Consider the following 115,343-nt stretch of genomic DNA (forward strand, 5'->3'; position numbering starts at 1 on the left):
CGAGCACGATCAGCGGGTCGGACCCGCCGAGCTCCAGCACGGTCTTCTTCAGGTTCTTGCCCGCCTCGGCCGCCACCGAGATCCCGGCCGCCTCGCTCCCGGTCAGCGAGACGCCGACGATCCGCGGGTCGGCGAGGATCCACGGCACCTGCCGGCTGGACGCGAACACGTTGACGTAGGCGTCGTCCGGTACGCCGGCGTCGTACAGGATCTGCTCGATCGCCACCGAGGCGCGCGGGCAGATCGAGGCGTGCTTGAGCAGGATGGTGTTGCCGAGCACCAGGTTCGGCGCGACGAAACGGGCCACCTGGTAGACCGGGAAGTTCCACGGCATCACGCCGAGCAGGGCGCCGATCGGCTCCTTGGTGATCACCGCGTCGCCGGTCTTGACCTTCAGCGGCTCGTCGGCGAGCAGATCCGGGCCGTGCTCGGCGTAGTACCGGAAGATGTCGACCACGATGCCGACCTCGCCGCGGCCCTCGTTGATCCGTTTGCCCATCTCCAGCGTCATGATCGCCGCCAGCTCGTCGGCCCGCTCGGCGAACAGGTCCGCCGCCCGTGCGACGATCGCGGCCCGTTCGGCCACCGGCCGTCGCCGCCAGGCCGTGAAGCCGGTGTGCACCCGTTCGATGGCCGCCCGAACCTGCTCGTCGCTGGCGTTCTCGATCTCCTCGACCAGTTCACCCGTGGCCGGGTCTGTGACTGAGTACATGGGGGACGAGTCCTCCGTTCTCTACGACAGTGCGCAAGAGCACAGGCTAGCGCCTGCGCTACATACTGTATACAGTCATCTCACGATCGTAGGTCAGGGGAAAACCCGCAGATCACTACTGTTCGCCAACGGTTCGATCGGGGCATGCTTGGGCAGGAAGTTCCCCGCCCATCGTCGATCGGATACCGCCCGTGCCCGTTCAACGGAAGTCCCGTCCTGTCCTGCGGCTGGTGACCGTGCTTGCCGCCGCGGCCGTTGCCGGAGTGGCGCTCGCGTCGCCCGCGCCGGCCAGCGTCGCCGCCCAGCCCGACCCCGTCAACGCCTGGCAGTTCGACCACTGGCCGCGGCAGCAGCCGTGGCAGCAGTCGCAGCCGGCGCCTGCTGCGAACCGCCTGGCTGGTCCCACCAGCGGCACCGGCGCGTTCGGTGCCCCCATCGATCCCCAGAACTGGGAGAACCCCGACCACATGACCTGGTCGGACTACAAGAAGCCGCCGGGGACGAACTGGTCCGACCCGTCGAAGACCGGTTCGCAGCGCACCTTCAAGGGCGCGCTGGTCCTGGTCGACTACTCCGACAAGGACTTCGTCGTCACCCAGCCGAAGAACTCGACGCCGTTCGGCAACCCGAGCGCCGAGGCCAACGGCGTACCGCGCGATCAGGTCGCGCAGTTCTACCACGACTTCCTCAACAAGCCCGGTGCACTCAACCGCGGCCACACCCTGCACGAGTACTGGATGGAGGACTCCGGCGGCCGGTACGGCGTCCAGCTGGACGCGTTCGGCCCGTACCGGATGCCCGGCAAGTCGCACGAGTACGCGATGGAGTTCCAGGGCGACGGCGCCTGCCCGGCCGGCGACAACTGCAACCGCGACCTGCGCACCGACGGCCGCGCGGCCTGGGTCGCCGACCAGGGCGCCGAGGTCCCGGCCGGGTTCGACTTCGTCTTCTTCCTGAGCGCCGGGCAGGACGAGTCGTCCACCTGGCAGGAGTTCGGGATGATGAAGTTCCCGACCAAGGAGGACGTCACCGACGAGTTCGGCCCGCCGGACCCGGCGCTGCCGAACTGGTCCGACACCCGGTACGTCGACTGGACCTCCTGGCAGGCCGGCGCCTCGATCTGGCCGAACGCCGGCGGCGGCTCGTCGACGCAGGCCGAGAGCTCCGGGATGGGCGTCTACGCGCACGAGTTCAGCCACATCCTGGGCATCGGCGACAACTACAACAACCCGTACGGCGTACCGCCGCGGCGCGCGTACACCGGCGTCTGGGAGATGCTCAGCCGCGGCAGCTTCAACGGCCCGGGTGGTCCGCACAGCCGCTGGATGATCCCCGCGACCGGTGGCGCGTCGATGGGCGCGCAGCACATGCTGCGGAACAAGATCAAGCTCGAGATGGTCGACGAGCAGAACGTGCTCCGGCTCGACCGGGCCGCGCTCGCGCAGTCCGGTGTCGTGGTCGCGGACGTGACCGCGCGGGTCGCGCAGCCGGGTCCGGCCGGGCTGTCCGGCATCAACATCACGCTCGGCGGCGGTGACCTCGCCCCCGCGTGCAGCACGGCGACCGACCCGCTGTGCGACGGCCGCGGGTACCAGAACTACACGCTCGAGGTCGTCGACCGGATGGGCACCGACTCGTTCACGCCCGATTCCGGCGTACTGCTGGCCAAGACGAAGGACCAGGACCGGGCGCCGTTCGAGTGGGTGATCGACGCCAACCCGCAGGACATCGACATGACCGACTACGTCCTGCCCGACGGCACCAAGGTCCCGATCACGATCGGCGACTACCGCCAACTGTCCGACGCGCTGTTCCACGCCGGCACGAACTCCGGCAGCGAGTACGAGTACGTCGACGAGGCGAACCGGCTGCACTTCTACGTCACCAACGTGAAGCGCGACAGCAAGGGCATCCTGTCGTACACGGTCGCCGTCCGCTCCCTCGACGGCGCCGGCCCCGCCAAGCGCGGCGTCCGCCTGCTCCCCACGGTCGGCCTGCCCGGCCGCGCCGGCTTCGCGACCTGCAACTTCCCGCTCACCAACACCGGCAAGTCCGCCACCCCTGCCGGCCAGCACCCCGAGGACGTCAGCAAGTACCTGACCAGCGACGTCTACCGCCTCACCGCGAAGGTCGAGGGCCGCGGCTGGTCGGTCAACCTGCCCAACGCCCTGACCACCGCCAAGACGGGCTCCACCGTCGCCGTCCCGGTCCAGGCCAAGTACGACGGCCGCTCGGCCGCCATCGGCAAGGTCACCCTGACGGCCACGTCGGAGTCCGACCCCACCAAGAAGTCCACGACGAGCTGCGTGGCGCTCGCCAAGTAGCTCCTGGAACGCGAAGCCGGGCGAGGGCCTCCCTCGCCCGGCTTTTCGTTGGCCTTGGGCTGTAAAGAATCTTTGACACGGTGTCCGGTGTGCTTTACCTTCGAGGTGTCAAAGATTTTTTACTCAGGGGGTTGTGGTGGCGTTTCAGGAGAAGCGGGCCTGGGTGTTCGTGACGGTGTCGGTGATCGGCTACCTGGTGTACGCCGTGATCGTGCTGCGGCGGGTGGACGGGAGCTGGGGCGACACCCCGTACGTCGCGGTGATGCTCTGGTCGATCGGGCTCGCGATCGTCGCGGCGATCGTGCTGGAGATCGTGGTCGCGGCGGCCGGGGGCAAGGAGGACGGGCCGCAGACGGATCAGCGGGACCGGGAGATCGCGCGGTTCGGGGAGCAGGTCGGGCAGTCGTTCGTGGTGATCGGAGGGGTCACCGCGATGGGGCTGGCGATGCTGAAGGTCGAGCACTTCTGGATCGCCAACGCCGTCTACCTGGCCTTCTTCCTGTCCGCGGTGCTCGGGTCGGTCGCGCGGATCGTCGCCTACCGGCGGGGCCTGCCGTGGTGAAGCCGACGCGGGTGACGAACGCGATCCGCACGTTGCGGTTCGCCCACGACGAGATGACGCAGGCCGAGCTGGCGCGCCGGATCGGGGTGACGCGGCAGACGGTGATCGCGATCGAGCAGGGGCGGTACTCGCCGTCGCTCGAGCTCGCGTTCCAGATCGCGGCGGTGTTCGGGGCGCCGCTCGAGGACGTGTTCCAGTATCCAGGGGAGGAATCATGAGGGCAGTCGTGCAGGACCGGTACGGGTCGCCGGAGGTGCTCCGGGTCGGCGAGATCGCGCAGCCCGTTGCTGGAGGCAACGAGGTGCTGGTGCGGGTGAAGGCGGCCGGGGTCGATCAGGGGACGTGGCACCTGATGGCCGGGGAGCCGAAGATCGTCCGGCTCGGGATCGGGCTGCGGGCGCCGCGGGTGCGGGTCAGCGGGCGGGACGTCGCCGGGGTGGTCGAGGCCGCCGGGCCGGGCGTGACGTCGTTGAAGGTCGGCGACGAGGTGTACGGGACGTGCCGCACCGGTTCGTTCGCCGAGTACGCCGTGGGCCGCGTCGACAAGCTGACCCGCAAGCCGGCCAATCTGGCCTTCGAGCAGGCGGCCGCCGTACCGGTCTCCGGCGGGACCGCGCTGCAGGGGACGCGCGGGATCAGCGCCGGAGAGCGCGTTCTCGTGCTCGGGGCCGCGGGCGGCGTCGGTTCGTACGCCGTACAGCTCGCGAAAGCCGCGGGCGCGCACGTGACCGGCGTCTGCAGTACGCCGAAGCTCGACCTGGTCCGCGAGCTCGGCGCCGACGAGGCGCTCGACTACACCCGCGACGAGCTGCCGGCGGCGGCGTACGACTTCATCCTGGACACGGGCGGGAACCGCTCTCTCGCGATCTTGCGCCGCGCTCTGAAGCCGAAGGGCCGGCTGGTGATCATCGGCAGCGAGACGACCGGGCTGCTCGGCGGGATGAGCCGGACGCTGTGGGCCGGCTTGCTCTCGCTCTTCGTCGGCCAGCAGCTCAAAGGCCTGATCAGCGCCGAGCGCGCGTCGGACTACGTCGAGCTCCGCGACCTGATCGAGGCCAGGAAGGTGAAGCCCGCGATCGATCGCACCTACCCGCTCGACGAAGCCGCCAAGGCGATCCACCATCTCCGCGACGGTCACCCGCGCGGCAAGCTCGTGATCACGATCTGATCCGGGAGAGCGCTCCCCGGCGCTCTCACCAGTCGACGAGCTCGGCGACCTGCAGCATCCGCTCCGCGCGGGCGCGCAGGTCGTCGTACGACGTGAGCCCGGCCCGCCACCGCCCGGCCCAGTGCACGAAGGTCGTTGCCTCGCGCACCATCTGCAGCCAGGGCAGCGCCGCGATCTCGTGGTCGCTCAACGGCAACCGCTCGAAGTAGCCGCGCCGGAACGCGTCGTTGACCGGCCAGGGTCTCGGCAGCGTCCACTCGTCACCGCCGAAGCTCGACAGCCCGGTCTCGAGATCCATCGCCCGGTACCCCGGCCCGGTGAACTCGAAGTCCAGGATCCCGGTGACGCGCTCTCCCACGACCAGCGCGTTCGTCGGGCCGATGTCCCCATGGATCACCTGCACCGGCAGGTCGTCCCGCGGCCGGATCCGGGCCAGCACCTCCCCTACCCCCGGCACCTCCTCCAGCAGTTCCGCCGGATCCGGCACCAACGGATGCACCAGCGTCAGGTCGCCGTTCCACAGCTTCCGCGCCGGCAATCCCTCGATCTCGGCCAGCGCGACGTCCAGCTCCCCCAGCGCCCGGCCACACGCCTCGACCTGCCGGAGATCCGACCGCACCGGGTGCTCCCCCGGAATCCGCCGGCACAGACTGGCCACCCGCTCCCCGAACGGCACCCACGTCCGGCCGTCCTCCGTCAGCACCGGCTCCGGCACCGCGAACGACAGCTCCCCCAGTCCGCGCAGCACCGCGTGCTCGTACTCCGGAACCCCGGCGTTCAGGTGCACCCGAAGGACGAAATCGCCGACGAAGTAGCTCGTGTTGTTCCACCCCAGCCCGACCGGTCGCAGCACGGATCCCGCGAGTCCCCAGTACTTCAGCACGTCGTCCATCCGGTCATCCTCGCCCCCTGTCATCCGCCAGCACGAACCGTTTTCGATGACAGGCAGATGAAAGCGGCCGTCCGTAGCGTCGAGACAGAGTCGCCGGATCCAGCCGGGTCCGCGGAGGGGCGGCCGGCAGGGGGAGACCCAGATGACACAGACCGAGGTGACACCGAAGCCCAGCAAACTACGCCTCGTCCAGGGGTTGATCGTGCTGCTCGCCGGTATCGTGCTGGCGTTCGCGGTCGGGCGGATCGTGCGCGACGTACCGCACCTCGCCGACGGCACCCTGCCCGCCGACGAGATCGACCGCGCGTACGTCGAGCACCCCTGGCTCGCCTACCTCCACATCGCGCCCTCGGTCGTCTACCTGATCGGCGCCCCGATCCAGCTCGCCCACCGGATCCGCTCCAAGCACTACACCCTGCACCGCCGCCTCGGTCGCGTGCTGCTCAGCTGCGCGCTCCTCGGCGGCGCGTTCGCGATCGTGTTCGGCGTACTGCACCCGTACGGCGGACCGGGCGAAGCGAGCGCGTCGGTCGTGTTCGGCCTGTGGTTCCTGGTCTGCCTGGTGAACGCCTTCCGGGCGATCAAGCGCGACGACGTCGTACAGCATCGCCGCTGGATGATCCGCGCGTTCGCGGTCGGGATCGGCGTCGGCACCATCCGGATCTGGATCTTCGTGTTCACCGCGGCCGGCTGGCTCGACTTCCCGGACGCGTTCGCGGTCGCGTTCTGGCTGGCCTTCGCGCTGCACGTCGCGTTCGCGGAGTGGTGGCTCCGGACCAGCCCGCACCCGCGCGGGTGACCCTGACCGGTCCCCCACTTGTCCCGGAAAGGCGTTGTGGTCGCGCGGGCGGCGGGAGCAGACTCGGCAGATCAGGGAGGACACGATCGGCTGGGGGCCGCTGATCTGCCGGGAGGGGCAATGATCGGCACGGACGAACCAATCAACCAGACCACTGACGCCGTACTCGCCGAGGACCTGGTCCGGGTGTACGGCGAGGGCGACACCGCCGTCCGGGCGCTGCACGGGGTGAACGTCCGGATCGAACCCGGGCAGCTGACGGCGGTGATGGGGCCGTCCGGCTCCGGCAAGTCGACGCTGATGCACCTGCTGGCCGGTCTGGACCGGCCGACGTCCGGCTCGGTCCGGATCGCCGGGACCGAGATCACCACCCTCGGTGACGACCAGCTGACCAAGCTGCGCCGCGAGCACATCGGCTTCATCTTCCAGTTCTTCAACCTGCTGCCGATGCTGACCGCGCGGGAGAACATCCTGCTGCCGTTGACGATCGCGGGCCGGCGCGCCGACCCGGCGTACTTCGACGCGCTGGTGCAGCGGGTCGGGCTCGCCGACCGGCTCACGCACCGCCCGGCCGAGCTGTCCGGCGGTCAGCAGCAACGCGTCGCGATCGCGCGGGCGCTGGTCTCGCAGCCGACCGTCGTGTTCGCCGACGAGCCGACCGGCAACCTCGACTCGCGGACCAGCAAGGAGATCCTCGAGCTGCTGCGGCAGTCGGTCGAGGAGTACGGGCAGACCACCGTGATGGTCACCCACGACGCGCGCGCGGCGGCGATGGCCGACCGGATCCTGTTCCTGGCCGACGGCCGGATCGTCAAGGAGACCGGGCGGATCAGCCAGCACGACATCCTGCAGGTGATCGACACGCTGGACCTGCAGTGATCCGGTTCGCGCTGGCCGGGATGCTCAGCCGCAAGCTCCGGACCGCGCTCACCGCGATCGGCGTCGTACTGGGTGTCTCCTTGATCTCCGGTACGTACGTGCTGACCGACTCGATCACCGGCGCCTTCGACTCGATCTTCTCCGAGAACTACAAGAACACCGACGCGACCGTCACCGGCAAGACCGCGTTCGACACCACCACGGACTCCGCGGGCGGCGTCGCGCCGCCGTTCGCCGCGAGCGCGCTGCCGGTGATCGAGAAACTGCCCGAGGTCGGCGCCGCCGACGGCAGCGTGTTCGGCGAGGCGCAGCTGATCGGCCGCGACGGGAAGGCGATCGTCTTCGGCGGCGCGCCCAACCTCGGCTTCAGCGTCAACCCGGCGCTGCCGCAGTTCAACGCGCTCACGCTGGTCGGCGGCAGCTGGCCCGGCGCGGGCGAGGTCGTGATCGACACCCAGACCGCGAAGGAGAAGGGGTTCGCGGCCGGTGACGAGATCGGCGTCCAGGCCCGCGGCCCGGCCGAGCGGATGCGGGTCTCCGGGCTGGTCGAGTTCGGGCAGGTCGCGTCGATCGGTGGGGCGACGCTGGCCGGGTTCGACCTCGGTACGGCGCAGCAGCTGTTCGGCAAGGGGAACCAGTACGACCAGATCCTGATCGCCGCCAAGGACGGGGTGACGCAGCAACAACTGGTCGATGCCGTGGGCAAGGTTCTCCCGGCCGGCACGCAGGTCCGGACGGCGGAGGAGCAGGCCGCCGCGGACGCCGCCGACACCAGCGGGTTCCTCGACTTCTTCCGCACCTTCCTGCTGGTCTTCGGCGGGATCGCGCTGTTCGTCGGCTCGTTCGTGATCGCGAACTCGCTGTCGATCACGATCGCGCAGCGGACCCGCGAGTTCGCGACGCTGCGGACGCTCGGTGCGTCGCGGCGGCAGATCCTCGGGTCGGTGGTGCTCGAAGCGCTGATCACCGGCGTACTGGCGTCGGTCGCCGGGCTGCTGCTCGGGCTCGGGATCGCGACCGGGCTGTTCAACCTGTTCGACGCGGTCGGGTTCACGCTGCCCAACAACGGGCTCGTGTTCCAGACGCGCACGATCGTCGTCGGGCTGCTGGTCGGGATTCTGGTCACGGTGTTCGCGAGTCTGCGGCCGGCGTGGCGGGCGACGCGGGTGCCGCCGATCGCCGCCGTACGGGAAGGGGCGAAGCCGGTTCCGGGGCGCTTCAACCGGTACCGGCCGGTTGGTGCGGCGCTGCTGGCGATCGCCGGGATCGCGTTGGTGGTGGTCGGGCTGTTCGTCGACGGGCTTCCGACGTCGAGTCTGCTGAGCATGCTCGGTGGGGGTGTGCTGCTGCTGTTCGTCGGGGTGGCGCTGTTCTCTGCGCGGCTGGTGAAGCCGCTGGCCGCGGCGTCGGATCCGGTGGCGCGGTGGTCGGTGGTGACGTTGACGATTCTGGTCTGGCCGGTGCTGGCGCTGGTCTGGCTGGTCAAGCGGGTGTTCCGGCGTACGGCGGAGTTCCCGCGGGTGCTGCCGGACGGGCCGGCGACGACGATCGGCGGGCAGAACAGCCGGCGCGATCCTGCCCGGACCGCTTCGACTGCGGCTGCGTTGATGATCGGGCTCGCGCTGGTGACGCTGGTGGCGACGCTGGGCGCCGGGATCATCAAGCCGTTCGAGGACGCGGTGGACGGGATCTTCAGCGCGGACTACGCGATCACGGCGCAGAACAACTTCAGCCCGCTGCCGCCGGAGGTCGCCGCCGCTGTGGCGACGACGCCTGGGGTGTCGGCGGTGACGAGCGTGCGCGGCGGGCAGGCTTCGGCGTACGGGGAGAGGATTCAGATCACCGGGGTCGACGCGGCCGCGCCGGAGCTGCTGACGTTCGACTGGCGGTCGGGGTCGCAGGAGTCGCTGGCCGCGCTCGGGAGCGACGGGGCGATCGTGGATGCGGACTACGCGGACGAGCACGGGCTTGCGCCGGGGTCGCAGCTCGCGCTGACGACGGTGACCGGGAAGGCGCTGACGCTGAAGGTGCTCGGGGTGTTCCGGCCGCCCGCGGGCGGTTCGCCGTTCGGGAACGTGACGATGTCGACCGCGGCGTTCGACGCGAACAACCCGCAGCCGCTGAACGTCTACACGTTCGTCAACCTGTCCGGCGGCGTCACCGCCGAGAACACGGCCGCGCTCGACCGCACGCTGAGCACGTTCCCGAACGCGAAGGCACTCGACCGCGACGCGTTCAAGAAGTCCCAGACCGACGGCATCAAGAGCATCCTCAACGTCCTGTACGTCCTGCTCGCCCTGTCGGTCCTGGTCAGCCTGTTCGGCATCGTCAACACGCTCGTCCTGACCGTCTTCGAACGCACCCGCGAACTCGGCATGCTCCGCGCCGTCGGCCTCACCCGCGGCCAGGTCAAGAAGATGATCCGCCACGAAAGCGTCATCACCGCCCTGATCGGCGCCGCCATCGGCATCGTCCTCGGCCTCGGCCTGGCGCTCCTCCTGGCCGCCCGCCTCGAAGAAGTCAGCTTCGCCGTCCCGACGTCCCAACTGATCATCTTCGCCGTCCTGTCCATCGTCGTCGGCATCCTCGCCGCCATCTGGCCGGCCCGCCGAGCGGCACGCCTCAACCCACTGGAGGCACTTCAGTACGAGTAGCCAGCGCGAGGAGCGCGTCCAGCTCCCACGCACCGACGACACCACGCGCCCGGCGGAGATACTCCGCGATCCGCCGGGCGCTCCACCCGTGCGCTTCCTTCAGCCCAGCCGCGATCCACCACAGATAAGCAGCACTCGGCGCAGCGGGCTCGAGCTCACCCGCACCCACGTCGGTCACGGTGAACATCGGTACGCCCTCCCGCTCCCCCACTCGCGCAACCGTCTCGTAGCGCCCCGGCCCGAGGACCCGCACCGAGTCGATCTCGTCGAGCGCGCCGACGAGATCCCGCGCGAGAGCGCTCCCCGGCTCTCTGTACATCTCCTGCGCGGCGATGTCGCCCAACTGCTCACGCGTCACCAGGTACGCGCGACCGGCGACAAGTCCCGGCGCCGCCAGGTCGTAGAACGCTCGGCCGCCACTCCACACCGCGGACTCGCCGGAGAAGACCAGTCCTCCGGGGATCTCGACCGCGGCCGTCCCCGCCGGGAGTTGCCCGTCGCGGCAGCCGGAGTAGTCGCGTTTGCCACCGGCCGGGCGTCCGCCGGTGACGTAGCAGTGGAAGCGGGCTTGGGCGAGGTTCGAGCCGTAGGCGACGTACCAGACGGAGTCGGTCATGGGTGACGAGCCTACGCAGCCCACGGTGTGCAATTCACTGCGCATTTAATCTTGTTAACGGGCAGTTTCGCGCGTAGCGTCCTGCGCGGTGCTCGTTCATGTGTTGGTCTTCGGGTGTTCCCGAACGGGTGTCCGCGCCGCAGTGCTGATGGGGAAAGCTCCGTTCGACCGCCCACGAGGAGATGCAGCATGGCAGAAGTCAACCGTCGCCGGTTCCTGCAGATGGCCGGGGGCTCCGCCGCCCTGGCCGCGATGGCGAGCAGTATCGAGACCGCCGCCGCGATTCCGGCGCACCGCCGGCACGGAACCATCGAGGACGTCGAGCACATCGTCGTCCTGATGCAGGAGAACCGGTCGTTCGACCACTACTTCGGGTCCCTGCAGGGGGTGCGCGGGTTCGGCGACCCGCGGCCGGTGAACCTGCCGAACGGGAAGTCGGTGTGGCACCAGTCCGACGGCGCCCGGGAGGTGCTGCCGTTCCGGCCGCAGGTGAACGACCTCGGGATGCAGTTCATCCAGGACCTCGCGCACAGCTGGGGCGACGGGCACCACGCCGTCAACAACGGCAAGTACGACCAGTGGATCCCGGCCAAGACCGCGACCACGATGGCCTACCTGACCCGCGAGGACATCCCGTTCCACTACGCGCTGGCCGACAAGTTCACCATCTGCGACGCCTACCACTGCTCGTTCATCGGCTCCACCGACCCGAACCGGTACTACCTGTGGTCCGGGTACACCGGTAACGACGGGACCGGCGGCGGCCCGGTGCTCGGCAACGACGAGCTCGGCTACGACTGGACGACGTACCCCGAACGCCTCGAGCGCGCCGGTGTCTCCTGGAAGATCTACCAGGACGTCGGCGACGGGCTCGACGCCGACGGCGGCTGGGGCTGGATCGACGACGCCTACCGCGGCAACTACGGCGACAACTCGCTGCTCTACTTCAACAAGTACCGCAACGCCCAGCCGGGGAGCGCTCTCTTCGACAAGGCCCGGACCGGTACGAACGTCGCCGCCGGTGACGGTCTGTTCGACCGGCTGCGCGCCGACGTGAAGGCGAACAAGCTGCCGAAGATCTCCTGGATCGCGGCGCCGGAAGCGTTCACCGAGCACCCGAACTGGCCGGCCAACTACGGCGCCTGGTACATCTCCCAGGTCCTCGACGCGCTCACCTCGAACCCCGAGGTCTGGAGCAAGACCGCGTTCTTCATCACGTACGACGAGAACGACGGCTTCTTCGACCATGTCGTCCCGCCGTTCCCGCCGGCCTCGGCCAACCAGGGCCTGTCGACCGTTGCCGTCGGCCCGGATCTGTTCGCCGGCAGCAGCAAGTACGCCGCCGGCCCGTACGGGCTCGGGCAGCGCGTTCCGATGATCGTGGTCTCGCCGTGGAGCACCGGCGGGTTCGTGAACTCCGAGGTCTCCGACCACACATCCGTGATCCGCTTCATGGAGCGCCGGTTCGGCGTCAAGGAGCCGAACATCTCGCCGTGGCGGCGCGCGATCTGCGGCGACCTCACCTCGGCGTTCGACTTCAGCACCGAGCAGAGCCGGCCCGCGCGGCTGCCCGACACCTCGTCGTACCAGCCGCCGGACGGCGACCGGCACCCGGACTACAAGCCGGTGCCGCCCGCGGTCGGCAAGCTGCCGGTGCAGGAGCGCGGCAGCCGCAAGACCCGTCCGTTGCCGTACGCACCTGTTGTCGACGGCAACGTGACGCCGAGCACCGGCAAGTACACGCTGTCGTTCGAGTCCGGCCCGGAGGCGGCCGCGCAGTTCCACGTCGCGGCGGCGAACCGGACCGACGGTCCGTGGACGTACACCACCGGCGCCGGCAAGACTCTCGCGGACAGCTGGAACACGACGTACTCGCACGGCGTCTACGACCTGGACGTGTACGGCCCGAACGGTTTCCTCCGCAGCTTCCGCGGCAAGCCGGTCCCGGGTCCGGAGGTGAAGGCGCGGCACAACGCGCGCACCGGTGACCTCGACCTGACGATCACCAACTCGTCGACGGTCGACCACCACATCACCGTCACCAACGCGTACGGCGGCCACCCGAAGCAGCTGAAGGTCCGCGCCGGTACGTCGGCCCGCTACACCGTCGACCTGCACCACAGCCACAGCTGGTACGACGTGAGCCTCACCAGCACCGCCGAGGACGCCTGGGCCCGCCGCCTCGCCGGCCACGTGGAAACCGGCAAGCCGAGCCTGTCCGACCCGGGCATCCACACCCGCTGACCCCCACCCGCCGCGCAGTCCCAACCCTGCGCGGCGGGTTCGGGTTCACGGGTTCACCAACGGGCCCAGCTCATGGCGGGAGCGGACCTTCAGCTTCCGCATTGCGTTGGTCAAGTGGTCCTCGACTGTGCTGACCGACACCGTCAGCTCGGCGGCGATGCGGCTGTTGCTCAGACCCTTGGCGGCCAGGCGGGCCACTTCCTTCTCCCGCGGAGAGAGCGCGTTCCCGTAACCTCTCCGACCCCGGCGTGTGGTGACGGTGACGCCGGCTTCGCGCAGCGCGTCGCGGCAGCGGCGCGCGTCCCAGCGGGCGCCGAACTTCTCGTACGTCGACGCGAGCGCGACCAGCTGCGCCGGATCGCCGACGTCCAAGGCCCGGCGCGCCTTCTCCTCCAGGGCCAGGCACTCGTCGTACGGGCGCCCGATCGCGCGGTACGCCGCGGCCGCGTCGTCGAAGGGGAGGTCGCCAACGACGAACGCTCGCACGAGTTTGCTCGCGGCAACGGATGCGGGAGCGTCGCGACCGGCGAGACCGGCTTCGAACTCACCCAGCAACCCGAGCGCGTCCTCCCGGCGCCCGACCGCATCCATCGCCAAGCAGGTCGTCGCGACGAACTCGCTCGCCCAAGCCCACCCGTCCTTGCGCCGGACGACCTCGACGAATTCCTCGATCGCCTCCAGTGCTGCGCCGCCCTGCTCCGATGCCACATGCAACCGACCGACCGTCGCCAGCGCCGCGGCCCGTACCGGCAGCTCCCCACCGACGGTCAGCAACAGCTCCCGAGCCCCGGCAACCTCACCCTGCGCCAGCCGCATCCGCCCATCGATCAGATCCAGCTCCGCCTGCACGAGCGGCGCCGTCTCCCCCACAACCCTTGCCCTCAGCAACCGCTCCGGCAGCAGTTCCCAGTCCCCCGCCAGCCAGGCCTGCCACAACCGCGTCCCCACCCCAACAGGCAACGCCGCACTTCTCCGGTCGTGCCCCAACCACAAGAGCCCCCGCGCCGAGTACGCCGACTCGTCCACCCCGGAGAGCTCACCCAGCGCCACCCCCAGCCGAGCACGGTTCCGCCGCACCATCGCCCCGGCGACTCCAGCAACACCCGCCACCGCCGCATCAACCCGAGGCCCGGCCCCGGCGACTCCAGCAACACCCGCCCCCGCCGCATCATCCAAAGCCCCGGCGCCAGCGGCACCGCGAGCCCCGGCCGACAGCCGGGTCTCCCCCAGCAGCCGCAACGCCCGGTGCATCCACGCACGATGCTCCGCGATCTCCTCGCTTCCCGAGGTCGGCACCGCCAGCGCGGACATCGCCCACGCCGCGCTCGCCGGATCCTCCGCGAGCTCCGCGACGGCAGCCGCGAGCTCCCGGCGCGCCGTACCGAACTCCCCCGCCCGATCATGGAGCAAGACGCCGAGAGCCAACCGGAGCCGACCCCGCTCGACGCTCGGCGTCAACGCCTCATCGAGCACCATCCGAATCGCGACCACCGCCTCGGCCCACAGCGACGACTCCACCGCCGCCTGCCCGAGCCGCGTCGCCAGCCGCGCCCGATCACCCCACGGCAGCACCTCCACCCGGAGCATCTCCAGCAACTGCGAGATCGCGCTCTCCGCCTCTCCCGCCGCGACCAACTGCCCGGCAGCCAACTCAGCCTGCGCCAGCCAAACGTCGATCAGCCCACCCCGCCGCGAGTGATCGGCGATCCGCGCATGCGCTCCCGGCTCCCGCGCGGCCAACGCCTCAGCAGCCCGCCGATGCAGCCGCCGCAGCTCGTCCGGCGGGATCGTCTCGTACACCGCCCGCTGAGCCAACGCATGCCGCAGGTCGTACAACCCCGGCCGTACCTGCCCCAGCAACCCGCGCGCCAACCCGACGTCGACCGCCTCGGTCAACTCCATCCCATGCACCTCGGCGACAGCGCCGACCAGACTGTCCGCCGCAGGCGAATCCAGTACGGCGGCCGCCCACACCACGCGCCGACAGGCCTCCGACACCTGCTCCAGCTTGATCGTCACCGAAGCCCGCAAGGCGACCGGCGCCCGGGTCTCCGCGAGAGCGCGCTCCACCGCGGAGATCAGCCCGTCCGGACCAACCGGCAGGTCCCGCAGGAACTCCTCGACGACGAACGGGAACCCACCGGTCCGCTCGAACAGCTCGTTCGCCACCGGCTCCGGCAGCGCGTCCACCCCGAGCAGCCGTGTCGCCATCTCCCGTACGCCGGCCGCCAGCAACGGTTGCACCCGGATCTCCGTCGTCCGCGTGCCCGCGCGCACGCATCCCGCCAGCGCCGTGATCTCCCCGGCCGAGCGTGAGTCCTCCGGCCGGTACGTCCCGATCAGCCGCACCTCGCGCGGCAGCCGGCTCGCCAGGAACCGCAGTAGTTGCAGCGTCCCCCGATCGGCCCAGTGCAGGTCCTCCAGGAACAGCACCGCCGGGCCGAGCCCGCCGAGCACCTCGGTCACCCGCGCGAACACCGAGTGCCGCATCCCCGGGACCAGCTCGCCACGCCACGGCGTACCGGTGCCTGGTCGCGCGTCCATCACGGGAGCCAGCGCCTCGAGCACCGGGGTCAGCGGCGCCTGGTCCTGGATCGGATGACACTGACCCGTCAGCCAGCGCGCCGGATGGTCCCGCGCGATCTCGGCGACGAGCCGGCTCTTGCCGGTCCCAGCCTCTCCGACCACCAGCACCAGACTCGGTGCCGCCGCCAGCGCGGCCCGGAGCAGCCGCGTCTCGCGTTCCCTACCCACCAGCCGAGGTCCTTCCGGCCGGTCACCACTCGCCCTACGCACCGCCACTCGCCTAGAACGTCCCCACCGGGCGGCCGATGGCAACCCTCCGTGTCCGTCCGGCGGCCCGCTGGCCGTTTGTGTCGTTCAAACTACGCTGAGTCAACCGCTTCACGCACATAGTGTGACCGCTCCCTGTTTCCGAGCACCGCCGACCCCCAGTCGAACTGAGCCGGACTCATCTTCAATCTCCCCACCAGGCCGCCTCCTCACGCGACCTGGTCGCAACACCTCCTCGCTCCCGCGCCGCCCTCGGCCGCGACGCCGGCTCCCGTGTCGCCCTCGCTCCCGGCGCCACCGCCCACGCGGCCGCGCACCTCACGACCTCCGCATCCGACGCTGGGCCGCCATCGCAGCTCCACCGCTCAGGATCACCAGCAGCGTCGCCATCGACCACCGCCGCAGCACCTGTACCGTCCGGTCCTCTTCCTTCGGTACGGCGGCCAACCGCGGCGCGGCGCTGACGAGCGGCGGCGTCACCTCCGGCGGCCGCGGCCTGGGTGTCGGCCGAGGCGTCGGCGTCGTCCGCGGCGGAGGCGGCGGCAGCTCGATCGCCCGCGTCGGGGTGGGTGTCGGCCGAGGCGTGGGTGTCGGCGTCGGCCGCACCACCGGCGTCGGCGTCGGCGTCGGCCGAGGCGTCGGGGGCCGCACCGTTCGCGGCGGCGCCGGCGGCTTCGGTGTCACCTTCGGCGGCTTCGGCTTCGGGGGCGGCGGCGGAGGTGGTGGAGGCGGCGGGGGCGGTGGTGGCGGTGGCGGTGGCACGACCACTTGCCCAAGGCAACCAGCAGCGTCCCCGCTCCAGACCGACGGCAACGACCCGACCTCGCGGGCCTCCCCGGAGAGCGCGATCTTCACGATCCGGCTCCTCAGCCCCGGATGCGTGTGCACGGCGTACAAGGTCTTGCCCGACATCACCACCGAGCTGTACGACGCGATCGACGGCACCCCGCGCACCGCGGCGACCGCCCGCATCGTCCCGCTGCCGGGGTCGACGCTGACGATCTTCGCGGGCCCGATCCCGAGCGTCGAAACGCCGTACAGCAAGCCGCTCGACGAGTCGACGGCGAAGTCGTCCAGCGTCAGCGTCCCGATCAGCGTCTTCAGCCGGACCACCCGGAGCACCTTCTTGAACGTCCGGCTGCCGGGGTCGATGTCGACCGTGTAGAGCCGCAGCGTGTCGCGCAGGTAGAGCCGGTTCCCGGAGACCGCTCCCGCGACCGGGTCCGCGATCCCGCCGACTCCGCGGCGGATCTCGCCGAGATCGGTCACGGTCCCGCGCCGGGTGATCGACACCAGGTGCGGATCGTGGTGCAGCCAGCCGTGCTTGTCGCGCACTGCGATCCCGTACGCGAGGTCCTGCGTACGCGAGTAGCCCAACGCGTCGACCTGGTACGAGAGCCGGCCGAGATCGCTCACTCGCCCCGACGGCAGCTCGATCCGCCGCAGCCGCGACAGCGACACCGGCCCGCTGGCGTCCACCTGCAGCACCGAGCACGACGAGTCAGCCGACGACTCCCCCGCGACCAGTACGACGGGAAGGACCGTCAACCCGACCGCTAACCCCAAGGCCCCGCCCCGCCCAAGGCGAGACCCTCTGCCCCGCGGAAGGCGAGACCCTCTGCCCCGCCGCGACCGCGACCGCCTCATCCGACGGGCGCCCCCGACCTCACCCGAAACCTCACGAACAGCCCCACCCGGCATCCGCACTCACCCTCCGCGACTCAACCGCGAAAGCGCCGCCACGAACGCATCCGGCCCGACGTTCGCCCCACCGCTGAACGGGTTCTGCAGCTGGTAGATCGCGAACACCATCAACGCGATCGCGCCCGACAACATCGCCACGATCACGGCGTACGAGTAGACCCCGGGCCCGCCGAACATGAACATCAGCCCGATCGACATCACGCTCCCGACCACGATCGCGAACCACACGACCGCGCTCACCCCGCTCCCGGCGGAGTTCAGCCGCACCTGGCGAGCCTGGTACACGTTCCACAGCTGCGTCGACGCCTCGACCCGGCTGTCCTCCTCACGATCGGTCTTGGTCGGAACGCGCTCCACCTCGTTCTGCAGCTGGGACAGCAGCTCCCACCCGTGCTCACTCACCGGCGTTCCGGTCCGCAGATCGGGCCACTCCTCCTCCGCGACCTGCGTCGCGTACTGCTGCGCGAGATCCTCGATCTTGGACCGCGCCGGCTCGGCCAGCGAGTCACTGGCCCAGCGGACCGCGACCAGCGAGTTCGCCTCCTGGTAGGTGTTGTCCTTGGCCGACGACGTCGCGTCGAACAGCGAGATCAGCACGAACGCCGCGATCACGACGTTCACCCCGCCGACGATCGTGAACACCTGGCCGGCGACCTCGTTGTTGGCCTCCCGCCCGAACCGCTGCCGGGCCTTGCGCAGGATCACCGCCAGGACGGCGGTCACGATCATCAGCCCGACCACCCAGAACAGACCACTGAAGGTCATCGTCATTCGTCGTTTCCTCCCCACTCGCGGGCCAGCGCCTCCTCGAGCAGCGCTTCCACGATCTGGCTCTCCGGTACCGTCCGGACCACCTCACCCCGGACGAAGATCTGTCCTTTCCCGTTGCCCGACGAGACGCCGAGATCGGCCTCGCGGGCCTCTCCGGGCCCGTTCACGACACAGCCCATCACCGCGACCCGCAACGGCACCGGGAAACCTTCGAACGCTGCCGCGACCTTCTCGGTCAGCGTGTAGACATCGACCTGCGCACGGCCGCAGGACGGGCAGGAGACGATCTCCAGAGAGCGCTCCCGCAGCCCGAGCGACTCCAGGATTCCCGCACCGACCTTGACCTCCTCGACCACCGGCGCCGACAGCGAGACCCGGATCGTGTCTCCGATGCCTTCGGCAAGCAGTACGCCGAAACCGACCGCGGACTTGATGGTTCCCTGCAGCAACGGCCCGGCCTCGGTCACGCCGAGGTGCAGCGGGTAGTCGCAGCGCCGGGCCAGTTCCCGGTACGCCGCGATCATCACCACCGGGTCGTGGTGCTTCACCGAGATCTTGAGATCGCGGTATCCGTGCTCCTCGAACAGCGAGCACTCCCACAGCGCCGACTCGACCAGCGCGGCCGGCGTCGCCTTCCCGTACTTCGCCAGCAGCCGCTGGTCCAGCGACCCCGCGTTCACCCCGATCCGGATCGGTACGCCGGCCGCCCCGGCGGCCCGCGCGATCCCGGCGACCTGGTCGTCGAACTTGCGGATGTTTCCCGGGTTCACCCGGACCCCGGCGCACCCCGCGTCGATCGCCGCGAACACGTACTTGGGCTGGAAGTGGATGTCCGCGATCACCGGCAGCTGCGAGCGCCGCGCGATCTCGGGCAGCGCGTCCGCGTCGTCCTGCGACGGTACGGCGACCCGCACGATCTGGCAGCCCGCGGCGGTCAGCTCCGCGATCTGCTGCAATGTCGCGTTCACGTCGGAGGTCGGCGTCGTCGTCATCGACTGCACCGAGACGGGTGCCCCGCCGCCGACCGGAACGTTGCCGACCATCAACTGCCGCGACTTCCGCCGGGCGGGCGGCAGCGCCGGCAACCCGAGCGAGACCGGGCCGCCGGACGCCGCACGTCCAACCGAAGCGCCGGCCCCGGCGCCTCCTCCCAGGGCGGCGGACGCGGCGGCTCCTCCCAGGGCGACGCCGGACGCGGCGCGTCCTCCCAGGGCGACGCCGGACGCGGAGGCTCCGGCCGGGGCGGCTCCAGCCGAGGCGACTCCAGCCGAGGCGACTCCAGCCGAGGCCGCTCCGGCCGGGGCGCCGGACGCCGCGGCCGCGGTTGCGGCGACTGCTCCGCTCGACGCCCCCTGTCCGGCCGGCGCCCCGTGTACCGCCGTCACGGGTTCCTCACCGCCACCGGCAGCGTGAAGTGGATGGTCTCCTGGGCGACTTCCCGCTCCACCACCTCCACCGGACCGCGCTCACGCAGCGCCTCGATCACGCCCTCGACCAGCCGCGGCGGCGCGGACGCCCCCGCGGTCAGACCGATCACCCGGACGCCGTCCAGCCACTCCTCGCGCACCCCCGACGCGTCGTCGATCAGGTACGCCGGAGTGCCCCGGCGCTCGGCGAGCTCGACCAGGCGCACCGAGTTCGACGAGTTCACCGAGCCGACCACGAGAACGAGATCGGCTTCCTCGGAGAGCGCTCCCAGCGCCTCTTGCCGGTTCGTCGTCGCGTAGCAGATATCGGCGGAATCCGGTCCCCGGAGCCCTTTGAACTTGTTGCGCAGGGCATCGAGGATCGCGCTGGTCTCGTCGACGGCGAGCGTGGTCTGGGTCAGGTACGAGACCCGCGTCGGGTCCTCGACCTCCAGCGCGGCCACGTCCTCGACACTCTCCACGAGAACGGTCTGGGCGAGCGCCTCACCCATCGTGCCCTCGACCTCCTCATGGCCGGCGTGCCCGATCAGGACGACGGTGTCGCCGCGGGCGGCGTACCGGCGGGCCTCGGCGTGCACCTTGGTCACCAGCGGGCAGGTCGCGTCGACCACGTCCAGCCCCCTCCGCTCCCCCTCGGTCCGGACGGCGGGAGCGACGCCGTGCGCGGAGAACACGACGATCGCGCCGTCCGGGACCTCGTCGAGCTCGTCGACGAAGACCGCTCCCCGGCTCTCCAGGTCGGCCACCACGTGCTTGTTGTGAACGATCTGCTTGCGCACGTAGACCGGCGGCCGGCGCTGGTCGAGCAGCAGTTCGACGATCTCGATCGCCCGCTCCACCCCCGCACAGAACGAGCGCGGCGACGCGAGCAGGACAGTGCGCGCGATCGCGGCCGGCGGTTCACCTGTCAAACCGCTCGGATCGGCATCCTTGGTGGCGTGCCGGGCCGCGAGCCGCGCGTCGGCATCCACGCCCGCCACTGGCTCGCCGCCGGCGGCGCGGCGCAGATCCTCGGTACTTTTCGGCATAGCTCCCCCCAACTCATCGGTCCCGGCGGGTCGCCAATCGCGCCAGCCGCTCCAGGTCGTCCGCCGGCCGCCCGGTTGCCGCGGACCGCAGTTCCCCCAGGGCCGCGGTCAGCAGGGCGTCGGCCTGGGCCTGGCTCTGAGAGCGCGATCCGGCTTGCTCGATCAGGTCCGCCGCGCGGATCAGCTCGGCGTCGGACAGGTCCTGCGACCCGCCGTACAGGCTGCTCAGGGCCTGGCCGGCCTCGGTGCCCGAGCTGAGCGCGGCGACCACGGGTAACGACTTCTTCCGCCGCCGCAGGTCGGAGTGCACCGGCTTGCCCGTCACCCGGGGGTCGCCCCAGATCCCGAGCAGGTCGTCGACGTACTGGTACGCCAGCCCGAGGTCCTCGCCGAACAGCCGCAGGTGATCGACCTGGTCGGGCCGCCCGCCACCCAGCAACGCGCCGAGCGCCGTCGAGCAACCGAGCAGCGCGCCGGTCTTCAGCTGGGCCATCCGGATGCACTCGGAGAGCGCGACCTCGGTTCTGGTCTCGAAGTGCGCGTCGGCCAGCTGACCCTCGACCAGCTCCTGCACCGCCTGCCCGAGGATCTTCGCCGCCTCGTCGGCGGCATGGTGGCCGCTGGCAACCAGTACGTCGAACGCCAGGCTGAGCAGCGCGTCACCGGCCAGGATCGCCGGACCGAGCCCGAAGACCGTCCACGCCGTCGGCCGGTGCCGGCGGGTGGTGTCGCAGTCCATCACGTCGTCGTGCAGCAGCGAGAAGTTGTGCACCAGCTCGACCGCGACAGCGGCCGGTACGCCGGCCGCCGCCGTACCGCCGACGGCCTGCGAAGCCAGCAGCGCGAGCGCCGGGCGCAGCGCCTTGCCGCCGTCCGCGCGGGTCGGCGTACCGTCCTCGTCCTCCCAGCCGAAGTGGTAGTTCGTGATCCGCTGCGTGGCCAGCGGCATCCTTCCGACCGCTTCGCGCAGCGCCGGCTCGACCTGGTCCCGCGACCAGGCCAGCAGCTGCTGGGCCGGGATCTCCGTGCTCTGCACCCGCTGGACCGGTGGGTCCGTGGAGGGTCCGGTCTGTTCGACTGTCGTCATCGCGCGCTCCTCATCCGCCGAGTTCGACGTGCTCGAGGACGCCGAGGGCGTCCGGGACCAGCACCGCGGCGGAGTAGTAGGTACTGACCAGGTACGACGTGACGGCCTTCTCGTCGATCCCCATGAACCGGGCGTTCAGCCCCGGCTCGACCTCGTCCGGGATCCCGGTCTGGCGCAGCCCGATCACGCCCTCGTCCTCGAGCCCGGTCCGCATCACCAGCACCGAGGTGGTGTTGTCGGAGTGGATCGGGATCTTGTTGCAGGGCAGGATCGGGACGCCGCGCCAGGACTGGACGCGGTGGCCCTCGACGAGCTGGCTCTCCGGGTAGACGCCGGCCTTGGTGCACTCGCGGCCGAACGCGGCGATCGCCCGCGGGTGCGCGATCAGCGCGCGCGGCTTGCGCCGCCGGGTCAGCAGCTCGTCGAAGTCGTCCGGCGTCGGCGGACCACTGCGCGGGTAGAGGCACTGCTTGAAGTCCACGTTGTGCAGCAGCCCGAAGTCGCGGTTGTTGATCAGCTCGTGCTCCTGGCGCTCGCGCAGCGCCTCGATGGTCAGCCGGAGCTGCTGCTCGGTCTGGTTCATCGGGTGGTTGTAGAGGTCGGAGACGCGGGTGTGCACCCGCAGGATCGTCTGCGCGACGCTCAGCTCGTACTCGCGCGGCGCCGGGTCGTAGTCCACGAAGGTCCCCGGCAGGTCGTCCTCCAGCGCGTGTCCCGCGGAGAGCGCGATCTCGGCCTCTCCGTTCTTGTTCTGCGGCTGCCGCGGCCGGGACCGGATCTCGTCCAGGTACGCCCGCAGCGTCTCGGAGCGGTTCTTCAGCTCCTCCAGCGACTGCCGGGTGAGCCGCAGCACCGTGCACCGGGTCGTCGTCCGGGCGGTGTACTCCCAGATGCTCTCCGGCGGGTCGAGGAACAGCTGCTCGCCCAGGTAGTCGCCGTCGGCCGCCGTACCCAGGTCGGTGCCATCGCCGTACCGGCCGACGCCGACCTTGCTGATCTTGCCGTGGGCAACCAACAGCACGTCGTCGATCCGGCTTCCGAACTCCGTCAGTGCGTAGCCCGGCTCGTACTCCTCCAACCCGAAGCGGTTCGCCAGCTCCTGCAGGAGATCCGCGTCGTCGAGCTCACGCAGCGGCGGGAGCTCGGTCAGCTCCTGCGGGATCACCCGTACGTCGGCGCCGGCGACGGAGAAGCTCAGCCGGCCGTCGCCGACCGCGAAGCTGGTCCGGCGGTTCACCCGGTACGCGCCGCCCTTGGTCTCCACCCAGGGCAGCACCCGGAGCAGCCATCGCGGCGAGATGCCCTGCATCTGCGGGACGGACTTGGTCGTGCTGGCCAGCTGCCGCGCCGCCGCGGTACCCAGGCTGAGCTGCGGCTTGGTCTCGGTCTCGGATGTCGTCACAGTGCACCCTCCAGTCGCTTCTCACTCGCCGGGCGCGGGATCCGCACCGCCGACGTCCCCAGCCCGGGTGTGCCGCCCAGCAGCTTCCGGGGGATGTGCAGTTGCTCGGCTTCGTCGTACCGGCCGCAGCCCTGGTGCCAGACGAGAATCCCGGACATCCAGTTCTGCAGCTCCTCGGCGTACCCGGTGAGCACCCGGCGGGCGTCGTCGTCGAGGTCGTAGTCGTCGAACAGCACCGGCAGGTCGACCGCGACCAGCTGCTCGAACTGCTTCATCCGGGCCTCCATCAGCGCGGCCACGGTCGCGAACGCGGTCGGCAGGTCGCAGTCCAGGAAGTTCCGGACCACCAGGACGCCGTTGTGCAGCTCGCCCTCGTACTGGGTCTCCTTGCGGTACGAGAACACGTCGTTCAGCAGGCAGGCGTAGTCGGCGGCCGCGTTCTCCAGGGCCCGGATCGGCCGGGTCCGGTAGATCCGCGGCGGGACTGTCCGGCCGTGCCCGATCCGGCACAGGCTCATCGTCAGGTCCGACCCGAAGGTGCGCCGGCGCATCTCCAGGTAGTCGACCGGGTCGGGGATCCGGTGCTGGGTCTGGTTCGCCAGCTCCCACAGCCAGCTGTCGGTCATCGAGTCGATCCCGGCCTTGAACGCCGTCCGCGCCTCCGGGGTCATCGGCCCGGCGGTCCGCGTCCAGAGATCCGAGAGAGCGCGTTCCAGCCCGTTCGCGGGCGAGATCGCGCTCTGCAGGTCCAGCGGCATCAGCGCGGACAGCCGCTGGTTCTGCGCCTTCGCACCGGCGAGATCGTGCGTTCGGCCGAAGACGACCGGGTAGTAGTCGTCGGCGTACGTTCCCCAGGCCAGCCACTGGGTGGAGATGTCGAGCGCGTCCGGCTCGGCGTCGGGATGGATGCCGGAGGCACACAACGCGAGGTCCGCGATCTCCAGCAGGTGCCGGTCCCAGACCAGCCCGTCGGTGATCCCGATCCGCTCGCCCCACTCCAGGACGTTGGCGCGGGCCCGGCCGAGGTGCGGGCTGAGCTTCGCGTCGTACGGCATGTAGAGCTCGGGCAGCTCGTACGGCTCCGCCATTTCGTACGGGCGGTGCGTGTGACTGCGGACCCGGTACGGCGCTGACGAGACCATCGACTGCAGGATCCGGACCGCCGACGTCCCGAGCCCCTTCGGGCCGTCCAAGAACGCGCTCGGCCCGAGCGTCGCCGCCTGACCGCCGTCGTTCATGTACCGGCTCGACCGCAGGTGCCACTCGTGCCCGCCAGACTGCCAGTCCTGCAGGCCTTTCACGTACGCCAGGACGTCGAGCCGGCCCTGCGGACCGACACCGTGCTCCTCCAGCAACGGCGGCACCTCGGTGAGCGCCGTGTTCTCGAACTGGTGCAGCCGTGAGGTGAGGATGTCGTTCACCAGATCGGCCGCGCGCTGCGGAGAGCATCCGAGAAAGCGCTCCACGACGAGCACGCCGTTGTTCAGCTCGCCCTCGGTCTCCACCTCGCGCTGGTAGGAGAACAGGTCGTTGCGCAAGTGCACCGCGTCGGAGAACGTGTCGCTGAGCACCTTCATCGGCCGCAGGTGCGCGACCTCGTCCGGGACCTCGGCCTGGACGGCGTACTCGACCAGGTTCGCCGACCACGGCGCACCGCCGACCTTGCGGCGCATCTCGACGTACTCGATCGGATTCGCCAGCCGGCCGGCGGTGATGTTCGACAGCTCCCACAGCGACTCGGCCAGCAGCGCCTCGGTGGTGTCGACGAACCGGCGCCGCCAGCCCGCCGACATCGACGGGATCGTCCGGTTCCAGAGATCGGCGAGACCGCGCTCCACCGGGTTCTCCGGCGTCTCCGTGATCGGGCCCTCGACCGGCATGAACGCGTTCAGCCGGTCCAGGTACGCCTTCGCGCCGGCGGTGTCCTGGGTCTTCTTGTACAGCTCCAGGAAGTGGTCGTCGAAGTAGAAGACCCACACGTACCAGTCGGTGACCAGGTCGAGCGCGGCGGCGCTCGCGTCCGGGTGCGTGTACGCGCAGAGCAGGGCGTAGTCATGGGACTCGAAGTCGTGCAGGTCCCAGATCGCCTTGCCGTCCTGGGGTACGTCGATCATGTCGAACGCGTAGGCCCAGGCGCGGCTGTGCTCGCGGGCCTGCTCCAGGTGCGGGTTGAGCCGCGCCGGGTACGGGACGTAGAAGTCGGGAAGCTGGTACGGCTGTTTGCTCCCGGCCCTCGCGACCGGCGTACTGGTGTGTTGGCCCGGTGGTGGGCCGCCCGGCTCGTCTGTCGCGTCCCGCCCGACGTGGGAGACGAGCCGGGCGGCGGCTCCCGGTGGTTTCGGCGCTCTCATCCGGTACTAGCCCTCGCGGCCGATCTCGACACCCTCGAGGATGCCGAGCGCGTCCGGCACCAGGACGGCGGCCGAGTAGTAGGCGCTGACCAGGTAGTTGATGATCGCCTTCTCGTTGATGTTCATGAAGCGCACGGACAGCCCCGGCTCGTACTCGTCGGGCAGACCGGTCTGCTGCAGGCCGACGACGCCCTGGCTGTCCTCCCCCGTGCGCATCAGCATGATCGAGCTGGTCCGGGTCTCGCTGACGCCGATCTTGTTGCACGGGAAGATCGGGACGCCGCGCCAGGCCGGGACTCGGTGGCCGCCGAAGTCGACGCTGTCCGGGTAGATCCCGGCCTTGGTGCACTCACGACCGAACGCCGCGATCGACCGCGGGTGCGCGAGGAAGAAGGCCGGCTCCTTCCAGACCATGCCGAGCAGCTCGTCCATGTCGCCCGGCGTCGGCGGACCGCTCCGGGTCGGGATCCGCATGCTCAGGTCCGCGTTGTGCAGCAGGCCGAAGTCGCGGTTGTTCACCATCTCGTGCTCCTGGCGCTCGCGCAGCGCCTCGATGGTCAGCCGCAACTGCTGCTCGGTCTGGTCCATCGGGTGGTTGTAGAGATCGGCGACCCGGCTGTGCACCCGCAGCACGGTCTGCGCGACGCTCAGCTCGTACTCGCGCGGCGTCGTCTCGTAGTCGACGTACGTACCGGGCAGGTCGGCTTCACCCTCGTGACCGGCAGAGAGCGCGATCTCGGCCTCTCCGTACTCGTCGGACTCCGGCTGGGGGTTGGCCCGGAACGCCTCGATGTGCGCGCGCAGGCTGTCCGAACGGCCGACCAGGTCCTCGAAGGAGTCCTGCGACAGCGTCAGCAACGTGCACGGCGTGATCGCCTTGACGGTGTACTCCCAGTAGTCCTCGGACTCCAGGATCGCCCGGTAGGTGAAGTGGTCGCCGTCGGCCAGCGTCTCCAGCACCGACTCGTCGCCGTACTTGCCGGCGCCGATCTTGTTCACCTTGCCGTGCGCGATCAGGCAGATCCGGTCCGCGGGCCGGCCGCGCTCGACGATCACGTCACCGGGCTGGAACTCCTGCTGCTCGAAGCGATCGGCCAGCGCGGTCAGCACCTCGACGTCGTCGAAGCTGCGCAGCAACGCCAGCTCGCACAGCTCCTGCGGGATCACCCGGACCTCGGCGCCGCTGGTGGTGAAGGTGACCCGGCCGTCGCCGACGGCGTAGCTGAGCCGGCGGTTCACCCGGTACGCGCCGCCGTTCACCTGCACCCAGGGCAGCATCTTCAGCAGCCACCGCGAGGTGATGCCCTGCATCTGCGGCTCGGACTTGGTCGTGGTCGCCAGGTTCCGCGCGGCGGCGGTCCCGAGGCTGAGTTGCGGTCGCTGCGCTTGGGCGTCGGACGACGCCGGTTCGGTCAGGGTCACGCGGAATGCACCACCATTCGGTTCGGACCGTCCGGTCGCAGCACGCAGCGGCCCGGGGACATCCGGGCAGGCGTCAGCGATCGGACGGACGGCTCTTACTCGGGCAGGCAGAAAAGGCGTTGTGGGCAGGCAGCAGTCAGTGGTTCGACGGCGAATGGTCCAGCCGAGCCCCCGCCCAGGCACCGGCGGCAACACCGGTGCGGGACGGAACTGGCCGGCGGACGACTGCTCGGGGCGCCCAGTTCGCCCCACGCTCGGCCAGTCCGGCTGGATACGAACTCACGGTAACCGAGCCCTCACCTCGCGCGTCAAGAGACGCACAGAGTGACGATCTTGCAAAGCCCTGACGACCCCGAATTAATGGCCGCCGGACCCCGACTCAATACGTCTTTCAGATGATCGGGGTCTCCGGTGCGGCCGCCTTCGGCGTGCCCGCTTCCGCCGTACCGGACAGTTCGTCGACCTCGATCCGGCCGGTCCAGCGCTGGTCGGGGTCGGGTTGTGGAATCGAGTCCAGCAACAGTTGCGTGTACGGGTGCGAGGGTTCGTGCATCACGGTGTCGACCGGGCCTCGTTCAACGATTCGGCCACGGTTGATCACCATCACCTGGCCGCCGAGGTAATAGACGGTCGACAGGTCGTGGGTGATGAACAGCGTCGTCATCCCGTGCTCGCGCTGGAAGTCCAGCAGGATGTCCAGGAACAGCCGGCGGACCTGGGCGTCGAGCATCGACACCGGTTCGTCGGCGATCACGAAGGCGGGCCGGAGCATGTGGATCCTTGCCAGCATCACCCGTTGCCGCTGGCCACCGGAGAGCTGGTGCGGGTACCGGCCGAGAACGCGCTCGGGCTCCAGCTTCACGGCTTCCAGCGACTGCTCGATCAGCTTCAGTCCGTCGGCCTGGGTCTTGGCCAGGCCGAACTTCTTGACTGCCTTCCAGAGCACCCGATCGACGCGGTAGAAGGGGTTGAAGATCGCGTACGGGTCCTGGAAGACCGGCTGCACGTTGCGGCGGTAGTCGTCGTACTCGGCGCGGTCGAGCTTGAAGATGTCCTTGCCGCCGTACTTGACGGTGCCGCTGGTCGGCTTCTGCAGGCCGAGCACGTTACGCGCGATCGTGGACTTGCCGCTGCCGCTCTGGCCGACCAGGCTGACCACCTGCGGCGGTTCCGGGGAGAGCGTGAAGCTCGCGTCCTCGACGGCGGTCAGGTAGCCGCCGGCCGCTCCGCGGGCGTGGAACCGTTGCTGGACGCCACTGAGCTCGATCGTCTTGGTCACGATGCTCTCCTCCCCAGACGCGGGATCGACTCGATCAGCTGCCGGGTGTACTCGTGCTGCGGCCGCTTGTAGACCTGGCGTACGTCGCCGACCTCGACGAGCTTGCCCTCGTACATCACCGCGACCCGGTCGACCAGCTGCGCGTGCACGCCCATGTCGTGCGAGATCACCACGAGCGTGACGCCGAAGTCGCGTTGCAGGTCGACCAGGCTCTGCAGGATCACGCGCTGGATCGTCACGTCGAGCGCGGTGGTCGGCTCGTCGGCGATCACCAGGTCGGGTTCGAGGGCGACGCAGATCGCCATCAGGACGCGCTGCTTCATACCGCCGGACAGCTCGTGCGGGTACATCCGGGCCACCTCGGGCTCCAGCCCGACCTGCCCGAGCAACCGCGTGATCAGCTCGGAGAGCGTGCTCTTGCGTTCCGGCGCGTGCTCCAGGATGACGTCGCGGAACTGGTCGCCGATCCGCATCACCGGATTGAGCGAGCTCATCGATCCCTGCGGCAGGTACGAGAGCGCGCTCCAGCGCAGGACCCGGAGCTCCTCGCCGTCGACCTTCAACAGGTCGACCGGAGAACGCCCGCGGGGACGGAAGATCGCGCTCCCCGCGGTGACCTTGCCCGGTGGTTTCAGCAGCCGGAGCAGCGCGACGGCGAGCGTGCTCTTGCCGCTGCCGGACTCCCCCGCGATCCCGAGGATCTCGCCCCGGCGTACGGCGAGGTCGAGACCGGCGACGGCCTTCACCTCGCCCTTGTTGGTGGAGTAGGCGACCTCCAGACCGGAGATGTCCAGGACGATCTCGTCGTCACTCACCGGCCACTCCTCTCAGCCGCGGGTTGTAGACCTCTTCGAGACCGATGTTGATCATGTTCAGCGCCGCGAACAGCAGCGTCAGCAGCACGATCGGGACCACGAACATCGGCCAGGCGCCGAGCGTCAGCGCGCCGGTGTTGATCGCGTTGAAGATGATCTGACCCAGATCGATGACCCCGCCGGGCCCGAGCCCGATCACCTCCAGGCCGACCAGGCCGAAGATCGCGCCGAGCGCCGACGAGGCGAAGCCGACGCCGATGAACGGCAGCAGGTTGGGCAGCAGCTCGGTGACGATGATCTCGAGGTCCCGGGCCTTGCTGACCCGCGCCAGGTCGACGTACGGGCGGGAACGCAGGCTGAGCACCTGGGACCGGATCGTCTTGGCCGCGAACGGCCAGCTGAAGATCGAGATCATCACGCCGACCTGGAACAGGCTGACGTTCTTCGCGTACGCCGAGAGCGCGATCAGCAGCGGGAAGGTCGGGATCACCAGCAGGATCCCGGTGAACGTGGACAGCACGCCGTCCACCCAGCCGCCCTTGTAACCGGCCACGAACGCGACGATCACCCCGACCACGGTCGAGATCACGCCGGCGATCGCGCCGATCTGCAGCGACACCGAGGTCGCGCTCACCACCATCGCCAATACGTCCCGGCCGAACTGGTCGGTGCCGAGCAGGTGGTCCGGTCCGGGCACCAGCCACTTCTCGTACGCCGCGAACTCGAGCGGGTCGTCACCGTTGCCGATGGCACCGACGATCAGCGGGCTGAAGATCGCCAGCAGCACCATCGCCGCCAGGATCGCCAGCCCGGTCGCCAGCCGGGGGCTGTGCCGGATCGTGTGTCCGGTCGCGGTCAGTAGTCTCATCGCGATCACTTCCAGTACTTGACGCGCGGGTCAAGCAGGGGCAGCAGGAGATCGAGCAGCAGGACGGCGGTCAGCACGGAGAAGATCGCCATGTCGGTGACGCCGAGGATCGTGTTGAAGTCGAGCTGCTGGATCGCGGTCACCAGCGTCGTCCCGAGACCGGGGTAGTTGAACAGCTGCTCGACCAGCACGTTGCCGTTGAAGATGAAGCCCAGGGAGATCCCGAACGCGGTGATCTGCGGCAGGTAGCAGTTGCGCAGCGCGTACCAGGTCAGGATCCGCCACGGCTTGAGGCCCTTCGCCTCGGCGTACACCAGGTAGTCCTCGCCGAGCACCGGAACCATCAGCATCCGGGTGGACAGGATCCAGCTGAACGTCCCGATCAGCACGATCGACATCGCCGGCAGGAACCCGTACTTGAGCACGCTGCCGATGAAGTCCGGGCTGAACCCGGGACTGATCGTCGAGTCGTACGCCGATCGCGCCGGCAGCAGCCCGAGCGTGTAGGCGAACACGTAGACCAGGATCAGCGCGACGAAGAAGAACGGGACGTGCGAGAGCGCGATCGACAGGTTGGTCAGGATCGTGGAGCTGAACTTGCCGCGCCGCCAGCCCGCGACAGCGCCGATGATCACGCCGAACACCCAGCTGAGCACCGCGGCGATCCCGAGCAGACCGATTGTCCAGGGCAACGATCTGAGGATCACGTCCTGGGCCGGCGTCGGGTAGTTGATCAGCGACGGCCCGAGATCGCCGTGCAGGATCAGGTTCTCCATGTACTTCAGGTACTGGCTGAAGATGTTGCCGTCCAGGCCGAACTCGGTCTGGTAGCGCGCGATCACCTCCGCACTGGCCTGCTGGTTGTACACGTAGTTCTGCTGCAGGGTCTGGATCAGCGTCTGGATCGGGTCGCCCGGGATCAGCCGGAAGAAGAAGAACGCGATGGTCAGCGCGCCCCACAGCTCGACCAGGTAGAGCCCGAACCGGCGGATCGCGTACGCCGCCAGCGGGTGCCGCGCCAGCCAGGCCCGGATCCCGCGGGAGGGAGCGCTCTCCGCGCTCTCTCCCACGGCCTCGGCCGGCGGCGCGGTTGCGGTCACGCCGGCCCCTTCTGACCGGTCGCCTTGAGCTTCCCGAGCACGAAGATGAAGTGCGGCCACCAGTTCAGCGGCACCTGGTACAGATCCTCGTCGGTCGGCCACCCGGTCCAGAACGTGGTGTTGAAGTACGACGGGTAACCGGTCTGGATCACCGGCATCAGCGGCAGCTGCTGGAAGTAGATCTCCAGCGCCTGCTCGAGCAGCGGCTTGGCCTCGTCACTCTTCGGGTCGAGCACCGCGAGCTTGGCCGAGACCGCGTCGAGCGCCGGATCCTTCAGGCGCTGCTTGTTCTTGCCGGCGGCGTTCTTGCCGATCGGTTGCGCCTTGTCGCTGGTCCAGTTGGTGTAGAGCTGCTGCGGGTCGAACGCGAAGCCGTCCCAGTTGGAGTCCAGGTCGTACTCGCCGCGCTCGAACTTCTCGCTGTGCACCGGACCACTCAGGCTGCGCAGCGTCGCCGGGACGCCGACCTTCGCGAGATCGGTCTTGACCACGTTCGCGATCGCGTACTCCGGACCGTCGACCGGCGCCGCGGTGATGATCTCGAGGTTGATCTCCTTGCCCTTGTACGTGCGCTTGCCGGCCGCGTTCTTCGGCGCGATCTCGTCCAGCAGCGCGGTCGCCTTGTCCGGGCTGTACTCGAACTTGTACTTCTCGGCCAGCGCGTCGTTCTTCCACGGGTCGTTGCTCGGGTAGTCGGCCCACGGGTAGATCGCGGCCGGCACCTTCACCGGCCAGATCGAGGTGCCGATCTTCTCCCGGTCGATCAGGTAGTTGATCGCCTGCCGCATCTTCGGCTCACCGATCACGCCGCGGGCCGGGTCGCAGTTCGGCCAGATGATCCGCGGGTTCGGGTCGTGGAACTGGGTGGTGACCATCGCCGGGTAGCCGGTGTTGCGCAGCTGCTTGGCGTGCTGCTCGTCGATCGAGCCGACGTCGAACTCGGCCCGCTCGAAGGCCAGCGCCGCCGAGTCCAGCTGCTTGGCCGTGCTCTGGTAGACGATGTACTGCGGCGGCGGGTCGACCTCGTCCTTGGCCCAGTAGTCCGGGTTCTTCTCCCAGACGAACATCCGCTGGCTGCGGATCGTCTGCTTCAGCTTGTACGGGCCGCTGCGGGTCGGCGGGTTCTCCTTGAACTTGGTCGGGTCCTGCCCCTTCCAGACGTGCTCGGGCAGGATCTCCATGTTCGGGCTCGCGATCGCCGCGATGAAGTTGTAGTGCATCCGCGGGCCGGGCTTCTTCAGCTTCATCACCGCGGTGTGCTCGTCCGGTACGTCGACCGACTGCACGAACTCGCCCAGGTCACCGCCGCCACCGAACAGGTCCTTGCGGTCCTTGAGCAGCAGCACGGTGAACTTGAAGTCGTTCGCGGTGAGCGGTTTCCCGTCGCTCCACTTGGCCTTCGGCTCGAAGTTCAGTGTCAGCTCGGTGAAGTCGTCGTTGTACTTGTACTCCTTGCACAGCCACGGTTTCAGCTCGCCGCTGGCCAGGTTCAGGTAGAACATCGCCTCGCGGCAGACCGACTCGAAGCCGGCGCCGGACTGCCAGCCGTTCGGGATCATCGTGTTGAAGCTGTCGAACACGTTGTACTCGACCTGGCCGATCACGACCGTCTGGTCGCGCGGCGTCGGGATGTTCGCCTTGCCGATCTGCACCGACTTGGTGGCGGCAGGTTTGTTGGCGGGCTTGTCGGAGTACGAGCCTCCGCCGCCGGAGCAGGCGGCCAGCAGACCGGACAGTCCGAGCGCCGCACCTCCCCCGACCACGCTGCGCCGGCTCAACTGGTGGCGCACAACGGCTTGGACGTCTTCGAACTGCGGGCGGGGTGCGTTCACGATCGGATCTCCTTCGGTCCGAGGGTGGTTCTCGGCCGCGGACGGCGCGGTCGATCGCGCCCGGCCGGTGTGACGTAAGGCATCTCCGTTTCACTTGCTTTGGATGCGGGATCACGGATTGAAACGTTTCTCGGACTATAAGTAGCGATGACAACGATGGCAAGACTTTGCTGCCTGGCTTGGAGAATTCGCCGATATCCGCTGCTCAGTGGATATACCAACCTCTGACAACGATGGCTCGCGCTCTGTGATCGTCGGGGTTTTCGTGCTGTCACACGGCGCGTCACACGGTGGCTGCGTCGACTGGCTGCACCAACCACTTCCAGGGGGAGACCACTGATGACCAGCACCACCGTCGATTTCGAGGCGATCAAGGACAAGCAGCGCGCCGGGTGGCAGACCGGGGACTACCCGCGGGTCGGCAACACCCTGCAGATCATCGCCGAGCTGCTCGTCGAGGCGGCCGACGTACGGGCCGGGCAACGCGCGCTCGACGTCGCCTGCGGCCAGGGCAACGCGGCGCTCGCCGCCGCTCGCCGCTTTGCCGAGGCGACCGGCGTCGACTACGCCACCAACCTGCTCGAGCAGGGCCGCGAACGCGCGACCGCCGAGCACCTGCCCGTCACCTTCACCGAAGGCGACGCGGAGAACCTGCCGGTACCGGACGCTGCGTACGACCTCGTGCTCAGCACCGTCGGCGTGATGTTCGCGCCGAACCACCAGCGGGCCGCGGACGAGCTCGTCCGGGTGACGAAGCCGGGCGGCAAGATCGCGCTCTCCAGCTGGACCCCGACCGGGATGGTCGGGCAGATGTTCAAGGTGGTCGGCAAGTGGGCGCCGCCGCCAGCCGGGGTCAAGCCCGCCGTGCTGTGGGGCACCGAGGAGCACCTGAACGAGCTGTTCGGCGACCGGGTCGAGTGGGTCGCGCTCGAGAAGCGGGAGTATGTGTTCCGCTACCACTCGGCGGAGCACTTCTCGGAGTGGTTCCGCGAGTTCTACGGCCCGATCACCAAGCTGGCCTCGACGTTGTCGGACTCGGACCGCGCGCAGTTCGCCGCGGAACTGGCCGACGTACCGCGGTCGTTCAACCAGGCCGACGACGGGACGATCGCCGCGCACGCGGAGTACCTGGAGGCGGTCGGCGTCCGTCGCTGACAACCACGGACCTGCTGGTCCACACTGAGGATCGGGGGTGGGACGTATGGAGGGGCAGATCAGGCTGTTGGGCCGACCGGCGATCTTGTACGACGGGGAGCCGGCGCGGGCGCCGCGGGGGCGGAAGAGCTGGGCGCTGCTCGCGTACGTCCTGCTTGCCGAGCGACCGCCGTCGCGGAAACGGCTGGCGGAGTTGCTGTTCGCGGACGCGGAGGATCCGCTGGGGGCGCTGCGATGGACGCTGGCTGAGTTGCGGCGAGCGTTGGCATTCAATTCACCAATGCTCTCTGGCGATCCAGTATCACTCTCGCTCGATGGTGGACTCAGTGTGGACGTGCTGCAAGTGCTCTCGCTCGCCGAGCCCGCGCAGTTGCTGGAGATCGACGGCGAGCTGCTCGAAGGGGTCGAGCTCGACAGCTGCCCGGACTTCGAGTCCTGGCTGATGGTCGAGCGGCACCGGGTCGCCTCCGCCGTCGAGTCCCGGCTGCGGGAAGCCGCGGTCGGGCTCGTCGCGGCGGGGCGCGCACGGGACGCGATCCCCTTCGCCAGCAGGGCGGTCGCGGCCAACCCGCTCGAACAAGGCAACCACGAGCTGCTCGTCCGCAGCCTCGCGGTCGCGGGCGATCGGCCGGCTGCCCTGCGTCAAGTAGCGGTCTGCGAGGACATGCTGCGGCGCGAGCTCGGCGTCGAGGCCTCGGCAACGCTACGCCAAGCGTCGACGGTCGATCGCGGTCCGACGCTGAGCGCGGTCGGCAGCCGGGCGAGCGCGTTGAGCGCCTTCGAAGCCGGCCGGGCGGCCGTCGCCGCGGGGGTTGTCGAGTCGGGGCTCGAGTGCCTGCGGAGAGCGGTCTCCGAGGCGGCGCGCTGCGGCGACACGGAGTTGCAAGGTCGCGCTCTCGTCGCTCTCGGCGGCGCTCTCGTGCACGCCGTCCGCGGGCGCGACGAGGAAGGCGCGATCACGTTGCAGGAGGCGATTCTCGTTGCCGAGCGCGCTGGTGATCGGGCGACGGTTGTCACGGCGTACCGGCAACTGGGGTTCGTCGAGGTCCAGGCCGGGCGGCGTACGACGACCGAGGCTTGGCTAGCGCGAGCGTCTGCTCTCGCGGAGACCGATGAGGAGAACGCGGCGATTCTCGGCGTACGGGGGATGAACGCGTCGGACCTGGGCGACTATCCGTCCGCGCTGCAGCATCTGGGCGAGTCGGTCGAGCTGGCCGCGCGCTGCGGCGATCCGCGGCAGCAGGCGTGGTCGCTGTCGATCCTCGGGCGCGCGCATCTGCTGCGCGGGGAGTACAGCCAGGCGCGGGCGGTCGTTGCCGAGTCGCTGGATCTCGTGCGGCAGCAGCGGTGGGTCGCGTTCCTGCCGTGGCCGCAGGCTTTGCTGGCCGAGCTCGATCTGTACGCCGGGGAGGTTGACGCCGCGGCCGACGGATTCGAGCAGGCTTGGGCGTTGGGGTGTCAGGTCAACGACCCTTGCTGGGAGGGGATCGCGGCTCGGGGACTCGGGTTGCTGGCCTCTGTGCGTGGGGTTTATCCGGGGGTTGTGCATTGGCTCGATCAGGCCGCGCTGCGGTCTAGTCGCGAGCCGGATCGGTATCAGTGGATCCACGGTCACGTGCTCGATGCTGCGGCTCAGACCGCGTCGGATCACGGGGATGCGGGACGGTCGCGGTCGTTCGCGACCCAGCTCGTCGGGCTGGCTGCGCGATGCGACATGCGCGAGCTGCTCGTCCGCGGGAACCTGCATCTCGGCCGGCTGGGCGACCCCCAGGCGGTCACCTCGGCGCGACTGATCGCGACCGACATCGAGAACCCCTTGCTGCACGGGCTTCTAGACTCCTTCTCCTGATTGGACTTGCGCTGATGAGTTTTCTGCCGTTTCCTCCGCCCGACGACGCAATGCAGGCGAGCTTCGCCGCCGAGCGGGAGGATCTCGGGTTCGTGATGAACCTGACCCGGTTGTGGTCGTTCCAGCCGGGCCTCAAGGACGCGTTGTTCGCGGTGATCGGTTCGGTGGTCGAGACCCATGATCTCGACCTCCGAACGCGCGGGATCCTGGTGACCGCGATGGCCTCGACGCTCGGCGACACGTACTGCTCTGTTGCCTGGGGCACCAAGCTCGCCGGGGAGAGCTCGGGGGCGCATGCGGCTGCTGTGCTTGCTGGTGACGACGCGGTGCTGTCGCCGGCGGAGAGCGCTCTCGCCGACTGGGCTCGGAAGATCACCCGCGACCCGAACGCGACGACTGCCTCGGATCTCGAGCCGCTCCGGGCGGCCGGCTGGACCGACCGCCAGATCTTCGGCCTCACGGCGTTCGTGGCACTGCGGATCGCGTTCTCGACGGTGAACGACGCCCTCGGGGCGCGACCGGACGCGGCGTACCGTGCGCTGGCGCCGCGCGAGGTCCTGGACGCGCTGCCTGCCGGTCGCCCCCTCGACGCCGGGCTGGATCTCAGCTCGACGTAGGCTGCCGCTTCCCCGCCCTGATCTCCTCAGGCGTTCGGCGGTACCGGGTCGAAGGTAGCGTCGATCCGCAGCTCCGAGGCGCGCCCGGGGTTGCTGAGGATCGCCAGGATCACGTGCCGCTGATCCCACCGCCCGGCAGCCCACGCGAGCGCCTTCGCCAGCCCGTTGAACGTCGCCGCGTGCGGCTCACCACTCTCGTTGACCCACCACGAAACCTCGACCCCATCCACGAGCAACTCCTCGTGCTCCCACCAGACCTCAGGCACCTGAGGCACCAACTCCCGCACAATCGCGGGCACCTCAGCCGCCGTACCCATCCCCTCGACCTTGCCCCCGGCAACCTCTCCGGCCATCGGCACTTCCAGAAGATCACTCAGCCCATCGGCGACGACTCCGAACGCAACCACAAACCCACCGAGATCCGTCCGCTGCAACCACATCGGCCCATCGGCAACCACTGCATCCGCAACAGCGACCACCCGACTCAGCACCTCACCCTCGGCGCCCTGCAGGTCATAGCCGGAGCCCAGAGGCTCCGCGTCATCGCCCTCGGCCCAGCGCAGCCCGGCCCCCTCGCCCCCGGCACCGTGCAGGCCGGCGGCTTCGCTCAGCTCGCCCGCGGCCCTGTACTGCGCGGCCTCTTCACGCAGCCCGCCCTCGGCGTCGTGCAGCTCGGTCCCCTCGCCCAGCTCACCTGCAGCGCCGTGCGGCTCAGCCCTCTCCCCCAGCTCACCCGCGGCGCCGTGCGGCTCAGCCCCCTCGCCCAGCTCACCCGCGGCGCCGTGCAGCTCGGTCCCCTCCCCCAGCTCACCCACGACGCCGTGCGGCTCAGCCGCTTCGCCCCAAGTCCCGTGCGGCTCGGCCGCTCCGCCGAGCACCCGCACGCGATCAGGCGCCGAGTCCGGGTAGATCTTCAGCGTTCCCAGCTGCTGCCAGAGCTGCAAGATCGCGCTCTCTCCGATCTCGCGCTGCGGATCAGCCAGCCGATCCAGCAGCTCCCCCACGCCGTCGACATCCAAGTCAGCCACGGTTCGCACCAGGCCGACCGCCGTCCGCACCTCCGGGTCCAACCGGCTCGTCCACTCCGGCGCGGGATCGAGCAGGCTCGCCAGGACCGGGTCGACCTCCGGGTCCGCTCGCCCGGCCAGCGGCTCGCCGTCCTCCAGCAGCACTCGCTCGCGGATCCACCACGCGGCGTACGACGGTACGCCGTACGACCGGTCGTCCGGACCGACCACCCGCGGCCGATCCACCAGCGCACGTCGCAGCTCCGGCGACGTCCCGAACATCTCCAGCACCCGCGGCCAAGCATCGTCGACCACCCAGTCGAGATCCCGCACGGCGACCAGCTCGCCAACGGTCACGCCGTACCGCGACCCGTCAGGCGCCACGTCGTCGGCCCAGTCCTCGATGCCGTCGAGATCCGCCAGCTCCTCCGGCAGCTCGTCGAGCACCACGTCCGCGGCGGCGACCACGCCAAGCGAACTCAGCACACCAACAGCCGCCAGCGCCTCGACGCCGTACCGCTCCAGCAGGTCGCCCGCGATCGGCGCGACCTCCTCCTCGTCGAGCACCGCCTCGGCCTCGGACCCAGCGACCACCAACGCGTTCGCCGGCACCAGTTCGCCGTCGGCGTCGCGCAGTACGAGGTCGGACAACCACCACAGCCCGTCCGCCTGCGCCGGATCGACCGCGACCACACCGAGCACCGCAGCCGCGATCAGCTCCGGGTCGTCAGCGTCCGCGGAGTTCTCCACCGCCGCGCGCACCGCGCTGTCCTCCAGCAACGTCCGCGGAGTCGCGGGGAGCGCTCCCAGCCGTTCCAGCGTCTCGTGCACCGCGTCCGGATGCACCACCCGTACGCCGTACTCGCCGAACGTCGCCAGCACGTCGTTCGGCAGCTCGCGCCCCGGTAGCAGAAGCCCGCGAACGCCTCGCACCAACCGGCCGTCAGCGAGCGGCACCGGCAGCGTCCCCAAGGACTCACGCAGGAGAGCATCCGTGACCATCCCGGAGAGCGCTCTATACGTTTCCCGCCACCACTCCGGCGGCTGCGCGACCTGGCCGAGCTGATCCACGACCTCAGCCAGTTCGAGGCGTCGCACGCCCAGCGCCTCGAGCGCAGCCCGATCCTGCCGGCGCTCCCGAACCAGCCCGCTGACCATCGGCGCCAGCACGAGATCGAACGCCTCGTCAGCACCGGCCACAACGACGGCATCTCGAGGCGCCACCAACACAGCGTCTCGGGGCGCCATCAATCTCGCGTCCCCGCCGCCGGTCCCAACCCCGTCGGCAGCACGACCCGTACCGCCGACGGCCTCGTCGCCACCAAGTCCCCGCAGCAGCGGCGTGCCCGGTAGCACCTTCATGATCTCCGCGCGGAGCGCCCCGTCGAGCGCACCGGCCGCGAGCCCGGTCGGCACCAGCGGCAGCACGTCCGCGCCCGCCTCGGCCTGCGTCTCCAAGAGCCTCGCGTAAGCCTGCGCCGCCTTCTCCACCAGATGATCCGTCAGCGCGCCCTTCGCGACATGCCGCCGTGACGGATCCAACGGAAAGGTTGCCAACAGCAACACTGGCAGCGACAGCGACTCGTCCGTCGGCGTCGGCGCGAACACGGTCCGCGGCACCACCGTCTCCGAGGACCGCGGGAGTGCCCACAGCACCGACCAGTACGGGCGCGCTCGCTCCTCGGTGGTCCGGTCCGCCAGCAACCGCTCTCTCGCGCTCTCGTCGAGGACTCCCGCAGCACGGCGTACGGTCCATCGCGACAACACATCGGCGAGCACCTGCTCCTCGCCGTCGACGTCGATCTCGATCCGCTCCAAGCCAGGCAGTGCGAGCAGCAGCGGATCGCCCGCGTCGGCGAGCAGCCGGCGTACGAGCTCAGCCGCGGCGTCGTCGCGCAGCGGCAGGATCACCGCCGTGTCGAATCCCTCCGGCGCCTCACCCTCCGCGTCGAACGGCAGCCGCAGTACGGGAACCTGCCCGTCGCGCCGGCGTACCTCAAGATCCAGCCCATCAGACCCAACCGCCGCAACCGCCGCCGCCGTGTCGGCGCGCGAGAACCGCACCCCGCCGCTCCGCGACAGGATGACCGGCTCATCGCTCACCGCCAGCACCGCGGCGAAGCCCACCCCGAACCGCCCGACCGCGACCGCCCGCGGATCAAGCTGCCGCAGATCGCCGCCGGACCGCTCCAGATCATCGTCGCGCTTCGCCGACGCCCGCAGCGTCGCCAGCGACTCGACTCCGGCGGCCGTCAGCGGCGCACCCGTGTTCGCGACAACGAGGGTCTGGCCGCGCAACGAGAAACGCACTCGCCCGGGCACTCCTGCGCGCACGGCCGCGTCCGCCGCGTTCTGCGCGAGCTCGACCACCACCCGGTCGAGGTACCCGCCGAGCGCGAGATCCTCCTCGGCGTTGGCGTCCTCCCGAAACCGCACCGGCGCCGCGGCCCAGCCCGCCAGAACGCGCTCTCTGATCCCGGAACTCCCGAAGTCGTCACTCACGGCGTGGAGTATGCCGCGCCCGGCGTGCTCGCGGCACATCGGCGCCGGTCGCTGACCGCCCTGTCCGAATTCCCGTACCGCGGCGACGACTGAGCACGTACCTTGCCCCCATGGACTTTCAGGATGTGGTGCGACGGCGGCGGATGGTTCGGCGGTACGACGTACAGCGGGCGGTGCCGGAGGAGATCGTCGAGCGGATGCTCGACAACGCGCTCCGCGCGCCGTCGGCCGGCTTCTCCCAGGGCTTCGGGTACCTCGTGCTCGACACCCAGGACGACATCGCCCGTTTCCGCGACGCCGCCCGCCCCGAGGACGAGCCGGAGAACTGGCTCGCCGCGAACATCGAGACCCCGCTGCTGATCGTCGTCCACTCCAACAAGGACGCCTACCTCGACCGCTACGCCGAGCCGGACAAGGGCCACACCGACCGCGCCGAGGACTGGTGGCCGGTCCCGTACTGGGACGTCGACGCCGGCATGTCCGCGCTGCTGATCCTGCAGACCGCCGTCGACGAGGGCCTGGGCGCCTGCTTCTTCGGCCTTCCCGCCGACCGCATCCCGGTGTACCGCGAGCAGTTCGGCGTACCGGACAACTTCATGCCGATCGGCGCCATCTCGATCGGCTACTCCGACGAGCCGCCTCGCAACCTGAGCAAGCGCCGCAAGCCGACGGAGGACCTGGTTCACCGCGGCCGCTGGACCAACTGAGAGCGCGATCCCTGGCCAGCTGAGAGCGCGATCCCGGGGCGCCGGTAGGTTGGCGGGGTGATCGCTTCTGGGAGTCGGTACGTCGCGTTGGGAAGCTCGTTCGCGGCCGGACCGGGGATATCGCCGGTGGTGGACAAGGCTGCGGGGCGGTCCGGGCGGAACTATCCGCAGCTGGTGGCCGAGCGGCTCGGGCTCGAGCTGACCGACGTGACGTACTCCGGCGCCACGACCGCCCATCTGCTGACTGACCGGCAGGACGACGCGGCGCCGCAGATCGATGCCGTCGGACCCGAGACCGCGCTGGTGACCGTGACCGTCGGCGGCAACGACCTCGAGTACATCGGCGCGTTCATCCGCGGCAGCACGCTGAACACGCTCGCCCTCCCCGCCACGATCTTCGGCCGCCGGGCCGCGAACCGGATCCGCGCCCGGGTGAGCTACCTGCGCGACGACTCGGCGTACGACGAAACTGCCGCGCGGCTGACCGAGATCGTGCGGGAGATCCGAGATCGCGCTCCCTCGGCGCGGGTCCTCCTGGTCGACTACCTCGCGGTGGTCGGGCCGATGACACGGCCGCGGCTCGATGTACCCCTGAACGAGGAGCAGCTTCCGAGCGTTGCGTTGATGGCTGACCGGCTGGCGAGGGTGTTCGCGGCGGCCGCGGAGAAGTCGGGGGCCGAGTTGGTGGCAGTCTCCGGGGTGAGCAAGGAGCACGCAGTGGGATCGGCTGAGCCTTGGACCACTGGGTTCAGTCTGCGGCCGCCGTGGCTCGGTGGGGTGGTGCCGTACCACCCGAACGAAGCCGGGATGCGCGCTGTTGCCGAGTACGTCGTACGGCAGCTCGAGGACGGGCCGGCCTAGGCCTCACCCCGGGCGTTGCGCAGTACGGCGCCTCGTCACCCCGGACGTTGCGCCCAGAAGAGCGCGTGCCCGTTCGCTCCCTCGGGCACGCGCTCCTGGGCTTCCACCGTCAGCCCGCTCGCCGTGATCCACGCGCGGTTGGTGTCGGCATCAGCGTGGCTCCACCACATGGTGACGCCGCTGTCGAGCCAGTCGTCGTCCACGCCGGTCCACGGCCGATCGCCCGTCGTACAGACGAACCACCCACCGGGCCGCAACCACCGAGCGATCTTCGCGAGCAACTCCCGCTGCTCGTCCTGCGGCAGATGGATCAGCGCGTAGAACGACACCACAGCGTCGTACGACGCGTCAGCGAAATCGAGCGACGCCGCGTCGGCCCGGATGAACTCCGCCGCCGGCACCAGCTCCCGGGCCCGCCGGATCTGGACCTCGCTGATGTCGACCCCGGTCACGGCGTGCCCGGCAGCAGCCAGCTCGCGGGCGAGCGGGAGGCCGCTGCCGCAGCCGATGTCGAGCACCCGGCTCCCGGCGTCGAGACGCGCGGTCAGCTGGTCGATCCAGTCCCGGTACTTCGACTCACCGTCATACGCCTGGTCGTAGCGCTCCGACAAGGCGTCGTACCCGCGCCGGACGATCTCCTTGGGATCCACGAGCGCCGACGCTAGCCAGCCGGGCCGTGGTCCGGCGAGCGAATTACGCCGGGGGCTGGGCGTCGGCGGGGTGGACCTCGACGTTCTGGTTGGTCGGGCGGCCGCCCGGGCCCGGCGCGAGAGAGACCCGGAGAGCGATCTCCACCGCTCTCTCCTCGCTCGCGACGTCGATCACCCAGTACCCGGCCAGGACCTCTTTGGTCTCGGTGAACGGGCCGTCGGTGACGATCGCCTCGCCGTCGTCGTCGGCGTGCACGGTCTTCATGTCCCCCGGGCCGGTCAGCCCGCGGACCTCGACCAGCTCACCGGACGCCTGCAGGTCGCGGTTGAGGTCGTGCATGTACTCGACCATCACCTTGACGTCCTGGTCCGACCAGAGGGTCGGTATCTCGTCCCAGCCCTGCTTGTTCGAGTGGATCAGCAGCATGTACTTCATTCCAGCTCCTCCCGGTACGGCGCCACCTCGGCGCCTCCGTCAGCAACGTCGGAGCCGATATCGCGTTCTCGACACCCCTCGGGCAGCGGCCGGTGCGGAGCGGTCCGGCCGGACTACCTGGCCGTCCACTGGTGCGGGCAGACCGAGCACCGGTGGTCCGGCCCGTGGTCCGCCGGCCGGCGGCAGATGTGCTGGTCGTGCGCGCTGACGCCCGGTGTGTTCATCTCGGCCGTCGCACCACAGGTCTGCGAGCGCTGCGCATGAGCGCCTGTCCCCTCGGTCACCCTGGGCATCTTAGCCTCAGCGCGCCGTCACCAAACCAGCGCCTAGATATTCATTGACAAGAATATTCAGATTGGTGAATACTCAGGGCATGGAAGAGATCGCAGCAGCCCTCGGCGACAGCGCCCGGTGGCGGATCGTGGAGCTGCTGGCCGAGCGCCCGCGGACGGTCGGCGAGCTGGCCGAACTGGCCGGCCTCCGGCAGCCGCAGACGACGAAGCACCTGCAGACGCTGGCCCGCGCGGGCGTGGTCGCGGTCGTCCCGTTGGGACAGCGCCGGGTCTACGCGCTCGAGACCGAGCCGTTGCGGGCGTTCGAGCTGCGGCTGCACGCGCTGGCCGAGTCCACCGAGGCGCACGCGGGCGACCGCGACGTCCTCGAGCGGTACCGGGCGGCGATCCAGGCCGACACGGTGCTCGCGAAGGCCGACCGCTGGGCCGACGGCCGCGGGTTCACCTTCGAGCGAGTCCTCGCCAGTACGCCGTACGCCGTGTGGCGGCACTGGACCGAGCCCGCGCTGCTCGCGAACTGGTGGGCCCCGCCCTCGATGACCGTCGTCGAGTGCCTGCTCGAACCGGCCGCCGGCGGTCGCGCCGTACTGGTGTACGGCGACGCCGAGGGTGGGCGGTACCGGTCCGAAGGCGCGGTGCGGCGTGCGGAGAACGCGCGCCGGCTGAGCTTCGGGCTGTCCGTTCTGGACGCGGAGAGCGCGATCTCGTTCTCTGCCGACTACCACCTGAGCCTGGCCGCCGTACCGGAGGGAACGCGGCTACGGCTCGACGTGAGCATCTCCGAGACGACCGTCGACGCGGTCCCGTACATCGCCGGGATCGAGACCGGCTGGGCGCAGGTGCTCGACAACCTCGCCGAACAGATCAAGTCCGAACAGACCAAGTAGAAGGAAGACCGAGATGAGCAACCGCACTGTGCGCGCGAACCTGGCGATCACCCTCGACGGCCGGTACCACGGCGCCGGCGGGCCCGCCGACTTCGCCGCGATCGGGCCGTACGTGGCCACCGACGTCGCCCGCGACCAGCTGACCCGGATCTGGGAAGGCGCGACCACCTGCGTCCTCGGCCGGCTCAACGCCGAGGGCTTTCTCGGCTACTGGCCCCCGCTGGCCGAGGACGAGAACGCCGATCCGCACGACCGCGGGTACGCGCGCTGGCTGACCGACGTGGAGAAGGTGATCTTCTCGACCACCCTGACCGAGCCGCCGGGTGAGCACAGCCGGCTGGTGAACGCGCCGGCTCCCGAGGTGGTCGCCGAGCTGAAGGAGAACGGCAAGGGCGACATCCTCGTCTGCAGCAGCTCCAGCGTCATCAAGCCGCTGCTCGCCGCGGACCTGATCGACCGGCTGTACCTGATGGTGGTGCCGGAGATCGCGGGCGGGAGCGCGCGGCTGTTCGACGACGGACTGCCGGCGACGAAGTGGACGCTGGCGCACCAGGAGACCGGTGAGCTGGGCGAGATGGCGCTGGTCTACGAGCGGGCGCGCTGAGGCGGCCCGCCGGTACGCCGTACCGGGATCAGAGCCAGTTCTGCCGTGAGGCCTGGACGCCCAGCTGGAAACGGGTCTGAGCGCCCAGCGTCTCCTGCAGTCTGCTGATCCGGCGCGCGATCGTCCGCTCGCTGACGCCGAACTCCCGCGCGATCGACTCGTCGGTCAGCCCGGCGCTCAGGTACGTGAGCAACCGCTTCGTCTCCAGCGCCGGCGCGCCGATCGCCTCGGTGTTCTCGGTGCCCCCGGTGATCGGGACCGAGACCCGCCAGAGCGCGTCGAAGATCCCGACCAGCCCGGTCAGGAACGGCGACTGGTGGACCACCATCGCCGCCGAGTTCACGATCTCGCCGACCGTCGTACGGGCGGCCAGCAGGGCCCAGCGGTCGTCGACGATGGTCAGGTTGAGCGGGATGTCGGGGAAGACCCGGGCCTGCTCGCCGGCGTCGACGCACTGCTGGACCATCCGCAGCGCGTTCGCGTCCTGCAGGACGCGGGTGCCGTAGATGACCTCGTAGGTGACGCCGCGGGCCAGCGCGTCGAACAGGCCCTCGACGATCTGCGGATTGGTCGGCGTCGCGATGTTGCCGACCGTCATCGCGCGGACCCGCTGCTCGGCGTCGACCTGGACGGAGTTGATCACGCTCCGGGTCACCTCGAGCGACGGAAGCAGTTCGACGTACGTCTGCTGCCCGATCCCCGCGGTCCACAGCTCGGAGAGCAAGGAAGCGCTCTCCCGGGCCAGCTCCGCTTCCTTCGTCCGGCACTGCGCGACGGCCTCCATCGCGCGGTGCGGCGGTTGCGGGAGGACCTTGTCGTCGGATCGTTCGACCAGGCCGATCGCGGCCAGCTCACCGAGCGGGACGTCGAGATCGGTCCCGTGCCGCTCGGCGAGATCGGTGAGATCGAGGGCGCCGCGCGCGATCAGGTCGAGGTAGATGGCCTCGGCCTGAGCTGAGATCCCCAGCGCGCGGAGTTGCTGCATCTGTCCTGTCTACCAGTTGAACGCCGCACCACTGTAGATCTCCCGAGCGCCGGGAGCGGGAGATCTGCGGCACGCTACTGCCCGTGACCGCCGTGACCGTCCGGAGTGAAGACGTACGGCGTCGTCGTGGTCACCGGCACGAACCCGAGCCGCTGCAGGATCGGCGAGCTGTCGTCGGACGCGTCGACCTGGAGGTAGCGGAACCCGAGCTCGACGGCGCGAATCGCCCGGACGGCGACGAGCGCGGTGTAGATCCCGCGGCCGCGCCAGTCGGCGAGGGTCGAGCCGCCCCAGAGGCCGGTGAAGTCGGTACCGGGTTTGCGCACCGACCAGGCCGCGGAGACAACCTGCCGCTCGCCGCTCGGCAATGTGCTCTCCTCGGCCTCCGCGACGTAGATGTCGGTGTTCCCCGTCGCGTTCCGGCTGACCAGATCCGCGGCGAGCCACGACCAGTCCTCGCCCCACACCGCCGACTCCATCGCCGCGATCCGCTCGAAGTCGCTCAGCTCCGTCGTCCGCCGGATCGTCACCCCGTCGACCACGTCCCGCCCCGTCAGGAGATCCGCGATGATCGCGCTCTCCGCGATCACCACTGTCTCCCGCTCCTCCGGCACGAAACCCGCGGCGATCAGCCGCTCCGGCAGATCCGCCGGCCGATCATGCCCCCGCGTCTTCCACTCGACGGCCTGCCCCTTCGCCGCGAAGAACTCCCGCTGCCGCGCGATCAGCGCGTCCAGCTCGTCCCCGTCGAGCCCCTCCAGCGACCGGTAGCTCACGAACCCGCGCGTCGGGTACTCGACCCGCACCACCGGCCCGTCCGCCGTACTCGGCACCCCCGACGTCTCCGCGCCCCCGCGCAACTGCCCGTCGTACGCCGCCAACAGCTCCGTCTTTTCCGTCACCGCAGGACTGTGCCACGCCTCCGGGTCTCCAGTCGCCCGATTTCCCGGACGACCCCGACGACCCACCGCCACCCGACCTGGATGACCGGCCCGAGCCGCCGATCCTTTCCCGCGTCCCCCTCACGCACCTGCTGCGTCACGTTCTCCCGCGCCACCAACAGCCCCAACCCGTCCATCGCCCGACCTCCAGCTCCCGGCACCCCGTCGGTGCCTTCACCGGTACGTCGAACCAGATCCCCCGTTCATGACATCACTCGCCCTCGGTCGCTCGGACGAGCCGCCGCAGCAGCCCCTCCAGCACGTCCTGATCCCTCGCCGCCAGCGTCCGCACGAGCTCCTGCTCCACCTGCTGGATCTCGTCGATTCCCCGCTCCCACACCGCACGCCCCGCGCGCGTCAACGTCGCGACGACCTTCCGCCGGTCGTCGGGATCGTGCGTGCGCTCGACGTACCCACGTCGCTCCAGCGCATCGAGCCGGTTCGTCATCGCCGCCGGCGACATCCCCAGCTGCTTCGCGAGCGCACCGGGCGTCGTCCGGTACGGCGTACCGCCGCGTCGCAACATGTGCAGCGTCTTGAACTCCCACCACTGCAGCCCGTACGCCGCCAGCACCGCGTCGCGCCGCCGATCCAGGTAGCGCGTCAGCACCTGCATCCGTACGACGATCCCCTCGACCCGCCCGTCGAGATCGGCCTGCTCCTGCGACCACAGCGCGACGTGGTCGTCGATCGAATCCTTCACCCGTCGTACTGTTCAGCGACTGAAGCTTAGTTGTCAAACTTTTCGACGTCGAAATACCCTCGCGCCATGGCCGAACTCCCGCTCCCCCAGGTCCTCACCGCCGCCACCCTGCTGGCCCGAGCAGCCCAGTGGGACCCCGCCCGCGCCCTCCTCGAGTCAGCCGAGGTCAGCCCAACCGAGCGCCCGCACCTGGCCCTGGCCCTCGCCGACCTGGCCGTGGACCAAGACTTCGCCCAACGCACCACCCACTCCCCCGCAGCCCTCGCCGCTCTAGCCAAGTTCCAGCTCACCCCCACCCAAGCCTGGGACCACGCCCTCCTCGACCTCCGCCACTCCTACTTCCTGAAGCTCCTCACCCCAGCCCCCGACGAAGCCCTGGCCACCCAAGCCAAATCCCTGGAAGCCACCGCCCCCGACATCTCCCGCCGAGCCACGATCCTCTTCTACCAAGGCCTGATCGCCGACAACCTCAACACCCTCCCCGAAGAAGCCTTCACCCACTACTCAGCTTCCCTGGCCCTCTGCAACACCACCGGCGACACCCTCCAAGCCTCCTACGCCCACCGCCACCTCGGCGACCACGCCCACACCGCCGGCGACCTCCCCCGAGCCCGCACCCACTGGCAACTCTCCACCGAACAACGCCAAGCCGCCGGCCACCTCCCCGGAACCCTCGCCCAACAAGCTCTACTGGCAGTCCTCGCCAAAGACGAAGGCAACCAAGAAGCCGCCAAAGCAATAGCCACCGAGGTCAACCGCTGGGCCCACCAGCTCCGCATCCCTTACCTGCAAGCCCAAACCGAACCCCTGCTCGGCTGATCAAGCCGACGCGCGGATGACCAAGCGGGGTTCGAAGATCCTGCACTGTGGGGCCTGGGTGGGGTCGGCTATCTGGGCGAGGAGGAGGCGGGACATCTCGGCGGCCATTTCCTCCAGGGGCTGGGCGATGGTGGTGAGGTCGGCGTTGATCGCCGGGTCGCTGTTGTCGAAGCCGATGACGGCTACGTCGGGGCGGCCGGTGTCGCGGAGGGCTCGGAGGGCTCCTACGGCCATCAGGTCGTTGGCGGCGAAGACGGCGTCGAGGTCGGGGACCGTCGAGAGCAGGTGGTGCATGGCGGATTCGCCGCTGTCCTGGGTGAAGTTGCCGTGGGCTACTGCTACGTGGGGGTGGCCGTGGCGGGCCATCGCCTGGCGGAAGCCGGTGAGGCGGTGTTGGGCGGCCAGGACGTCGGTGGGGCCGGCGATGGTGACGACCCGTTGGCAGCCTCTGGTGATGAGGTGGTCGGCGGCCAGTGCGGCGCCGGCTTCGTGGTCGAGGTCCACGTAGCTGATCGGCGCGGGCAGGGCCGGCCGGGCGAACAGTACGGCGGGGAGGCCGGCGTCGACGAAGACGCCGGGCAGCGGGTCGTCGGCGCGGGTGGAGACCAGGAGGGCGCCGTCGGCGCGGCCGTGGCGGATCAGGGCGACGGAGTCGGCGCGGGCCCGGTCGGAGTCGGCGGCGACGACGATCGGGGGGATGCCCAGCGCGCTCAGGTGCGCGATCATGCCGCCGGCGACCCGGCCGAAGAACGGGTCGTTGAAGATCTGTTCGGCGGTACCGTCGGAGCCGGAGACGACCAGCACGACCGCGCCCGCCCGGCTGCCGGCGAGCGCACGCGCGGCCGAGTTCGGGCGGTAGCCGGTCTTCTTGATCGCGTGCTGCACCTTCGTGCGCAGCGCGGGGGCGACGGTGGCGACGTCGTTGATCACGCGCGACACGGTCGCCCGGGACACGCCGGCGACCGTCGCGACGTCTTCCAAAGTGGGCGTCCGGGTCATGGCAACGGATGTTATCTCTGACAACGCTCGGTCCCCTGTCGGTTGTCCACAGGCCCGGCGGCCTCACCACGAGGCCGCCGGACCAAGGAGAAAGCTCAGCGCCGGTAGACGCCGAACTCGTACAGCGAGTAGCCGAACCCGGTCCCCCGCTGGGTCCCGGTCAGCCGCACGTACCGCCCCGACCCCGCGACCGCGAGATCGTCGACGTCACCGTTCCCGTCGGCGGTCGTGTAGACCTGCCGCCAGTTCGCGCCGTCGTCGGAGGCCTCGACCCGGTAGGCCCGCGCGAACGCGCCCTCCCAGATCAGCTGCAGCCGGTCGAACGACTGCACCGAGCCGAGATCGATCTGGATCCACTGCGGGTCCGACCAGTCGCTGGCCCAGCGCGTGGCGTTGTTCCCGTCGGTCACGTTCGACGGCGGGTACGGCGCACCGTTGCCGACCTGCTGGTACGACGACGCCGTCACCGGCTTGCCCCGGGCAACGTTCGTCCCGGCGACCGGCGGAGCGACGACCCGGAACGACCGGGTTTCGATCCCCACGTTGCCCTTGCCGTCGCGCACGTAGTCGTACAGCTTCCACACCCCGAGCCGCTGCGGCACCGTCACCGTGAACGGTCCGTTGCCCGACGACGGCGTCGTCACCAGCGACCCGCTGTTGTCGATGTACTTGCCGCCGACCTTGAACTCGTGCGTCAGCGGATCCCCGTCCGGGTCGCTGACCGCGACGTTCACCGAGATGGTCCCACCGGCCGGTACGTCGGTGGTCCGGCTCAGCGACATCCCGGTGATCACCGGCGGCGTGTTGCCGCCCGCCGGGCCGCCGTACGCCTGCCGGATCGCGTAGTACGAGAGCCGCTTCTCGCCGCCCGGTGCGATGTTGAACCAGACCGCGCCGAAGTCGTTCTCGTTGCCGTAGTGGAACAGTGTCGCGCCGAGCGCGACCCCGGTGTGCCCGGTGATGCAGTTCCACGCCTGCAGGTAGCCGTCGCGCTTCTGGAGGTCGGTCGGCTCGTTCGGTACGCCGTTGGCGTCGTTCGGGACCTCCCACTCACCCGCGGGCCCGCCCTCGGTCAGGATGTACGGCTTGGTGTAGCCGCCGTTGATCCAGTCCTGCTTGACCTGGCAGACGTTGCCGTAGGAGTTGACCGCGAGCAGATCCAGATCCGGTGAGTACTGCTTGAAGTACGGCCAGGCGCCGGTCCACGCGTCGGTCGAGGTGACCGGGTGGTTCGGGTCGATCGCGTGGATCGCCTTCGCGCCCTCGTTGACGAACTTCGCGTACTCGATGCGCTGCGTCTCCAGCTCCGCGCCGGAGTAACAGTTCTGCAGCCCGAGCACGGACTCGTTGCCGACGTTCCACAGCAGCACACCGGGGTGGTCCTTGTACTCCGTGGTCCAGCGCCGGATCTCACCGAGCATGTTCTGCTTGTACGTCGTGTCGGTGACGTAGTTGACGCAGCCGCCGCTGCCGGGTCCACCACCAGGCTGGAGCCAGTAGCCGGCGATCACGCGCATCCCGTTCGCGGCCGCGGAGTCGAACAGCGGCTTCGAGCTCGCGTCGGTCCCCCACGTGCGGACTGTGTTGACGCCGATCGACTTCAGCTGCGGGAGGTGCTGCGGCGCGTCAGCTGCGGCCGGTCCCCAGGTGAGGCCCTTGACCTGCCAGGGCTGACCGTTGACGAGCAGCCGCCAGTTGCCCTGGCTGCCGGCGACCTGGACGGTCCCGTTGCCCTGCGGCGGGCCGCCGGTGCCCGGCGTACCGTGCACCTCGAACTCCCAGAGCGAGTAGCCGTAGCCGCCGACGCGCTGGGTGCCGGTCATCCGGACGTAGCGGCCGGAGCCGTTGACGGCGAGCGTGTCGGTGCCGCCGTCGCCGGTGGCGGTGCTGGCGAGCGGTCGCCAGGTCTGGGCGTCGTCGGAGATCTCCACCCGGTACGCCGTCGCGTACGCGGCCTCCCAGCGCAGCACGACCTGGCTGACGGTCGCGGCGGAGCCGAGGTCGACCTGCAACCACTGAGGGTCGCTGAAGACGCTGGACCAGCGGGTGTTCAGGTCGCCGTCCACGGCGGCGGTGGCCGGCGTACCGGCGCCTTCGGAGGAGGAGGCGGTGACCGGGCGGCCTTGGGAGAGCAGGGTCGCCGCTTGGGCCGGCGCGGCCTGCAGGACGAGGTTGCCGAGCAGGAGGGTGGAGGCCGCGACAGTTGCCGCGAGCAAAGACCGCACACGTCGTCGTGGCGGAGTAGGAGAAATCATCGAGTGGTGCTCCTTCGCTGTGTGCGTGAGGCGGTACGGCACAGCGACCGGAACCCGGCGGGGCAGCCGCCGGGAACGGTGCGCGAGAGTCAGAGAGCGCTCTCTCGCGGTCCGATCGTGGCCGCCGCCGGACAGCTTGTCAACCGCTCGTTCACGCTCAGCCGGTTCCGGAACCGGGGACCACTTGACAGCGCGGACGGCCCGATCGACGCTGTTCCAGAGAGCGCTCTCCCGCGATTCCCAGACCGCGGGCCGCGTAGTACCCAGTTCCTGCCCACCGCCCCGCGGAATCCCCCGACAGGAGGAGATCCGTGTTCAGCAGAAGGAAGAAGATCCTGTTCGCCGGCGGCACCGCCGCCCTGACCCTCAGCGCTGTCCTCACCGCCGTCGCCGGCACCCAGGCACAAGCCGACGACCTGGTCACCCACCACGAGTTCCAGGTGAACTGCACGGTCAACCACCGGGCGACCGACGACCCCATCGTGTTCCCCAACATGCCTGGCGCGTCCCACGAGCACAGCTTCGTCGGCAACAAGACGACGAACGCGTCCACCACGCTCGGCAGCCTGAACGCTGCCGGCGCCTACGCGACCACCTGCCTCAACCCCGACGACCTGTCGGCGTACTGGTGGCCGACGATGTTCCGCGGACCCGGCACCAGCCAGCCCGTGCAGCAGACCTGGCACCAGGTCATCTACTACAAGTCCGGCATCCTCGACTACCAGGCGGTCCGGCCGTTCCCGCCGGGTCTCCGGTACGTCGTCGGCAGCCCGACCGCGACCCTGAACGACTTCAGGACCTCACCCGGCGCCGTCGAGGGCTGGGAGTGCGGTGACAGCACGCACAACTGGGACTTCCCGGCGAACTGCCCGGCCGGGACCCAGCTGAACATCCGGTACCAGGCCCCGAGCTGCTGGAACGGACGTGATCTCGACACCCCGGACCACAAGAGCCACATGGCCTACCCGGTCAACGGTTCCTGCCCGGCCAGTCACCCGAACCCGGTACCGATGCTGGAGTTCAAGATCGCGTTCCCCGCGGACGGGGACGTGACCGACGTCCGGCTGGCCAGTGGACGCGGGTACACCTGGCACTACGACTTCTTCAACGCCTGGGACGTCCCGACGCTGGCGGCCCTGGTGAGCCACTGCATCAACGGTGGTCTGCAGTGCAACTCGAAGGGCTTCGATCTCTACAAGCCCAACCGCGGGCAGGTCCTCGGCGACAACTACCGCTTGCCCGGACGCCCCTAGAACACCTGTGGTGCCGGGGTCTGGGCAGGACCTCGGCACCACAGGCGCTCCGCCCCAACGCGCGACCTTGAACACCAACTGGGGGCCTTGAACAAGGTATGTCTTGTTCAAGGCCCCCAGTTGGTGTTCAAGGTGCCCAGTTGGGCTCGCGGTTGCGGGGGGTGAGGAGGAAACGGCCGGCTAGGAAGAGAACGCGGCGTCGAAGGACGCGGTGGGTGGGTCGAAGGCGAGGCTGCGAACGAACTGCAGCGCTTCGGCGGCGCCGACCAGGCGGTCCATGCCGGCGTCCTCCCACTCGACCGAGATCGGTCCGGCGTACCCGATCGTGTTGAGCATCCGGAAGCACGCTTCCCACGGGACGTCGCCGTGACCGGTGGAGACGAAGTCCCAGCCGCGCCGCGGGTCGCCCCAGGCCAGGTGTGAACCCATCCGGCCGTTGCGGCCGTTGCCGACCTGGCGCTTGGCGTCCTTGCAGTCGACGTGGTAGATCCGGTCCTTGAAGTCCCACAGGAAGCCGACCGGGTCGAGGTCCTGCCAGACGAAGTGGCTCGGGTCCCAGTTCAGGCCGAACGCCTCGCGGTGGCCGATCGCCTCCAGCGCGCGGGTCGTCGACCAGTAGTCGTAGGCGATCTCCGACGGGTGCACCTCGTGCGCGAACTTCACGCCGGCCTCGTCGAAGACGTCCAGGATCGGGTTCCAGCGGTCGGCGAAGTCGGCGTACCCGGCGTCGACCATCGACTGCGGGACCGGCGGGAACATCGCGACCGTCTTCCAGATCGCCGAACCGGTGAAGCCGACCACGACGTCGACCCCGAGGCGGCGGGCCGCGCGGGCGGTGACGCCCATCTCCTCGGCCGCCCGCTGACGGACGCCCTCGGGGTCGCCGTCGCCCCAGATGTGCGCGGGCAGGATCGCCTGGTGGCGGGCGTCGATCGGGTCGTCGCAGACCGCCTGGCCGAGCAGGTGGTTGGAGATCGTCCAGACCTTCAGGTTGTGCTTCTCGAGGATGTCGAGCCGGTTCTGGACGTAGGCGTCGTCCTCGGCCGCACGCCGGACGTCGAGGTGGTCACCCCAGCAGGCGATCTCGAGCCCGTCGTAGCCCCACTCCGAGGCCAGGCGAGCCACCTCCTCGAACGGCAGGTCGGCCCACTGGCCGGTGAACAGGGTGATCGGTCGAGCCATTTCCTTGGACTCCTTCAGTCGGTACGACGAACAGCCGGGCTGGGGCGGGCGGGAGAAGCTGAGGTGAGGGAAAGCGCGGAGCGGAGGAGGGCCTGCGGGTGGAGGTCGGCGAGGGCTGGGGTTTTGAAGGAAAGCGGGAAGGGCGGGATGAGTGAGTCAGGGGATGTCCCCGGCGCACGGCCGGAGCGCTTGGCCGGGCGCCGGGGACGGGGCGGTGAAGCCCCCGGCGCTGGGCGGGACCGCTCTCTCGCGCGTCCAGGTGGGGCCGAACCACCAGGGCGCTCGGGAGCTCCTGCACGCCTCTCCGCGTCGGACAGGGTGCGGTCCCGCTCAGCGACGTCTTCATCGGGTCAGATCTTCTTCCTCAGGTCCTGCCCGACAGCTGTCAGCAACGTCCGGGCGGGGACGTCCCGCACCGTCCTTGCCTGCGCGAGGTACAGGTCCAGCGCGACGGTCGCGACCACCCGCAGACCCTTGCGCTGCGCCTGCTCGGCCAGGCCGAGCTGCACCTTCAGCACCGTGGCCGTTGCCAGTGGCAACGTCTTGGCGACCCGGTACCGCTCGACCAGCTTGACCGCCTCGGCGTACGACGTGACCACGGTGAACGGCACCTTGGTCACCGACGTGTTGCCGGCCTTGTCGACCGCCGTCGCCGTGAGCTCGTGCGCACCGAGCCCGAGCGCGACGCCGTCCAGCTTCCCGCCGGCGGGCAGCGCCTTGCCGTCCACCCGCAGCGTCACCGCGGAGAGCCCGGAGAGCGCGTCCTCGGCGGTCGCGGCGACCGCGACCGTCGACGCGACGCCGAGCTTCCCACCGGCCGCCAAGCCGGTGACCACCGACTTGGGCGCCGTCCGGTCGACCTTCACGGTCACCGACGAAGGCTCCGACACGTTGCCCGCGGTGTCCGAGGCCCGCACCTGGATGGTGTGCGTCCCGTCGGTCCCGAAGCTGACCGGAGCGGTGTACTCCGACCAGTCCCCGTCGCCGACCTTCTGCTCCAGGTACACCTGCCCCGGCTGGTTGTCGGTCGCCATCGCCGTCGCGACGACCGCGTCGTTCCACCACCCGTTCAGCCCGGACGGCGCCGACGGGTTCAGCGACAGGCTGACCTGCGGAGCGACCGTGTCCCGGACCAGCTTGAAGTAGTCGAACTTCGCCGTCTTCGACGCGGTCTGGTCGACCCCGAAGGCGTAGATGCCGAAGCTCGCCGAGGCCAGCGCCGGGTTCGTCACGGCCGGGAGGGCGGTCCAGGCCAGTCCGTCCGCGCTGTACGAGCCGGTGAACGTCGTCCCGCTCTTGGCCAGGCGCAGGTACCAGACTCCCTGCGTCGGCGCCGGAGCGTTCGGCTGCGGTGACACGAGTACGTCGTTCACCTCGCTGCGCAGCTCGATCCCCCGGGTCACCGCGGAGCCCGCGGCGTTGGTCGCGAGGTAGTCGAGCTTCACGTAGTTCGCGTCGTCGCCGTACACCATCAGGCCGCCCTGCTGGTAGGCCTCGTTGAACGCCGAGCCGTCCACCTTGGTCTCGATCGTCCAGTCACCGTCGGGAGCCGGCTGCAGCAGCAGGTTCTTCGGGTTCGTGGCCGTGCCCTGGTAGATGTCGCCGTTGCTGGTGTCGATCTCGACCGCACCACCGGTCACCCGGTACGCCGCCGGGTCGGGCCGCACGATCGCGGACCAGCGGCACGCGTCCAGCGTCGTACCGGCGAACTCGTCGTCCGGGGTCGGGACCTCGGCCGTGTCGTCCGGCATGATGCTGAAGTAGTCGAACTGCGCCGACAGCGGCAGCGCCTCGGTCCGGTTGGCCAGGCCGAACAGACCGATCCGGGGGTTGCTGATCCCGGCCAGCTGCTTGGTCTCGCTCATCTCGGTGAAGGTCGCACCGTCCGCGCTGTACGCCGCCTTCAGGTTGGCGCCGTCGCTGGTGAACCGGACCCAGACCGTGTCCGGGTAGGCCGCCCCCAGGTTGGCGGTGTTCGACGCGGCCACCTCGTTCGGCGTACCGGCTTCCTCGCGGATGAACTGGAAGATCCGGTCGTTCGCCGACGGGGCGCCGGTCGACCGGCCCTGCAGCACCATCTTGGCGTAGTTGTCGTCGTCGCCGTACACGATCAGGCCGGCCTGCTGGTAGGCCAGTCGTGCGGGCATGGTCAGCTTCGCGGTCGCCTGCCAGGCTCCGGCCGGGAGCGGCTGGAGCACGATGTTCGGCGTACCGGTGTTGCCGGTGCCGTAGATGTCGGTCGCCGTCAGCGGCAGCACCAAGTTGCCACCGGCAACTGTCAGCTCCTGGTTGCCGCGGACAACCTCGCTCCACCGTCCGGTGTCGAGAGCGGTCCCCTCGAAGCCGTCCGAGCGACCGGTCAGACAGGTCGGCGGTGCCGGCGAGTCGACCTTGATGACGATCTTCGCGGTCCCCTTCGCACCGCGCGCATCGGTCACGGTGACCGTCGCCGTGTGCGTGCCGGCCACGGTGTAGGTGTGACTCGGCGACTCACCGGTCCCGGTCGCGCCGTCGCCGAAGCTCCAGGCGTACGACAGCGGCAGGTCCCCTTCGGGGTCGGTCGCCGAGGAGGTGAAGTCCACCTTCAGCGGAGCCTTGCCCTGGACAACCGAAGCCGTTGCCGTGACCAACGGTCGCTGGTTCTCGGTGACGCCCTTGCCGAGGAACTTCACCCAGTTCACGTTCAGCTGACCCGTCGTCTTGACGAAGTACAGCGGCCCGCTGGTCAGCGCGGCACCACTCACGGGCGCCGAGAAGTTCCCGTACGTCTGCCAGGCGCCGGTCGGCGTCACCTGGATGGTCGCGACCACGGCGCCGTCCGTCGGCGAACCCTGGCGAACCTCGACCGTCGCACCCGCGTCCGGCGAGGCCGCCCGCAGCTCGATCCGGTCGATGCCGGTCAGGTTGGTGGGCTTCCAGCCCCACCAGTCGCCGTCCTCGATGAACCCGATGTTCTTGCCGCCACCGGCGGTGTCGCCGGTGTCCTCGACCTGTACGCCGGGCGTCGAGCCCGGACCACCGGTCTCGTCGAAGTACTCCGCCTCGCGGGTCTTCGGCTGCAGCTGCACGACCTTCTCGGTGGTGATCGCACCGGTGCCGGGGGCACCCTTGTCGGTGTACTTCACCGTCACGATGCCGAAGATGTTCGCGCCGACGTGCCCCTCGTCACCAGGAAGCGGGAACGTCCCCTCGCAGCCGTGGTACTGCTCGTACCCGTGCGCGTGCTCGTCGTGGCCGAGCGCGGGCTGGGTGATCACGTCCTGGCAGTCCACCGTCCCGTCCTCGGGATCGGTGACCGTCACCTTGTACTTGATGGTGTCGCCGAAGTCGAAGAAGCCACCGTCCAGCGGGGCCTCGATCGAGATCGTCGGCGCGGTGTTGCCCGAGGTGATCGACCGGTTCGAGACGGCCGTGCGGCCGTCGCTGTCGGTCACAGTCAACCGGGCCGTGAAGACGCCCGGTGTCGTGTAGGTGTGCGAAGGCTTGGCCTCGGTCGAGTCCGTCGTCCCGTTGCCGTCGAAGTCCCAGGCCAGCGTGATCGGCTGCCCGTCGGGATCGCGCGATCCCGTGCTGTCGAAGGCGACCGTCAGCGGCGCCGGACCGGAGACCTTGTCGGTCGTGAACTGCGCGATCGGCGCCCGGTTGCCCTGCACGTAGTCGATCCGGTAGACGCCGGAGTCGGCGTTGTTGCCGCCGAACCCGCTGCCCCACTCGATCACGTACAGCGCGCCGTCCGGCCCGAACTGCAGCGCGTGCGGCCGGATGAAGTTCAGCTTGCCGAGCATCCGGGACACGTCGGCGACCTTGTTCCGGTCGTCGTTGAGCTGCACCGAGAACAGCCGGCTGTCGTTCCAGTCCGCGAAGACCGCCTTGCCGTCGAAGTACTGCGGCCACTTGCGGTCGGAGTCGCTGTCCGGGTCGAACTTGTACGCACCGCTGGTCATCGGCGCGCCACTGCCACCGATCTCCGGTACGCCGGTCGTCGACTTGCCCATCCACAGGCTGGCCGGGATCGCCGCCGGCAGCTGGGTGATGCCGGTGTTGTTCGGCGAGTTGTTCACCGGCGCCGCGCAGTTGAACGTCGCACCGGAGGTCCCGGTCGCGAAGTCGTGGTCGTTGTACGGCGTGTTGTTGCCGACGCAGTACGGCCAGCCGTAGAAACCCGGCTTGTCCAGGATGTCCCACTCGACGCGGCCGTCCGGGCCACGAGTCGGCGAGACCTGCCCGGCGTCCGGACCGTAGTCGGCGACGAACAGGTGGTTGGTGCTCGGGTCGATGCCGATCCGGAACGGGTTGCGGAAGCCCATCGCGTAGATCTCGGGCCGCGTCTTCGCCGTACCAGCCGGGAACAGGTTGCCGTCGGGAACGGTGTAGCTGCCGTCGGCCTCGATGTGGATGCGGAGCACCTTGCCGTTCAGGTTGTTGCTGTTGGCACTGCTGCGCTGGGAGTCCCAGGCGGCGCGTCCGGCCCGCTCGTCGATCGGCGAGTAGCCGTCGGAGTCGAACGGGTTGCTGTTGTCACCGGTGGCGATGAACAGGTTGCCGTTGTTGTCGAACTCGAGCGCACCACCCGCGTGGCAGCACTGGTCGCGCTGGGTGTCGACGCGGATGACCTGCTTCTCGCTCGCGAGATCCAGCGTGTCGCCGTTCACCTTGAACCTGGACACCCGGTCGAACGGTTCGGCGCCGGCCGGCGAGTAGTACAGGTAGAGGAAGCCGTTGGTGTCGAACGCCGGGTCGAGCGCGATGCCGAGCAGGCCGAACTCCTGACCGGTGTAGACGTTCAGCGTCCCCGCGGTCACCACCGAGCCGTCGGTCTTGACGATCTTCACGGCGCCGTTGCGGTCGATGTAGAAGACCCGGCCGTCCTTGGCGATGGTCAGTTCCATCGGGTTCGACGTGTCGTCGTCGAGGGCGACCTTCTGGTAGCTGTCGCTCAGCGACGCGCCGCAGTCGGCCGGCTGCACGCCCGCGGCGGTCTTGATGCCGCCGAGCAGGTGGGTGCGGAAGACCGGGTCGGCGTACGACTCGATCGTGTGGCCCATGCCGGTGTACCAGGCCCTGCCGCCGTCGTAGTCCTGGCACCACGCGATCGGGTGCTCGGGGCCCATGTTGCCGCCGGCGTACGACGTCTCGTCGAGCGAGGCGAGCACGTGCACGCTGTCGCGCGGGTTGGTCCGGTAGTTGTACCACTCGTCGGTGCGGTTCCACGTCGTCGGCGCCTCGGCGGTCGACGGGTGCGCGTGGTCCTCCACCTTGACGTTGGCGTTCGGCGTACCGGCCGGGTGGCTGTCGAAGTACGAGCCGACGAGCTTGCCGTACCAGGGCCACTCGTACTCGGTGTCCGAGGCCGCGTGCACACCGGCGTACCCGCCGCCGCCCTGGATGTAGCGCTGGAACGCGGCCTGCTGGTCGGCGTTCAGCACGTCACCGGTCGTCGACAGCCAGATGACCACCTCGTACTTGGCCAGCTCGGTGTCGTTGAACATCGCCGCGTCCTCGGTCGCGGTGACGGTGAAGTTGTTGCCCGCGGCCAGGTCCTTGATGGCCTGGATCCCGGCCGGGATCGAGTCGTGCCGGAAACCGGCGGTCTTGCTGAAGATCAGCGCGTTGAACGTCTCGTCCCCGTGGCCCGGGTGGGCCCGCGCGGGTAACGCGCTGAGCGGGATCGCCAAGGCGGCGATCAGCGCCAGCAGCACGGCACGGACAACCGTGCCGTGCAGGCGCCTGCGTAGCTGGTGCATGAGGGTGCTCCTTATGGGTCGGATAAGGTGCGCGCTCCATCGGTTTCCGGGGCGGGTCCCCGGGCGTCGGCCCTGGTACAGCTACTTGCGAACAGCTACTTGCAGAAAGTGCGTCAGCGGACGCCGAGCAGGTGGTCCATCGCGAGCTGGTCGAGCTTCTCGAAGCCGAGGCCGCGGGCGGCCAGCGTCTCCGGGTCGTACGTCGCCTTGCGCAGCTCGTCGAGGGACTCCCCCGCGCCGAGCGTCGGCTGCGACAGGTCGGCGACGCGGGCCGTGGCCAGCGCCTCCTGGACCTCGGGGTCGGCCCGGAACGCCGCGACCTTCTCGCGCAGGATCAGGTAGTTGCGCATGCAGCCGCGGGCGGTCTCCCAGACGCCGTCGAGGTCCTCGGTGCGCGGCGGCTTGTAGTCGAAGTGCACGTAGCCGTCGTACCCGGGCTGCCCCTCCGCGCCCTGCAGGACGTCGACGGTCCAGAACGCCTCGCGCAGGTTGCCGGCGCCGAAGCGCAGGTCCTGGTCGAAGCGCGGCCCGTGCTGGCCGTTCAGGTCGATGTGGAACAGCTTGCCGTGCCACAGCGCCTGGGCGATCCCGTGCGCGTAGTTCAGGCCGGCCATCTGCTCGTGCCCGACCTCGGGGTTGATACCGACCAGCTCGGGGTGCTCGAGGTCGTTGATGAACGCGATCGCGTGCCCGATCGTCGGCAGCAGGATGTCGCCGCGCGGCTCGTTCGGCTTCGGCTCCAGCGCGAACCGCAGGTCGTAGCCCTGTTCGCGCACGTACGTCGTGAGCAGGTCCATCGACTCCTTGTACCGGTCCATCGCGGCCCGGACGTCCTTCGAGCCGCCGGACTCCGCGCCCTCGCGGCCGCCCCACAGCACGTACGTCGACGCGCCGAGCTCGGCGGCCAGGTCGACGTTGCGCAGGATCTTGGCCAGCGCGTACCGCCGGACGTCGCGGTCGTTGGCGGTCAGGCCGCCGTCCTTGAAGACCGGGTGGCTGAACAGGTTCGTGGTGGCCATCTCGACGACCAGGCCGGTGTCGGACAGCGCCTTGCCGAACCGGGCCAGCACCGCCTGGCGCTGGGCGTCGTCGGGGACCAGGTCGTCGTCGTGGAAGGAGACGGCGGCGGCGCCCAGCTCGGCCAGCTTCTCGACCGCGAGCACCGGGTCGAGCGGCGCGCGGACCGCCGTACCGAAGACGTCGACACCTTCCCAGCCGACCGTCCAGAGTCCGAACGAGAACTTGTCGGCCTTGCTCGGGGTGTATGCGTTCATTCGGGGATCTCCTGCCATTCTCGGGAGTTCGAGCTGTCCTCGACGGCCGCGAGCACGCGCTGGACCTGGAGGCCGTCGGCGAACGACGGCTCCGGGTCCTTGCCCTCGGCAATCGCCGTGACCAGGTCGACCACTTGGTGGGTGAAACCGTGCTCGTAGCCGAGCAGGTGGCCAGGGGGCCACCAGGCGGCGACGTACGGGTGCACGGGCTCGGTCGCGAGGATCCGCCGGAAGCCGGCGGTCTCGGCGTCCTCGGTCGCGTCGTAGTAGTGGAGGAGGTTCATGTCCTCGAAGTCGAAGGCCAGACTGCCCTTCGAGCCGTTGATCTCGATCCGGATCGCGTTCTTGCGGCCGGTGGCGAACCGGGTCGCCTCGAAGACGCCGAGCGCGCCGCCGCGGAAGTTCGCGATGAACACCGCGGCGTCGTCGACGGTGACCGGGCCGCGCTCGGCGCTCGCCGTACCGGACAGGCCGCTGTGCGCCTCCGCCTTGGGACGTTCCTTGACGAAGGTCTCCAGCCGGCCGCTCACCTCCGCGATCCGGTCACCGGTGATGAACTGGGTCAGGTCGACGATGTGCGCGCCGATGTCACCGAGCGCGCCGGAGCCGGCCTTCTCCTTGTCGAGGCGCCACGACAGCGGCGCCTCGGGGTCGGCGATCCAGTCCTGCAGGTACTGCGCCCGGACGTGCCGGACGGTCCCGACCTTGCCCTCGGCCACCAGTCTGCGCGCGAGCGCGATGGCCGGGACCCGGCGGTAGGTGAACCCGACCATCGACCTGATCCCCTGCGCGGCCGCCTTGGCCGCGGCGTCGGCCATGGCCTCCGCCTCCGCGACCGTGTTGGCCAGGGGCTTCTCGCAGAGCACGTGCTTACCGGCCTCGAGCGCGGCGACCGCGATCTCGGCGTGGCTGTCGCCCGGCGTACAGACGTCGACCAGCTGGACGTCGTCACGCTGCAGCAGCGCCCGCCAGTCGGTCTCGGTCGTGCTCCAGACGAGCTTGCCGGCGGCAGCCTGTACCGCTTCGGCGTTGCGGCCGCACAGGACGTTGAGGTCCGGGTGCAGCGGCAGGTCGAAGAAGCGCGGCGCGTTGCGCCAGGCCTGCGAGTGGGCGGCCCCCATGAAGGCGTAGCCGATCAGGCCGATGCCCAGGTTCGTCATACCGTGTGTTCCCTTTCTCAGCTCTCGAAGGCGGTCGGCAGGTACTGGTCGACGTTGTCCTTGGTGACGACCGGGGCGTACAGCTGGACGGTGCGCGGGACCTCGACCTCCACCAGGTCGCCGAGGGACTTCTTCTGCACCAGCAGCCGGGCCAGCCGGACGCCGTCCGCACCCTGCGTGGACGGGTAGATGACCGTCGCCCGCATCACCGTGTTGCCGGCCTTGATGTCGCGCATCACGTTGGCCGAGCCGGCGCCGCCGACCATGAAGAACTCCTTGCGGCCGGAGTTCTTGATCGCGGCCAGGACGCCGACGCCCTGGTCGTCGTCGTGGTTCCAGATCGCGTCGATCTTCGGCGCGGCCTGGAGCAGGTTCGCGGCGGCCTTCTCACCGGACTCGACGGTGAACTCGGCCGGGACCCGGTTGCTGACCTTCAGGCCGCAGTCCGCGAGCGCTTCCTTGAAGCCCTGGCTGCGGGCCTGGGTCAGCGGCAGCGAGTCGATGCCGGCGATCTCGGCGACCACCGCGTCCGGCTTGCCCTTCAGCTCCTGGCAGATGTAGGTGCCGGCCGAGACACCCATGCCCTTGTTGTCACCGAGCACGGTGGTCCGGGCGGCGAAGGTGCTGCCGAACTCGCGGTCGACGTTGACCACGGTGATCCCGGCGTCCATCGCCTTGGTGGCGACCGCGGTCAGCGCGGCCCCGTCGAACGGCAGCAGCACGATCGCGTCGACCTTCTGGTTGATGAAGGTCTCCACCTGGCTGATCTGCAGGTTCACGTCGTTGGTGCCCTCGGCGACGATCAGCTCGACGTCGGAGAACTTCTTCGCCTCGGCCTGGGTGGCCTTGGTGATCGCGCCCATCCAGCCGTGGTCGGCGGCCGGGGCGGAGAAGCCGATCCGGACCTTCTTGCCCGGCTCGTCGTTCTTGCCGCCGGCCACGGCCTGGGTGGCGCCGGTGTCGGAGGTCTTCTCGGCCTCCGGCGTGTTGCTGGTGCAGGCGATCAGCGCCAGCGAGCTCAGGCCGGCGATACCGGCCACCTTCAGGAAGCGGGCGGGTCGTGCGGACATCCTTGTCCTCCTCGGTTGCAGGGGTTTGTTCGACATCTAGGTGGTGCTCGAGCGGGCGGCCAGCCGTTGCTGGAGGAGGACCGCGATCACGATGATCACGCCCTTGGCCACCGACTGTGCGGAGATGCTCAGGTTGTTCAGGGTGAAGACGTTGTTCAGCGTGGTGAAGATCAGTACGCCGAACACGGTGCCGACGATCGTGCCGCGGCCACCGGACAGCAGCGTCCCGCCGATCACCACGGCCGCGATCGCGTCCAGCTCGTACAGCTGACCGTGGGTCGAGCTGCCGGTCGTCGTCCGGGCCATCAGCATCACGGCGGCGATACCGCAGCACAGACCGGCCAGGACGTAGAGCGCGACGGTGTGCCGCTGCACCTTGATACCGGCCAGGCGGGCCGCCTCGGCGTTGCCGCCGACCGCGAACGTCCGGCGTCCGAAGGTGGTCCGGTTGAGCACCACCCAGCCGAGCGCGGCGACGATCACGAACATCCAGACCAGCACCGGTACGCCGATCACCGAGCCGCCGAAGACGTCCAGGAACGGGTTGACGGTGATGATCTGCGTCTTGCGGTCGGAGATGATCTCGGCCAGGCCGCGCGCTCCGGCCAGCATCGCCAGCGTCGCGATGAACGGGACGATCTTGCCGTAGGCAATCAGCAGGCCGTTGACCAGACCGCAGGCGGCGCCGACCAGCAGGGCGGTGCTGACCATGAAGATCCAGTGGAAGTCGGCTGCCATCTGTTGCGTGGCCAGGGTGGTCGCCCAGACCGACGCCAGGGCGAGCATCGCGCCGACCGACAGGTCGATGCCGCCACCGGTGATGACGAACGTCATCCCGATGCTGACCACGCCGATCACCGCGGCCAGCCGCAGGATCGTCAGCAGGTTGGCGCTGGTGGCGAAGGTGTCGCCGGCGGTGATCAGGCCCACCAGGCAGAGCAGGACCAGCGCGACGACCAGTCCGACGTTGCGGCCCATGCCGGAGCGCAGCAGCGCCGCCGTACCGCCGCCGTTGCGTGGGGCGCCGGGCTGGCGGGTGGTGGCCTGTGTCGAGGCCGTCGTACCGGCGGGCGTCGTACCGGTGGGCGTCGTACCGGCGGGCGTCGTACCGGGGACCGCGTCCTGGACCTTCGCGTCCGGCTCCGAACGTGCGACTTCCTCACTCATCACACGGCACTTCCTTCCATCACCAGGTCCAGGACCCGGTGCTCGTCGATGTCCTGCGCGGGACCGGTGTGCACGGCCCGCCCCTCCCGCATCACCACGACCCGGTCGGCCAGACCGAGCACTTCCTCGACCTCGCTGGAGACCAGCACGATCGCGACCCCGTTGGCGGCCAGCTTGCGAATCAGCGCGTAGATCTCCGACCTCGCGCCGACGTCGACGCCGCGGGTCGGTTCGTCGAGCAGCAGCACCCGGCAGTCGCGCAGCAGCCAGCGGGCCAGCACGACCTTCTGCTGGTTGCCGCCCGACAGGTTGCGGACCGGGTGGTCGACCCCGGCCGGCCTGACGTCGAGCGCCTTGGTCAGCTCCTCGGCGGCCTTCTTCTCGGCGTGGCCGTTCAGGAACCCGCCGCTGGCGAAGCGCTGCATCGTCGAGACCGTGATGTTCTTGTAGACCGCTTCGTCGAGCAGCAGCGCCTGGCTCTTGCGCTCTTCGGGGGCCAGGCCGACGCCGGCTTTGACCGCGGCCTGGACCCGGCCCGGGCGCAGCGTGACACCGTCGACGCGGACCTCGCCGGTCGCGGCCTTGCGTGCGCCGTACACGGTCTCCAGTACTTCGGACCGGCCGGAGCCGACCAGCCCGGCGAAGCCGAGGATCTCGCCGGCCTTGACCTCGAAGCCGATCTCCTCGAACTCGCGCGGGCGGGACAGTCCGGTGACCTCCAGGACCGTCGGCGCGTTCTTGTCGATCGCGGCGCGTGGCGGGAAGACGTACTCGATCGAGCGGCCGGTCATCAGCCGGATCAGCTCCGAGGTCGCGGTCTGGCGCGCGTCCAGGCCGGTGGCGACCGTCGCGCCGTCCTTGAGCACGGTGACCCGGTCGCCGATCTCGCGGATCTCCTCCAGCCGGTGCGAGATGTAGATGACCGCGACGCCACGCGAGGTCAGGTCGCGGATGACGCGGAACAGGTTGCCGACCTCTTCGGAGTCGAGCACCGCGGAGGGCTCGTCCATCACGATCAGCTGAGCGTCACGGGAGAGCGCTCTCGCCATGCTCACGACCTGCTGGCCGGCGGCCGGCAGCAGACCGACGGTCCGGCCGACCGGGATCTCGCCGTGGCCGAGCCCCTTGAGCAGGTCCCGGGCCCTGGTGTTCGCCTCGTGCCGGCGGGTCATCCCGAACCGGGCCGGCTCGTGGCCGAGGAACACGTTCTCGGCGACGCTCAGGTCGGGCACCAGGTCGAGCTCCTGGTAGATCGCGGCGATCCCGAGATCGATCGCGGCGGTCGGGCTGTTCAGCGCAACCTCGTTGCCGTTGACAACGATCGTGCCTTCGTCCGGCTGGTGCGCGCCGGTCAGCACCCGGATCAGCGTCGACTTGCCGGCGCCGTTCTGGCCGAGCAGGCAGTGCACCTCCCCCCGGCGGACGTCGAGATCGACGCCGTCCAGCGCCCGGACGCCGGGGAACTCCTTGACGATCCCGGTCATCCGCAACAGTTCTTCGTCGGCCACCCCATCACCTCTCGTCCTCGCCCCGCCCAGATCCTTCGTCCCCGCCGTGCTCATCGCCGCGGCCCTCGTCCCGCGGATGCTTCGTTCGTTGCGCGACTCCGGTCGCCTCGCTGCCCTCGTCCCGCGGGTGCCTCGTTCATTGCGCGACTCCGGTCGCCTCGCTGCCCTCGTCCCGCGGGTGCTTCGCTCATCGCGGGACTCCGGTTGCCTCGCGGTCCACGTCCCGCGGATGCTTCGTTCATTGCGCGACTCCGGTCGCCTCGCGGCCGATCAGGGTCGGGTCCAGGAAGACCTGGTCGAGCGAGATCTGCGCGCCGCCCCGGACCGCCGCGGTGAAGCCCAGCTCGGACTGCACGACCCGGCAGCCGCCGCCGTTCGGAGCGATCACGCGGTCGCGGATCGCGCTCTCCAGCGGCTCTTTCAGCCACGGACCGAGGACGGCGAAGTACCCGCCGAGGACCAGGACGTCCGGGTTCAGGATGTTCACCAGGATCGCGCCGCCGATGCCCAGCCAGGTCCCGACGTCGGCCAGCGCGCGCAGGGTGCGCGCTCCCCCGGCCTCGGCCCGCCGGGTGATCTCGGCGAGCCGCTGCTCGACGTCCAGGGACGGGTCGCGGACGGGGTCGTCGGCGTCGGTCGCCTTGTTGAGCAGCGCGGTCAGGCCGACCACGGTCTCCCAGCAGCCGGTCCGGCCGCAGCCGCAGATCCCACCAGCGGGCGCCACGGGCATGTGCCCGACCTCGCCGCTGAAGCCACTGCCGCCGCGCAGCAGGTGTCCACCCGCGACCATGCCGCCACCGACACCGATCGCGCCGGTCAGCAGCACGATGTCCTCGACCTTGCTCCCGGCGTCCTTGCGCAGCTCCGAGTACGCCGCCAGGGCGGCCAGGTTCGCCTCGTTGTCGACCCGGACCGGGTACGCCGGACCGCCGAGCCGGTCGCGGATCGCGTCGACGATCTGCAGCTCGCCCCACTTCAGGTTCGGCGCGAGCTTCAGCGCGCCGGTCGAGCTCTCGACCAGACCGGGCGCCGCGAGCGTCACGCCGGCGGTCTGACCACCGCGGGCCTCGACCGCGGTGACCGCCTCGCCGACGAGCTCGGCGAGGTGGTCGAGCGTCGTACCGGGGTCGAGGTGGGCGACGTCGAGCGGGACGCGGCGTTCGATCACGGTGTCGCCGCTCAAATCGAGGGCGGTGACGGCCAGGTAGTCGACGTTGATCTCGGCGCCGACTCCGCAGACCGCGCTCCCGTCGAGCTCGACCAGCTGCCCGGGGCGGCCGAGGGCGCCGCGCTCGGACTCAGCGCGGCCTTCCCGGAGCAGACCACGCTCGACGAGCTCGGCGACCAGGCTGGAGACGGTGGCTTTGTTCAGGCCGGTGTCGGCGGCGATCCGGGCCCGCGACTTCGGGCCCGCGGACCGGACGTGCCGAAGGACCACGGAGAGGTTGTTGCGGCGCAGGGAGACGTGGTCGGCCGCGACCACGCCACCGCCCGGCCGACTGCCGTCGGTCAGCGTCACCAGACCCCACCCCTTCTCCCCCGACAGGAGAACGGCACCCTCTAGTGTGATGCCAGTCACAGACTTAGTCTGTTGAGGCAACAAACTAAGTACCGGCGTGGTTGCCGTCAAGAGGTCGGAGCGAAACAGTTTCGATCTTGGATTTTCATTCCTTTGTTGATATTTTGCGGCCACTCTCCGCAGTCCTGTCCGCCCCTTTCAGGAGCCTGCACCATGACACTGACCCGACGTACCTTCCTGGCCGCCTCCGCGGCCACCGCCGCCGCCGCTTCGACGGCCGGCACCGCTCTGTCCGCCTCCGCGGCCCCGCAGGCCAGCCCGCCCGGCGACGTGGTCGGCAAGATCACCGTCGGCTACCAGGGCTGGTTCGCCTGCGCCGGCGACGGCGCCCCGATCAACGGCTGGTGGCACTGGAGCCAGAACTGGGGACAGCCGCCCTCCCCGTCCAACAACGCGCTCGGCAGCTGGCCCGACGTCCGCGACTACTCCGCGACGTACCAGACGGCGTACGCGAACCTCGGCAACGGGCAGCCCGCGCGGTTGTTCTCGTCGTACGACCAGCAGGCGGTGAACACGCACTTCCAGTGGATGCAGCAGCACGGCTGCGACACGGCCGCGCTGCAGCGATTCAACCCGTTCGGCGGTGAGGGGCCGACGCGGGACGCGATGGCGGCCAAGGTGCGCCAGGCCGCCGAGCAGTACGGGCGGAAGTTCTACATCATGTACGACGCGACCGACTGGCAGAACATGCAGTCGGAGATGAAGCAGGACTGGACGAACAAGATGCGCGCGTACACGGCCTCGCCGATGTACGCGAAGCAGAACGGGAAGCCGGTCGTCTGCATCTGGGGGTTCGGGTTCGACGAGCCGAACAAGGCGTTCCCGGCGTCGGTGTGCCTGGACGTCGTGAACTGGTTCAAGGGTCAGGGGTGCTACGTGATCGGCGGGGTGCCGACGCACTGGCGGCGCGGGGTCGAGGACTCACGCGCCGGGTATCTCGACGTGTACCACGCGTTCAACATGATCTCGCCGTGGATGGTGGGGCGGATCCAGGACGTCGCGGGTGCGGATCACTACTACAACAACGTGAACCAGCAGGACCAGGCCGACTGCAACGCCTTCGGGATCGACTACCAGCCGTGCGTCATCCCGGGCGATCTGCAGTCCGGGCACCGGCGGCACGGGGACCTGATGTGGCGGCAGTTCTACAACCTGACGCGGGTCGGCGTGCAGGGGATGTACATCTCGATGTTCGACGAGTACAACGAGGGCAACCAGATCGCCAAGACCGCGGAGAGCGCGGCCTTCGTTCCTTCCGGGTCGGGGATCCGGGCGCTGGACGAGGACGGGACGGCCTGTTCGTCGGACTACTACCTGCGGCTGACCAACGACGGTGGGCGGATGTTCAAGGGACAGATTCCGTTGACGCCGAACCGGCCTACGCCGCCGGTGGTTTCTGCCGGGACCGGCGGGGTGGTGTTCTTCGAGCACGTGGACTACCTGGGCGCCTCTGGGGCTGCGCTTGCCAAGGGCAACTACACGCGGGATGCATTGCAGGCGGCCGGCGTGCAGGACAACTGGGCTTCGTCGGTGCGGATCCCGGCCGGGTGGACGGTCACGGCGTACAGCGAGGACAACTTCGGCGGGCAGGCGTGGACGTGGACCGCGAACCAGCCGAACTTCACGACGCTGTCACCGAACGCGAACGACCATCTGACGTCCTGCCGGATCTCCTAGCGCGTCCGCACTCGGCGCGGCGCTTCGGCGCCTGTCGGAGCGCGCGTCGGCGCAGGTCGGTGCTGGTCGGGGCGCGCGTCGACGCTGGTCGGGGCGCCCGGCCGTCGGCGGTTTCTGCCGGTGGCCGGGCGGTTGCCCCTGCGTCAGAGGAGCTCGAGGCTGTCCGTCGCCAGGGTGATGACGGCGCCGTCCAGGTGCAGGCGGCAGGCGATGGCGTGGCCGGCGCAGGTGAACAGCGCGGGGCCGGCCACGTCGACGACCTTGTACGCGACCGGTTGCGCACACCGCTCGCTCGGGCCCTGCTGCTCGTGGTGGCAGCCGAGCACGTGACAGGTCGCGACGTCGCCGCCGACGTTCATCAGCGTCAGGCCGTGATCGGGGCACACACCCCAGGTCACACCGCAGACCTGTCCCTCGCTCGCGGCGAGACGAACCAGGCTGCCGGCGGTCGACTGCAGCTCGCTGGCGACCGCGCGGAAGGTCTCGACTGCTTCGTCGAGGTCCCGGCGGAGTTGCCGCGACTCGACCGTCTCGGGCATGCCCTGGGTCGCGGCCAGCAGATCCTCGGAGAGCGCTTTCGCGGCCAGCGCGATCTCGTCCACGCGCACCGGCGTACCGAACCCGGCTTGGCGTGGCCCGACCGGGACCGTGCGCCCGTTGATCGCGGCCTGGTACTGCCAGTCCACGTTGCGCGGGGCGTCGGTGGGGTGCGGTGCGTCGGTGTGCGGCCCGGCTGCATTGTGCGGCCCGGCTGCATTGTGCGGCCCGGTTGCATTGTGCGGCCCGGTTGCGTTGTGCGGCCCGGTTGCGTTGTGCGGCCCGGTTGCGTTGTGCGGCGCGGTTGCTCCCGCGTTCTCGGGAGAGCGCTCCCGCGCGTTCTCGGGCGGCATCACGCCGGCCGTCTGACCCGTGCTCACTGCGGCGGTCTCACCTGTTCTCGCTGCGGCGGCCTGACCGGAGTTCTTCCCGGCGGTCTCATCCGTGGTGCTGTGCGGTTGGTTCCTGGGACTGCCCGTGGAGCTTGATGCGGCTGGACCGGGTTTGGTTGCGTCGGGTCCGGTGGGGCTGGGTGTGTTCGGGCCGGCTCCCGTGGCGCTCAGACCGGCTGCGGGCTCGCCCTCGTTGTCCGGCGTTCTGGTGGCGTCGTCCGCGGTCTTCTTCGCGGCCGGGCCGGCCAGGTTCGGAGCGACGGCCTCACCAGTGCCACCGTTCGCGATCGGCATCGGCGTACCGGGTGCCCAGGTACCACCTGGTGGTTGAGCTTGGGTGCCGCCCACGACCACCTGGGCGCCCCAGCCGGAATCGTGCCGGCTGTCGTCGGTCGTACCGTTCGACCAGCGCGACCTCTCGGTGTCGCCGCGGTTCGCTCGTTTGGCTCTCGCCATTCGCCGCCCCCTGATGACGTGTCTCCCCGGTGGCCGATGGTGCCATGCCCGCAGGGGGTGCGACCAGAGCAAATCACCGAGCGTCACACAGGGCTGAACAAGCCTTGCGCAGAGCAACGACCCCAGCCGGTGCGACGCGCCTGATCCACCTGGGCGCGACAGTCACCTCGTCCACCTCTTCCAATGCCCGCAGGGCTCCCGGGCAATCCCGGCGGCGTAATTCCCAACGCGCCCTTAACACTTGCCGTCAGCACGTGTCGGTAACCACACGCAACGAAACCGGCCGGTCTTCCACCGCGCTCGGTTACATCGAAAATTGATACGGTTGGGACCGTGGACGAGCAGACCCCCGATCTCGAGGCCCTGACGACGGCGATCGAGGACTTCACCACGATCTTCATCCGGCTGCCGTCCGTCCGCCGCTTCAACTTCTCCACCTTGTCCGTCCTGCACACGCTGGCCCGCCGCGGGCCGCTGAGGCTCACCGACCTGACCGCCACCGAGCAGCTCAAGCAACCGGCGCTGACCAGCCTGGTCGCGAAGCTCGAACGCGACGGTCTGATTTCCCGTGCTCCCGATCCGCGCGACGGGCGCGCGATGCTGCTGTCGCTGACCTCCGAGGGACGGGCGATCGTCGACTCGCGCCGGACGAGCCGGGTCGAGCGGTTGACCGAGCTGGTGAACCAGCTGAGCGCCGAAGATCGCGCTCTCCTGGCGGGATCCGCCGGGGTGCTGCAACGCCTGACCGAGATCGCCTCCGCCGACAGTCCCGACCGCTCCGACCGCCGCGACTGATCCGACCGCGCCGGACACCCCGACCGCTTCGACCACGCCAACCGCCGCGACCGCCGCGACCGCCCCGACTGATCCGACCGCGCCGCCCCGACCACGCCAACCGCCGCGACCACTCCTTGTGAGGGCTCCCATGCCGACGCCGTTCCCGCTCGACCCGACTCCGATCCACGTCTCTGACGAGGTCCTCTCCGACCTTCGCGCCCGCTTGCGCGCCACCAAGTGGCCGCTCGACGCCGGCAACGAGGACGGGCACTACGGCGTACGGCGTACGGACCTGCAGGAGCTGGTCGCGTACTGGGCCGACGGGTTCGACTGGAGAGCGTCGGAGAGCGCGATCAACGCGTTCCCGAACTACCGGGCCGACGTCGGCGGCGTACCGGTGCACTTCCTGCGCAAGGCCGGTGTCGGGCCGCGGCCGGTCCCGCTGATCCTGAGCCACGGCTGGCCGTGGACGTTCTGGCACTTCGCCAAGGTGATCGACCGGCTCGCCGACCCGGCGGCGTACGGCGGTGATCCCGCGGACGCCTTCGACGTGATCGTGCCGTCGCTGCCCGGCTTCGGCTTCTCGACGCCGCTCGCGCAGCCGGATATGAACTTCTGGAAGATCGCCGACGTGTGGAACTCGCTGATGACCGAGGTGCTCGGGTACTCGCGGTACGCCGCGGCCGGGAACGATGTGGGCGCGCTGGTGACCGGGCAGCTCGGGCACAAGTACGCGGACGAGTTGCTGGGGATCCACATCGGGTCTGCGCTGAAGCTGGACTTCTTCAACGGCGAGCGGGCGTGGGACATCACTGGTGGTCGGCCGATTCCCGAGGGGCTTTCTCCTGAGGTCCGGGATCGTCTGCTCGAGGTCGAGAAGCGCTTCGCTGTGCATCTGTCGGCGCACATGCTCGCGCCGACGACGCTCGCGTTCGGGCTCGCCGACTCCCCCGCCGGCATGCTCGCCTGGCTGCTCGAACGCTGGGACAAGTGGAGCGACGACGGCGGGGACGTGCTGAACGTGTTCTCCCGGGACGAACTGTTGACCCACGCAACGATCTTCTGGGCGGGCGACGCGATCGAGACGTCGATCCGCACGTACGCGAACAACAACCGGTACCCGTGGGCGCCGTCGCACGACCGCCGGCCGGTCGTCGAGGCGCCGACCGGGATCACGTTCGTCGACTACGAGAACCCGCCGGGGGTCGGGAGTGCGGAGGAGCGGATCGAGAGCTTTCTCGCCGGCGACCGGGCCGATTGGTACAACCACACCTCGATCACCTGCCATCCGCGCGGCGGGCACTTCATCCCGTGGGAGATCCCGGTCGAGTGGACGGACGATGTACGGCGTACGTTCCGCCCGCTCCGCTGATCGTTGCCCAGGGCACCGTCAGCGGGCTCGCGTCAGGCGCTCGGGCTCAGGCGCTCGGGCTCAGATGCTCGGGCTCAGGCGCTCGGGCTCAGGCGCTCGGGCTCAGGTGTTCGCGGAGGAACTCGACCGTACGGGTCCGGGCCGCGAGCGCCGGGTGCCCCGGGGTCTCCCGCACCTCGGCGGTGAGCACCTGGTGCGCGCCCTTCGCGAACCCACCAGCGTTCCCCGGCCCGGAGTCGAGCTCGATCACCTCGAACGCGTCGCCGAGCCGCTCCCGCAACGTCGCGAACCGCTCGGCCGGCACCGCCCGATCCTTCGTGAACCGCAACCCCAGCACGCACAGCCCGTCGCTCCGCGTCCGCTCCGCGATCAGATCCAGCTCCTGCCGCGACACCCCGGGATCCCGCCGCCGCGCCGCCCCGAGCGGGAACGGCGTCGCCGGCTGACTCATCACCGGCGCCCGGACGACGTCCTCCACCGCGGTCGCCAACGCGAACCCACCGGTGAAGCACATCCCGATCACGCCGACGCCGCGTCCCGGCGTACGCGCGGCAAGATCAGCGGCGACCGCCCGCAGGTACTTCGTGATCGGCCGCTCCGCGTCCACCGCGAACGCCCGGAACTCCTTCGTCACGCACAACCGCGCGAACACCGCCGCGCCGTGCCCGACGGTCGCCTCCCGCCCCGGCGACCCGAACGGCGACGGCACCACCACCGTGAACCCCTCCGCCACCAGATGCTCCGCCAGCCCGAGCACCTCCGGCGTGATCCCCGGGATCTCCGGGATCAGCACCACCCCCGGCCCGGTGCCCTTCTCGTAACAGTCGAAGGTCAGCCCACCACCCGTGAACGGCGCCTTCGCCCACCCCGCCAGATCCGCCTTCGGTGCAGCCCCATCAGCCATCGCCACGACTCCTCAACCGGTCAGTCCCCACCCTGGAACCGCCGGCGGCGATTCCCCGCGTCCGTCGTACTGAATCCCCCGGCGCCAAGAATTGCAGCTATTGACATCCCGGCGCCCCCAAAACTGTCCCCCGGCTCTGACATACTCCGGCCCAGAATGTCACTCTGAGACCCTTGGGGGGGTCCTGTGTTACCCATCCGCCCGTCCCACCTCCTGAAGCTGGGGCTACCGGCCGCGCTGGTCGCGGCCACCTTGGTCACCGTCACCGGTTCGTCGGTGTCCGCGGCCCCGGCGAAGCCCTTCTACAACGCCTTCCAGGTCCCGGACCGCCAGCCCGACCCGGCGGCCCCGGCCTACGACCCGCACTCGGTGCTGGTGAAGTTCTCGCCCAAGGCGAGCGCCTCGGCCCGGGCCACGGTCCTTGCCAAGCACAACAGCCGCCAGGCCGCCGTACCGGTCGACGGTGACTACGCGACCGTGACCAGCAACGCCACGGCCCCGGAGCTGCTGAAGAAGCTGCAGTCCGAGTCGAGCGTCGAGGTTGCCTCGCTCAACTACGTCCGGACCAGCGCCGCCGTCCCGAACGACGAGTACTACCGCACCGACCAGGCGTACCTGTCGACGATCCGGATGCCGCAGGCCTGGGACCTGTCGAAGACCGCCGGCAGCCAGACCGTCGCGGTCCTCGACACCGGCGTCGACGGCGGCCACCCGGAGCTGGCCGGCCGCGTCTACACCGGCTACAACGCGCTCAACCCGAAGGCGTCGGCCAACGACGACGAGGGCCACGGCACGATGGTCGCCGGCATCATCGCCGCGAACACCAACAACGCCCGCGGTGTCGCCGGCGTCGCCTGGAACGCCAAGATCCTCCCGGTCAAGGTGCTCGACTCCGAGGGCAGCGGGTCCGACTCCGCCGTCGTGGCCGGGATCAACTGGGCGGTGTCGCACGGCGCCCGGGTGATCAACATGTCGCTGAGCGGCCCGAGCTACAACCCGGTGATGCACGCCGCCGTCAAGAACGCCGTCGCCAAGGGCGTCGTCGTCGTCGCCGCGTCCGGCAACCACTACGACTCCTCGGCCCGCTACCCCGCGGCCTTCCCGGAGACCATCTCGGTCGGTGCCACCGACAACAACGGCGTGCTGACCACGTTCAGCTCGTGGGGCGACTCGGTCGACATCTCCGCGCCGGGCTGGAACATCCTGTCCACCGGACCGCGCGCGCTCACCGACCCGGGCTACCTCCCGTACTGGGGCGGCAGCGGCACCTCGTTCTCGGCACCGATGGTCGCCGCCGTGGCCGCGATGGTGCGCAACAAGTACCCGAGCTGGACGCCGGCGCAGGTCGAGGCCCGGCTCGAGGCGACCGCGCGTGACGCCGGCCCGCACGGCCGCGACCCGTTCTACGGCGCCGGTGTGCTCGACGCCACCGAGGCCCTCGGCGGCAGCTGGGCGCCGGCGTTCTGGACCGCCGGTCCGGACGGCAACGACGTTCCGGCCCGCGCGACCTTCATGGACCACGCCACCGTCTCGGGCTCGATCGGCACCGAGGGCGAAGAGGACTGGTACGCCGCACAGTCCGCGACCGCCCGCGACGTGACGGTCCGGGTGGTTCCGCCAGCGTACGACGACAGCAACCGGGCGCAGAACTTCGACCCGGTCCTGGCGATCTACAACGAGCAGCTCCAGCTGATCGGGTACGCCGACAACACCTTCGGCGGCTCGGAGTTCGTGCAGCTGAAGCTGCCGGCCGGGCGCGCGTACTTCGTGGTGCGCAGCTACAACCCGTCGCGCGACAGCCGCCCGTACAGCCTGAGCGTGACCGCCGGCGGTCTGCCGAACTCCGGCGTCGGCCAGCCGCAGTGGGTGCGTGACACCTTCCCGGCCGACCTGGCCTCGGGCGTCGCGCAGACCGCGTCGCCGACCGTCACCCTGTCCCAGGACGCCGACCCGGCCAGCGTCAACGCGACGAACGTCCAGCTCCTGCACGGCAAGACCGGTGCGGTCATCCCGACCACCTCGTCGTACGACGCGGCGACGCGGAAGATCACGATCGACCCGACGCCGACCCTTCAGGACAACACGCCGTACCGGGTCACCGTGCGCGGCCTGAAGAACACCGGCGGCACGGCGATGCCGGGTGGTTACCTGGTCTTCTTCCGCACCGTCGACGTCGCTCCCGCGCCGATCACCAACTTCTCGGTCACCGGGCAGTACGCCGCGGCCGCGATGAAGTGGACGCTGCCGGGGATCACCGACCTCGACCAGGTCGTCGTGCGGCGCAACGCCGGCACTGTTGCTCCGGGCGCGCCGAACACCGGCACCCCGGCGTACATGGGCCCGGCTTCCAGCGCCACCGCGACCGGCCTCGCGAACGCCACGAGCTACGCCTTCCGTGCGTGGGTCAAGGACCGCAGCGGCAAGTGGAGCTCGTCGGTCGCGGCGAACCTGACCGGGACGTACACGACGATGACCGGCAACGCGACCGCGCTCGACTTCGGCGGCAAGGTCACGCTGAACGGGAGCGTCGTGCGGGTCGACACGAAGGCGCCGCTGGCCGGCGTACTGGTGTCGCTGTACGGCCGGAACAAGAACAGCTCGACCTGGCGGGAGATCACCCGCGTCACGACGAGCGCCACCGGTACGTACTCCGTCACCTACCAGCCGACGTACTCCACGATCTTCGCGTGGGGCTACAACGGTTCGCCGGAGCTGCTCGGCTCCCGCACCGGCAACTGGACGACGGACGTCCGCCCGACGCTGACCGCGAACCTGTCGGCAACAGCGATCAAGCTGGGCGCGTCGACCACGTTCTACGGTTACGTCCGCCCGCAGCACGCCGGTTCGCCGGTGTACCTGCAGCGGTCCACCGGATCGACCTGGACGACGATCACGTCGACGAAGCTGAACTCGACAGGCAACTACGGCTTCTCCATCAAGCCGACCGCCCGCGCCAGCTACACCTACCGGGTCGTCTTCCAGTCCGACGGCGACCACGCCACCGGAGTCAGCCCTGCGAAGAGTTTCACGGTGAGCTGACGTCGCTCTCTCGACCGCAACGCGCCCTGCCCGGTGTTTCTCGGGCAGGGCGCGTTGTGTTTGCTGGTCCTTATCACAGGAGGTGCGGTTGTGTTGAGGGCGTGTGTACGGCGGGTGGTGGCGCGCCGGGGTTGTTGAACCGGTCGGCGGTGGGTGATAGATCTGAGGGTCGATTCGGTGGTTCGGACCTGTAGCCACTGCCCTGGCCCGCGTTCTGCGGGTCGTCTGACCGGCTCCTGGCACCACGGCAGGTGACGGGGTGAGGAGCCGACGTGCTCACCGACGACGAAGCCTCCTTCACTCTCGAACTCGACACCTCCGGGCCCGGTCCGCTGGTTCGGGTCCACGGCGATCTCGATCTGGAGACGGCGCCGGAGCTGACCGGGCTGCTGAAGAAGTTGCTCGGGGCGCATCCGATCGTTGTGGATCTGGCTGATGTCGAGTTCATGGACTCGTCCGGGCTCGGGGTGCTGGTGGGGGCGCACAAGGAGTCGCTCGCGCACGGGGGTGCGCTGGTGGTGGTCGGGCCGCGGCCGCGGATTCAGAAGATTCTGCGGATCACGAAGCTGGACAAGGTGTTCACGGTTTATCCGACGCTCGACGAGCTGACTGCTGTGCTCGCCGAGGAGCAGCTTGCCGCGGCTGGTGAAGGCCTTTCCGGCGGAGCCGCCGAGCAGGCGCGGAGTGCACCGCAGGTGCCGGACGCGGCTCAGGCGCAGGTGCCGGCCCGGGCGCAGATGCCGCGCCCCACGCAAGCGTCAGACCCCACGCAGAAGCCAAGCCCCGCGCAGGAATCCCGCATGTTCAACCCGCCAGGTGCAGTGCAGGCGCCGGGCTCAGCTCAGGAGACTTGTTTGCCTCACTTGCCAGATGCACCGTCCGCGCCGCCCTCGCCGGAGGGTCGCGGGGCGTCGCCTGCGCCTGGAGTGCCACAGGCTGACGGACCGCCGCCGGGGCGGGATCGTGATCGCGGATGATGCCCGGGGAGAGCGGATCGGGTGAGACCGGGGGCTCGCTGTTGGAGCAGGCGTCCGGGGTACGGGCGGAGGCGGCTGGCGTTGCAGCCGAATCAGCTGGCGTGCGGGCGGAGTCGTCCGGAGTACACGGTGAGTCCGTCGGCGTCCGCCACGAGGCGTCCGGCGTACGCGGTGAGTCCGTTGGTGTCCGCGGCGAGGCGTTCGGCGTACCGGTGGAGTCGGCTGGTGTGCGGCCGGAGATTGTCGAGGAGATCGGGGTCAGCATGACCGGGTCTCTCAATCTGCGGCGGTGTGTGCTGCAGTTGCTGAGCGGGGTGCAGCCGGAGTTCGCCGAGTGGGCTGTGTTGGTGTGGATCAACCCACGGACCGGTGCGTTGACGGTCTGGGGTGGTGAAAACCCGGCGACGAGTGTGAAGGTCTCCCGGCGGATGATCGCCGGGCAGGTGCTCGAGCGGATTCTGACGACCGGGCACACCGAGCTGCTGCATGTGGCGCTCGAGGAGATGAGTTCCGACGCGCTGGCCAGCATGGTTCCGCACGCCGCGTTGCGGGAACAGGCCGCGGCGCTGCGTCCTGTCGACGTGCTCGGGCTTGGGCTGACGGCGCGTGGCGTCACCCTCGGGGCCCTGGTGATGGTTCGCGGCCAGGGGCGCGGTTTCTCCGAGGCTGACGTCGCCATCGGTGAGCAGCTCGCGGCGCGGGCATCCCTCGCCCTCGACTCCGCGCGGCTGTACGAGCAGAGCAGCCGGGTCGCGGCCGCGCTGCAGGAGAGCCTCGTGCCGCCGGAGCTTCCCGCGGTGCCGGGGGTGGACCTCGCCGCCAGGTACCGGCCGGCCGTGGAGCAGCTCGACATCGGCGGTGACTTCTACGACGTGTTCCGTGCGGGTGACGAATGGCTCGCTGTCCTTGGCGACGTCTGCGGCAAGGGCGTCGACGCCGCGGTACTGACAGGACGCGCCCGGCAGAGCCTTCGCACGGCCGCGCACTTCGAGCGGCAACCGGGTGCGCTGCTGTCTGCCTTCAATACCGTGTTCTCTCAGGATCCGTCGAACCGCTTCATCACGCTGGTTTGTCTGCGGATCCGCGCGGCCGCGGACGGCTTGGCTGCCGAGATCGACGTCGCCGTCGCGGGCCACTCTGCGCCGGTTCTCGTTCGGGCCGACGGGCGCGCTGAGCAGCTGCCGATCGAGGGCACCGTCGCCGGCGTCGTACCGGATGTGGCCTACCCGACGATCACCGTGCGCCTGGAGCAGGGCGATGCGCTGCTGATGTCCACCGACGGCGTCGAGGAGGCGCGCGGTGCGGACGGGTTCTACGGAACGGATCGGCTGCTGCGACTGCTCGGCGAGTACGCCGGCGCGGGCGCTGACGCGATCTGCGGCGCCGTCGAGCAGGACGTCGTCGAGCACCTGGACGGCCGCGCCCATGACGACATCGCGCTGCTGGCGATCAGTTGCGGAGGATCACTCGGATGGCAGAGCTGACCGTACCGGCGAACGACGCCCTCGACGCCCTCGACGCCTTCGAGCTCGCGCTGGCCGCTGTCGACACGTCGGCGGCGTTGGAGGTCGTGGAGAACCAGCTGGCGCAGGGCGTACCGCCGGTCGTCGTACTGACCGACGTTGTTGCGACTGCCCAGCGCAATGTCGGGACGCGGTGGCAGCGCGGCGACTGGACGGTTGCCGAGGAGCACGCGGCGACGGCCGTGGCTGCGGCGGCGACCGAGGCTGTCGCGCGGTACACGCGGCAGCTGCCGGTGACTCGGGGCAAGGCGCTGGTCGCTTGCGCTGAGCGGGAGTGGCACGCGCTGCCGGCGATGATCATCGACTGCGCGCTGCGGGCCGACGGATGGGACACGACGCTGCTGGGGGCCTCGACTTCGCCGCTGCGGCTCGGCCAGTACCTGCAGGATCACGGGCCGGACGCGTTGGCGGTCAGCTGCTCGATGCTGGGTGCGCTGCCGACCACTCGGCGTTTCGTGGAAGCCAGTACGACGGCCGGAATCCCGATCGTGGTGGGCGGCGCGGCGTTCGGAGTCGACGACGTACGGGCGCGCGCTCTCGGCGCGACCGCGTGGGCCGCCGACGCGCCGAGCGCCGTACTGGCTGCGCGTGAACTGCCGACGGTCGTCCCCGCGGCCGAACCACTGCCCGCCGAGGCGTCGGCGGAACAGGCGACGCTGGAGCTGTCCCATCGCGAGATCGCCGGGCGTCTGCAGGCGACGTGGGACGTCGACCCCAGCCTCGAGATCGTCGAGGACGCGGTCACTCAGACGCTGCATGCGGTTTGGGCCGCGCTCCTGACCGGCGACCCGCGACCGATCCCGCAGACCGCGCAGTGGATCACCGACCTGCTCAGTGCGCGCCGTGCAGACCCGTCCAACACCGTTGCCCTGGGCCACCACCTGAGGACGGAGCTGCGCGACTACCCGCTCTCCCACAGGCTCGTCACCGAGTCCTGGCCGACGGGGGCCTGACCGGCTCACATCTCTTCGGGGACAGCCCAGGTCCCTGAAGGGGTGAAGGCGTCGCAGCCGTCGTGTTCGAACATGACGGTGCGGTCGTGCGGAGACGCGGGGTTGGCGCACGCGCCGTGGTCGTGACCGAGGTCGCCGGCGAGCGGGAACCAGAAGCGGCTGGCGCCGCATTGTTCGTCGTACCAGGTCTCGAGGTAGGCCGGGTCGGCGGTGGAGCGCGTCCTTCGGGCGACCCATCGCGCGTGGATTGCGTCCCGCTCTTCGGGGTTGGTGCCGGCGCGGTGGGGTGGGTTCGGCACGGGGGCTCCTGGGGTGGGTGTTGTTACCAGGTTCTTCGGAATCTGAAGCCTTGGGCGTCGGTGGACTCGATGTAGGCCATGGCTTGGATTGAGCGGTCTGCTGGGGAGCGGGCTGGGAACTTGGTGAGCTCGGGGGCTTGGAGGTCGAGGAGGGTGGCGGCTGTGCGGAACTCGCCGAGTGGGTCGAGGTCGATGAGCTCGGCGGCTCGGTAGAGGAGGGCCAGGGACGGGATGACGTCGCGGAAGTCGTCGGTGAGGTCCAGGGCTACGGCTGTTGCTATGAGGGCGGTGCGGATCTGGTTGGGGTCTCTGTCTCGGACGGCGAGGGAGGCTGCACGTTCGGCGTAGGTGGCCAGGACGCCGGCTGCTCCCAGGGGCATTTTCAGTTTGAGGGCTTGGAAGGAGAGGCCGGGGACGGCGGCAGACAAGAGGGTGTGGATTTGATGGTCTCGGTGGGATGGGAGGGGTTTGGGGCCGTACTCGCGGTTGATGGAGGGGCGGAGGAGGTTGAAGTCCTTGTCGGCGGGGGTCATGGCGCGTAGTGCTGGATAGCGTTGGGGGTGGTGAGGGTTACCAGGGAGTGGGCTACTTCGTTGGCCTGGTTGAGGATTTCGCGGAGGTCGGCGTTGGTCAGGGACTGGTTGTGGACTACCAGGTGGCCGGCTACCAGGACGTGGATCACGTCGGTGGGGCGGATGGAGTAGACGAGGGCTGCCAGGGGGTTGTGGAGGGGCTGGTTGTGGGGGGCTGAGAGGTCTACCAGGGTGATGTCGGCTGGGTGGCCTGAGGTGAGGGTGTTGGGGTGGGTGGCCAGGCGGAGGGTTTGGGAGAGGGACATCCAGGTGGCGTCTTGCTCCTTGTGCTTTTCGGTGAGGGCCGTCAGGCGGAGGGACTCCCACATGTCTTGGGTGTTGTGGGCTGCTGCGCCGTCTGTGCCTATGGAGACTGGGATGCCTGCGGCTTGGAGGTTGCGGATGGGGGTTGTGTTGCTCATGGCAAGTTTCAGGTAGACCTTGGGGCAGGTCGCGATGACGGTGCGGTCGGCGTGTTGGGCCAGGAGGGTCACGTCTTCGTCGGTGAGGGCGCAGGCGTGGGCCAGGTGGGCGCCGGCTTCGAGGATGCCGGTGCGGTGCAGGAGTTGGATGGGGGTGGCGTTGTGGTGGGTCAGGGAGGAGGTGGTTTGTTCTCGGGTTTCTGCTGCGTGGAGGTGGATTCGGAAGTTCTCGGAGCGGGCTACTTCTGCGGTGCGCGTCAGGTCTTCTTCCGACACGGTGTAGGGGGCGTGCGGGCCTAGGCTCGCGGTGATTCGGGGGTTGCCCAGGTCGCGGATCTGGCGGGCTGTGGCGAAGGAGGCTTCTCTTGCTTCGGGGCCGGTGGAGGTGAAGAAGGTGGGGGCCAGGTCGGCTCGGATGCCTAGTTCTACGGCAGCTTGGGCTACTTGGTCGGCGTGGAAGTAGTGGTCGGCGAAGGACGTGATGCCGGACAGGAGCATTTCTGCGCAGGCCAGGCGGGCGCCGACTCTCACTCGTTCTGGCGTCAGGTTGGTTTCCATGGGCCAGATCTTCTGGTTGAACCAGTTGTCCAGGGAGAGGTCCTCGGCTGCGCCTCGCATCAGGACCATCGGGGTGTGGGTGTGGGCGTTCGTGAGGCCGGGGATCGCCAGGAGGCCGGTGGCGTCGAGAACCTCTGCGTCAGGGAGTGGGTTCTGTTGGGTCGGGGTGACGGCGGTGATGGTGTCGTCGGTGATGTGGATGTCTTGGGCGTCTTGAACGAAGCAGTCGCCCGAGTCGGGGGTGACCAGGACTGCGCAGTTCCGGATCAGGGTGCTGGTCATGGGGGCAGTCTTTCGTGGGTGAGGGGCAGGGTGGAAGGTGCCTCATTCGTCCCACGGGCACCACTGGTTTCAGGTGGTGGTGGGCGTCGGTCAGGCGATCGACAGTCAGGGGAACATATGTTCGAATCTCGGGTACAGTGGCGCTATGGGTGCTGACCTTCAAGCGTCCTTGCTGGATGCGTTCGCTGATCCTGAGCTGGGGTCGCTGGACGCGGTGCAGCGGACGAAGCTGAGCCACGGGGCGTGGATCGACGTGCTGCCGGGGTGGTTGTCGGGAGCCGATCAGGTGTACGAGCGGCTCGCCGTGGACGTGCCGTGGCGGGAGGAGCGGCGGCAGATGTACGACCGGGTGGTAGAAGTACCGCGGCTGCTCTGCTTCTACGGGGAGAACGTGACGTTGCCGCTGCCGATCCTGGACGAGGCTCGGGAGATGTTGAGCGAGCATTACGCCGAGGAGCTGGGCGAGCCGTTCCGGACTGCTGGGTTGTGCTACTACCGGGACGGGCGGGACAGCGTTGCCTGGCACGGCGACAAGCTGGGACGTGGGGAGCGGGAGGACACGATGGTCGCGATCCTTTCGGTGGGTGAGCCTCGGGTGCTGGCATTGCGGCCTCGGCCGGGCTCGGTGAGTGGGCCTGTTGGCTCGACCATCCGGTATCCCTTGGGGCATGGGGATCTGATCGTGATGGGTGGGTCCTGTCAGCGGACTTGGGAGCATGCGATTCCGAAGGCGTCCGGGCGGATCGGGCCGCGGATCAGTGTGCAGTTCAGGCCTCGTGGGGTGCGGTGACATGTGCGGCTCCTCAGGCTGCGATCGGTAGGTCGGAGGCTTCGGTGGTGAGGTCGGCGAGGAAGACGGTGTCGCGTGAGGCCACATAGAAGCTGAGCAGGCGGACGCCGAGGGAGCGGCAAACCCGGGTGGCGGCGTCTGCCCATTCGCGGTCGGTGACAGTGGTGGTGGAGGGGCCTCGGCGGCCCAGGGCCAGGACGAGAGAGCCTCCGGGGTAGACCTGGAGTGGGCGGATGACGGGGCGTAGGGCGGCGGCCTTGTTGGTGGGGCGTGCGGAGGTGGGTGCGATCGCCGCGGGGTGGTGGGAGCCCGTGGAGGCCGCGGGAGTCTGCAGGGTGGGCGGCACGGCGAACCGCGCGCCAAGAGGCGACGCGGGCGCCGTGGCGGAGAGCGCGGCAGGGAGCGCGGCAGGCGCCGCGATGGTGGGATGCCGGCGGCGGGAGCGGTGGCGGGGCGTGTGGTCCGGGATGGGGTCGGGGATCAGGTCTCGGAGGTCGATGGCGATGGCGCCTTTGAAGTGGTCGTGGTGGTCGCAGATGATCAGCGTCAGGGCGCCCCGGCTGCGGTCGCCGGCGGTGGAGTAGAGGTCGACCACGTCGCGGGTGAGGGTGGGATCGGTGAGGGGGCGCAGGCGCCAGTCGGTGGGGAGGTCGGTGAAGGTCATGCAAAGAAGATGCCGTGGAAACCGGGCGCTTCCGGAGTTGTCCACAGGGAAATATTGGCCCATCTGAGAGCGACCAGAATGGACCGTTGTGCTGGGCCGGTGCGGATCTAAGGTCGGAGTATGACGACCTCGAAGCGGTTGGCGGCGGCGCAGTTGGTGAGCTCGGTGGGCGATGGGGCCTTCATCGTCACGTCGGCGTTGTTCTTCACGCGGGTGGTCGGGTTGTCGACCGCGCAGGTGGGGCTGGGACTGACGATCGCGTGGCTGGTGGGGTTCCTCACCGGCGTACCGCTCGGGCATCTGGCCGATCGGTGCGGCCCGCGGGTCGTGGCGATCGTGCTGGCGCTGGCGACGGCGGTTTCGGTGGGGTCGTTTCTGGTGGTTCGGAGCTTCCCGTTGTTCCTGGTGGCGGCCATCGCGTACGCGAGCAGCCAGACCGGGCTGACCGCGGCCCGGCAAGCGCTCCTGGCGGGACTGGTCTCGCCACAGGAGCGGACGCGGATCCGCGCAACGCTGCAGGCGACGGCGAACGGCGGGCTCGCGGTCGGGGCCGCGCTCGGCGGGGTCGCGCTGAAGTTCGACACGACGCAGGCGTACCTGACGGTGTTCGCGATCGATGCGGTCAGCTTCTTGGTGGCGGCCGTGCTGCTGAGGCAGGTGCCGCGCGTCGAGGTCGCCGTACGGACGAAGGGCGAGCCCAGGCTCGCGGTGCTGCGCGACCGCCCGTACGCCGTACTGGCGCTCCTGAACGCGGTGATGCTGATGTTCATGCCGCTGCTGAGCCTGGTCGCGCCGTTGTGGATCGTCGAGCGGACCAACGCCCCGGGCTGGGTCGTCGCCTCGCTGCTGGTGATCAATACGCTCGGCGTCACCGTGTTCCAGGTCCGGGTCGCCCGCAGCGTCACCAACCTGCGGACGGCGACGCGGTCGGTGCGGATCGCCGGCATCGCGATGCTCGCCGCCTGCGCGGTGTTCGCGCTGACCGCGTTCGGCGCTCCCCCGGCCGCGACGGCCGTCGTACTGGGTGCGGCCGCCGCGCTGCTGACCTTCGGCGAGATGAAACTCGCCTCCGGCTCCTGGGAGATCAGCTTCGGGCTCGCGCCCGCCGAGCAGCAGGGCCAGTACCAGGGATTCTTCGGGACCGGCCCCGCGATCGCGCGGATGCTCGGCCCGGTGCTGCTGACGACGCTGATCCTCGGGTGGGGTCCGATCGGGTGGCTGGTGGTCGGAGCGCTGTTCCTGGGGACCAGTTGCGCGACTGGTCCCGCCGTACGATGGGCCGCACAGACTCGGCCCGCCAGCCAGGCGGTCCAGCCTTCACCGGTAGAGGAGTACGCCGCCTGATGGACATCCCCGGACTGGTCGAGATCACTACCCACGAAGAGTTGCGCGAGGTCGTCCCCGAGCCGCTCTCCCACGCGTCGGCCAAGGTCCGCAAGGAGCTGCACGACCTCGACAAGGAGTGGCTGGCCGCGTCGCCGTTCTGCCTGATCGCGACCTCGGCGGCCGACGGCAGCTGCGACGTCTCCCCCAAGGGCGACCCGGCCGGGTTCACGCTGGTCCTCGACGACAGCACGATCGCGATCCCCGAGCGAGCCGGCAACCGGCGCATCGACGGCTTCACCAACATCGTCACCAACCCGAACGTCGGGCTGATCTTCCTGATCCCGGGCCGCGGCGAGACGCTGCGGATCAACGGCCGGGCCCGGATCGTCCGCGAGGCGCCGTTCTTCGACCAGATGGTGGTCAAGGGCAACCGCCCGCAGCTGGCGCTGCTGGTCGAGATCGAGGAGATCTTCCACCACTGCTCGAAGGCGTTCCTGCGCTCGAAGGTCTGGAAGCCCGAGACCTGGGAGCCGGACGCCGTCCCGAACCGGGCCACCATCGCGAAGGCGCTGGACCGGCCGAACGACGACCTGGCCGAGCTCGAGCAGTACTACGGGCCGACGTACGAAGAAGGCATCTACAACGTCAAGTACTGACGTACTCCGGGTGAAGCAGGCGCGAGTACTCCGTGGCGACGACGACACCTCGCCGTCGCGGCCTCTAGTGTTCTGAGAGTGACCACGACCTTCTGGCCCCAGGTACGACGGATCGCCCTGCCGGCGTTCGTCTCACTGCTGGCCGTGGTCGGATCGATCGGCGCCAGCAACAACCAGCCGGGCCGACGCGCGGCCGACTGGCTGCTGGTCGTGCTCGTGCTGATCGGTTCGGTGTCGCTGTACTGGCTCCGGACCCACCCGGTGCCCGTGCTGTGGGCGACAGCTGTCTCGACGCTGGTCTACATGCTGCGCGAGTACGGCTACGGGCCGGTGATCTTCAGCTTCGTGATCGCGGTGTTCGCGGCCATCCGCGCGGGGCACCGATCAGCGGGCTGGACCGCGATCGCCGCCCTGTACGCCGGCCACATCCTGGGTCGCTTCGTGCTCGGGATCAACGACCAGAACGTGTACCAGATCCTCCTCGTCGGCACCTGTTTCCTCGTCCTCGGGTTCCTCGCCGAGCTGTTCCGGGCGCACCGCGACCGGGTGATGGCAGCGAAGCGGACCCGCGAGGAGGAGGAGCTGCGCCGCGCCAGCGAGGAACGGCTGCGGATCGCTCAGGAGCTGCACGACGTCGTCGCCCACCACATCTCACTGATCAACGTGCAGGCGTCGACCGCGTTGCACCTGGTCGATCGCAAGCCCGAGCAGGCCGGCCCGGCGCTGTCGGCGATCAAGGACGCGAGCAAGGAGGCGCTGGTCGAGCTGCGGTCGATCGTGGGCATCCTGCGGCAGACCGACGAGTCAGCGCCCCGGCAGCCGGTCGCCGGGTTGGAGCGGCTCGATCACCTGATCAGCAACACGTCGCGCGCCGGGCTGGAGGTGCACACGGTCGTGCACGGCGATCCGCGGCCGCTGCCGACCGGCCTGGACCGGGCGGCGTTCCGGATCATCCAGGAGTCGCTGACGAACGTCGTACGGCACGCGAAGGCGACGGCTGCCACCGTCCGGATCCAGTACGGCGAGGAGACGCTCGTGCTGCAGGTCGACGACGACGGTGAGTCGCTCACCGGTCCGCCGCGCGAGGGCAACGGCATCGCCGGGATGCGCGAGCGGGCCACAGCACTCGGCGGCACACTGACAGCCGGCCGTACGCCGACAGGTGGGCTGCGCGTGATCGCCCACCTGCCGTTGGACGCGTCAGGGCAAGCGGACGTGTGACGGGTTCAGGTCAGCCACGCTGGGGACACCCAGGAGCGCCATGGTCCGCTTGACCTCCGTGGTGAGGATCTGCGCCGCCCGCTCGACACCACGCTGACCGCCGGCCATCAGGCCGTACAGGTACGCGCGGCCAACCAGGCACGCGTCAGCGCCCAGGGCGATCGCTGCGACGATGTCAGCGCCGCTCATGATGCCGGTGTCGAGGTAGACCTCGGCGTCGGAGCCGATGGCCTTGCGGACGTCCGGCAGGATCCGCAGCGGTGTAGGCGCCCGGTCCAGCTGCCGGCCGCCGTGGTTGGACAGGACGACAGCGTCAGCGCCCGCATCGACCACGCGGCGGGCGTCCTCGACGGTCTGGATGCCCTTGATGATCAGCGGGCCGTCCCAGATCGAGCGGATCCAGTTCAGGTCGTCCAGCGTCATGGTCGGGTCGAACAGCTGGTCCAGCAGCTCCGCGACCGTGCCGCCCCAGCTGGACAGGGAGGCGAAGGTCAGCGGGCGGGTCGTGAGCAGGTTGACCCACCAGGCCGGGTGCAGTGACGCGTCGAGCACAGTCTTGGCGGTCAGCGACGGCGGGATGGTGAAGCCGTTGCGGACGTCGCGGAGCCGCGCACCGGCGACCGGTACGTCGACGGTCAGCATCAGCGCCTCGTACCCGGCGGCGGCCGAGCGCTTGACCAGGTCCTCCCCCGCGTCGCGATCACGCCACACGTACAGCTGGAACCACTTGCGGGCATCCGGACCGGCCGCGGCGACGTCCTCGATCGACGTGGTGCCCATCGTCGACAGCGCGTACGGGATGCCGACGTCCTGGGCGACCTTGACGACCGCGCTCTCGCCCTCGTGGTTCATCATCCGGGTGAACCCGGTCGGCGCGAACGCGAACGGCAGCGCGGAGCGGCGGCCGAGGATGTCGGTGCTCAGGTCGAGGTCGCCGACGTCGCGCAGGATCGACGGCTGCAGCTCCATCTCGGCGAACAGCCGGCGGGCCCGCTGCAGGCTGATCTCGGACTCGGCCGCGCCGTCGGTGTAGTCGAACACCGAGCGCGGCGTCCGGCGCTTCGCGATCGCGCGCAGGTCCGCGATGGTGAGCGCCTTCTCCAGCCGGCGCTCGGTCGGGTTCACCGTGACCGGCTTGGCCCGCAGCAGCGGCTTCAGCTCGGACCAGCGAGGGATCTGGCGTTCGGTCATCGGGGCATCCTCGGAAGTCGCGCGAGTGTGGTCGGACCACAGCATAGCCTGTGGTCCGACCACGCAGCTAGACTCGCCAGCGTGAAGAACTACGAGCTGGTGCTGCAGCAGGTCGAGGCTGACCTCGCGGCTGGGCGGCTACGGCTGGGTGGGCGGCTGCCGGGTGAGCGGGCGCTGGCTGAGCAGCTGGGGATCAGCAGGCCGTCGGTGCGGGAGGCGGTGCGGGTGCTGGAGGCGCTGGGCGTCGTACGGACTGCTACTGGGTCTGGTCCGGAGGCGGGTGCGGTGATCGTGGCTGAGCCTGCTGCGCCGTTGACGGCGTTGCTGCGGTTGCACCTGGCCACTAGTCATCTGCCGATGCAGGACATCGTGCAGACGCGGGTGCTGCTGGAGTCCTGGTCGGCGCGGGAGGCTGCGGCGCGCTTCGGCTCCGACACGGGGCTGCAGCTGGCAGAGGCCGAGGGGCTGCTGGAGCGGATGGATGCGGACGGGCTGTCGCCGGAGGAGTTCCACCTGCTCGACGCGGAGTTCCACGTCGCGCTGGCGGGGCTGGCGGGCAACGTGCTGATCGCTGCGGTGATGGGGTCGTTGCGGTCGGCCATCCACCAGTACGTGCTGGCCGCCGTACCGAATCTGCCGGACTGGGACGCTACGGCGGTCGCACTGCGGGCTGAGCACCACGGGATCGTGGCCGCGATCAGGAGCGGGCGGGGCGAGGACGCGGCGCAGCTGGTGACCGAGCACATCGAGGGGTTCTACCGGGCGGCTCGGCTGTCCTCGCCTACCTGGTAGCAGCGCCGGCGATGAACGGGATGGGAATCAGACCCGGCATCGTGAAGTGCTCCAGCTGGAGCGTGGTGAAGCCGGACTGGTCGATGGCGACCTGGATGTCGCGGGCCGGGTTGCAGCCGCGGTCGAAGCGGCGGGTGAGCGGGGCGGCCAGCTTTTGCAGCCGGTACGTCGTACTGCCACGCGCGGCGGCGACGTGCTCGACGAAGACGAAGCGACCGCCGGGGCGGAGGACGCGGTGTAGCTCGGCTAACGCTGCGGGGAGGTCGGCGACCGAGCAGAGCACGACAGTCGAGAGGATGCCATCGATGCTTGCTGAGGGCAACGGGATCTGCTCGGCCCCGGCATCCAGCACTCGCTTCTCAGGAGCCGTTCGGGCGAGCTGAGCCCGTGCCCGGCGGTTCGGCTCCAGGCCGATCCACTCGACGCCGGCGGGCAGGTCGGCGAAGTTGGCGCCGCTGCCGGCGCCGATCTCGAGGACCGTGCCGGACAGCGAGCGGATCAGGTCGCGCTTCGCCGTCCGGTAACCGCTCCAGTTCCTCATCTCGGTGGTCACGTTAGTTGCAGCGTTCGCAGACCGACAAGGCCGTGCGGTGCAGGCCGGCGATCACGACCGCGCCGACGACCAGGTGCAGCGACGCCAGGCCGAGCTTCGCGCCGATCCCGATCCCGGCGACCAACGGGCTGCCGAGCGACATGATGCAGGCGCACGCGGCGATCACCGTCCACACCTTGCGGGCGTTGACCGTACGCCGCTCGAGCAGCGCCAGCAGGCCCCAGCCGGCGAACGCCATCAGGGTCGCCGAGACGAAGACCGAGACCCAGGTGATGTCGATCGTGGCGGAGCCCTGCTCGGCCTGCAGGTCGATGCCGGCCAGCGGGCCGAGGACCGCCCAGGCGACGAGGGCCGCGGCCGATGTCGCGCCGACGACGGCCAGGCGACTCTTGCCCTCGACGCGGGTGCGGGGCTTGTTCGCGGTGATGGTCATCTTCGTGCCTTCCGGTGAGCGGGTCGATGTGCGACCAGAGTCGCCGGAGAGCGCGATCCCGGGCATCGGCCGCGGGGCCGGGGCCGCCTGCCCGGAAGTCGGTCCGGCATCGACTTTGGTCGGTGGTCGCCCGGACCGGGCCGGATCTAGGCTCGGGGGCATGAATGCGACCTGCTCCAACGAGTCCGACCTGCGGATCCCGGGCGAGCCGCCGCGCTGGGTCGGCGACGTGGTCGGGGTGGCCTCGGTCGCGGTCCTCACCGCCGCCACCATCTTCGGGCGGCAGTCCGGTCCGGACGGATCGCGGTACCTGATCCTCGACGTGATCGTCGGGATCGTTGCCGTCGGCCTCATTCTCCCGCTCGCCCGGCGCCCGGTGCAGTCCGCGCTCGCGCTGTCCGCGCTCGCCGTCCTCTCCCCCGCCGCGACGCCGCCGTCGACGGTCGGGACGCTGACGGTCGCGCAGCGGCGGCCGCTCAAGGTCGCCGCGCTGATCGCGCTCGCGGGTACCGTCGGGCACCTGATCCAGTGGCTCTGGCGGCCGGTCGAGGGGCTGAACCTCTTCTGGTACGTGATCGTCGACATCGCGGTGCACGCCGCGCTGATGGCCTGGGGCCAGTGGGCGCAGGCACGCCGGGCGCTGCTCGGATCACTGAGAGAGCGCGCTCTCCGAGCCGAGAGCGAGCAGGGCCGGCGGGTGGCCGAGGCGCGGATGCTGGAACGGACGAAGATGGCGCGCGAGATGCACGACGTGCTCGCGCATCGGTTGTCCTTGCTCGCGACGTACGCCGGAGCACTGGAGTACCGGCCGGACTCCTCGCCGGAGAAACTCGCGCAGGCCGCGGGCGTGATCCGGACCGGGGTGCACCAGGCGCTCGACGAGCTGCGAGAGGTGATCAGCGTGCTCCGCGACGGCGAGATCGACGAGCTGCCCGGCGGGCGGCCGCAGCCGACGTTCGGCGATCTCGACGCGCTGGTGCAGGAGTCGAGAGACGCGGGGAGCGCGATCTCGTACGCCGCTGAGGTGAGCGCGGCCGAGACGTTGCCGCCAGCCACCGGGCGTACGGCGTACCGGGTCGTGCAGGAAGGGCTGACGAACGCGCGCAAGCACGCGGCCGGGCGGCCGGTCAGCGTGATCGTGCGGGGGCGGCCGGGTGACGGGCTGGTGATCGAGCTGCGAAACCCGGGCGGGAACGGCGTACCGGCCGCGCCTGGGAGCGGAACCGGGCTCGTTGGGCTGACCGAGCGAGTGAACCTCGCGGGCGGGACGCTCGATCACGGGAAGACGGCGGGCGAGTTCCGGCTGCATGCTGCGTTGCCCTGGCCGGAGTGACTACGGTGACGCCTATGGGTGAGACAGCGGCGGCGATCCGGGTGCTGGTGGTGGACGACGACGCGCTCGTCCGGGCCAGCCTGGAGATGATGCTCGACGGGGCGAACGGGATCGCGGTCGTCGCGCAGGCGGCCGACGGGGACGAGGTGCCGGGCGCGATCGACGCGCACTTCCCCGATCTGGTGCTGATGGATCTGCGGATGCCGCGGGTGGACGGGATCGTCGCGACCCGGCGGTTGCGGGAGCGGAAGAACCCGCCGGAGGTGATCGTGCTGACGACGTTCGACACCGACGAGAACGTGCTGCACGCGTTGCGGGCCGGGGCGAGCGGGTTCCTGTTGAAGGACACGCCGCCGGCGCAGATCGTGGACGCCGTACGGCGGGTTGCTGCTGGTGATCCGATCTTGTCGCCGGCGATCACGCGGCGGTTGATGGACCGGGCGGCGACGCAGGCTGATGCGCACACGCAGGCGCAGGGAGCGCTCTCCCGGTTGAGCCCGCGGGAGTACGACGTGATGCTGGCGGTCGCACAGGGCAAGGCGAACGCGGAGATCGCGACGGAGCTGTTCATGAGCCTGGCGACGGTGAAGGCGCACATCTCGCACATCCTCACCAAGCTGGAGCTGGGGAACCGGACGCAGATCGCGCTGCTGGCTCACGACGCGGGGCTCGCCTGACGGCATCGGGTGGGAGGGCCGGCGCTCGCCCGTCGACGCCCGCGAGCTGTTCGACAAGATCAGCCACGCCGGAGACCGGCCGGATCACCGCGTCGAACCCGTGCTCGGAGTACATGCACCTGGACAACTCGTCCTGCAACCTGGCCTTCGCGAGCTCGGGGGCTCGGCGCGGGCTCGGCGGGAACCTGGCGAGGGCCCGGCGAGGGCTTGGCTGACCGGGTGGATGCCCTAGCGTGGGCGGCATGATTCGGGTGCTGCTGGCGGACGATCAGGCCTTGGTGCGGGCCGGGTTCCGGGCGTTGCTGAACGCCGAGGACGACATCACCGTGATCGGTGAGGTGGCGGACGGGGCCGCGGCGGTCGAGGTGGCTCGGGCGGAGAAGCCTGATGTGGTGCTGATGGACATCCGGATGCCGGGGACCGACGGGCTGGAGGCGACGCGGCAGATCGGGGCCGAGGAAGCGCTCTCCGATGTTCACGTGGTGATCCTGACGACGTTCGACCTGGACGAGTACGTGTTCGAGGCTTTGCGGGTCGGGGCGAGTGGGTTTCTGGTGAAGGACACCGAGCCGGTGGAGCTGCTGCAGGCGGTGCGAGTCGTCGCGCGCGGGGACGCGTTGTTGTCGCCGGGGGTGACGCGGCGGTTGGTGGCCGAGTTCGCGACGCGGAGCCGGCAGCCGCACGCGAGCAAGGAGCTCGACGTGCTGACCGAGCGGGAGAAGGAGATCGTCGCGCTGGTCGGCGAGGGGTTGTCGAACGACGAGATCGCGGCGCGGCTGGTGCTGAGCCCGGCGACAGCGAAGACGCATGTGAGTCGGGCGATGGTGAAGCTCGGGGTGCGGGACCGGGCGCAGCTGGTGGTGCTGGCGTACCAGACCGGGTTGGTCCGACCGGGCTGGCTCGGGTAGCTGGACTGGCTGGCTCGGCTGGTAGCCGGGCTGGCTTGGGTAGAAGCAGCCGGCGTGGCTCGGGCAGCAGACAGGCCGGGCTTGGGTAGTACTCCCCCGGCGGTACAGGCGATGCCTCCTCGGGGGCGACGCGCACGACACCTGTTGCCCGGCACTGTCGGAGCATGGAAACGACAGTTGCTCCGATGGTTCAGGTGCACGGCCTGACCAAGCGCTACGGCGACACCCTCGCGGTCGATGGTGTCGATCTGGTGGTCCGGCCGGGTGAGGTCTACGGGTTCCTCGGGCCCAACGGCGCCGGCAAGACCACGACGCTGCGCATCCTCACCGGCCTGATCGCGCCGACCAGCGGGCGCGTCGAGGTCCTCGGGGGCGCACCGGGTCAGGCGCGAGTGCTCGCGCGGACCGGCTCGATGATCGAGTCGCCCGCGTTCTACCCGTACCTGTCCGGGCTCGACAACCTGCGGCTGCTCGCCGAGTACGCCGAGGTGCCGCGCGCCCGCGTCCGCGAGGTGCTCGAACTCGTAGACCTGGCCGACCGCGCCAAGGACCGCTTCTCGACGTACTCGCTGGGCATGAAGCAACGGCTCGGGGTCGCGGCGGCGCTGCTCAAGGACCCGGAGCTGGTGATCCTCGACGAGCCGACCAACGGGCTCGACCCGGCCGGGATGCGGGACATGCGCCGGCTGATCCGCGAACTCGGGTCGGACGGGCGGACCGTGGTCCTGTCGAGCCACCTGCTCGGCGAGGTCCAGCAGGTCTGCGACCGGGTCGGGATCATCAACGCCGGCCGGATGGTCGCCGAGCACGACGTCGACGAACTGCGCGGCCAGCAGGAGCTGGTGATCCGCGCGAGACCGCTGGAGAGCGCTCACTCGGTTCTCCGCGATGTTCTCGGCGCCGACGCGGTGCACCTGTACGACGACACGCTGCGCGCCAACGTCTCACCGGACCGCGCCGCCGAGCTGAACCGACTGCTGGTGCAGGCGGAGATCGCGGTGTCGGAACTGCGCAGTACGGAGAGAGCGCTCGAGGACGTGTTCTTCGAGCTGACCACGGAGGAGAAGGCTCATGCTGGGTAGCTATCACGCGGAGCTGATCAAGCTGCGGAAGCGGTCGGCGGTCTGGGTGCTGTTCGGGGCCGGGCTCGTGCTCAGCCTGATCTTCGGGTACGTGCTGCCGTACGTCGGCTATCTGACCGGCGACGGGAACCCGGAGACGACGGGGATCCCGCCGGCGGAGGTGCTGCGGGGGCTGCTGCCGGGGCGCGTGCTGGACAACACGATCGGTGGGTTCCCGGTGTTCGCGGGAGCGCTCTCCCTTGTTCTCGGGGCGATCGTGGTCGGCGGGGAGTACACCTGGGGGACGTTGAAGACCGTGCTCACGCAGCGGCCTGGGCGGATCTCGGTGCTCAGTGGGCAGCTGCTCGGGTTGTTCACGATGCTGGCGGTGTGGGTGCTGGGGATCTTCGTGGCGTGCGCCCTGTGCAGCATCGGGATCGCGGCGGCCGAGGGCGGGTCGATGGCCTGGCCGGGTGCGCTGAAGATCGTTCGCGCCCTGGCTGGTGGGTGGCTGGTGCTGGCGATCTGGTGTCTGGCGGGCGCGTTGCTGGCTGTTGCCTTCCGCAACGTTGCGCTGCCGATCGGCCTCGGCGTGGTGTGGATCCTCGGGATCGAGACGTTGCTGGCTGGGGTCGCGAGCAGCTTGCTGCCGGATCTGGAGGTGCTGACGGACGCGTTGCCGGGGGCGAACGCCGGGGCGTTGGTGTTCAGCGTCACGGGGATGGTCGCAGCGGATGCGCCGCCTGGGGTGCGGGACGCTGTTGGCGGCGGGCGGGCGTTGGCGACGTTGGCGGCGTACGGTGTGGTGTTCGTCGGGCTAGCGATGGTGACGACCCGGCGGCGTGATGTCGTGTAGCGGTGAGGACTGCTCTGGTGGTGCATGCGCATCCGGACGACGAGGTGTTCGCGACGGGAGCGGCGGTGATCGCGCTCTCCGACGCGGGCTGGCGGGTGGTGCTGCGGGTCGCCACCGGTGGGGAGGCTTCGGAGGATGCGGGGCTGGGTGAGGTCGAGGCGCGGCGGGTTCGCGGGGAGAAGCTGAGCCGGTCGTGCGCGTTGCTCGGGATCGCTGAGTGGGGATGGCTCGGGGAGGCCGGCGAGTGGGTTGATAGCGGGGGCGCTGGCGCCGGGAGTGTTGCTGAGGCGGAGAGCGCGATCTTGGTTCAAGCCGTACGGCGGGCGCTGGTGGAGGTGCGGCCCGAGCTGGTGCTGAGTGTGGGGCGGGACGGGTTGACCGGGCATCCGGATCATGTGGCGATCGGGGCGGCGGTGCTGGAGGCGACTGAGGGAGCGGCGCTGGGGGCGCGGCTTCGGGCGGCGGATGTGGTCGCGGGGCGGGAGGCTGTCGAGAAGCTGGCCGGGCGGCCGGTTGGGTCGGGGCGGGTTGTAGGAGCCGGCGGCGATGTGGCGTTGGAGGAGATCCGGGCCGGCGGTGAGGAGGAAAGCGCGGGCCGGGAGAGGGCGGGTGCGGAGAGCGCGGGTGCGGAGCAGCGTCGGCGACAGGCCCTGGATGTTTACCGACCCGGGCTCGGCACCGCACCTGTCGAAGAACTACTGGAAGGACGGCTCGGGGACTCGGTGCTTCTCCGAGCCGTCCTCGATGTTGCTGGGTGGAACAAGGATCTCTTCGAGCGCGGCTAGATCAGCCGGCGCCCAGCGTGCGCCAGCGCCAGCTCGCAGAACATCGCGTTGGCCCACGAGAACCACTCACGCGTGTACTGGTTCGGGTCGTCCACGTGGAAGCCCTCGTGCATCTGCCCGGTCCCGCCGGTGGTGTCACGCAGCGTCTCCAGGATCTGTGCGCGCTCCTCGGCCGAGGTCGCGGTCAGGCCCTGCACGGCGAGCGAGATGTGCCAGACGTAGTGCGGCGGCGTGTGCGGGCTGCCGATCCCCGACGCGTGCGTACCGCTGTAGTAGTACGGGTTCTCCGGGCTCAGCAGCAGCTTCCGCGTGGCCAGGTACGTCGGGTCGTCGACGGCGGCGTACCCGCTGAGCGGCGCCGACAGCAGGCTCGGCATGTTCGCGTCGTCCATCAGCAACCGCTCTCCCGCGCCGTCCACCTCGTACGCGAAGACCCGCCCGTACGCCGGGTGCTCGACCGTACCGTGCTGCGCGATGCCCTCGTCGATACCGGCCCGCAGCTGCTTGGCGCGGGCGCCGAGCGCCGGGTCGCCGAGCAGCTCGGTCGCGATCGCCTCGACGTACCCGAGCACGACGGAGGCGAACATGTTGCCGGGCACGTTGAACCCGTGCTCGGTCGCGTCATCGCTGGGCCGGAACGCGCTCCACGACATCCCGGTCGGCTGCGTCCAGCGGCCGCGGCCCTCGCGGACCAGCGTGTCGGTGACCGGTTCGCCGTGGCGCTCGAACCGGTACGGAGAGTTCGCCTCGTGGTCGAGCTCGACGGTCCACAGATCCAGGATCGCGACCGCCGCGGTCCGGAACCGCTCGTCGATCACGTCGGCGCGGCCGGTGATCTTCCACAGCTTGTACGCCAGGTCGAGCGGGAAGCACAGCGAGTCGATCTCGTACTTGCGCTCCCACACCCACGGCGACATCTCGGTCAGGTCGGTGGTGTGGCCGGCGCCGTTGGCCTCGCGGTTGAAGGCGTTCGCGTACGGGTCGAGCGCGACGTACTCGAGCTGCCGGTGCAGTACGCCGATCAGCACGTCCTGCAGACCGGGGTCGTCAGCGCACAGCACCAGGTACGGGCGCAGCTGCGCGGCGGAGTCGCGCAGCCACATCGCCGGGATGTCACCGGTCAGCACGAACGTCGTACCGTCGGGGAGGCGTTCGGCCACGGCCGGCAGGTTCTGCGCCATCGACTGCTGGAACATGGTCGCGATCACCGGGTCGCCGGTGGCCTGGCGGACCTCCTCGGTGGCGCGGGCCAGCACGTCGGGGTCGATCATCAACACATCACCTTTCAGCGGGACAGGATTCACCCGGCGGTATTCACGCCGGGAGCGGGACGGGATCCGGAGGGAGCGCTCTCCGGCGGTCCGAGCAGCAGCACGGACGGGTTCGGCGAGAACGTGTGGTCGAGGACGAGACTGGCGGCGCCGACCGCGCCGACGTCGGCGCCGAGCGCCGTGCCGGCGACGTCGAACGGGTGCACCGAGCGCACCAGGAAGCGCTCTCTGAGCGTTTCCCGGATCGAGTCGCCGAAGAACGGGGCGAGCCGGTCCCAGTGCGGGCCGCCGAAGACGACGCGTTCGAGGTCGAGCAGGTTGGCGATGTCCTCGACGACCTTAGCGATCCGGCCGGCCAGTGTGGTGACGATCTCGCGGGCGGTGCCGGGCTGGTCGGCGGCGGTCGCGCAGAGCTCGGCGAAGGCGACGTCGACGGCGTGCCGGTCGTCGAGGTCGATGCCGTGGGCAATGACTCCGGAGTGGACGGCCTGCTGGACCAGGTACCGCGGCTGGCTGGTCTCGCCGACGCAGCCGCGGCGGCCGCAGAAGCACAGCGGGCCGTCGGGGTCGACGATCACGTGGCCGATCTCGCCGACGTTGCCCGACGTACCGCGGACGACCTCGTCGGCGATCACCAGACCGGCGCCGATGCCGGTGCCGAGGTAGAAGAAGACGAAGCTGCCGCGGCCGTTCGGGCCGCCGGCCCACTTCTCGGCCGAGGCTGCGGCGGTGACGTCCTTGTCGAGCAGGACGGGCAGGCCGGTCCGGTCGCGCAGAGCGTCGCGGAGCGGGACGAGGTGCCAGGCGGTGAGATTCGGTGGGTCGACGACCGCGCCGCGCTCGACGTCGATCGGGCCGGGGGCGGCGATGCCGAGGCCGACGATGCGGTCGCGGTGGGCGCCGGCTTCGGTGATGACTTCCTCGACCATAGCGGCGATGCCGTCGATGAGAGCGTCGGGGTCGTCGCGGGAAGGCGCTGTTGTCTCGCGGGGCGGCGGGGACGATTGGGCGTACGCCGAGCCGCCGGGTTGCGGCGTGGACTGGGCGTTGGCCGAGCCGCCGGGTTGCGACGTGGACTGGGCGTTGGCCGAGCCGCCGGGTTGCGACGTGGACTGGGCGTTGGCCGAGCCGCCGGGTGAGGGCGTCTGCTGGGCGTAGGCCGCGACGACTTCGGTTTCGGCGCGGCGGCGGGCGACGATCTCGCCGGTGAGGTCGAGGACGACCACCGTGACGACCGCTGGATCGAGGTGGACGCCGACGGCGTACTGGCCGGTGGGCTCCAGCTCCAGCAGGGTGCGCGGTTTGCCGAGGCCGGCGTTCTTCTGGCGACCGGCTTCGCGGACCAGGCCCGCGTCGAGCAGTCGGCGGGTGATGTTCGAGATCGCTTGGCCGGACAGCCCCGTGGCGGCGGCGAGTTCGACGCGGCTCAGCAGCTGGTCGGCGCGGCGGATCGCGTCCAGGACGACGCTGTCGTTGAACCCTCCGACGCGGTCCAGGTTCGTACCCCGGCGGACCACAGCCGGCGGCTGCTCGGTGCTCACCACTCCCCCTGTCCTCGCACCGCTCTCACCTCACCCGGCAGCCGGGTCGGCGCCCCACGGCAGCGACCAGTCGTAGTGGACGGTGCCGGCGCTGGTCCCCCAGGAGTTCGGCGTCGTGTTCACGAGCCAGTCCAGCGGCTCAAGCTGATCACCACCACTGAGCGCCAACCGTATACCGTCGCCCAGCTCCCGATCGGTGGTCGCAGTCCGCGCGGCCGGGTCCACGGAAACGAAGAGAGCGCTCCCCGAGCGAGCGACGAGGTCCAGGAAGCGCGCGTTGAGCGCCCACGGCGTCTGCGGCGTACAGGGAACGCAGTCGGCGTCGAGGGTGAAGAACCGCCGGTGCTGAGGCAAGCGGAAAGCCAGCGAGTTCACGCCCATCTTCCGCGTCCGTTCCCAGTCGCGACCGGACGTGTCGTCACCACTGCGCTGTACGTCGACCAGCCCGGCGGCCAGGTGGCCGACGGTGTTGCAGCCGATCAGGACGAGGTCCTCGGCGGCGGCGCGGATCTCGCGGTAGAAGTCGAGCACGATCTCGGCGGTGGTCCGGGTCGGGTCGTGGAACTGCCAGCCGGCGTCGGTCAGCCGTGCGCCCATCGCCGGGCCGAAGCGGCCGAACACGTCGTACGTGCTGAAGTCGTGCTTCACCAGCTCGAAGCCCCAGGAGCGGAACCGCTGGAGGTCGCCGCGGACCAGGTCGAGGACCTCGGGGTACGTCGGGTCGAGCGCACGACCGGGGGCTTCGCCGCCGAGGGGATGTCCCCAGGGACCGCTCTCTCGGGACAGCAACGGGCGGAACCAGAGGCCGGGTCGCGCGCCGACCTGCTTGACCGCGGCTGCTGTTGCGGCCATGTCGTCGAAGAGTCCCGGGATCCCGCTCTCCCAGGGGCCGCCGGAGCCGTTGCCGCCGGGGTTCCAGCCGTCGTCGACGACGCTGAACGGCTTGACCGGGTGGCCGTCGGCCAGCTCGACGATCGTGGCGGCGTCCTGGAGGACGGCCTTCTCGTCGAAGCCTTCGCCGTACGCGTAGTACCAGTTGTTCGCGCCGACGATCGGGCCGATGTCGGGGCGGGCCGGGAGGTGCGCGCTCATTGCTTCGGTGGCGGCTTCGAGGGTCTTCCACGGCGTGCCGGCGTCTGGGAACTCGCGGACGACGGCTGCGGTCAGGCTGCGGCCGTTGAGCTGGGTCGGGCCGCCGCCGTTGCGGAGGTCGATCCAGAGGGTGACGCCGGTGCGGTCGACAGTCCAGGAGCAGAAGGCCGCCGGGTGGACGTCGACGCCCATGCCGGTGGTTACGCCGGTGCGCTCGTCGTGGGCGAGCCAGTACCACGGGAGGAGGCGCTCGGGCTGGAGATGGCGCCACTGCAGGTCGCCGTACGAGCGTTCCCAGGCGTCGCCGAGAACGAGGGTCTGGTCCGCGAGAGCGCGCTCCCAGCGGAGCGCGACGCGGGAGATCGCGCCGGGGGCGCTGACCGTGATCTGGCCACCGCGAGCGCCGGCAGCCGGCCCGCTGGGCGTGACGCTGGGCGTGATGCTCGGCGCGACGCTGGGTGTGATGCTCGGCGCGACGCTGGGCGTGGTGCTCGGCGCAGCGCTGGGCGTGGTGCTGGGCGTGGTGCTGGGCGTGGTGCTGGGCCCGACGCTCAGCGCGGCGCTGGGCGCATCGGCCTCGGACCAGGTGATCTCGGCGCCGCGCGTGGTCCACCGGTCGCCCTCGCGGGTCGCTGGGGCGAGGGCGTCGGTGGCGTTGATCTGGACGAAGACCTGGCGGGGTTCGCTCACCCGAGGGAATTTACCCCACAGACTTTAGTAAGTCTTGTAGTAGACGAGTTCTCCTGATTCTCCCGGCGCCGCACCCTCGCTCGGGACGAACAGCGTGAAGAGCAGCGCGGGAGCGCCGTTCGGAGCGCGGAGAGCGCTCACCGTCGGGTTCGCGAACGCCGTACTGCCTCCGTCGGTGCGGATCGTCGTCTGATCCGCGTTGCCGGTCTGGTAGTCGTAGACGAACGTGCGCCAGGACCCGAAGTCGCCCTTGGTGAACTGGCCCTCGATCAGGCCGAAGCTGAAACCGCGGAATCCGACCTGGTCCCGGTCGCCGATGTTGCCCTTGACGCCCCAGTGCAGCAGCGCGTTGTCGAACGTCGGCTGGGCGGACGTCGCCCAGGAGTTGAAGTTCCGCAGCGTGCCGCGCTGCTGGCGGTCGACGTCGCAGTTCGACCAGAAGTGGCCGCCGAGGTCGATCGTGGAGTGGTCGATGTCCGGGGAGAGCGTGATCTTGTAGATGTTCGGCGTTCCCTCGGCGCAGGTCGAGAGCCGCCGCGGGGCGTCGAAGGAGCGGCCGACGCGACCGGCCAGGAGATCGGCGCGGTTGGCGTAGTACCGGAAGGCGAGGTGGTTGTCGCCGCCCCCGGGCCGTTCCTGCTCCCAGGCGAGCACGAAGCCGCCGTTCGACGCCTGGGCGATCGTCGGCTGGGACGCGGGCCCGGTGTTGCTGCCGGCGAGCTCGCGCTCCCAGTGCCAGTTCAGGAGATCGGTCGAGGTCGCGAGGTTGACGCGGAAATGCCCGTCGGTCGCGAGGTGGTGCGAGACGGCGAGGTAGCCACCGGTGCTGTCCTGGATGATCTTGACGGTGTCCATCACGTGGCCGGCGTCGTCGCGGGTGTTGTACCGCTTGCCGGTGGCACCGACCACGTTCTCGAGCATCCCGCGGAGCTCCGCGCGGGCCGGATCGGACGGCGCCCCCAGCGGAGTGGCCTCCGCTGGGGACGTCAGAGCAGAGACGAGCAAGGCGGCCGCGAGCGCGGCGGCGAACATCGGTTTGGTCGGCATGGGGCGGTGCCTCCTTGGCGGTCAGTTCACGAGGTGTTCCACAGCTTCGACCAGGCGGTCGACGTCCGACTGGTTCGTGTACGGCGCCAGCCCGGCGCGGGTCGCGCCGGTGTCGCCGAGGCCGAGGTGGCGGGCGGTCTCGATCGCGTAGAACGAGCCCGACGGCGCGTTCACGCCGTACTCGGCGAGCTTGGCCGAGACCGCGGCCGGTTCGTGGCCGGCGACGCTGAACAGCAGCGTCGGCGTACGGCGTGCGGCCTTGCCGTGCAGGGTGACCGCGTCGAGCGCGGCGAGCCGGTACTCGAGCTCGGCGCGGAGCGTGTCCTCGTGGATCTCCAGCAACATCAGAGAACTCAGCAACCGCTCTCTCCGGTTCTCGCCGACGCCCCCGAGGCCCGCGATGAAGTCGATCGCGGCGGTCGTCCCGGCGAGCAGTTCGTACGGCAGGGTGCCGAACTCGAAGCGCTCCTGGACTGCGTTGCTGGACGGGAGGAGCTTGTCCGGCGTGATCGTTTCGAGCAGCGCCGGAGACGCGGCGAGGACGCCGCAGTGCGGGCCGAAGAACTTGTACGGCGAGCACGCGTAGAAGTCGGCGAACGCCATGTCGACCGGCGCGTGGGCGGTGAGGTGGACGCCGTCGACGTACAGGAGCGCGTCGGTACGCCGTACGGCGGCAGCGAGCGCGTCGAGGTCGGGTCGGGTGCCGAGCAGGTTGGACGCCGCGGTGACCGCGACCAGCTTGGTGCGGTCGGACAGCAGCGGCGTGATGTCGTCGAGCTCGGTCGTCGCCGGGTCGAACGCGAGCCAGCGGACGGTCGCGCCGGCCGCCTCGGCGGCCTGCACCCACGGGCGGACGTTGGCGTCGTGGTCGAGCTTGGTGACGATCACCTCGTCGCCCGGCCCCCAGGTCTTGGCGAGCGCGCGGGAGAAGTCGTAGGTCAGCTGCGTCATGCTGCGGCCGAACACGATGCCGCCCGGGTCGGCGCCGAGCAGATCGGCCATCGCCTGGCGCGCCTCGACCACGATGTCGTCCGCGCGCCGCTCGGCCGGGGTGAGCCGGCCACGGTTGGAGATCGCGGAGACCATCGTCCGCGCCACGGCGTCGGCGACGGCCTGCGGAGTCTGCGACCCGCCGGGGCCGTCGAAGTGCGCTGCCCCTTCGGAGAGAGCCGGGAACTGCTTACGGACGGCGTCGACATCGAAGTCAGGCATGACCCCATCCTTCCTTGCCGGTCGGCAAGGAAGGAAGAGATGCGGCGGGTCAGGGCGCGCGCCGAGGGCGAGAGGGCGTCGCGCGGAGCGCGGCGGGCGGGGCCGGGGCGCAGGCGTCGCGCGGAGCGCGGCGGGCCGGGACTGGGGCGCAGGCGTCGCGGAACGCCGGCGGGTCCGGGGGCGCAGCGTCGCGCGGAGCGCGGGTCCGGGGGCGCAGCGTTGCGCGGAGCGCGGGTCCGGGGGCGCAGCGTCGCGCGGAGCGCGGGTCCGGGGGCGCGGGCGTCGCGCGGAGCACGGGCAGGTCAGGAGCGCGGGCGTCGCGCGGAGCGTGGCGGGCGGGTCCGGGGCGCAGGCGTCGCGCGACGCGGAGCGGGCGGCGCAGGCGTCGCGCGGAGCGCGGCGGGTCCGGGGGCGCAGCGTCGCGCCGAGCGCGGGTCCGGGGCGCGGGCGTCGCGCGGAGCACGGGCAGGTCAGGGGCGCGGGCGCGCGCGGAGCGTGGCGGGCGGGTCTAGGGCGCAGGCGTCGCGCGGCGCGGAGCGCGGCGGGCGGCGGGCGGCGGACGGGGCGGGCCGGGGCCGGGGCGCACGCGTCGCGCGGCGCGCGGACGCCTCAGGGTCGCGGGCGGTCGCTCTCGTCGTACGTCGTGCGGTTGACCTCGACGGCGGGGAGGTTGGCGGTGGCCCAGTCGGCGAGGGTGGCGAACAGGGGCGCGAGGGTCAGGCCGAGCGGGCTGATCTCGTACTCGACGCGGGGTGGGACCTCGCGGTGGTAGGTGCGGACGACCAGGCCGTCGCGTTCCAGCTGGCGCAGGCGCTGGGTGAGGACCTTCGGTGTGATCGAGTCGATCCGGCGTTCCAGCTCGACGAAGCGCTGCCGGCCGTACTCGTTCAGCGCCCACAGGATCGGCGTCGTCCAGCGGCTGAACACGATGTCGACCACCGGCGCGATGGGGCAGGCCAGCTCGGGCGTGACGTCGGTCACCAAGTCCCCTTCCGTCCAATACTTTCTCCTAGGTACCTACTATCACGCCGAAAGTAGCGTCGTCACCACTGCACATCGAGAGTGGGAGTACGACGTGATCGTGGTGACTGGAGCTACCGGTAACATCGGGCGGCCGCTGGTTCGGGCGCTGGCTGCGGCCGGTGAAGAGGTGACGGCGGTGTCGCGGAAGGCGGCGGAGCTACCGGACGGCGTACGGCATCAGGCGGCCGAGCTCGTCGAGTTGGATCTGACCGGAGCGGAAGCGGTGTTCCTGCTGCTGCCGGGCGGTTGGTTCGGCGTCGACGGCGTCCTCGCCAAGGCGGAAGCGGCCGGCGTACGGCGGATCGTGCTGCTGTCGTCGCAAGGCGTCGGCACCGGACGGCATCCCGCTGGGATCGAGGACGCGGTGAAGGGATCGGGCCTGGAGTGGAGCGTGCTGCGGCCGGCCGGATTCCAGAGCAACACGCTCGGCTGGAGCCAGTCGGTCCGGGAGCGGCGCACGGTCGAGGCACCGTACGGCGAGATCGCGCTCCCCCAGATCCACCCGGCGGACATCGCGGAGGTGGCCGCGGTCGCGCTGCGGACGCCGTCGTACGCCGGGACGACGTGGGAGCTGACCGGTCCCGAAGCGGTCTCGCCGCGGGAACAGACGGCGGCGATCTCGGCGGCGCTGGGCGAGCCGGTGAGCTTCGCCGAGCTGTCGCGAGAGAGCGCGAGAGAGCGCTTCCTGAGGTTCCTGCCGGAGCAGGTCGCGGACAGCACGCTCGACATCCTCGGGCACCCGACCGAGGCCGAGCGCTCGGTCAGCAGCGACGTCGAGCGGGTCCTCGGCAGGCCCGCGCGACCGTACGCCGAGTGGGTGAGCGAGCACCTCACCGCGTTCCGCTGAGCGCGCCGGGGGTCAGATCCTGCCCAATTCCGGAACGAAAGAGGAAATTGTCCCCGGCGTACTGCAAGATGTCAGGAGTGAGCACCCTGACGACTCCTGACAAGCCGCCCGTACGGGCCTGGCTTCCCACCATGTTGACGCTGGCCGCGATCTGGGGCTGCAGCTTCCTGTTCATCTCGGTCGGCGTGCGTGAACTGCACCCGATGTACCTCGCGCTAGGGCGGGTGATCGCCGGATCCGCCGTCCTGGTGGCGATCCTGGTGATCAAGCGGGAAGCGCTCCCCCGCGATCCCAAGCTCTGGGCTCACACGTTCGTGATCGGCGCGATCGGGTCCGCGATCCCGTGGACGCTGTTCGGGTACGGCGAGCAGCGCGTCCCCTCGCTGCTGGCCGGGATCTGGAACGGGATCACCCCGCTGGTCGTGCTGCCGGTCGCCGTCCTGGTGTTCCGGACCGAGAAGTTCACCGCGCAGCGGGTGGCCGGGCTGCTGATCGGATTCCTCGGGATGCTGGTCGTGCTCGGCGCCTGGAACATCGAAGGTGGCGCGGACCTGACCGGCCAGCTGCTCTGCATGGCCGCCGCGGTCTGCTACGGGCTCGCCGTCCCGTACCAGAAGCGGTTCGTTGCCGGGAGCACGCTGTCCGGGACCGCGCTCTCCGCGAGCTTGTTGCTCTGCGCAACGATCCAGCTGGCGGTGGTGGCGCCGATCGTGACCGGTGAGGCGCCGCCGATGCCGTGGACGCTGTCGCCGGAGGTGATCGGCAGCGTGCTGGCGCTCGGCGGGCTGGGCAGCGGGATCGCGTTCGTGCTCAGCATGCGCAACATCCGGCTGATCGGCGCCTCGATGTCGTCGATGGTCACCTACCTGATGCCGATCTTCGCGATCGCGGTCGGCGTCCTGATCCTCGGCGAGCACCTGACCTGGTACCAGCCGGTCGGCGCGCTGGTCGTGCTCACCGGAGTCGCGGTGTCACAGGGCGTCGTACGCCGTCCGGCCCGTTCGGGCAGGAAGCGGAAAACCCCTCTGCAACCCGAAGCCGCGCCGGTACCGTGAGCTGAAACCGGCGGTCCCGGGGAGGGCGGCCGCCGGCTTCACCGCACAGGGGGCGACACAATGACCACTGCTACCAGACCCGACACGCACACGATGGTCGTCGTGCACCGGGTGTTCCGGCGCGAGTTCCGGCTGCTGCCGGGCCTGATCGAGGGGGTCCGCGCCGGTGACACCGAGCGCGCGGCGGTGCTCGCCGAGCACCTCACCGACATCGTCGCCGCGCTGCACCACCACCACGAGGCCGAGGACGACCTGATCTGGCCGCTGCTGCTGGAGCGCGCGACGCTGCACCTCGACCTCGTGCACCGGATGGAGACCCAGCACGCCGCGCTCGGTGCCGCGCTCGACCGGATCGAGAAGCTCACGCCGCAGTGGGGGCGGAGCGCGAGCCTGGTCGAGGCGCGGGAGCTGGCGGCCGCCGTACGGGAGGCTTCGGCAGTCCTCGAAGAGCACATGGGAGAGGAAGAGAGCGCGATCCTGCCGGTGATCGCGGAGCACCTGACCGTCGAGGAGTGGGGCAAGGTCGGTGAGCGCGGCGCGAAATCCGTTGCGGACAAGCGCAAACGGCTGCTGTTCTTGGGGGCGATCCTCGAGGACGCGACGCCGCAGGAGCAGCGCACGTTCCTCGGCGAGCTGCCCGCCCCGGTGCGCGTGCTCTGGCCACTGCTCGGCAAGCGCGCGTACGGCGGGTACACGCGACTGATCAGGAACACCTGACCGAAAGGACTCCATGGAGCCGACAGAGATCCAGCGTGCCGTCACGGCGACCTTGTCGATCGCCTCGGAGCTCGGACTGCCGGCCGAGGACGCCACCGTCCTCAACAACTCCAACAAGCTGATCCTGCGGGTGCTGCCGGCCGACGTCCTGGCCCGGGTCGCGCCCGAGCACGAACAGGTCGCGCAGTTCGAGATCGACCTCGCACTGCGCCTGGCCGAACTCGGCGGCCCGATCGCGGCCCTCGAACCGCGGGTCGCGCCGCGGACCTACGAACGCGACGGCTTCGTCATCACGCTGTGGACGTTCTACGACCCGCTGCCCGCGGCGACTCCCCCGGCGTACGCCGAAGCGCTGGTCGATCTGCACGCCGCGATGCGCAAGGTCGACCTGCCGTCGCCGCACTTCACAGATCGCGTGGAGAGCGCTCTCGAACTGCTCTCCGACCCCACTAGCACCCCAGACCTTGGCGCCGAGGACCGCGAGTTCCTCACCACCGCGCTCCAGACCCTCACCCGAGCGATCCAGGACCGCCACCCCGCCGAGCAACTCCTGCACGGCGAGCCCCACCCCGGCAATCTCCTCGCGACCACGACGGGCCCGCGTTTCATCGACCTCGAAACCTGCTGCCGAGGCCCGGTCGAGTTCGACCTCGCGCACGCGCCGGAGGAGGTCGACGCCCACTACCCCGACGTCGACCACTCGCTCGTCCGCGACTGCCGCCTACTCGTCCTCGCGATGATCACCACCTGGCGCTGGGATCGCGGCGACCAGTTCCCGAACGGCCGCCAGTTCGCCCATGAGTGGATCAGCGAGCTGCGGGCAGGATTCACTCCGAGCGACGGATGAGCTGAAGCGGAGGTCCAGCAGCGTCGAAGGGCAGTTGTGAAATTGCCCGAAGATTGGGGTCCAAAGCCGATCAGAAGGTCTTCAACCAAGCCTTGACCAGGTCTCGGGTGAGCTCCTGGCAGTGATCGAGTGACCCACATAGAGTCCCAGCCGTCGCGATTGAGGGTCCGCGCAGCGGCCGGTACCACCAGCGGGACGCGCACTAGTTCCGTGCGGTCGCGCCGAGCATCTTCTCGATCGGCAGCTGGTCGAGCTGACCGCAGACTCCTTCGAGGTATCCGGCTTCGACCGGGTGGCATGCGACTTCTTGCAGTGCAGCCCGGATGAACACCGCGTTTATGGTGTCGATGTCTTGGCTTGAGTCAAGGACGGCAGTCGGGAAGGGCTTCGCTGTGAAACACGCCGCCATCGTCCTGCTCAGGGGGCCGATGATCAGATTGGCGTCCAGTACGGCTAGGCGATCCCGAAAGCCATACTTTCCGGTGCCAGTCTGCGCATGTACTACCGGAACATCGCTGATCGCGAATCCTGGGAGGTCGAGGTCGGGCGCAATGACAACCAACTGCATGTAAAACTGGTTCAGGCGATCTGCTATTTGATCGTGCTGCCGTGCTGTCGAGGCAACTGCTGTTGCGGGATCACCTGCGAAATCATCGTAGGTGTTCACGACAAGCCGTTCTATCTCGCCTTCATTGGGTGGGCGCTTGAACTGAGCTTCGAATCTCGCAAGAAGGTCGGGTCGAGCGGCGAACCGCTGAATGCCGCCGGCACGAAACTCCCGCATGATCTTCTCGTGCATGTTTTTGAAAGCGGGGTTACGAACCATGTGTATGGCAAAGAGGTTAGCCACCGCAGCCATCTCATCGGGTCCGCAGTTCGCCGGCGATATTTGTCTGATTCGATTCAGGACATACCCCCTCAACGTCACTGAAAGCGAGTTCGAGTTCTCGGTTTGTGCGTCCGGAGCGATCAAGGTAAGTCGTGAACCCGCGCCGGCAGAAGTTCCCCTTGATCGGGCGCTTGGTGACTACCCTACCCCTCTGGGAGTCGAGGATCGCGACGCGATGCATGTCGTCGGCAAAGTGTTTCTGATACCCCTTCGATACCCAGTGATCATTGGGGAGCATCGGCGGTTGCTTGGTCATGCCGCTTGCGGTCCTCCGGCGGTGTAGGCAGGTTCCCCTGGTCGCAAGGGGGAAGTCTACAAGGTGGCGGCCTGGCAGCCGCCAAGCCTCCGACGGATGATCTGCCGGGCCGACTGGAGCGCTCGGCGGAGCACCTGGCCAGGCCGAAGCAGGTGTGTGCGGTTCCAGAGAGGACCACCGGGCCGATACTGAGCCGAATCAGGCACACCCGGCCGAAGCCAGTCATCAACTTCCGACCGTGGGAGCCTGGTCCCACAGAGCCGTCGGTTCGCGACCTATCGATCACGATGATGACCGCCTGAGCGCCACGTTCGCTGACGGCAACCGAAGTCTCGGGTCAGCCGAAAACCGGCAGCAACCAGAGACTCTGTTCTTGTACTTCTCTGTTCTTGTACTTCTCTGTTCTTGTACTTCTCTGTTCTTGTACTTCTCAGCTTCGGCGCAGGTTCGGGATCGCAGCGATGACCACCGCCGCGAGCGCCAGGAACGTGCCGGCGATGACCGAGAAGGTGACCTCCGTGTCGGCTGCCGGGGCGAACAGGTCGATCAGCAGGCTGGCGATGAGTTGCCCGGCGATCGTGCCGAGGCCGAGGACGAAGACGCCGACGATGCGGACGACCGCGGCGGCCGAGCTGATGAAGACGACGCCGCAGAGGCCGCCGACGTAGAGCCAGGGGTCGGTCGGGAGCGGGCGGGGGGCGCCGCGGAAGGCCAGGTCGACGAGGAAGACGACGAGCAGAGCGCTGGTGCCGACGATGAAGTTGATGGTGCCGGCGGCGAGGGCGCCGAAGGCGTCGCCGGAGGCGGTGCGGGCGACTCGGCCGTTGATGCCTTGCTGGACGGCGGTGCCGATGCCGGCGACGGCGGGGAGGATCGCGAGCAGCAGACCCGACGGGTGGCTGAGGCGATCGGAGACAGCCAGTACGACGGCCAGCAGCGCGACGACCGCGCCGACCACACGCAGCGGCGTGTAGGGCTGCGGGCCCGCGGGGCCGAAGCCGAGGCGGTCGACGACGAGGCTGCTGATCGCCTGGCCGCCGACGACCGCGACGGTGAAGACGGCGACGCCGATCACCGCGACCGTGATCGACTGGGTCGCGACCAGGAACGCGCCGGCCAGGCCGCCGATGCACTGCCACCAGCGCAGCGGGCCGCCCGCGCCGGCGGACGGCGTACGGATGGTGTGCCAGACCTGGGCGAGTGCTTCGCGGACGCGCGGGACGAGCGCGGAGACGATCAGCAGCACGACCAGTCCGGAGCCGAACGAGATCAGTGCGGCGGCGACGCCGTCGCCTAGGCGGTTGCCGAGGTCGCCGTTCACGCGGGACTGGATCGCGACCAGCAGACCGATGCCGAAGGACGCGGCGAGCCCGAGGATCTGGAGCTGCTGGCTGCTGCGTACTGGACGGGTGTCGGTCGTTGTCACCCCTCCATCATGACCGTTCGACTCAATGCGCCTGACACCGGTCCACGGTTCAGGACCGGCGGATCAGCGCCAGGTACATCGCGTCGGTGCCGTGCAGGTGCGGCCAGAGCTGCACGTCCGGCCCATCCCCGAGCGACGGTACGCCGGGGAACAACGCTCGCGCGTCCTCCAGTACGGCGTCCGGCCGGCGCGCCAGCACCGCGTCGACCACCCCCCGGGTCTCCGACGGGTGCGGCGAGCAGGTCACGTACGCGACGACGCCGCCCGGGCGGACCGAGGTGATCGCCGCGGCGAGCAGGGCCTCCTGGAGCGGGCGCAGCTCGGTGACGTCGTCCGGCGTACGGCGCCAGCGGGCCTCCGGGCGGCGGCGGAGTGCGCCGAGGCCGGTGCACGGGACGTCGGCGAGGACCCGGTCGTACCAGCCCGACGGCCAGGTCGGCTTGGTGCCGTCGCCGATCAGGACCTGGTGCTCGCCGGGGATCGCGCGCAGGTTCGACCGGACGAGCTCGGCGCGGTGCTTCTGCGGCTCGACCGCTGTCAGGACCGCTTCGCCCTGGTTGGCGATCGCCGCGAGCAGGGCGGACTTGCCGCCGGGGCCGGCGCAGAGGTCGAGCCAGCGGACGTCGTTGCCGTCGATCGGCGCGGTGGCCAGGGCGGTGGCGACGAGCTGCGAGCCTTCGTCCTGGACGCCGGCGCGGCCGGTGGCGACGGCCTGGATGCGACCGGGGTCGCCGCCGCCTTGCAGCACAGCGGCGTACGGCGACCAGCGGGCGCGGCTGGCGCCGGCCTCGATGAGCTCGTCGACGTCGGAGAGCCCGGGGCGGGCGACCAGGGTGACCTTCGGGGGCTCGTTGTCAGCGTCGAGAACGGGTTCAACGTCCTCCAGGACCTGAGAAAAGGCCTCGATCACCCAGCGCGGGTGGGCCTTCGCGATCGCCAGGTAGCCGAGGCGATCCTCTTCCGGCTTCGGGGCGACCGTGGCGATCCACTGGTCGAGGTTGCGCTGGCTGATCTTGCGGAGCACCGCGTTCACCAGGCCGCTGCGGCTCTGGCCGACCTCCGCGCGGGTCAGCGTGACCATCTCGTTGACCGCGGCGTACGAGTCGACGCGCATGCGCAACAGCTGGTGCGTGCCCAGCCGCAGCAGGTCGAGCAGCTCGGGGTCGAGGTCGGCGAGCGGGCGGGAGACGCTGCGGGCGAGGAAGGCGTCGTAGGTGCCCTGCCAGCGGAGCGTGCCGTGGACGAGCTCGGTGCAGAAGGCGGCGTCGCGGCCGCCGAGGCGCTGGTCGCGGAGCGCCTTGTTGAGGGCGAGGTTGGCGTAGCCGTCCTCGCCGTTCACCTGGCGGATCACCCGGTACGCGACCTGCCGCACCTTGTCGGGGCGCTTCTGCGGGGCGCGGTTACGGGGACTGCGGTCGCTCACTCGGTGCCCAACTGATCGTCTGCGGTGATCCGGACGCCGCGGGCCCAGTCGGCCCCGGCCATCGGCTTCTTGCCCTGCGGCTGGACGGTGACCAGCTCGATCGCCTTACTGCCGGTTCCGACCTTGACCGACGACTTCGCCGCGTCCAGTACGCCGGGCGCCAGCTCCTCGTCGGTCAGCGCGACGGCGAGCACCTTCAGCCGCTCGCCGCGGAACGTCGTCCAGGCGCCGGGCGCCGGGTTGCAGCCGCGGACCAGCCGGTCGATCTGCCGCGCGGGGTGCTTCAGGTTGATCTCGGCGTCCTCGACGGTCAGCTTCGGCGCGATCGTGACGCCGTCGGCCGGCTGCTCGACGGCCTGCAGGACGCCGGCCTCGATCCCGTCGAGGGTGTCGACGAGCAGCTTCGCGCCGGACTTCGACAGCCGGGTCAGCAGGTCACCGGACGTGTCCTGGGCGCCGATCGGCTCGGTCAGTACGCCATACACCGGACCGGCGTCGAGCGCCTTCACGATCCGGAACGTGCTCGCGCCGGTGACGTCGTCGCCGGAGATGATCGAGTGCTGCACCGGGGGGGGGGGGGGGGGGGGGGGGGGGGGGGAGGGGGGGGGGTGGTGGGGGGGGGGGGGGGGGGGGGATGGGGGGGGGGGGTTTCCCCCCTTCTCCCCCCCCCTCCCCCCCCTCCCCCCCCCCCCTCCTCCCCCCCCCCCCCCCCCCCCCCCGCCCCCCCCCCCCCCCCCCCCCCCCCCCCCCCCCCCAGGCCGGCAGCACCGAGAAGTGCAGATTGATCCAGCCGTGCGGCGGGATGTCGAGCGCGGCCTGCGGCAGCAGCCCGCCGTACGCGACGACGGGGCAGCAGTCGGGCGCGATCTCGGTGAGTCGGGCCAGGAACTCGGGGTCGCTGGGCTTGACCGGCTTGAGGATCTCGACGCCGCCGAGCTGCTCGGCGTACTGGGCGACCGGGGAGGCGACCAGCTTGCGGCCGCGGCCCGCGGGGGCGTCGGGACGGGTGACGACGGCAACGAGTTCATGGCCGCTGGCAACGATCGCCTCGAGTGCGGTGACCGACACCTCGGGGGTGCCGGCGAAGACGAGTCTCACAGGCCGAATCCGTTCGTCGGGTGCGGGGACACCTTGATCTGCGGCGGGCCGGACAGGCCCGACCACTCCGCCTCGCGGATCGCCTTCATCGCGGCCTTGCGGGTCTCTCGGTCCAGCCGGTCGACGAACAGGACGCCGTCCAGGTGGTCGGTCTCGTGCTGGATGCAGCGCGACAGCAGGTCGTCGCCCTCGATCAGCACCGGGTCGCCGTACATGTTGAAACCGCGGGCGATCACGTGCTCGGCGCGGCGGCAGTCGAAGGTCAGGCCGGGGATCGACAGGCAGCCCTCCGGGCCGAACTGCTCCTCGGTGCCGAGGGTGAGCTCGGGGTTGACCAGGTGACCGATCTCGCCGTCGACGTTGTAGGTGAACACCCGCAGGCCAACGCCGATCTGCGGCGCGGCCAGGCCGGAGCCGGGCGCGGCCTGCATCGTGTCGGTCAGGTCCGCGACCAGGCGGCGCAGCTCGGCGTCGAAGTCGACGACCGGGTCGGCCTTGGTCAGCAGCACGGGGTCGCCGAACAGGCGGATGGGTTGGACCGACACACAGACTCCTTCGCGGGGCAGGACCACGTAAGTCTAGTGGCGGGCTCCCACCAGGCCGCAGTGCGGTGGGCTCGGCGGCGCCGAGCGATCACACCGTTGTAATTCGGGGACGCCACTCCCAGTTGTTGCCATGAGCACGTAGTGTGGCCTCAGGCGTACCTACAGTCACACAAGTCACACGCCCAACGGGAGTTAACATGCGCACAGCGACACGGGGGGCTGCCGCACTGATCACCCTGGGGGTCCTGCTCACGCAGGCACCGCAGGCCCGGGCCTACGAGTTCGTGCCCAGGGATCCGGTCAGCCGGCCGTCCGAGGAGGTGCCGAGTACGGCGCCGCCGGTCTCGGACCGGGTCGAGCCGGCGGACGGTACGCCGAACGACGCGGCGACTCCGGCCGATGACGCGACGCCGGTCGCGTCACCTTCGACGCCGCCGGCCGACGACACGACGGTGGCCGAGCCGCCGGTGGCGCGGAGCTGGAGCGAGCTCGCGGGGCAGGTCGCGGCGACGTCGCCGAGCAACCTTACGCTGCGGGCGACGGCGGCGGAGCAGTCCAAGCAGGTGATGCGGTGCTTCAAACTCGAGACCGAGAACTACTGCCTCGGGCTCGGCTTCGTCGACACGCTGCCGACCGGGGCGCAGATCAGCTCGACGGTGGTCGAGCCGGACGCGACGCGCGACGACCTGCGGGCCGGGGTGTCGGCCGAGCAGGACATCGCGACCGGGGCGCTGAGCCCGGCGGCGTTCGTGGCCGAGCGGGCGGCGATGACCAAGGGCGAGCGGACCAACGCCGAGCTGGACGAGATGCAGGCGGCGTGGGACGGACGCGACAAGGCGCGGGCGCTGCGGGAGCTGGACGCCGAGGGGAATCCGCCGGCTGCGGTGCCAGGTTCGGGCGAGTCGACGGCGCCGGGGTCCGGCACGCCGACGACTGCTCCGACGGGTGAGGCCGCACGGACCGGCGTACCGGCAGCGGGAGCGAGCGTGGCGCCGCCGAGTGCCGGGCCGACCGTCGTACCGACGCCGGGTGGTCCGACCACCAAGCCGACGCCGCCGCCGATGAAGCCGCCGACCGTCTCCAAGCCGAAGCCGGCCGCGAACTACATCATGAAGGGCTTCCAGACCTCGCAGGACAAGGGGTACTGGTGCGGCCCGGCGACCTTCCAGTCGATCGACTGGGCCGACGACAACCAGAAGGACACCCAGGCGTCCTGGGCCAAGGACCTCGGCGCGACCACCTCCGGGACGGCGATCTCGGCGATGGTCAAGCAGACCAACCTGAAGACCAACTGGGACCTGGCCGCCGGCACCTACATCGTGCAGAACGTCAGCCACTGGACGCCGGCCAAGTTCCTCCAGGTGCACCAGAACCACCTCGGCGACGGCGCCCCGGCGCCCGTGATCGAGCATGTGCAGCTGCTGAAGCGGTACTTCCCGTACCTCGCCTTCAACCACAGCGGCCACTACCAGGTCGGCCGCGGTTACGACACCAAGGCGAAGACGATCGGCATCTTCGAGGTGTTCAACGAGCGGCGCTTCAACAGCCGCGGCAACGTCACCGACGGCCCGCGCAACATCCCGGCCACCGCGATGTTCAACGCGACGCTGGCCAACCAGTTCAAGAACATCGGTCTGTAGGCCGATGCGTCGTCGAATCCTGATCCCCGTCACCGCGGTCGCCGTCCTGACGGCCGGGTGCTCGGGATCACCGGAGAGCGCTCCCTCCGGTTCTCCGAGCCCGTCCGGTACGCCGAGCAGCACGCCGCCGCGACCCGGCGGTACGCCGAGCCAACCGCCGTCCGGTACGCCCACCCCGACGCCGGGGGGCTCGACCGGGAAGCCGGTCTGGACGAAGTTCCTGCGCCAGCCCGTCGACGGTCAGCACGTCGTCACGCAGCAGCGCAAGTACCTGGTCACCCGCGGCAGCGACGAGGCCGGGATCACCACGGTGACCGACCGGGCCAGCAAGAAGGTCGTCGTACGGCACGCTCCGCCGGCCGGGTTCGTCGCGCAGTCGCCGGTGGTGATCGACGACCGCTGGGCGCTGATCGAGGAGATCCGCTCCGACGGGCCGAACCCGCAGATCCGGGCCTTCCGCTACGACCTCGGGACCGGCGCGAGAACGGATCTGGCGACGCAGAGAGCGCTCCCCCGGATCTCCGAGCCGGAGATCGGCGCGTACGACGGAACGTTCGCCTACAGCAGTACCGACGCGAAGAAGCGGTCGTGCCTGGTGATCGCCTCGCTGGACACGCTGGCGGCGCGGACCGTGACGTGCGTGGCTGATCCCGGGTACATCGCGGACCCGGTCGTGTCGGCGGACTCGGTGACGTACAGCACGATCACTGCGCCGCAGAGCTCGCAGCGGTGCAAGCGGTTGTTCACGGCGCCGCTCGCTGGTGGGGCTGCACAGCCGGTTGCTGCGAGCAAGAACTGTATTCAGTGGAGCGGCGCTTCGTTGCGTGGGGCAACGGTCTGGTCGGAGATCGGGGCGGATGATCCCGATCAGTATCAGAGCCGGGCTTACCTGCGGGAGACTCCGGGTGGTGCGGCGCGGGCGCTCGGATCGATCGTGACCGACACGATCGTGGCGTGTGGGAGCTGGATCCACTGGGAGGTCCGCCTGATGACGGGCGGGGTGGAGTCGTACCAGATCCAGCGGTGGCGGCCGGGGGTGGCGAAGCCGGAGGTCATCTTCAGCACTCCCCCGGACACGGCGATCACCGCGCCGACCTGCCAGGACAACATGCTGATCGTCGAGGCCGCACACCTTGGTGGTGGGTCGAAGTTCACGGAGGCCCTGGCGGTCGGAGCGAGCTGAACGCGCCAGGGCGTGCGTGGCCGGCTAGGGCTTGAGTGCGAGGCCGCGGTCGCGGAGCTGGGTGCGGAGGACGTCCGCGGAGGTGAACAGCTCGGCTTGCAGGCCGGCTGCGCGGGCGCCGTCGATGTTGCGCTGGACGTCGTCGGTGAAGAACGTGCGGGAGGCGTCCAGGGCGAAGCGGTCGACGAGCAGGCGGTAGATCTTCTCGTCGGGCTTCACGACCTGCTCGTGGCCGGAGACGATCTCGCCGGTGAACGAGTCGAGGATCGGGAAGGTCTCCTTCGCGATCTCCCACTTCTCGCCGGAGAAGTTCGTCAGCGCGTACGTCGGGACGCCGAGCTCCTGCAGCTCCTTCAGCAGGTCGGGCGTGCCCGGGAGCAGGCCCTTGAGCATCTTCAGCCAGCCGGTGTCGTAGGCGGCGATCCACTCGGCGTGCTCGGGGTGCAGCGCGGTCAGCTCCGCGACGGCCTCGGCCCAGGGCCGGCCGGCGTCCTGCTGCATGTTCCAGTCGGGCGTGGTGATCGCCGTCAGGAAGTGCCGGCGCTGGTCGTCGTCGGGGATCAGGTCGGCGTACAGGTAGTTCGGGTTCCAGTCCAGGAGGACTCCCCCGATGTCGAAC

Annotated in this window: 97 protein-coding genes and 1 pseudogene (2 of these 98 cut by a window edge); 41 read left to right on the forward strand and 57 right to left on the reverse strand. The window is 69.9% G+C overall.

From position 1 onward, the window contains the following. On the reverse strand, positions 1-712 hold the 5' portion of the coding sequence (locus tag ACZ6Z4_RS14070) for an NAD-dependent succinate-semialdehyde dehydrogenase (protein WP_465562638.1). It extends 647 nt beyond the left edge of the window; only the first 712 of its 1,359 coding nucleotides appear in the window; it begins with the start codon at positions 710-712; the stop codon falls past the left edge of the window. 230 nt (positions 713-942) lie between these two features. Here ACZ6Z4_RS14070 and ACZ6Z4_RS14075 point away from each other — a divergent pair, with 230 nt between their 5' ends. The 4 genes from ACZ6Z4_RS14075 to ACZ6Z4_RS14090 all read left to right on the forward strand — a co-directional run bounded on the left by ACZ6Z4_RS14075 (position 943) and on the right by ACZ6Z4_RS14090 (position 4,766). Continuing rightward, complete coding sequence (locus ACZ6Z4_RS14075; RefSeq protein WP_465562639.1) at positions 943-3,036, forward strand: M6 family metalloprotease domain-containing protein; 2,094 nt, start codon at positions 943-945, stop codon at positions 3,034-3,036. Between the two features lie 136 nt (positions 3,037-3,172). Continuing rightward, entirely contained in the window at positions 3,173-3,598 is a 426-nt protein-coding gene (locus ACZ6Z4_RS14080) for a hypothetical protein (protein ID WP_465562640.1), read from the forward strand. Beyond that, positions 3,592-3,816, forward strand: coding sequence for a helix-turn-helix transcriptional regulator (locus ACZ6Z4_RS14085; protein WP_465562642.1), 225 nt, complete (start codon positions 3,592-3,594; stop codon positions 3,814-3,816). The genes ACZ6Z4_RS14080 and ACZ6Z4_RS14085 overlap by 7 nt, the downstream gene beginning before the upstream one ends. Beyond that, positions 3,813-4,766: an NAD(P)-dependent alcohol dehydrogenase gene (locus tag ACZ6Z4_RS14090; RefSeq protein WP_465562643.1), complete on the forward strand. Its 954-nt coding sequence runs from the start codon at positions 3,813-3,815 to the stop codon at positions 4,764-4,766. Before ACZ6Z4_RS14085 ends, ACZ6Z4_RS14090 begins: the two co-directional genes overlap by 4 nt. Positions 4,767-4,791: 25 nt before the next feature. Here the strand turns inward: ACZ6Z4_RS14090 and ACZ6Z4_RS14095 are convergent, their stop codons facing one another. Further along, a complete protein-coding gene (locus ACZ6Z4_RS14095) occupies positions 4,792-5,658 on the reverse strand; it encodes a phosphotransferase enzyme family protein (protein WP_465562645.1) in 867 nt (288 codons plus the stop codon). Positions 5,659-5,800: 142 nt separating this feature from the next. On the opposite strand from ACZ6Z4_RS14095, the gene ACZ6Z4_RS14100 reads away from it, so the two are divergent. The 3 genes from ACZ6Z4_RS14100 to ACZ6Z4_RS14110 all read left to right on the forward strand — a co-directional run bounded on the left by ACZ6Z4_RS14100 (position 5,801) and on the right by ACZ6Z4_RS14110 (position 9,990). Then, the gene (locus ACZ6Z4_RS14100; RefSeq protein WP_465562647.1) at positions 5,801-6,457 is read left to right on the forward strand and encodes a DUF2306 domain-containing protein; all 657 of its coding nucleotides are present in this window, start codon (positions 5,801-5,803) and stop codon (positions 6,455-6,457) included. A gap of 120 nt (positions 6,458-6,577) precedes the next feature. After that, a complete protein-coding gene (locus ACZ6Z4_RS14105; RefSeq protein ID WP_363668877.1) occupies positions 6,578-7,336 on the forward strand; it encodes an ABC transporter ATP-binding protein in 759 nt (252 codons plus the stop codon). After that, positions 7,333-9,990 carry an ABC transporter permease gene (locus ACZ6Z4_RS14110; protein ID WP_465562649.1) on the forward strand — a complete coding sequence of 886 codons (2,658 nt, stop codon included), beginning with the start codon at positions 7,333-7,335 and terminating at the stop codon, positions 9,988-9,990. The genes ACZ6Z4_RS14105 and ACZ6Z4_RS14110 overlap by 4 nt, the downstream gene beginning before the upstream one ends. On the opposite strand, the gene ACZ6Z4_RS14115 is transcribed toward ACZ6Z4_RS14110, so the two are convergent. Continuing rightward, positions 9,959-10,606 carry a histone deacetylase gene (locus ACZ6Z4_RS14115; RefSeq protein ID WP_465562651.1) on the reverse strand — a complete coding sequence of 216 codons (648 nt, stop codon included), beginning with the start codon at positions 10,604-10,606 and terminating at the stop codon, positions 9,959-9,961. The two genes, ACZ6Z4_RS14110 and ACZ6Z4_RS14115, sit on opposite strands and share 32 nt — an antisense overlap. A 189-nt stretch (positions 10,607-10,795) precedes the next feature. Between ACZ6Z4_RS14115 and ACZ6Z4_RS14120 the strand changes: the two genes are divergently transcribed. Next, entirely contained in the window at positions 10,796-12,850 is a 2,055-nt protein-coding gene (locus ACZ6Z4_RS14120; protein ID WP_465562652.1) for a phosphocholine-specific phospholipase C, read from the forward strand. Positions 12,851-12,895: 45 nt separating this feature from the next. Here the strand turns inward: ACZ6Z4_RS14120 and ACZ6Z4_RS14125 are convergent, their stop codons facing one another. The 14 genes from ACZ6Z4_RS14125 to ACZ6Z4_RS14190 all read right to left on the reverse strand — a co-directional run bounded on the left by ACZ6Z4_RS14125 (position 12,896) and on the right by ACZ6Z4_RS14190 (position 32,729). Next, entirely contained in the window at positions 12,896-15,604 is a 2,709-nt protein-coding gene (locus tag ACZ6Z4_RS14125) for an ATP-binding protein (protein WP_465562654.1), read from the reverse strand. Positions 15,605-15,961: 357 nt separating this feature from the next. Then, positions 15,962-17,191 carry a DUF6923 family protein gene (locus ACZ6Z4_RS14130; protein WP_465562655.1) on the reverse strand — a complete coding sequence of 410 codons (1,230 nt, stop codon included), beginning with the start codon at positions 17,189-17,191 and terminating at the stop codon, positions 15,962-15,964. Between the two features lie 159 nt (positions 17,192-17,350). After that, positions 17,351-18,118, reverse strand: coding sequence for a bestrophin-like domain (locus ACZ6Z4_RS14135; protein ID WP_465562657.1), 768 nt, complete (start codon positions 18,116-18,118; stop codon positions 17,351-17,353). Beyond that, positions 18,115-19,272, reverse strand: coding sequence for a flavodoxin-dependent (E)-4-hydroxy-3-methylbut-2-enyl-diphosphate synthase (gene ispG, locus ACZ6Z4_RS14140; RefSeq protein WP_465563775.1), 1,158 nt, complete (start codon positions 19,270-19,272; stop codon positions 18,115-18,117). The genes ACZ6Z4_RS14135 and ispG overlap by 4 nt, the downstream gene beginning before the upstream one ends. Before the next feature lie 227 nt (positions 19,273-19,499). Then, positions 19,500-20,573, reverse strand: a complete 1,074-nt coding sequence (gene ispH, locus ACZ6Z4_RS14145; RefSeq protein ID WP_465562658.1) for a 4-hydroxy-3-methylbut-2-enyl diphosphate reductase — start codon at positions 20,571-20,573, stop codon at positions 19,500-19,502. Positions 20,574-20,586: 13 nt separating this feature from the next. Further along, a complete protein-coding gene (locus ACZ6Z4_RS14150) occupies positions 20,587-21,660 on the reverse strand; it encodes a family 2 encapsulin nanocompartment cargo protein polyprenyl transferase (protein ID WP_465562660.1) in 1,074 nt (357 codons plus the stop codon). Positions 21,661-21,670: 10 nt separating this feature from the next. Then, the gene (locus tag ACZ6Z4_RS14155; protein WP_465562662.1) at positions 21,671-23,062 is read right to left on the reverse strand and encodes a family 2B encapsulin nanocompartment shell protein; all 1,392 of its coding nucleotides are present in this window, start codon (positions 23,060-23,062) and stop codon (positions 21,671-21,673) included. Continuing rightward, positions 23,059-25,413 (reverse strand): terpene synthase family protein, encoded by a 2,355-nt coding sequence (locus ACZ6Z4_RS14160; protein ID WP_465562664.1) that lies wholly within the window; start codon positions 25,411-25,413, stop codon positions 23,059-23,061. Before ACZ6Z4_RS14160 ends, ACZ6Z4_RS14155 begins: the two co-directional genes overlap by 4 nt. 6 nt (positions 25,414-25,419) lie before the next feature. Next, positions 25,420-26,835 carry a family 2B encapsulin nanocompartment shell protein gene (locus ACZ6Z4_RS14165; RefSeq protein WP_465562666.1) on the reverse strand — a complete coding sequence of 472 codons (1,416 nt, stop codon included), beginning with the start codon at positions 26,833-26,835 and terminating at the stop codon, positions 25,420-25,422. 391 nt (positions 26,836-27,226) lie between these two features. Beyond that, the gene (locus ACZ6Z4_RS14170; RefSeq protein ID WP_465562668.1) at positions 27,227-28,114 is read right to left on the reverse strand and encodes an ABC transporter ATP-binding protein; all 888 of its coding nucleotides are present in this window, start codon (positions 28,112-28,114) and stop codon (positions 27,227-27,229) included. Further along, positions 28,111-28,929 carry an ABC transporter ATP-binding protein gene (locus ACZ6Z4_RS14175; RefSeq protein ID WP_465562670.1) on the reverse strand — a complete coding sequence of 273 codons (819 nt, stop codon included), beginning with the start codon at positions 28,927-28,929 and terminating at the stop codon, positions 28,111-28,113. The genes ACZ6Z4_RS14170 and ACZ6Z4_RS14175 overlap by 4 nt, the downstream gene beginning before the upstream one ends. After that, positions 28,922-29,797, reverse strand: a complete 876-nt coding sequence (locus ACZ6Z4_RS14180; RefSeq protein WP_465562672.1) for an ABC transporter permease — start codon at positions 29,795-29,797, stop codon at positions 28,922-28,924. Before ACZ6Z4_RS14180 ends, ACZ6Z4_RS14175 begins: the two co-directional genes overlap by 8 nt. Positions 29,798-29,802: 5 nt before the next feature. After that, positions 29,803-30,897, reverse strand: coding sequence for an ABC transporter permease (locus ACZ6Z4_RS14185; RefSeq protein WP_465562674.1), 1,095 nt, complete (start codon positions 30,895-30,897; stop codon positions 29,803-29,805). Further along, complete coding sequence (locus ACZ6Z4_RS14190) at positions 30,894-32,729, reverse strand: ABC transporter substrate-binding protein (RefSeq protein ID WP_465562676.1); 1,836 nt, start codon at positions 32,727-32,729, stop codon at positions 30,894-30,896. The genes ACZ6Z4_RS14185 and ACZ6Z4_RS14190 overlap by 4 nt, the downstream gene beginning before the upstream one ends. A gap of 339 nt (positions 32,730-33,068) precedes the next feature. Between ACZ6Z4_RS14190 and ACZ6Z4_RS14195 the strand changes: the two genes are divergently transcribed. The 3 genes from ACZ6Z4_RS14195 to ACZ6Z4_RS14205 all read left to right on the forward strand — a co-directional run bounded on the left by ACZ6Z4_RS14195 (position 33,069) and on the right by ACZ6Z4_RS14205 (position 36,350). Further along, positions 33,069-33,884 (forward strand): class I SAM-dependent methyltransferase, encoded by an 816-nt coding sequence (locus ACZ6Z4_RS14195; protein WP_465562677.1) that lies wholly within the window; start codon positions 33,069-33,071, stop codon positions 33,882-33,884. Between the two features lie 328 nt (positions 33,885-34,212). Continuing rightward, a complete protein-coding gene (locus ACZ6Z4_RS14200; protein ID WP_465562679.1) occupies positions 34,213-35,733 on the forward strand; it encodes a tetratricopeptide repeat protein in 1,521 nt (506 codons plus the stop codon). A gap of 14 nt (positions 35,734-35,747) precedes the next feature. Further along, positions 35,748-36,350, forward strand: coding sequence for a carboxymuconolactone decarboxylase family protein (locus ACZ6Z4_RS14205; protein ID WP_465562681.1), 603 nt, complete (start codon positions 35,748-35,750; stop codon positions 36,348-36,350). Between the two features lie 26 nt (positions 36,351-36,376). Here ACZ6Z4_RS14205 and ACZ6Z4_RS14210 read toward each other — a convergent pair whose 3' ends face one another. Continuing rightward, positions 36,377-39,859, reverse strand: coding sequence for a sacsin N-terminal ATP-binding-like domain-containing protein (locus tag ACZ6Z4_RS14210; RefSeq protein WP_465562683.1), 3,483 nt, complete (start codon positions 39,857-39,859; stop codon positions 36,377-36,379). Between the two features lie 110 nt (positions 39,860-39,969). On the opposite strand from ACZ6Z4_RS14210, the gene ACZ6Z4_RS14215 reads away from it, so the two are divergent. Further along, on the forward strand, positions 39,970-40,566 hold the full coding sequence (locus ACZ6Z4_RS14215; protein WP_465562685.1) for a nitroreductase family protein: 597 nt from the start codon (positions 39,970-39,972) through the stop codon (positions 40,564-40,566). A 57-nt stretch (positions 40,567-40,623) separates the two neighbouring features. Continuing rightward, positions 40,624-41,427, forward strand: a complete 804-nt coding sequence (locus ACZ6Z4_RS14220; protein WP_465562686.1) for an SGNH/GDSL hydrolase family protein — start codon at positions 40,624-40,626, stop codon at positions 41,425-41,427. Positions 41,428-41,462: 35 nt separating this feature from the next. Here ACZ6Z4_RS14220 and ACZ6Z4_RS14225 read toward each other — a convergent pair whose 3' ends face one another. The 3 genes from ACZ6Z4_RS14225 to ACZ6Z4_RS14235 all read right to left on the reverse strand — a co-directional run bounded on the left by ACZ6Z4_RS14225 (position 41,463) and on the right by ACZ6Z4_RS14235 (position 42,797). Beyond that, the gene (locus ACZ6Z4_RS14225; RefSeq protein ID WP_465562688.1) at positions 41,463-42,077 is read right to left on the reverse strand and encodes a class I SAM-dependent methyltransferase; all 615 of its coding nucleotides are present in this window, start codon (positions 42,075-42,077) and stop codon (positions 41,463-41,465) included. Between the two features lie 43 nt (positions 42,078-42,120). Further along, complete coding sequence (locus tag ACZ6Z4_RS14230) at positions 42,121-42,513, reverse strand: YciI family protein (protein ID WP_465562689.1); 393 nt, start codon at positions 42,511-42,513, stop codon at positions 42,121-42,123. A gap of 113 nt (positions 42,514-42,626) precedes the next feature. Continuing rightward, positions 42,627-42,797: a hypothetical protein gene (locus ACZ6Z4_RS14235; RefSeq protein ID WP_363668825.1), complete on the reverse strand. Its 171-nt coding sequence runs from the start codon at positions 42,795-42,797 to the stop codon at positions 42,627-42,629. 89 nt (positions 42,798-42,886) lie between these two features. Between ACZ6Z4_RS14235 and ACZ6Z4_RS14240 the strand changes: the two genes are divergently transcribed. Together ACZ6Z4_RS14240 and ACZ6Z4_RS14245 are read left to right on the forward strand one after the other, a co-directional pair. Next, on the forward strand, positions 42,887-43,693 hold the full coding sequence (locus ACZ6Z4_RS14240; protein ID WP_465562691.1) for a metalloregulator ArsR/SmtB family transcription factor: 807 nt from the start codon (positions 42,887-42,889) through the stop codon (positions 43,691-43,693). 13 nt (positions 43,694-43,706) lie between these two features. Then, positions 43,707-44,297, forward strand: a complete 591-nt coding sequence (locus tag ACZ6Z4_RS14245) for a dihydrofolate reductase family protein (RefSeq protein ID WP_465562693.1) — start codon at positions 43,707-43,709, stop codon at positions 44,295-44,297. 28 nt (positions 44,298-44,325) lie between these two features. Here ACZ6Z4_RS14245 and ACZ6Z4_RS14250 read toward each other — a convergent pair whose 3' ends face one another. From ACZ6Z4_RS14250 to ACZ6Z4_RS14265, 4 genes are all read right to left on the reverse strand, one after another. Then, positions 44,326-45,282 carry a hypothetical protein gene (locus tag ACZ6Z4_RS14250; RefSeq protein ID WP_465562694.1) on the reverse strand — a complete coding sequence of 319 codons (957 nt, stop codon included), beginning with the start codon at positions 45,280-45,282 and terminating at the stop codon, positions 44,326-44,328. 74 nt (positions 45,283-45,356) lie between these two features. Beyond that, positions 45,357-46,184 (reverse strand): GNAT family N-acetyltransferase, encoded by an 828-nt coding sequence (locus ACZ6Z4_RS14255; RefSeq protein WP_465562696.1) that lies wholly within the window; start codon positions 46,182-46,184, stop codon positions 45,357-45,359. After that, the gene (locus ACZ6Z4_RS14260) at positions 46,181-46,360 is read right to left on the reverse strand and encodes a hypothetical protein (RefSeq protein WP_465562698.1); all 180 of its coding nucleotides are present in this window, start codon (positions 46,358-46,360) and stop codon (positions 46,181-46,183) included. Before ACZ6Z4_RS14260 ends, ACZ6Z4_RS14255 begins: the two co-directional genes overlap by 4 nt. A 74-nt stretch (positions 46,361-46,434) precedes the next feature. Further along, positions 46,435-46,926 carry a MarR family winged helix-turn-helix transcriptional regulator gene (locus ACZ6Z4_RS14265; RefSeq protein WP_465562700.1) on the reverse strand — a complete coding sequence of 164 codons (492 nt, stop codon included), beginning with the start codon at positions 46,924-46,926 and terminating at the stop codon, positions 46,435-46,437. 66 nt (positions 46,927-46,992) lie between these two features. Between ACZ6Z4_RS14265 and ACZ6Z4_RS14270 the strand changes: the two genes are divergently transcribed. Continuing rightward, complete coding sequence (locus ACZ6Z4_RS14270) at positions 46,993-47,745, forward strand: hypothetical protein (protein WP_465562701.1); 753 nt, start codon at positions 46,993-46,995, stop codon at positions 47,743-47,745. On the opposite strand, the gene ACZ6Z4_RS14275 is transcribed toward ACZ6Z4_RS14270, so the two are convergent. Together ACZ6Z4_RS14275 and ACZ6Z4_RS14280 are read right to left on the reverse strand one after the other, a co-directional pair. Continuing rightward, a complete protein-coding gene (locus tag ACZ6Z4_RS14275) occupies positions 47,746-48,744 on the reverse strand; it encodes a LacI family DNA-binding transcriptional regulator (protein WP_465562704.1) in 999 nt (332 codons plus the stop codon). Positions 48,745-48,839: 95 nt separating this feature from the next. Continuing rightward, positions 48,840-50,999 (reverse strand): discoidin domain-containing protein, encoded by a 2,160-nt coding sequence (locus ACZ6Z4_RS14280; protein WP_465562705.1) that lies wholly within the window; start codon positions 50,997-50,999, stop codon positions 48,840-48,842. A 311-nt stretch (positions 51,000-51,310) separates the two neighbouring features. Between ACZ6Z4_RS14280 and ACZ6Z4_RS14285 the strand changes: the two genes are divergently transcribed. After that, positions 51,311-52,252 carry a DUF1996 domain-containing protein gene (locus ACZ6Z4_RS14285; protein ID WP_465562707.1) on the forward strand — a complete coding sequence of 314 codons (942 nt, stop codon included), beginning with the start codon at positions 51,311-51,313 and terminating at the stop codon, positions 52,250-52,252. A gap of 180 nt (positions 52,253-52,432) precedes the next feature. On the opposite strand, the gene ACZ6Z4_RS14290 is transcribed toward ACZ6Z4_RS14285, so the two are convergent. From ACZ6Z4_RS14290 to ACZ6Z4_RS14325, 8 genes are all read right to left on the reverse strand, one after another. Continuing rightward, entirely contained in the window at positions 52,433-53,434 is a 1,002-nt protein-coding gene (locus tag ACZ6Z4_RS14290; protein ID WP_465562708.1) for a sugar phosphate isomerase/epimerase family protein, read from the reverse strand. A gap of 350 nt (positions 53,435-53,784) precedes the next feature. Then, positions 53,785-59,178 (reverse strand): ThuA domain-containing protein, encoded by a 5,394-nt coding sequence (locus ACZ6Z4_RS14295; protein ID WP_465562710.1) that lies wholly within the window; start codon positions 59,176-59,178, stop codon positions 53,785-53,787. A 113-nt stretch (positions 59,179-59,291) separates the two neighbouring features. Next, positions 59,292-60,452, reverse strand: coding sequence for a xylose isomerase (gene xylA / locus ACZ6Z4_RS14300; RefSeq protein WP_465562711.1), 1,161 nt, complete (start codon positions 60,450-60,452; stop codon positions 59,292-59,294). After that, complete coding sequence (locus ACZ6Z4_RS14305) at positions 60,449-61,612, reverse strand: Gfo/Idh/MocA family protein (protein WP_465562713.1); 1,164 nt, start codon at positions 61,610-61,612, stop codon at positions 60,449-60,451. The genes xylA and ACZ6Z4_RS14305 overlap by 4 nt, the downstream gene beginning before the upstream one ends. A 17-nt stretch (positions 61,613-61,629) precedes the next feature. After that, positions 61,630-62,682, reverse strand: coding sequence for a substrate-binding domain-containing protein (locus tag ACZ6Z4_RS14310; RefSeq protein ID WP_363668797.1), 1,053 nt, complete (start codon positions 62,680-62,682; stop codon positions 61,630-61,632). A gap of 36 nt (positions 62,683-62,718) precedes the next feature. Further along, positions 62,719-63,849 carry an ABC transporter permease gene (locus tag ACZ6Z4_RS14315; RefSeq protein WP_465562716.1) on the reverse strand — a complete coding sequence of 377 codons (1,131 nt, stop codon included), beginning with the start codon at positions 63,847-63,849 and terminating at the stop codon, positions 62,719-62,721. Next, positions 63,849-65,357 carry a sugar ABC transporter ATP-binding protein gene (locus ACZ6Z4_RS14320; RefSeq protein ID WP_465562719.1) on the reverse strand — a complete coding sequence of 503 codons (1,509 nt, stop codon included), beginning with the start codon at positions 65,355-65,357 and terminating at the stop codon, positions 63,849-63,851. The genes ACZ6Z4_RS14315 and ACZ6Z4_RS14320 overlap by 1 nt, the downstream gene beginning before the upstream one ends. A gap of 238 nt (positions 65,358-65,595) precedes the next feature. After that, positions 65,596-66,936, reverse strand: a complete 1,341-nt coding sequence (locus ACZ6Z4_RS14325; protein WP_465562721.1) for an ROK family protein — start codon at positions 66,934-66,936, stop codon at positions 65,596-65,598. A gap of 153 nt (positions 66,937-67,089) precedes the next feature. Between ACZ6Z4_RS14325 and ACZ6Z4_RS14330 the strand changes: the two genes are divergently transcribed. Further along, on the forward strand, positions 67,090-68,613 hold the full coding sequence (locus ACZ6Z4_RS14330) for a glycoside hydrolase family 99 protein (RefSeq protein WP_465562723.1): 1,524 nt from the start codon (positions 67,090-67,092) through the stop codon (positions 68,611-68,613). A gap of 143 nt (positions 68,614-68,756) precedes the next feature. Here ACZ6Z4_RS14330 and ACZ6Z4_RS14335 read toward each other — a convergent pair whose 3' ends face one another. Further along, positions 68,757-69,530 carry a hypothetical protein gene (locus ACZ6Z4_RS14335; RefSeq protein ID WP_465562724.1) on the reverse strand — a complete coding sequence of 258 codons (774 nt, stop codon included), beginning with the start codon at positions 69,528-69,530 and terminating at the stop codon, positions 68,757-68,759. Between the two features lie 801 nt (positions 69,531-70,331). Here ACZ6Z4_RS14335 and ACZ6Z4_RS14340 point away from each other — a divergent pair. Both ACZ6Z4_RS14340 and ACZ6Z4_RS14345 read left to right on the forward strand, forming a co-directional pair. Further along, complete coding sequence (locus ACZ6Z4_RS14340) at positions 70,332-70,793, forward strand: MarR family winged helix-turn-helix transcriptional regulator (protein WP_465562726.1); 462 nt, start codon at positions 70,332-70,334, stop codon at positions 70,791-70,793. 130 nt (positions 70,794-70,923) lie between these two features. Beyond that, on the forward strand, positions 70,924-72,147 hold the full coding sequence (locus ACZ6Z4_RS14345; protein ID WP_465562728.1) for an epoxide hydrolase family protein: 1,224 nt from the start codon (positions 70,924-70,926) through the stop codon (positions 72,145-72,147). 88 nt (positions 72,148-72,235) lie between these two features. Here the strand turns inward: ACZ6Z4_RS14345 and ACZ6Z4_RS14350 are convergent, their stop codons facing one another. Then, positions 72,236-73,051, reverse strand: a complete 816-nt coding sequence (locus ACZ6Z4_RS14350; protein WP_465562731.1) for a dienelactone hydrolase family protein — start codon at positions 73,049-73,051, stop codon at positions 72,236-72,238. 186 nt (positions 73,052-73,237) lie between these two features. On the opposite strand from ACZ6Z4_RS14350, the gene ACZ6Z4_RS14355 reads away from it, so the two are divergent. The 4 genes from ACZ6Z4_RS14355 to ACZ6Z4_RS14370 all read left to right on the forward strand — a co-directional run bounded on the left by ACZ6Z4_RS14355 (position 73,238) and on the right by ACZ6Z4_RS14370 (position 79,543). Next, positions 73,238-76,090 (forward strand): S8 family serine peptidase, encoded by a 2,853-nt coding sequence (locus tag ACZ6Z4_RS14355; protein WP_465562733.1) that lies wholly within the window; start codon positions 73,238-73,240, stop codon positions 76,088-76,090. A gap of 272 nt (positions 76,091-76,362) precedes the next feature. Beyond that, positions 76,363-77,067, forward strand: a complete 705-nt coding sequence (locus ACZ6Z4_RS14360; RefSeq protein ID WP_465562735.1) for an STAS domain-containing protein — start codon at positions 76,363-76,365, stop codon at positions 77,065-77,067. A gap of 101 nt (positions 77,068-77,168) precedes the next feature. After that, entirely contained in the window at positions 77,169-78,551 is a 1,383-nt protein-coding gene (locus tag ACZ6Z4_RS14365) for a PP2C family protein-serine/threonine phosphatase (RefSeq protein WP_465562737.1), read from the forward strand. Next, the gene (locus tag ACZ6Z4_RS14370; protein WP_465562740.1) at positions 78,539-79,543 is read left to right on the forward strand and encodes a cobalamin B12-binding domain-containing protein; all 1,005 of its coding nucleotides are present in this window, start codon (positions 78,539-78,541) and stop codon (positions 79,541-79,543) included. Before ACZ6Z4_RS14365 ends, ACZ6Z4_RS14370 begins: the two co-directional genes overlap by 13 nt. Before the next feature lie 5 nt (positions 79,544-79,548). Here ACZ6Z4_RS14370 and ACZ6Z4_RS14375 read toward each other — a convergent pair whose 3' ends face one another. The 3 genes from ACZ6Z4_RS14375 to ACZ6Z4_RS14385 are packed head-to-tail and all read right to left on the reverse strand — an operon-like array spanning position 79,549 to position 81,676. Continuing rightward, the gene (locus tag ACZ6Z4_RS14375) at positions 79,549-79,842 is read right to left on the reverse strand and encodes a DUF3027 domain-containing protein (RefSeq protein ID WP_465562741.1); all 294 of its coding nucleotides are present in this window, start codon (positions 79,840-79,842) and stop codon (positions 79,549-79,551) included. A 23-nt stretch (positions 79,843-79,865) separates the two neighbouring features. Next, positions 79,866-80,375, reverse strand: coding sequence for a hypothetical protein (locus tag ACZ6Z4_RS14380; RefSeq protein WP_465562743.1), 510 nt, complete (start codon positions 80,373-80,375; stop codon positions 79,866-79,868). Beyond that, the gene (locus tag ACZ6Z4_RS14385; RefSeq protein WP_465562745.1) at positions 80,372-81,676 is read right to left on the reverse strand and encodes an amidohydrolase; all 1,305 of its coding nucleotides are present in this window, start codon (positions 81,674-81,676) and stop codon (positions 80,372-80,374) included. The genes ACZ6Z4_RS14380 and ACZ6Z4_RS14385 overlap by 4 nt, the downstream gene beginning before the upstream one ends. Positions 81,677-81,821: 145 nt before the next feature. On the opposite strand from ACZ6Z4_RS14385, the gene ACZ6Z4_RS14390 reads away from it, so the two are divergent. Next, positions 81,822-82,466, forward strand: a complete 645-nt coding sequence (locus ACZ6Z4_RS14390; RefSeq protein ID WP_465562747.1) for an alpha-ketoglutarate-dependent dioxygenase AlkB — start codon at positions 81,822-81,824, stop codon at positions 82,464-82,466. Between the two features lie 13 nt (positions 82,467-82,479). On the opposite strand, the gene ACZ6Z4_RS14395 is transcribed toward ACZ6Z4_RS14390, so the two are convergent. Further along, complete coding sequence (locus ACZ6Z4_RS14395; protein ID WP_465562749.1) at positions 82,480-83,130, reverse strand: hypothetical protein; 651 nt, start codon at positions 83,128-83,130, stop codon at positions 82,480-82,482. Positions 83,131-83,250: 120 nt separating this feature from the next. Here ACZ6Z4_RS14395 and ACZ6Z4_RS14400 point away from each other — a divergent pair, with 120 nt between their 5' ends. The 3 genes from ACZ6Z4_RS14400 (at position 83,251) to ACZ6Z4_RS14410 (ending at position 86,333) form a co-directional block, all read left to right on the forward strand. Continuing rightward, the gene (locus tag ACZ6Z4_RS14400; protein ID WP_465562750.1) at positions 83,251-84,474 is read left to right on the forward strand and encodes an MFS transporter; all 1,224 of its coding nucleotides are present in this window, start codon (positions 83,251-83,253) and stop codon (positions 84,472-84,474) included. Next, positions 84,474-85,112 carry a pyridoxamine 5'-phosphate oxidase family protein gene (locus ACZ6Z4_RS14405; RefSeq protein WP_465562752.1) on the forward strand — a complete coding sequence of 213 codons (639 nt, stop codon included), beginning with the start codon at positions 84,474-84,476 and terminating at the stop codon, positions 85,110-85,112. The genes ACZ6Z4_RS14400 and ACZ6Z4_RS14405 overlap by 1 nt, the downstream gene beginning before the upstream one ends. Positions 85,113-85,190: 78 nt before the next feature. Then, a complete protein-coding gene (locus tag ACZ6Z4_RS14410; RefSeq protein ID WP_465562754.1) occupies positions 85,191-86,333 on the forward strand; it encodes a sensor histidine kinase in 1,143 nt (380 codons plus the stop codon). Here ACZ6Z4_RS14410 and ACZ6Z4_RS14415 read toward each other — a convergent pair. Further along, entirely contained in the window at positions 86,313-87,524 is a 1,212-nt protein-coding gene (locus ACZ6Z4_RS14415) for an alpha-hydroxy acid oxidase (RefSeq protein ID WP_363668753.1), read from the reverse strand. The genes ACZ6Z4_RS14410 and ACZ6Z4_RS14415 overlap by 21 nt on opposite strands. Positions 87,525-87,605: 81 nt before the next feature. Here ACZ6Z4_RS14415 and ACZ6Z4_RS14420 point away from each other — a divergent pair, with 81 nt between their 5' ends. After that, a complete protein-coding gene (locus ACZ6Z4_RS14420; protein WP_363668751.1) occupies positions 87,606-88,316 on the forward strand; it encodes a FadR/GntR family transcriptional regulator in 711 nt (236 codons plus the stop codon). Here ACZ6Z4_RS14420 and ACZ6Z4_RS14425 read toward each other — a convergent pair. After that, entirely contained in the window at positions 88,306-88,857 is a 552-nt protein-coding gene (locus tag ACZ6Z4_RS14425; protein ID WP_465562757.1) for a class I SAM-dependent methyltransferase, read from the reverse strand. The genes ACZ6Z4_RS14420 and ACZ6Z4_RS14425 overlap by 11 nt on opposite strands. Positions 88,858-88,870: 13 nt before the next feature. After that, complete coding sequence (locus tag ACZ6Z4_RS14430) at positions 88,871-89,302, reverse strand: DUF6069 family protein (RefSeq protein WP_465562759.1); 432 nt, start codon at positions 89,300-89,302, stop codon at positions 88,871-88,873. Between the two features lie 160 nt (positions 89,303-89,462). On the opposite strand from ACZ6Z4_RS14430, the gene ACZ6Z4_RS14435 reads away from it, so the two are divergent. The 6 genes from ACZ6Z4_RS14435 to ACZ6Z4_RS14460 all read left to right on the forward strand — a co-directional run bounded on the left by ACZ6Z4_RS14435 (position 89,463) and on the right by ACZ6Z4_RS14460 (position 94,922). Beyond that, the gene (locus ACZ6Z4_RS14435) at positions 89,463-90,635 is read left to right on the forward strand and encodes a sensor histidine kinase (RefSeq protein WP_465562760.1); all 1,173 of its coding nucleotides are present in this window, start codon (positions 89,463-89,465) and stop codon (positions 90,633-90,635) included. A gap of 14 nt (positions 90,636-90,649) precedes the next feature. Beyond that, the gene (locus tag ACZ6Z4_RS14440) at positions 90,650-91,312 is read left to right on the forward strand and encodes a response regulator (protein WP_465562762.1); all 663 of its coding nucleotides are present in this window, start codon (positions 90,650-90,652) and stop codon (positions 91,310-91,312) included. A 242-nt stretch (positions 91,313-91,554) separates the two neighbouring features. Next, on the forward strand, positions 91,555-92,220 hold the full coding sequence (locus ACZ6Z4_RS14445) for a response regulator (RefSeq protein WP_465562763.1): 666 nt from the start codon (positions 91,555-91,557) through the stop codon (positions 92,218-92,220). Positions 92,221-92,384: 164 nt separating this feature from the next. Continuing rightward, positions 92,385-93,302, forward strand: coding sequence for an ABC transporter ATP-binding protein (locus tag ACZ6Z4_RS14450; RefSeq protein WP_465562766.1), 918 nt, complete (start codon positions 92,385-92,387; stop codon positions 93,300-93,302). Next, complete coding sequence (locus ACZ6Z4_RS14455) at positions 93,292-94,137, forward strand: ABC transporter permease (protein ID WP_465562769.1); 846 nt, start codon at positions 93,292-93,294, stop codon at positions 94,135-94,137. The genes ACZ6Z4_RS14450 and ACZ6Z4_RS14455 overlap by 11 nt, the downstream gene beginning before the upstream one ends. Positions 94,138-94,139: 2 nt before the next feature. Further along, complete coding sequence (locus ACZ6Z4_RS14460; RefSeq protein ID WP_465562772.1) at positions 94,140-94,922, forward strand: PIG-L deacetylase family protein; 783 nt, start codon at positions 94,140-94,142, stop codon at positions 94,920-94,922. Here the strand turns inward: ACZ6Z4_RS14460 and ACZ6Z4_RS14465 are convergent. The 6 genes from ACZ6Z4_RS14465 to ACZ6Z4_RS14490 all read right to left on the reverse strand — a co-directional run bounded on the left by ACZ6Z4_RS14465 (position 94,919) and on the right by ACZ6Z4_RS14490 (position 102,756). After that, positions 94,919-96,193: a glycoside hydrolase family 125 protein gene (locus ACZ6Z4_RS14465; protein WP_465562775.1), complete on the reverse strand. Its 1,275-nt coding sequence runs from the start codon at positions 96,191-96,193 to the stop codon at positions 94,919-94,921. The genes ACZ6Z4_RS14460 and ACZ6Z4_RS14465 overlap by 4 nt on opposite strands. A 29-nt stretch (positions 96,194-96,222) precedes the next feature. Continuing rightward, positions 96,223-97,734: an ROK family protein gene (locus tag ACZ6Z4_RS14470; protein ID WP_465562777.1), complete on the reverse strand. Its 1,512-nt coding sequence runs from the start codon at positions 97,732-97,734 to the stop codon at positions 96,223-96,225. 30 nt (positions 97,735-97,764) lie between these two features. Further along, entirely contained in the window at positions 97,765-99,516 is a 1,752-nt protein-coding gene (locus ACZ6Z4_RS14475; RefSeq protein ID WP_465562780.1) for an alpha-amylase family protein, read from the reverse strand. Between the two features lie 24 nt (positions 99,517-99,540). Next, positions 99,541-100,563: a hypothetical protein gene (locus ACZ6Z4_RS14480; RefSeq protein ID WP_465562783.1), complete on the reverse strand. Its 1,023-nt coding sequence runs from the start codon at positions 100,561-100,563 to the stop codon at positions 99,541-99,543. A gap of 21 nt (positions 100,564-100,584) precedes the next feature. After that, positions 100,585-101,775: a cysteine desulfurase-like protein gene (locus tag ACZ6Z4_RS14485; RefSeq protein WP_465562786.1), complete on the reverse strand. Its 1,191-nt coding sequence runs from the start codon at positions 101,773-101,775 to the stop codon at positions 100,585-100,587. A 609-nt stretch (positions 101,776-102,384) separates the two neighbouring features. Beyond that, complete coding sequence (locus ACZ6Z4_RS14490) at positions 102,385-102,756, reverse strand: winged helix-turn-helix transcriptional regulator (protein ID WP_465562790.1); 372 nt, start codon at positions 102,754-102,756, stop codon at positions 102,385-102,387. Positions 102,757-102,850: 94 nt separating this feature from the next. Between ACZ6Z4_RS14490 and ACZ6Z4_RS14495 the strand changes: the two genes are divergently transcribed. From ACZ6Z4_RS14495 to ACZ6Z4_RS14510, 4 genes are all read left to right on the forward strand, one after another. Further along, a complete protein-coding gene (locus ACZ6Z4_RS14495) occupies positions 102,851-103,645 on the forward strand; it encodes an SDR family oxidoreductase (protein WP_465562793.1) in 795 nt (264 codons plus the stop codon). Between the two features lie 68 nt (positions 103,646-103,713). Continuing rightward, the gene (locus tag ACZ6Z4_RS14500; protein WP_465562796.1) at positions 103,714-104,700 is read left to right on the forward strand and encodes a DMT family transporter; all 987 of its coding nucleotides are present in this window, start codon (positions 103,714-103,716) and stop codon (positions 104,698-104,700) included. 60 nt (positions 104,701-104,760) lie between these two features. After that, positions 104,761-105,417 (forward strand): hemerythrin domain-containing protein, encoded by a 657-nt coding sequence (locus tag ACZ6Z4_RS14505; protein WP_465562798.1) that lies wholly within the window; start codon positions 104,761-104,763, stop codon positions 105,415-105,417. Between the two features lie 13 nt (positions 105,418-105,430). Beyond that, positions 105,431-106,264, forward strand: a complete 834-nt coding sequence (locus ACZ6Z4_RS14510) for a phosphotransferase (protein WP_465562801.1) — start codon at positions 105,431-105,433, stop codon at positions 106,262-106,264. A 202-nt stretch (positions 106,265-106,466) separates the two neighbouring features. Here the strand turns inward: ACZ6Z4_RS14510 and ACZ6Z4_RS14515 are convergent, their stop codons facing one another. From ACZ6Z4_RS14515 to def, 6 genes and pseudogenes are all read right to left on the reverse strand, one after another. Beyond that, positions 106,467-107,114 (reverse strand): hypothetical protein, encoded by a 648-nt coding sequence (locus ACZ6Z4_RS14515; RefSeq protein ID WP_465562804.1) that lies wholly within the window; start codon positions 107,112-107,114, stop codon positions 106,467-106,469. Positions 107,115-107,839: 725 nt separating this feature from the next. Beyond that, complete coding sequence (locus ACZ6Z4_RS14520) at positions 107,840-108,835, reverse strand: DMT family transporter (RefSeq protein WP_465562807.1); 996 nt, start codon at positions 108,833-108,835, stop codon at positions 107,840-107,842. Between the two features lie 49 nt (positions 108,836-108,884). After that, on the reverse strand, positions 108,885-110,258 hold the full coding sequence (locus ACZ6Z4_RS14525; protein WP_465562810.1) for an RsmB/NOP family class I SAM-dependent RNA methyltransferase: 1,374 nt from the start codon (positions 110,256-110,258) through the stop codon (positions 108,885-108,887). Continuing rightward, positions 110,255-110,824 (reverse strand): methionyl-tRNA formyltransferase, encoded by a 570-nt coding sequence (locus ACZ6Z4_RS14530; protein WP_465562813.1) that lies wholly within the window; start codon positions 110,822-110,824, stop codon positions 110,255-110,257. The genes ACZ6Z4_RS14525 and ACZ6Z4_RS14530 overlap by 4 nt, the downstream gene beginning before the upstream one ends. 241 nt (positions 110,825-111,065) lie before the next feature. Beyond that, a pseudogene (locus ACZ6Z4_RS14535) lies at positions 111,066-111,422 on the reverse strand (methionyl-tRNA formyltransferase); the annotation flags it as partial. After that, complete coding sequence (gene def, locus ACZ6Z4_RS14540) at positions 111,353-111,901, reverse strand: peptide deformylase (RefSeq protein ID WP_363668711.1); 549 nt, start codon at positions 111,899-111,901, stop codon at positions 111,353-111,355. The pseudogene ACZ6Z4_RS14535 and the gene def, both read right to left, overlap by 70 nt. Positions 111,902-112,098: 197 nt before the next feature. Here def and ACZ6Z4_RS14545 point away from each other — a divergent pair, with 197 nt between their 5' ends. Together ACZ6Z4_RS14545 and ACZ6Z4_RS14550 are read left to right on the forward strand one after the other, a co-directional pair. Continuing rightward, a complete protein-coding gene (locus ACZ6Z4_RS14545; RefSeq protein ID WP_465562817.1) occupies positions 112,099-113,541 on the forward strand; it encodes a C39 family peptidase in 1,443 nt (480 codons plus the stop codon). Positions 113,542-113,545: 4 nt separating this feature from the next. After that, positions 113,546-114,724, forward strand: a complete 1,179-nt coding sequence (locus ACZ6Z4_RS14550; RefSeq protein WP_465562820.1) for a TolB-like translocation protein — start codon at positions 113,546-113,548, stop codon at positions 114,722-114,724. Between the two features lie 24 nt (positions 114,725-114,748). Here ACZ6Z4_RS14550 and ACZ6Z4_RS14555 read toward each other — a convergent pair whose 3' ends face one another. Continuing rightward, on the reverse strand, positions 114,749-115,343 hold the 3' portion of the coding sequence (locus ACZ6Z4_RS14555) for an HAD family hydrolase (protein WP_465562822.1). 29 nt of this gene lie beyond the right edge of the window; 595 of the gene's 624 nt are visible here — the last part of the coding sequence; its start codon lies beyond the right edge, outside the window; it ends in the stop codon at positions 114,749-114,751.

The sequence above is a fragment of the Kribbella sp. NPDC104740 genome (assembly GCF_055583505.1).

Coding starts and splice junctions, on each gene's coding strand:
- ACZ6Z4_RS14310 (WP_363668797.1), bottom strand. CDS start 62,682: ATGTCCGCACGACCCGCCCGCTTCCTGAAGGTGGCCGGTATCGCCGGC.
- ACZ6Z4_RS14275 (WP_465562704.1), bottom strand. CDS start 48,744: ATGACCCGGACGCCCACTTTGGAAGACGTCGCGACGGTCGCCGGCGTG.
- ACZ6Z4_RS14385 (WP_465562745.1), bottom strand. CDS start 81,676: ATGACCAGCACCCTGATCCGGAACTGCGCAGTCCTGGTCACCCCCGAC.
- ACZ6Z4_RS14450 (WP_465562766.1), top strand. CDS start 92,385: ATGGAAACGACAGTTGCTCCGATGGTTCAGGTGCACGGCCTGACCAAG.
- ACZ6Z4_RS14280 (WP_465562705.1), bottom strand. CDS start 50,999: ATGATTTCTCCTACTCCGCCACGACGACGTGTGCGGTCTTTGCTCGCG.
- ACZ6Z4_RS14510 (WP_465562801.1), top strand. CDS start 105,431: ATGGAGCCGACAGAGATCCAGCGTGCCGTCACGGCGACCTTGTCGATC.
- ACZ6Z4_RS14345 (WP_465562728.1), top strand. CDS start 70,924: ATGCCGACGCCGTTCCCGCTCGACCCGACTCCGATCCACGTCTCTGAC.
- ACZ6Z4_RS14115 (WP_465562651.1), bottom strand. CDS start 10,606: ATGACCGACTCCGTCTGGTACGTCGCCTACGGCTCGAACCTCGCCCAA.
- ACZ6Z4_RS14160 (WP_465562664.1), bottom strand. CDS start 25,413: ATGAGAGCGCCGAAACCACCGGGAGCCGCCGCCCGGCTCGTCTCCCAC.
- ACZ6Z4_RS14405 (WP_465562752.1), top strand. CDS start 84,474: ATGGACATCCCCGGACTGGTCGAGATCACTACCCACGAAGAGTTGCGC.
- ACZ6Z4_RS14290 (WP_465562708.1), bottom strand. CDS start 53,434: ATGGCTCGACCGATCACCCTGTTCACCGGCCAGTGGGCCGACCTGCCG.
- ACZ6Z4_RS14240 (WP_465562691.1), top strand. CDS start 42,887: ATGGAAGAGATCGCAGCAGCCCTCGGCGACAGCGCCCGGTGGCGGATC.
- ACZ6Z4_RS14245 (WP_465562693.1), top strand. CDS start 43,707: ATGAGCAACCGCACTGTGCGCGCGAACCTGGCGATCACCCTCGACGGC.
- ACZ6Z4_RS14430 (WP_465562759.1), bottom strand. CDS start 89,302: ATGACCATCACCGCGAACAAGCCCCGCACCCGCGTCGAGGGCAAGAGT.
- ACZ6Z4_RS14330 (WP_465562723.1), top strand. CDS start 67,090: ATGACACTGACCCGACGTACCTTCCTGGCCGCCTCCGCGGCCACCGCC.
- ACZ6Z4_RS14305 (WP_465562713.1), bottom strand. CDS start 61,612: ATGACGAACCTGGGCATCGGCCTGATCGGCTACGCCTTCATGGGGGCC.
- ACZ6Z4_RS14315 (WP_465562716.1), bottom strand. CDS start 63,849: ATGAGTGAGGAAGTCGCACGTTCGGAGCCGGACGCGAAGGTCCAGGAC.
- ACZ6Z4_RS14465 (WP_465562775.1), bottom strand. CDS start 96,193: ATGATCGACCCCGACGTGCTGGCCCGCGCCACCGAGGAGGTCCGCCAG.
- ACZ6Z4_RS14485 (WP_465562786.1), bottom strand. CDS start 101,775: ATGCCTGACTTCGATGTCGACGCCGTCCGTAAGCAGTTCCCGGCTCTC.
- ACZ6Z4_RS14095 (WP_465562645.1), bottom strand. CDS start 5,658: ATGGACGACGTGCTGAAGTACTGGGGACTCGCGGGATCCGTGCTGCGA.
- ACZ6Z4_RS14390 (WP_465562747.1), top strand. CDS start 81,822: ATGGGTGCTGACCTTCAAGCGTCCTTGCTGGATGCGTTCGCTGATCCT.
- ACZ6Z4_RS14100 (WP_465562647.1), top strand. CDS start 5,801: ATGACACAGACCGAGGTGACACCGAAGCCCAGCAAACTACGCCTCGTC.
- ACZ6Z4_RS14425 (WP_465562757.1), bottom strand. CDS start 88,857: ATGAGGAACTGGAGCGGTTACCGGACGGCGAAGCGCGACCTGATCCGC.
- ACZ6Z4_RS14455 (WP_465562769.1), top strand. CDS start 93,292: ATGCTGGGTAGCTATCACGCGGAGCTGATCAAGCTGCGGAAGCGGTCG.
- ACZ6Z4_RS14090 (WP_465562643.1), top strand. CDS start 3,813: ATGAGGGCAGTCGTGCAGGACCGGTACGGGTCGCCGGAGGTGCTCCGG.
- ACZ6Z4_RS14105 (WP_363668877.1), top strand. CDS start 6,578: ATGATCGGCACGGACGAACCAATCAACCAGACCACTGACGCCGTACTC.
- ACZ6Z4_RS14350 (WP_465562731.1), bottom strand. CDS start 73,051: ATGGCTGATGGGGCTGCACCGAAGGCGGATCTGGCGGGGTGGGCGAAG.
- ACZ6Z4_RS14395 (WP_465562749.1), bottom strand. CDS start 83,130: ATGACCTTCACCGACCTCCCCACCGACTGGCGCCTGCGCCCCCTCACC.
- ACZ6Z4_RS14260 (WP_465562698.1), bottom strand. CDS start 46,360: ATGGACGGGTTGGGGCTGTTGGTGGCGCGGGAGAACGTGACGCAGCAG.
- ACZ6Z4_RS14445 (WP_465562763.1), top strand. CDS start 91,555: ATGATTCGGGTGCTGCTGGCGGACGATCAGGCCTTGGTGCGGGCCGGG.
- ACZ6Z4_RS14550 (WP_465562820.1), top strand. CDS start 113,546: ATGCGTCGTCGAATCCTGATCCCCGTCACCGCGGTCGCCGTCCTGACG.
- ACZ6Z4_RS14370 (WP_465562740.1), top strand. CDS start 78,539: ATGGCAGAGCTGACCGTACCGGCGAACGACGCCCTCGACGCCCTCGAC.
- ACZ6Z4_RS14400 (WP_465562750.1), top strand. CDS start 83,251: ATGACGACCTCGAAGCGGTTGGCGGCGGCGCAGTTGGTGAGCTCGGTG.
- ACZ6Z4_RS14180 (WP_465562672.1), bottom strand. CDS start 29,797: ATGAGACTACTGACCGCGACCGGACACACGATCCGGCACAGCCCCCGG.
- ACZ6Z4_RS14215 (WP_465562685.1), top strand. CDS start 39,970: ATGGACTTTCAGGATGTGGTGCGACGGCGGCGGATGGTTCGGCGGTAC.
- ACZ6Z4_RS14440 (WP_465562762.1), top strand. CDS start 90,650: ATGGGTGAGACAGCGGCGGCGATCCGGGTGCTGGTGGTGGACGACGAC.
- ACZ6Z4_RS14120 (WP_465562652.1), top strand. CDS start 10,796: ATGGCAGAAGTCAACCGTCGCCGGTTCCTGCAGATGGCCGGGGGCTCC.
- ispH (WP_465562658.1), bottom strand. CDS start 20,573: ATGCCGAAAAGTACCGAGGATCTGCGCCGCGCCGCCGGCGGCGAGCCA.
- ACZ6Z4_RS14380 (WP_465562743.1), bottom strand. CDS start 80,375: ATGACCCCCGCCGACAAGGACTTCAACCTCCTCCGCCCCTCCATCAAC.
- ACZ6Z4_RS14230 (WP_465562689.1), bottom strand. CDS start 42,513: ATGAAGTACATGCTGCTGATCCACTCGAACAAGCAGGGCTGGGACGAG.
- ACZ6Z4_RS14435 (WP_465562760.1), top strand. CDS start 89,463: ATGAATGCGACCTGCTCCAACGAGTCCGACCTGCGGATCCCGGGCGAG.
- ACZ6Z4_RS14505 (WP_465562798.1), top strand. CDS start 104,761: ATGACCACTGCTACCAGACCCGACACGCACACGATGGTCGTCGTGCAC.
- ACZ6Z4_RS14415 (WP_363668753.1), bottom strand. CDS start 87,524: ATGACCGAACGCCAGATCCCTCGCTGGTCCGAGCTGAAGCCGCTGCTG.
- ACZ6Z4_RS14205 (WP_465562681.1), top strand. CDS start 35,748: ATGAGTTTTCTGCCGTTTCCTCCGCCCGACGACGCAATGCAGGCGAGC.
- ACZ6Z4_RS14250 (WP_465562694.1), bottom strand. CDS start 45,282: ATGCAGCAACTCCGCGCGCTGGGGATCTCAGCTCAGGCCGAGGCCATC.
- ACZ6Z4_RS14545 (WP_465562817.1), top strand. CDS start 112,099: ATGCGCACAGCGACACGGGGGGCTGCCGCACTGATCACCCTGGGGGTC.
- ACZ6Z4_RS14295 (WP_465562710.1), bottom strand. CDS start 59,178: ATGCACCAGCTACGCAGGCGCCTGCACGGCACGGTTGTCCGTGCCGTG.
- xylA (WP_465562711.1), bottom strand. CDS start 60,452: ATGAACGCATACACCCCGAGCAAGGCCGACAAGTTCTCGTTCGGACTC.
- ACZ6Z4_RS14195 (WP_465562677.1), top strand. CDS start 33,069: ATGACCAGCACCACCGTCGATTTCGAGGCGATCAAGGACAAGCAGCGC.
- ACZ6Z4_RS14500 (WP_465562796.1), top strand. CDS start 103,714: ATGTCAGGAGTGAGCACCCTGACGACTCCTGACAAGCCGCCCGTACGG.
- ACZ6Z4_RS14270 (WP_465562701.1), top strand. CDS start 46,993: ATGGCCGAACTCCCGCTCCCCCAGGTCCTCACCGCCGCCACCCTGCTG.
- ACZ6Z4_RS14480 (WP_465562783.1), bottom strand. CDS start 100,563: ATGCCGACCAAACCGATGTTCGCCGCCGCGCTCGCGGCCGCCTTGCTC.
- ACZ6Z4_RS14150 (WP_465562660.1), bottom strand. CDS start 21,660: ATGACGACAGTCGAACAGACCGGACCCTCCACGGACCCACCGGTCCAG.
- ACZ6Z4_RS14135 (WP_465562657.1), bottom strand. CDS start 18,118: ATGACGATGACCTTCAGTGGTCTGTTCTGGGTGGTCGGGCTGATGATC.